Origin of the sequence: Paenibacillus spongiae, from assembly GCF_024734895.1 — a bacterium.
Classification (GTDB): Bacteria; Bacillota; Bacilli; order Paenibacillales; family Paenibacillaceae; genus Paenibacillus_Z; species Paenibacillus_Z spongiae.
The window spans coordinates 6,613,228-6,728,570 of sequence record NZ_CP091430.1 but is presented as its reverse complement, the minus strand read 5'-3'; the positions used below and the strand labels follow the sequence as shown (position 1 = coordinate 6,728,570).

Annotated in this window: 97 protein-coding genes and 2 pseudogenes (2 of these 99 only partly in view); 75 read left to right on the top strand and 24 right to left on the bottom strand. The window is 53.3% G+C overall.

The features are described 5' to 3' along the window. From L1F29_RS30225 to L1F29_RS30215, 3 genes are all read left to right on the top strand, one after another. Nucleotides 1-65: the end of an alcohol dehydrogenase catalytic domain-containing protein gene (locus L1F29_RS30225; RefSeq protein ID WP_258385714.1), read on the top strand. 931 nt of this gene lie to the left of the window's left edge; only the last 65 of its 996 coding nucleotides appear in the window; its start codon lies beyond the left edge, outside the window; its stop codon occupies nucleotides 63-65. Nucleotides 66-228: 163 nt separating this feature from the next. Next, a complete protein-coding gene (locus L1F29_RS30220) occupies nucleotides 229-1,248 on the top strand; it encodes an SGNH/GDSL hydrolase family protein (RefSeq protein ID WP_258385713.1) in 1,020 nt (339 codons plus the stop codon). 140 nt (nucleotides 1,249-1,388) lie between these two features. After that, nucleotides 1,389-2,222 (top strand): amidohydrolase family protein, encoded by an 834-nt coding sequence (locus L1F29_RS30215; RefSeq protein ID WP_258385712.1) that lies wholly within the window; start codon nucleotides 1,389-1,391, stop codon nucleotides 2,220-2,222. An 85-nt stretch (nucleotides 2,223-2,307) separates the two neighbouring features. Here L1F29_RS30215 and L1F29_RS30210 read toward each other — a convergent pair whose 3' ends face one another. Next, on the bottom strand, nucleotides 2,308-4,542 hold the full coding sequence (locus tag L1F29_RS30210; protein WP_258385711.1) for an MMPL family transporter: 2,235 nt from the start codon (nucleotides 4,540-4,542) through the stop codon (nucleotides 2,308-2,310). Nucleotides 4,543-4,619: 77 nt separating this feature from the next. Next, the gene (locus L1F29_RS30205) at nucleotides 4,620-5,273 is read right to left on the bottom strand and encodes a TetR/AcrR family transcriptional regulator (protein WP_258385710.1); all 654 of its coding nucleotides are present in this window, start codon (nucleotides 5,271-5,273) and stop codon (nucleotides 4,620-4,622) included. A gap of 341 nt (nucleotides 5,274-5,614) precedes the next feature. On the opposite strand from L1F29_RS30205, the gene L1F29_RS30200 reads away from it, so the two are divergent. After that, nucleotides 5,615-7,666, top strand: a complete 2,052-nt coding sequence (locus tag L1F29_RS30200) for a Na+/H+ antiporter (protein ID WP_258385709.1) — start codon at nucleotides 5,615-5,617, stop codon at nucleotides 7,664-7,666. A gap of 66 nt (nucleotides 7,667-7,732) precedes the next feature. Here the strand turns inward: L1F29_RS30200 and L1F29_RS30195 are convergent, their stop codons facing one another. After that, the gene (locus L1F29_RS30195) at nucleotides 7,733-8,050 is read right to left on the bottom strand and encodes a hypothetical protein (protein WP_258385708.1); all 318 of its coding nucleotides are present in this window, start codon (nucleotides 8,048-8,050) and stop codon (nucleotides 7,733-7,735) included. Between the two features lie 284 nt (nucleotides 8,051-8,334). On the opposite strand from L1F29_RS30195, the gene fdhA reads away from it, so the two are divergent. The 20 genes and pseudogenes from fdhA (at nucleotide 8,335) to L1F29_RS30095 (ending at nucleotide 36,738) form a co-directional block, all read left to right on the top strand. Beyond that, the gene (gene fdhA / locus L1F29_RS30190; RefSeq protein ID WP_258385707.1) at nucleotides 8,335-9,552 is read left to right on the top strand and encodes a formaldehyde dehydrogenase, glutathione-independent; all 1,218 of its coding nucleotides are present in this window, start codon (nucleotides 8,335-8,337) and stop codon (nucleotides 9,550-9,552) included. 509 nt (nucleotides 9,553-10,061) lie between these two features. Next, complete coding sequence (locus tag L1F29_RS30185; RefSeq protein ID WP_258385706.1) at nucleotides 10,062-11,804, top strand: ABC transporter ATP-binding protein; 1,743 nt, start codon at nucleotides 10,062-10,064, stop codon at nucleotides 11,802-11,804. 132 nt (nucleotides 11,805-11,936) lie between these two features. Continuing rightward, complete coding sequence (locus L1F29_RS30180) at nucleotides 11,937-13,979, top strand: ABC transporter ATP-binding protein (protein ID WP_258389857.1); 2,043 nt, start codon at nucleotides 11,937-11,939, stop codon at nucleotides 13,977-13,979. A 428-nt stretch (nucleotides 13,980-14,407) separates the two neighbouring features. Beyond that, a complete protein-coding gene (locus L1F29_RS30175; RefSeq protein ID WP_258385705.1) occupies nucleotides 14,408-17,590 on the top strand; it encodes a glycosyl hydrolase in 3,183 nt (1,060 codons plus the stop codon). 317 nt (nucleotides 17,591-17,907) lie between these two features. Continuing rightward, nucleotides 17,908-20,292 carry an alpha-L-rhamnosidase-related protein gene (locus L1F29_RS30170; protein WP_258385704.1) on the top strand — a complete coding sequence of 795 codons (2,385 nt, stop codon included), beginning with the start codon at nucleotides 17,908-17,910 and terminating at the stop codon, nucleotides 20,290-20,292. Between the two features lie 21 nt (nucleotides 20,293-20,313). Continuing rightward, complete coding sequence (locus L1F29_RS30165; protein WP_258385703.1) at nucleotides 20,314-20,544, top strand: hypothetical protein; 231 nt, start codon at nucleotides 20,314-20,316, stop codon at nucleotides 20,542-20,544. A 6-nt stretch (nucleotides 20,545-20,550) separates the two neighbouring features. After that, on the top strand, nucleotides 20,551-22,599 hold the full coding sequence (locus L1F29_RS30160; protein ID WP_258385702.1) for a hypothetical protein: 2,049 nt from the start codon (nucleotides 20,551-20,553) through the stop codon (nucleotides 22,597-22,599). Nucleotides 22,600-22,620: 21 nt separating this feature from the next. Further along, a complete protein-coding gene (locus tag L1F29_RS30155; RefSeq protein WP_258385701.1) occupies nucleotides 22,621-23,835 on the top strand; it encodes an enolase C-terminal domain-like protein in 1,215 nt (404 codons plus the stop codon). 84 nt (nucleotides 23,836-23,919) lie between these two features. Continuing rightward, nucleotides 23,920-24,672: an SDR family NAD(P)-dependent oxidoreductase gene (locus L1F29_RS30150; RefSeq protein ID WP_258385700.1), complete on the top strand. Its 753-nt coding sequence runs from the start codon at nucleotides 23,920-23,922 to the stop codon at nucleotides 24,670-24,672. 225 nt (nucleotides 24,673-24,897) lie between these two features. After that, entirely contained in the window at nucleotides 24,898-25,998 is a 1,101-nt protein-coding gene (locus tag L1F29_RS30145) for a GntR family transcriptional regulator (RefSeq protein WP_258385699.1), read from the top strand. A 343-nt stretch (nucleotides 25,999-26,341) separates the two neighbouring features. Then, nucleotides 26,342-28,006: an ABC transporter substrate-binding protein gene (locus L1F29_RS30140; protein ID WP_258385698.1), complete on the top strand. Its 1,665-nt coding sequence runs from the start codon at nucleotides 26,342-26,344 to the stop codon at nucleotides 28,004-28,006. Between the two features lie 88 nt (nucleotides 28,007-28,094). After that, nucleotides 28,095-30,008 carry an ABC transporter permease subunit gene (locus L1F29_RS30135; RefSeq protein WP_258385697.1) on the top strand — a complete coding sequence of 638 codons (1,914 nt, stop codon included), beginning with the start codon at nucleotides 28,095-28,097 and terminating at the stop codon, nucleotides 30,006-30,008. A 12-nt stretch (nucleotides 30,009-30,020) separates the two neighbouring features. Then, on the top strand, nucleotides 30,021-30,896 hold the full coding sequence (locus L1F29_RS30130; RefSeq protein ID WP_258385696.1) for a carbohydrate ABC transporter permease: 876 nt from the start codon (nucleotides 30,021-30,023) through the stop codon (nucleotides 30,894-30,896). A 592-nt stretch (nucleotides 30,897-31,488) separates the two neighbouring features. Next, complete coding sequence (locus tag L1F29_RS30125; RefSeq protein WP_258385695.1) at nucleotides 31,489-32,955, top strand: HAMP domain-containing sensor histidine kinase; 1,467 nt, start codon at nucleotides 31,489-31,491, stop codon at nucleotides 32,953-32,955. 78 nt (nucleotides 32,956-33,033) lie between these two features. Continuing rightward, nucleotides 33,034-33,618, top strand: coding sequence for a response regulator (locus L1F29_RS30120; protein ID WP_258385694.1), 585 nt, complete (start codon nucleotides 33,034-33,036; stop codon nucleotides 33,616-33,618). 142 nt (nucleotides 33,619-33,760) lie between these two features. Beyond that, on the top strand, nucleotides 33,761-34,336 hold the full coding sequence (locus tag L1F29_RS30115) for a DUF3995 domain-containing protein (RefSeq protein ID WP_258385693.1): 576 nt from the start codon (nucleotides 33,761-33,763) through the stop codon (nucleotides 34,334-34,336). Beyond that, nucleotides 34,281-34,472, top strand: a pseudogene (locus L1F29_RS30110) (response regulator transcription factor); the annotation flags it as partial. The gene L1F29_RS30115 and the pseudogene L1F29_RS30110, both read left to right, overlap by 56 nt. Nucleotides 34,473-34,610: 138 nt before the next feature. Further along, entirely contained in the window at nucleotides 34,611-35,660 is a 1,050-nt protein-coding gene (locus L1F29_RS30105) for a hypothetical protein (RefSeq protein WP_258385692.1), read from the top strand. 490 nt (nucleotides 35,661-36,150) lie between these two features. Continuing rightward, the gene (locus tag L1F29_RS30100; protein ID WP_258385691.1) at nucleotides 36,151-36,447 is read left to right on the top strand and encodes a DUF2089 family protein; all 297 of its coding nucleotides are present in this window, start codon (nucleotides 36,151-36,153) and stop codon (nucleotides 36,445-36,447) included. 3 nt (nucleotides 36,448-36,450) lie between these two features. Further along, a complete protein-coding gene (locus tag L1F29_RS30095; RefSeq protein WP_258385690.1) occupies nucleotides 36,451-36,738 on the top strand; it encodes a hypothetical protein in 288 nt (95 codons plus the stop codon). A gap of 202 nt (nucleotides 36,739-36,940) precedes the next feature. Here the strand turns inward: L1F29_RS30095 and L1F29_RS30090 are convergent, their stop codons facing one another. Together L1F29_RS30090 and L1F29_RS30085 are read right to left on the bottom strand one after the other, a co-directional pair. Continuing rightward, nucleotides 36,941-37,333 carry a hypothetical protein gene (locus tag L1F29_RS30090; protein ID WP_258385689.1) on the bottom strand — a complete coding sequence of 131 codons (393 nt, stop codon included), beginning with the start codon at nucleotides 37,331-37,333 and terminating at the stop codon, nucleotides 36,941-36,943. Nucleotides 37,334-37,521: 188 nt separating this feature from the next. Then, nucleotides 37,522-38,487, bottom strand: coding sequence for a hypothetical protein (locus L1F29_RS30085; protein WP_258385688.1), 966 nt, complete (start codon nucleotides 38,485-38,487; stop codon nucleotides 37,522-37,524). A gap of 300 nt (nucleotides 38,488-38,787) precedes the next feature. On the opposite strand from L1F29_RS30085, the gene L1F29_RS30080 reads away from it, so the two are divergent. Continuing rightward, the gene (locus L1F29_RS30080) at nucleotides 38,788-39,111 is read left to right on the top strand and encodes a DUF2834 domain-containing protein (protein WP_258385687.1); all 324 of its coding nucleotides are present in this window, start codon (nucleotides 38,788-38,790) and stop codon (nucleotides 39,109-39,111) included. Nucleotides 39,112-39,334: 223 nt separating this feature from the next. Here the strand turns inward: L1F29_RS30080 and L1F29_RS30075 are convergent, their stop codons facing one another. The 4 genes from L1F29_RS30075 to L1F29_RS30060 all read right to left on the bottom strand — a co-directional run bounded on the left by L1F29_RS30075 (nucleotide 39,335) and on the right by L1F29_RS30060 (nucleotide 44,842). Then, the gene (locus tag L1F29_RS30075; protein ID WP_258385686.1) at nucleotides 39,335-40,528 is read right to left on the bottom strand and encodes a serine hydrolase domain-containing protein; all 1,194 of its coding nucleotides are present in this window, start codon (nucleotides 40,526-40,528) and stop codon (nucleotides 39,335-39,337) included. 724 nt (nucleotides 40,529-41,252) lie between these two features. After that, a complete protein-coding gene (locus L1F29_RS30070; protein ID WP_258385685.1) occupies nucleotides 41,253-41,816 on the bottom strand; it encodes a copper amine oxidase in 564 nt (187 codons plus the stop codon). A 148-nt stretch (nucleotides 41,817-41,964) separates the two neighbouring features. Further along, nucleotides 41,965-42,801 (bottom strand): sugar phosphate isomerase/epimerase family protein, encoded by an 837-nt coding sequence (locus L1F29_RS30065; protein WP_258385684.1) that lies wholly within the window; start codon nucleotides 42,799-42,801, stop codon nucleotides 41,965-41,967. Between the two features lie 289 nt (nucleotides 42,802-43,090). Further along, nucleotides 43,091-44,842 (bottom strand): methyl-accepting chemotaxis protein, encoded by a 1,752-nt coding sequence (locus L1F29_RS30060; protein WP_258385683.1) that lies wholly within the window; start codon nucleotides 44,840-44,842, stop codon nucleotides 43,091-43,093. A gap of 300 nt (nucleotides 44,843-45,142) precedes the next feature. On the opposite strand from L1F29_RS30060, the gene L1F29_RS30055 reads away from it, so the two are divergent. From L1F29_RS30055 to L1F29_RS30045, 3 genes are read left to right on the top strand one after another with little or no spacing between them, the layout of a single operon-like run. After that, on the top strand, nucleotides 45,143-45,712 hold the full coding sequence (locus L1F29_RS30055) for a sigma-70 family RNA polymerase sigma factor (protein WP_258385682.1): 570 nt from the start codon (nucleotides 45,143-45,145) through the stop codon (nucleotides 45,710-45,712). After that, nucleotides 45,709-46,047, top strand: a complete 339-nt coding sequence (locus L1F29_RS30050) for a hypothetical protein (protein WP_258385681.1) — start codon at nucleotides 45,709-45,711, stop codon at nucleotides 46,045-46,047. The genes L1F29_RS30055 and L1F29_RS30050 overlap by 4 nt, the downstream gene beginning before the upstream one ends. Continuing rightward, complete coding sequence (locus L1F29_RS30045) at nucleotides 46,025-48,415, top strand: carboxypeptidase regulatory-like domain-containing protein (RefSeq protein WP_258385680.1); 2,391 nt, start codon at nucleotides 46,025-46,027, stop codon at nucleotides 48,413-48,415. The genes L1F29_RS30050 and L1F29_RS30045 overlap by 23 nt, the downstream gene beginning before the upstream one ends. Before the next feature lie 309 nt (nucleotides 48,416-48,724). Here the strand turns inward: L1F29_RS30045 and L1F29_RS30040 are convergent, their stop codons facing one another. Both L1F29_RS30040 and L1F29_RS30035 read right to left on the bottom strand, forming a co-directional pair. Next, complete coding sequence (locus L1F29_RS30040; RefSeq protein WP_258385679.1) at nucleotides 48,725-49,375, bottom strand: fumarylacetoacetate hydrolase family protein; 651 nt, start codon at nucleotides 49,373-49,375, stop codon at nucleotides 48,725-48,727. A 28-nt stretch (nucleotides 49,376-49,403) separates the two neighbouring features. Then, entirely contained in the window at nucleotides 49,404-49,568 is a 165-nt protein-coding gene (locus L1F29_RS30035) for a hypothetical protein (protein WP_258385678.1), read from the bottom strand. Here L1F29_RS30035 and L1F29_RS30030 point away from each other — a divergent pair. Next, complete coding sequence (locus tag L1F29_RS30030) at nucleotides 49,567-50,805, top strand: multidrug effflux MFS transporter (protein ID WP_373876453.1); 1,239 nt, start codon at nucleotides 49,567-49,569, stop codon at nucleotides 50,803-50,805. The two genes, L1F29_RS30035 and L1F29_RS30030, sit on opposite strands and share 2 nt — an antisense overlap. A 159-nt stretch (nucleotides 50,806-50,964) precedes the next feature. Here L1F29_RS30030 and L1F29_RS30025 read toward each other — a convergent pair whose 3' ends face one another. Continuing rightward, a complete protein-coding gene (locus tag L1F29_RS30025; RefSeq protein ID WP_258385676.1) occupies nucleotides 50,965-51,846 on the bottom strand; it encodes an AraC family transcriptional regulator in 882 nt (293 codons plus the stop codon). Nucleotides 51,847-52,000: 154 nt separating this feature from the next. On the opposite strand from L1F29_RS30025, the gene L1F29_RS30020 reads away from it, so the two are divergent. From L1F29_RS30020 to L1F29_RS30010, 3 genes are all read left to right on the top strand, one after another. Beyond that, complete coding sequence (locus L1F29_RS30020) at nucleotides 52,001-53,293, top strand: Gfo/Idh/MocA family protein (protein ID WP_258385675.1); 1,293 nt, start codon at nucleotides 52,001-52,003, stop codon at nucleotides 53,291-53,293. Nucleotides 53,294-53,318: 25 nt separating this feature from the next. After that, a complete protein-coding gene (gene uxaC / locus L1F29_RS30015; protein WP_258385674.1) occupies nucleotides 53,319-54,740 on the top strand; it encodes a glucuronate isomerase in 1,422 nt (473 codons plus the stop codon). A 281-nt stretch (nucleotides 54,741-55,021) separates the two neighbouring features. Further along, on the top strand, nucleotides 55,022-55,879 hold the full coding sequence (locus tag L1F29_RS30010; RefSeq protein WP_258385673.1) for a DMT family transporter: 858 nt from the start codon (nucleotides 55,022-55,024) through the stop codon (nucleotides 55,877-55,879). A 69-nt stretch (nucleotides 55,880-55,948) separates the two neighbouring features. Here L1F29_RS30010 and L1F29_RS30005 read toward each other — a convergent pair whose 3' ends face one another. Both L1F29_RS30005 and L1F29_RS30000 read right to left on the bottom strand, forming a co-directional pair. Continuing rightward, entirely contained in the window at nucleotides 55,949-56,755 is an 807-nt protein-coding gene (locus tag L1F29_RS30005) for a PEP/pyruvate-binding domain-containing protein (RefSeq protein ID WP_258385672.1), read from the bottom strand. After that, entirely contained in the window at nucleotides 56,752-57,591 is an 840-nt protein-coding gene (locus L1F29_RS30000; RefSeq protein WP_258385671.1) for a creatininase family protein, read from the bottom strand. The genes L1F29_RS30005 and L1F29_RS30000 overlap by 4 nt, the downstream gene beginning before the upstream one ends. 529 nt (nucleotides 57,592-58,120) lie before the next feature. On the opposite strand from L1F29_RS30000, the gene L1F29_RS29995 reads away from it, so the two are divergent. Next, entirely contained in the window at nucleotides 58,121-59,032 is a 912-nt protein-coding gene (locus tag L1F29_RS29995) for a dihydrodipicolinate synthase family protein (protein WP_258385670.1), read from the top strand. Between the two features lie 64 nt (nucleotides 59,033-59,096). Here the strand turns inward: L1F29_RS29995 and L1F29_RS29990 are convergent, their stop codons facing one another. Further along, on the bottom strand, nucleotides 59,097-61,799 hold the full coding sequence (locus L1F29_RS29990; protein WP_258385669.1) for a glycoside hydrolase family 10-like protein: 2,703 nt from the start codon (nucleotides 61,797-61,799) through the stop codon (nucleotides 59,097-59,099). 1,152 nt (nucleotides 61,800-62,951) lie between these two features. Here L1F29_RS29990 and L1F29_RS29985 point away from each other — a divergent pair. The 6 genes from L1F29_RS29985 to L1F29_RS29960 all read left to right on the top strand — a co-directional run bounded on the left by L1F29_RS29985 (nucleotide 62,952) and on the right by L1F29_RS29960 (nucleotide 68,158). Then, nucleotides 62,952-64,064, top strand: a complete 1,113-nt coding sequence (locus L1F29_RS29985; protein ID WP_258385668.1) for an ABC transporter ATP-binding protein — start codon at nucleotides 62,952-62,954, stop codon at nucleotides 64,062-64,064. Then, on the top strand, nucleotides 64,054-64,845 hold the full coding sequence (locus tag L1F29_RS29980; RefSeq protein ID WP_258385667.1) for an ABC transporter permease: 792 nt from the start codon (nucleotides 64,054-64,056) through the stop codon (nucleotides 64,843-64,845). The genes L1F29_RS29985 and L1F29_RS29980 overlap by 11 nt, the downstream gene beginning before the upstream one ends. 9 nt (nucleotides 64,846-64,854) lie before the next feature. Next, complete coding sequence (locus tag L1F29_RS29975; protein WP_258385666.1) at nucleotides 64,855-65,658, top strand: ABC transporter permease; 804 nt, start codon at nucleotides 64,855-64,857, stop codon at nucleotides 65,656-65,658. Between the two features lie 3 nt (nucleotides 65,659-65,661). Beyond that, on the top strand, nucleotides 65,662-66,735 hold the full coding sequence (locus L1F29_RS29970) for an ABC transporter substrate-binding protein (protein WP_258385665.1): 1,074 nt from the start codon (nucleotides 65,662-65,664) through the stop codon (nucleotides 66,733-66,735). 29 nt (nucleotides 66,736-66,764) lie between these two features. After that, nucleotides 66,765-67,379 carry a YdeI/OmpD-associated family protein gene (locus tag L1F29_RS29965; RefSeq protein ID WP_258385664.1) on the top strand — a complete coding sequence of 205 codons (615 nt, stop codon included), beginning with the start codon at nucleotides 66,765-66,767 and terminating at the stop codon, nucleotides 67,377-67,379. 269 nt (nucleotides 67,380-67,648) lie between these two features. Then, nucleotides 67,649-68,158, top strand: coding sequence for a double zinc ribbon domain-containing protein (locus L1F29_RS29960; protein ID WP_258385663.1), 510 nt, complete (start codon nucleotides 67,649-67,651; stop codon nucleotides 68,156-68,158). 119 nt (nucleotides 68,159-68,277) lie between these two features. Here the strand turns inward: L1F29_RS29960 and L1F29_RS29955 are convergent, their stop codons facing one another. The 3 genes from L1F29_RS29955 to L1F29_RS29945 all read right to left on the bottom strand — a co-directional run bounded on the left by L1F29_RS29955 (nucleotide 68,278) and on the right by L1F29_RS29945 (nucleotide 71,375). After that, complete coding sequence (locus tag L1F29_RS29955) at nucleotides 68,278-69,885, bottom strand: alkaline phosphatase family protein (protein WP_258385662.1); 1,608 nt, start codon at nucleotides 69,883-69,885, stop codon at nucleotides 68,278-68,280. A gap of 131 nt (nucleotides 69,886-70,016) precedes the next feature. Further along, nucleotides 70,017-70,805, bottom strand: a complete 789-nt coding sequence (locus L1F29_RS29950; protein ID WP_258385661.1) for a DUF3221 domain-containing protein — start codon at nucleotides 70,803-70,805, stop codon at nucleotides 70,017-70,019. Nucleotides 70,806-70,835: 30 nt separating this feature from the next. Next, nucleotides 70,836-71,375 (bottom strand): LytA/YqiH family protein, encoded by a 540-nt coding sequence (locus L1F29_RS29945; RefSeq protein ID WP_258385660.1) that lies wholly within the window; start codon nucleotides 71,373-71,375, stop codon nucleotides 70,836-70,838. 242 nt (nucleotides 71,376-71,617) lie between these two features. Here L1F29_RS29945 and L1F29_RS29940 point away from each other — a divergent pair, with 242 nt between their 5' ends. The 14 genes and pseudogenes from L1F29_RS29940 (at nucleotide 71,618) to L1F29_RS29875 (ending at nucleotide 82,969) form a co-directional block, all read left to right on the top strand. After that, nucleotides 71,618-71,941 (top strand): 2Fe-2S iron-sulfur cluster-binding protein, encoded by a 324-nt coding sequence (locus L1F29_RS29940; protein WP_258385659.1) that lies wholly within the window; start codon nucleotides 71,618-71,620, stop codon nucleotides 71,939-71,941. A gap of 31 nt (nucleotides 71,942-71,972) precedes the next feature. After that, nucleotides 71,973-72,953 carry an NAD(P)H-quinone oxidoreductase gene (locus L1F29_RS29935; RefSeq protein ID WP_258385658.1) on the top strand — a complete coding sequence of 327 codons (981 nt, stop codon included), beginning with the start codon at nucleotides 71,973-71,975 and terminating at the stop codon, nucleotides 72,951-72,953. 98 nt (nucleotides 72,954-73,051) lie between these two features. Then, complete coding sequence (locus L1F29_RS29930) at nucleotides 73,052-73,435, top strand: antibiotic biosynthesis monooxygenase family protein (protein ID WP_373876452.1); 384 nt, start codon at nucleotides 73,052-73,054, stop codon at nucleotides 73,433-73,435. 382 nt (nucleotides 73,436-73,817) lie between these two features. Continuing rightward, nucleotides 73,818-74,474, top strand: a complete 657-nt coding sequence (locus L1F29_RS29925; protein WP_258385657.1) for a hypothetical protein — start codon at nucleotides 73,818-73,820, stop codon at nucleotides 74,472-74,474. 17 nt (nucleotides 74,475-74,491) lie between these two features. Further along, the gene (locus L1F29_RS29920) at nucleotides 74,492-75,304 is read left to right on the top strand and encodes a DUF1361 domain-containing protein (RefSeq protein WP_258385656.1); all 813 of its coding nucleotides are present in this window, start codon (nucleotides 74,492-74,494) and stop codon (nucleotides 75,302-75,304) included. A gap of 34 nt (nucleotides 75,305-75,338) precedes the next feature. Beyond that, a complete protein-coding gene (locus tag L1F29_RS29915; protein ID WP_258385655.1) occupies nucleotides 75,339-75,746 on the top strand; it encodes a hypothetical protein in 408 nt (135 codons plus the stop codon). Nucleotides 75,747-75,760: 14 nt separating this feature from the next. Then, a pseudogene (locus L1F29_RS34265) lies at nucleotides 75,761-76,123 on the top strand (GNAT family N-acetyltransferase); the annotation flags it as partial. A gap of 90 nt (nucleotides 76,124-76,213) precedes the next feature. Continuing rightward, a complete protein-coding gene (locus L1F29_RS29905; protein WP_258389855.1) occupies nucleotides 76,214-76,747 on the top strand; it encodes a YfiT family bacillithiol transferase in 534 nt (177 codons plus the stop codon). Between the two features lie 279 nt (nucleotides 76,748-77,026). Next, nucleotides 77,027-77,587, top strand: coding sequence for a DJ-1/PfpI family protein (locus tag L1F29_RS29900; protein WP_258385654.1), 561 nt, complete (start codon nucleotides 77,027-77,029; stop codon nucleotides 77,585-77,587). A 320-nt stretch (nucleotides 77,588-77,907) separates the two neighbouring features. Beyond that, nucleotides 77,908-79,305, top strand: coding sequence for a glycoside hydrolase family 32 protein (locus L1F29_RS29895; RefSeq protein ID WP_258389854.1), 1,398 nt, complete (start codon nucleotides 77,908-77,910; stop codon nucleotides 79,303-79,305). A 79-nt stretch (nucleotides 79,306-79,384) separates the two neighbouring features. After that, a complete protein-coding gene (locus L1F29_RS29890; RefSeq protein WP_258385653.1) occupies nucleotides 79,385-80,266 on the top strand; it encodes an ROK family protein in 882 nt (293 codons plus the stop codon). Nucleotides 80,267-80,809: 543 nt separating this feature from the next. Continuing rightward, nucleotides 80,810-81,547 (top strand): phytanoyl-CoA dioxygenase family protein, encoded by a 738-nt coding sequence (locus L1F29_RS29885; protein ID WP_258385652.1) that lies wholly within the window; start codon nucleotides 80,810-80,812, stop codon nucleotides 81,545-81,547. 28 nt (nucleotides 81,548-81,575) lie between these two features. Continuing rightward, nucleotides 81,576-82,376 carry a sugar phosphate isomerase/epimerase family protein gene (locus L1F29_RS29880; protein WP_258385651.1) on the top strand — a complete coding sequence of 267 codons (801 nt, stop codon included), beginning with the start codon at nucleotides 81,576-81,578 and terminating at the stop codon, nucleotides 82,374-82,376. Between the two features lie 179 nt (nucleotides 82,377-82,555). Continuing rightward, nucleotides 82,556-82,969: a DUF6843 domain-containing protein gene (locus L1F29_RS29875; protein WP_258385650.1), complete on the top strand. Its 414-nt coding sequence runs from the start codon at nucleotides 82,556-82,558 to the stop codon at nucleotides 82,967-82,969. Nucleotides 82,970-83,057: 88 nt separating this feature from the next. On the opposite strand, the gene L1F29_RS29870 is transcribed toward L1F29_RS29875, so the two are convergent. The 3 genes from L1F29_RS29870 to L1F29_RS29860 form a co-directional block, all read right to left on the bottom strand. After that, nucleotides 83,058-85,292 carry an MMPL family transporter gene (locus L1F29_RS29870; protein ID WP_258385649.1) on the bottom strand — a complete coding sequence of 745 codons (2,235 nt, stop codon included), beginning with the start codon at nucleotides 85,290-85,292 and terminating at the stop codon, nucleotides 83,058-83,060. A 66-nt stretch (nucleotides 85,293-85,358) separates the two neighbouring features. Beyond that, on the bottom strand, nucleotides 85,359-86,744 hold the full coding sequence (locus L1F29_RS29865) for a sensor histidine kinase (RefSeq protein ID WP_258385648.1): 1,386 nt from the start codon (nucleotides 86,742-86,744) through the stop codon (nucleotides 85,359-85,361). Continuing rightward, nucleotides 86,741-87,421: a response regulator gene (locus tag L1F29_RS29860; RefSeq protein ID WP_258385647.1), complete on the bottom strand. Its 681-nt coding sequence runs from the start codon at nucleotides 87,419-87,421 to the stop codon at nucleotides 86,741-86,743. Before L1F29_RS29860 ends, L1F29_RS29865 begins: the two co-directional genes overlap by 4 nt. Nucleotides 87,422-88,190: 769 nt before the next feature. Between L1F29_RS29860 and L1F29_RS29855 the strand changes: the two genes are divergently transcribed. The 11 genes from L1F29_RS29855 to L1F29_RS29805 all read left to right on the top strand — a co-directional run bounded on the left by L1F29_RS29855 (nucleotide 88,191) and on the right by L1F29_RS29805 (nucleotide 99,335). Beyond that, on the top strand, nucleotides 88,191-88,505 hold the full coding sequence (locus tag L1F29_RS29855) for a hypothetical protein (protein ID WP_258385646.1): 315 nt from the start codon (nucleotides 88,191-88,193) through the stop codon (nucleotides 88,503-88,505). A gap of 347 nt (nucleotides 88,506-88,852) precedes the next feature. Continuing rightward, nucleotides 88,853-89,806, top strand: a complete 954-nt coding sequence (locus tag L1F29_RS29850) for an ABC transporter permease (protein WP_258385645.1) — start codon at nucleotides 88,853-88,855, stop codon at nucleotides 89,804-89,806. Further along, entirely contained in the window at nucleotides 89,796-90,743 is a 948-nt protein-coding gene (locus tag L1F29_RS29845) for an iron chelate uptake ABC transporter family permease subunit (protein WP_258385644.1), read from the top strand. Before L1F29_RS29850 ends, L1F29_RS29845 begins: the two co-directional genes overlap by 11 nt. Further along, the gene (locus tag L1F29_RS29840; RefSeq protein WP_258385643.1) at nucleotides 90,740-91,498 is read left to right on the top strand and encodes an iron ABC transporter ATP-binding protein; all 759 of its coding nucleotides are present in this window, start codon (nucleotides 90,740-90,742) and stop codon (nucleotides 91,496-91,498) included. Before L1F29_RS29845 ends, L1F29_RS29840 begins: the two co-directional genes overlap by 4 nt. A 71-nt stretch (nucleotides 91,499-91,569) precedes the next feature. Next, nucleotides 91,570-92,595 carry a siderophore ABC transporter substrate-binding protein gene (locus tag L1F29_RS29835; protein ID WP_258385642.1) on the top strand — a complete coding sequence of 342 codons (1,026 nt, stop codon included), beginning with the start codon at nucleotides 91,570-91,572 and terminating at the stop codon, nucleotides 92,593-92,595. Between the two features lie 518 nt (nucleotides 92,596-93,113). Continuing rightward, complete coding sequence (locus L1F29_RS29830; protein WP_258385641.1) at nucleotides 93,114-93,779, top strand: GntR family transcriptional regulator; 666 nt, start codon at nucleotides 93,114-93,116, stop codon at nucleotides 93,777-93,779. Nucleotides 93,780-94,004: 225 nt separating this feature from the next. Further along, nucleotides 94,005-95,009 (top strand): galactitol-1-phosphate 5-dehydrogenase, encoded by a 1,005-nt coding sequence (locus tag L1F29_RS29825; protein WP_258385640.1) that lies wholly within the window; start codon nucleotides 94,005-94,007, stop codon nucleotides 95,007-95,009. A gap of 25 nt (nucleotides 95,010-95,034) precedes the next feature. Then, nucleotides 95,035-96,003, top strand: a complete 969-nt coding sequence (locus L1F29_RS29820; protein WP_258385639.1) for a C-terminal binding protein — start codon at nucleotides 95,035-95,037, stop codon at nucleotides 96,001-96,003. 85 nt (nucleotides 96,004-96,088) lie between these two features. Continuing rightward, nucleotides 96,089-96,760, top strand: coding sequence for a cyclase family protein (locus L1F29_RS29815; protein ID WP_258385638.1), 672 nt, complete (start codon nucleotides 96,089-96,091; stop codon nucleotides 96,758-96,760). Nucleotides 96,761-97,008: 248 nt separating this feature from the next. Continuing rightward, on the top strand, nucleotides 97,009-98,418 hold the full coding sequence (locus L1F29_RS29810; protein WP_258385637.1) for an extracellular solute-binding protein: 1,410 nt from the start codon (nucleotides 97,009-97,011) through the stop codon (nucleotides 98,416-98,418). Nucleotides 98,419-98,489: 71 nt separating this feature from the next. Then, nucleotides 98,490-99,335, top strand: coding sequence for a phytanoyl-CoA dioxygenase family protein (locus L1F29_RS29805; protein ID WP_258385636.1), 846 nt, complete (start codon nucleotides 98,490-98,492; stop codon nucleotides 99,333-99,335). Nucleotides 99,336-99,494: 159 nt separating this feature from the next. On the opposite strand, the gene L1F29_RS29800 is transcribed toward L1F29_RS29805, so the two are convergent. Beyond that, nucleotides 99,495-100,241 (bottom strand): phytanoyl-CoA dioxygenase family protein, encoded by a 747-nt coding sequence (locus tag L1F29_RS29800; protein WP_258385635.1) that lies wholly within the window; start codon nucleotides 100,239-100,241, stop codon nucleotides 99,495-99,497. 141 nt (nucleotides 100,242-100,382) lie between these two features. Between L1F29_RS29800 and L1F29_RS29795 the strand changes: the two genes are divergently transcribed. Both L1F29_RS29795 and L1F29_RS29790 read left to right on the top strand, forming a co-directional pair. Beyond that, nucleotides 100,383-101,285 (top strand): AraC family transcriptional regulator, encoded by a 903-nt coding sequence (locus L1F29_RS29795; protein ID WP_258385634.1) that lies wholly within the window; start codon nucleotides 100,383-100,385, stop codon nucleotides 101,283-101,285. A gap of 202 nt (nucleotides 101,286-101,487) precedes the next feature. Next, on the top strand, nucleotides 101,488-103,047 hold the full coding sequence (locus L1F29_RS29790; protein WP_258385633.1) for an AraC family transcriptional regulator: 1,560 nt from the start codon (nucleotides 101,488-101,490) through the stop codon (nucleotides 103,045-103,047). Nucleotides 103,048-103,089: 42 nt separating this feature from the next. Here L1F29_RS29790 and L1F29_RS29785 read toward each other — a convergent pair whose 3' ends face one another. Then, complete coding sequence (locus L1F29_RS29785) at nucleotides 103,090-103,791, bottom strand: FadR/GntR family transcriptional regulator (protein WP_258385632.1); 702 nt, start codon at nucleotides 103,789-103,791, stop codon at nucleotides 103,090-103,092. Between the two features lie 1,206 nt (nucleotides 103,792-104,997). Between L1F29_RS29785 and L1F29_RS29780 the strand changes: the two genes are divergently transcribed. Together L1F29_RS29780 and L1F29_RS29775 are read left to right on the top strand one after the other, a co-directional pair. Further along, entirely contained in the window at nucleotides 104,998-106,413 is a 1,416-nt protein-coding gene (locus L1F29_RS29780; protein ID WP_258385631.1) for an FAD-binding oxidoreductase, read from the top strand. After that, on the top strand, nucleotides 106,406-107,755 hold the full coding sequence (locus L1F29_RS29775; protein ID WP_373876450.1) for a (Fe-S)-binding protein: 1,350 nt from the start codon (nucleotides 106,406-106,408) through the stop codon (nucleotides 107,753-107,755). The genes L1F29_RS29780 and L1F29_RS29775 overlap by 8 nt, the downstream gene beginning before the upstream one ends. A 118-nt stretch (nucleotides 107,756-107,873) precedes the next feature. On the opposite strand, the gene L1F29_RS29770 is transcribed toward L1F29_RS29775, so the two are convergent. Beyond that, the gene (locus L1F29_RS29770; RefSeq protein ID WP_258385630.1) at nucleotides 107,874-108,533 is read right to left on the bottom strand and encodes a GntR family transcriptional regulator; all 660 of its coding nucleotides are present in this window, start codon (nucleotides 108,531-108,533) and stop codon (nucleotides 107,874-107,876) included. 343 nt (nucleotides 108,534-108,876) lie between these two features. Here L1F29_RS29770 and L1F29_RS29765 point away from each other — a divergent pair, with 343 nt between their 5' ends. The 7 genes from L1F29_RS29765 to L1F29_RS29735 all read left to right on the top strand — a co-directional run. Continuing rightward, on the top strand, nucleotides 108,877-109,995 hold the full coding sequence (locus L1F29_RS29765) for a mandelate racemase/muconate lactonizing enzyme family protein (protein ID WP_258385629.1): 1,119 nt from the start codon (nucleotides 108,877-108,879) through the stop codon (nucleotides 109,993-109,995). 214 nt (nucleotides 109,996-110,209) lie between these two features. Further along, nucleotides 110,210-111,247, top strand: a complete 1,038-nt coding sequence (locus L1F29_RS29760; protein ID WP_258385628.1) for a zinc-dependent alcohol dehydrogenase — start codon at nucleotides 110,210-110,212, stop codon at nucleotides 111,245-111,247. After that, the gene (locus L1F29_RS29755) at nucleotides 111,247-111,576 is read left to right on the top strand and encodes a cupin domain-containing protein (protein ID WP_258385627.1); all 330 of its coding nucleotides are present in this window, start codon (nucleotides 111,247-111,249) and stop codon (nucleotides 111,574-111,576) included. The genes L1F29_RS29760 and L1F29_RS29755 overlap by 1 nt, the downstream gene beginning before the upstream one ends. A 926-nt stretch (nucleotides 111,577-112,502) precedes the next feature. After that, entirely contained in the window at nucleotides 112,503-113,387 is an 885-nt protein-coding gene (locus tag L1F29_RS29750; protein ID WP_258385626.1) for a MurR/RpiR family transcriptional regulator, read from the top strand. Between the two features lie 29 nt (nucleotides 113,388-113,416). After that, complete coding sequence (locus L1F29_RS29745) at nucleotides 113,417-114,088, top strand: N-acetylmannosamine-6-phosphate 2-epimerase (RefSeq protein ID WP_258385625.1); 672 nt, start codon at nucleotides 113,417-113,419, stop codon at nucleotides 114,086-114,088. A gap of 96 nt (nucleotides 114,089-114,184) precedes the next feature. After that, entirely contained in the window at nucleotides 114,185-115,159 is a 975-nt protein-coding gene (locus L1F29_RS29740) for an N-acetylglucosamine kinase (RefSeq protein WP_258385624.1), read from the top strand. Nucleotides 115,160-115,187: 28 nt separating this feature from the next. Further along, a protein-coding gene (locus tag L1F29_RS29735; RefSeq protein WP_258385623.1) for a hypothetical protein crosses the window boundary here: on the top strand, nucleotides 115,188-115,343 show its start. Its footprint extends 948 nt past the window's final position; only the first 156 of its 1,104 coding nucleotides appear in the window; the start codon lies at nucleotides 115,188-115,190; the stop codon falls past the right edge of the window.

Sequence of the window (115,343 nt, the reverse complement as noted above, 5' to 3'; positions counted from 1 at the left end):
GGTTGATTTTGGAGAAATCGGAATTTTTCTTAGGGATTGTGCTGGATTGGAGAAGCGAGAGCTAGCCGGAAGACGAACCGCCGGTCATCCAGCACTCGAACCGAGCAGCCTGGCAGATACGCGAGAGGTTGCTTGGCGATGCGTCTGATGATGCAAGCAAGGTTAAGTAACGCATCATTCATGCAAAGGATGTTCCTACATGCTGCAGAAAGAGGTGAATATTCATCGATGACAACAAGGAGGCAGACGGCAGAATCGTTCATATTCGTGAAGGAGGAATTGCTGAAGCTGCGGTATTTGCCCCAGCGGAGCGATGCCTTTCAAGTAAGCAGCCATGCGGATGCGCTGCATCCTGACCGGGTTGTGTATACGGAAGGCGCGGATTATACCGTCGACTACGAGAACGGGTGGATCGGCCGGATAGCCGGAAGCCGGATTCCGGATTGGTCGAAGCATGCCTTGTACGGTGTCTCGGATTTCAATCATACGTTATACGAAGACTACAGCAACCGTAATTATACGGTATATGCCGAGTATTCCTACGTGAGCGGGCAAGAAGCGGGAGAGGCTGCGCAGGCAGCCGGCAGCGGCGGTCCTGACATCCTGAAACGAACGGCAAGCAAGCTTCAGGCCGGCGAAGAAGCGCTCTATGTCGTATACGGGGACAGCATCAGCACGGGAGGAGAAGCAAGCGCGGACAAGTTCACCTACTTCCATCGCTTCGCCGAACATCTGAAGCGGCTGTATCCGGGCGGGAGCATCCGAATCGTCAATAAGTCCATCGGCGGCGAGGCAACTGGCGGCGGGGCAGGCCGGGTAGAGGAGGATGTCCTGCCGCTTAAGCCCGACTTAATCACAATCGGTTACGGGATGAACGACCAGAACAAGTATGAGCATGGCAATGGCACTTCGCTGATGGACTTCGAGCGTTATTTGCGCCGCATGATTGAAGCCATCCGCGATCACGCCGGCAGCGATATCGTACTCGTGACCCCCTGCTCGCCGAACCCGTTATGGCGCCATACGAGCGGACAAACCCGCGACTATGCGGCCGTAATCCGGCGGCTCGGCGCAGAATACGGACTAGGCGTTGCGGACGTGTATATGGTATGGGAGCGGGAGCTGGCTGCGGGCAAGACGCCGGAGAGCCTGCTGCTTAACAATATTAATCACCCGAATGATTATGGCCATTATTTGTATTACTTGGCGTTTGCGGAGATGCTCGCAAGCCAGCCCGCTGAACAATAGATATCGAATCCGGGAACCTGCGGCAATGAGCGGGTTCCTGTTCGCTTTCCTGCGAGAGCGAAAGAGGATTCTCAAGGCTTACAGGATCTGGTAGGATGTAACTGCATGAAAGCGATAACCAACCCTGGGGAGGGAACAGGATGAAGATTGATTCTCACCAGCATTATTGGCTGACCTCGCGCACCGACTACGGCTGGCTGCAGCCTTCCGTGAAGCGGCTGTATGCCGATTATATGCCCGATGACCTGAGGCGGCTCCTCAATGCCAACGGAATCGACAAGACGATCATCGTTCAAGCCGCGCCGACCGTTGCCGAAACCGAGTTTATGCTCGGCATCGCGCGGGAGGAAGAGACCGTTGCGGGAGTCGTAGGCTGGGTGGATCTGACCGCCCCCGATTTCGAGCAGGACTGGCAGCGTCTTCGGGAGGAGCCGTATTTTGTCGGAATCCGGCCGATGATTCAAGATTTGCCTTCCGAGTGGATTCTGCAGGATATCGTCGTGGAGCGTCTGCGTATTTTGGCGGACGAGCAGTTTCCTCTCGATCTGCAGGCCAACCTGCGGCACCTGCCTTATCTCGTGCAGCTGCTGGAACAGATACCGCATCTGCGCGCCGTCGTGGATCATCTGGCTAAGCCGGACATTCCGGCCGGTATGCTGGAGCCTTGGGGCACGCAGATGGAGCAGATCGCTTCGTTCCCGAATGTCATGTGCAAGCTGTCCGGCATGGTTCCCGGCACATTGGACGAGCCGTGGACGAACGAAGGGATACGGCCTTTTGCGGAACGCGCGATCGAAGCTTTCGGCCGGAAGCGGGTCATGTTCGGATCGGATTGGCCGGTATGCCTGCTGTCCGCTTCGTACGACCAGACCGTAAGCTTGTTCGAGGCATGCCTGACGGGAGAATGGAGCGAAGAGGAACGGGCCGATGCGTACGGCGGCAATGCAGCCCGGTTTTATCGTTTGAACGTCTAGCGGCACACCTGCTACACCATAAATAACGAAGAAAGAGACCCGAAGAACCTGTCATTCAGGATCCCGGGTCTCTTTCCTATTTTCACTAAGCTTGATCGGGCTGCGAGACGCGTTCTTCGTAACCGGCTTTGGATGGCCAGAAGGCCCGTTTGCCGAAGATCGCTGTCAAGGCAGGGACGAGGAACGGCCTCACGATGAACGTATCGAGCAGAACGCCGATTGCGGTTACGGTGCCGAACTGGACGAGCACTTGAATAGGGAGCGTCGCCAGTACGGAGAAAGTACCGGCCAGAATGAGCCCGGCGGATGTGATGACCGAGCTGGTCTCCGATACGCCCTCTTTGATCGCTTGGGCAAGCGGCATCGCACGGCTCTTCTTCCAGATGCTGGACACCATGAAGATGTTGTAGTCCTCGCCAAGCGCAACGATAAAGACGAAGGAATAGAGCGGTATAAGTCCTTGAATCGCATCCACTCCGAAGCCGTAGTGGAGCAGAACCCAGCCTAAGCCTAGCGCGCTGAAGTACGACAACAGGACGGTTATGATCAAATAGGCCATGGCCGTGACCGAACGCAGATAGACGAGCAGCAGCAGGGCAATCATAACGATAATGACGGGAATGATGACCCGCGCATCCCGGTTTGTCGTCTCGCGGGTATCGTATTGCTCGGCCGTCTGGCCGGCAATCCAAACCTTATCCGCCGCTCCGGAAACGCCGGCCTCTTCAAGGGACTGCTCAGCGGCGCTGCGGATTTCCGGCAGCCGGTCCATGGCGGCCACGGAGTAAGGATTATCCGCCAGCTGCACCTCGTAGCTGAGCAGCGCGGCATCCGTCTCCCCTTCTCGCGCGTCGGATACGACCTTCACGAATGGCAGCGCGGCCAGCTTCTCCTTCACATCGGCGTTCTTGCCCTCGGTCTGCACCAGCACCTGAACCGGCGCCAGCTCGCCCGGGTTAAAGTGGTCCGCGATCAAGGAGAAGCCTTCTCGGGATTGCGTGTCGGCCGGGAAGGACGAGAGGGTATCGAAGGTATATTTCACCTGCGTGGCGAACCCGGCCCCGATGACAAGAACGATCAGGGCAGTGATCGTTATCGTCCACGGCTTCCGCACGACACTGCCGCCCAGACGGTCGCCGAAGGCTGGTTTCGATGTGAATACGGGAGCGGGCTTGCCTTTCTTCTTCGCCCTTTCGGCCTGCATCGCCTTCGTTCTCGGAACGAACGGGTAGAACGACATCCGGCCGAATATACCGAGCAGGGCGGGCACAAGCGTTAAGCTGGCCACCATCATAATGAGAATCGACAAGCTGAACGGAACGGAGAACCGCCGAATGGTGCCGTATTGGGCCAACAGCAGGACGAGCAGCGAGAAGACGACGGTCAGCCCGCTCATCGCGATGGCTCCGGATGAGCCGCTGAACGCCAGCTTGAGGGCGGTCAGCTTGCTGCCTTCCTCCTTCAATTCGCTCCGGAAGCGGGCGATGAGGAACAGGCAGTAGTCGGTACCGGCGCCGAACAATAAGACGGTCATGATGGAGAGACCCTGTGAATCATAGGCGATCCAGCCTTGCTCCGCCATCCAGCCCAGCAGCGGCGTCGTCGCTCCGTAGGCAAAGCCGACGGCGATAAGCGGAATCAAAGCCAGAATCGGCGAACGGTAGATGAGCAAGAGAAAAATGAGGACGAGCAGCACGGTAGCGATAAGCAGCGAAACATCCGCGCTGCTGAACAATCCGCTTGCATCGACGGCAATGCCGACCGGGCCGGTTAACCGGAGCGCGATGTTATTTGCATCCCCCAGCTTGACCTCCGTTGGATTGATTCCGAAGATCGCTTCGGATTTGGAGACAATCGCTTCCAGACCGAGCTTCAGCTCGGAGGATTCGACCGTCTTGTCAAACAGCACCGTCTGAACGAATGTGGTGCCGTCCTCCGACAGCTGCTGCTTGAGTGCGGGAAGAGGCATCTGATCCAGCGGTACGACGAACTGCTGGTGGGGGACGGGGCTTGCGCCAAGCTCCTTCGACAGCTTCTGAATATGGGCGAGATCCTCGTCGGTAATGCCGTTCTGCCGGTACCAGGTCAGCAGGGCGGGGATGCCGGAGCCGGAAGGGAATTGCTCCTCTGCGAGCATCTCGGCCTGGACAGAGGGCTTGCTGGCGTCAAAATTGCTCAAGGTGTTGTCCTTCTGCGAGTTCGCCTGCGGCAGCAGTATATTCAGAAGAGCCGCAAGCACGATCCAGACGGCAAGCGTAACCCACTTTCCTTTGTTTCCGCCTACCGCCTGGGCGAATCTCTCGAATGGTCCTACGGACATATAGAGTCACCTTCCTTGATGATGTATAAGGCAAGAAGTTGCTTATCAAGTGATAAGCTGAGAACAGACGGATACGATTAATCCGCAGATCGCGGATCCGGGCGCTCGTCAGGCGAGGCCAGGCCATACAGGATGATATCGACAAGCGTCTGCGCCTGCTGCTCCAATCCCCGGGCAGCCCTTGTGCCCCGCACGTGATCGGGTACCGGCGGGCGCTGCAGCGATTGGTTGATCAGCCCCATTAATAATCGGGCGGACATGTCTGCATCCATGCCGAATTGCCGCGGATCGCGCAGCCTGCCCTCCTGCTGCCCGGCTTCGAATACGCCGACGATGGGAAGCAGATAGGCTTCCTGCCAGCATTGCAGAATGGCGGCTTGCGAGGGGGCGCTCAGCTCATGCCGAATATCGTGGAACATGGTGTTTAGATCATCGGGATGGCTGGCCATCATGTAGTGGACGATTTGGACGAGCCGGTTCCGAATGTGCTGCTCCCGCTTGATGATCCGCTCCAGCGCCCTTCGCGTCTCGCTGCAGACGGTTTGAAGAACCTCCACATAGAGCGACTCCTTATCGGAGAAATGATGATACAGGGCAGGCTGAGTCAACCCGCAGGCATCGGCAATCTGCCGGGTGGAAACAGCCCGATAGCCCAGCTCCATAAACAGCTTCTTGGCGGTCTTGATGATGCTGGCGCGTGTCTCTTGAGATGCGTTCTTGTTACCCGCCATAGGAATCGCATTTCCCTCCTTATCCGGAATTCATTTCGCCGCATTGACGGCGTCTGTCGTTGTTAATACTTATCGCTTGATAAGAACATACACCTGCGGAAAATGGTTGTCAATGTTTTGTATAAGGTTTGTTTCTCCCTTTTTATAAGGCGGCTCCTAGCGGCTGCCTGGCGGAATTGCGGCTGCCAGCCGTAAAGAGCATGGCCGGCTGGAGGCATCAAAAGACCGGAAATGCCGGCGGCATCGTCGTTGATATAATTCATTAGCTCAGCCGTATCATATCGATGGGGAACGGGTAAAAAGGTAACAGAGGTTCTGGTAAGAAGGGAAGATTCGGACGAATGGAACTGCTGCTGACCGTACTTATTTTTATCGCACTCATTGGATTGTCCAACGTATTGTATCGATTCCTCCCCTTTATCCCGGTTCCGCTCATTCAGATGGCCCTTGGCGCCCTTGTCGCCATCATTCCCCCGGGCATACATCTGGAGCTGGAGCCTGAAGTTTTCTTCATTCTGTTTATCGCGCCGCTTCTGTTCCATGACGGCAAGCGGACGCCCCGGGAAGATCTATGGAATCTGCGGGCGCCTATTTTGCTGATGGCATTGGGGCTTGTCTTTGCGACGGTGCTGGTGGCCGGCTATGCGATCCACTGGATGATTCCGTCCCTATCGCTGCCTGCTTCCTTCGCGCTTGCGGCGATTCTGTCTCCGACCGATGCAGTCGCCGTAGGCGCGATGGCCAAGCGGATTCATCTCCCCAAGCGCGTGCTGCGTCTGTTGGAAGGCGAGGCGCTCATGAATGACGCCTCCGGCCTGGTGGCGTTCAAGTTTGCTCTTGGCGCGGCTATGACGGGATCGTTCTCGCTGTCCAAGGCGGCGGGCAGCTTTGTTCTGATCGCCGTCGGCGGTCTGCTTGTAGGTGCGGTGCTTGCCTTTCTGATTATTCGCTTGAGCTTGTTTCTAAGGCGGCTCGGCATGGAAGACGTAACGACGCACATGCTGCTGCAGCTATTAACGCCGTTTTTTATTTATATCGTTAGCGAAGAGCTCGGACTGTCCGGTATCCTTGCCGTGGTTGCCGGCGGCGTCATCCATGCGATTGAAAGAGACCGTACCGCTTCGCCGCATTTCAAGCTGCAAGTGGTGTCGGCCAGCACATGGACGATCGTTATTTTCGTTCTGAACGGCCTGGTCTTCGTTATTCTGGGCGCGGTTATACCGGGCTTATTCCATACGGTCTTTCGAAGCGCCGCATTCGACAATTTGAAGGTTATCGGATACGTGGTGGCCATTACAGCACTATTAATCCTCATCCGGTTTGTATGGCTGCTGCTGATCTCGCGCGGGTCGACCTTGAAGGCTGCCGTCGTTACGTCCCTGTCCGGCGTACGCGGCGCGGTGACGCTGGTCGGCGCCTTGTCGATCCCGTTCTTTCTCGATAACGGACAGCCGTTTCCGCAGCGGGATTTGATTCTGTTTCTGGCCGGCGGCGTCATCCTGCTGTCGCTTCTTATCGCGAGCATCGTTCTTCCGATTCTGATGAAAGGATCGGAAGAGCCCGAAGATGCTGAGAAAGCGGCTTTCGATGGCATGGTCGGGGCAGGCGTGGAGGTGCTGAGGCGGGCGATGAAAGGCGAACATTCGGCTCATGCCACTGCGATGATCAACAGGTTTCAAGAGCGCACCCGTCGTTTGCAGCGCGCGGATGACGGGAAGCGTGAGAACGGCGTCATGCGCCGGTTAGAGGCGGAGCTCCGCATTGTGGGACTCCGGGCCGAGCGAGAGGAATTGGCTCGTCTGGAGAAGGCGGCGCGATTGTCGCCGGAGCTTGCCGATCAGCTGGGCGATATCGTCGACCGGACCGAATCGCTTCTTGTTGAGCGACTGGACGACAAATTTATAAGCTCTTGGGCAGAAGTGCGCCGCCTGGTATCCAGCTTGTTTGCGGTATCCGTGAACGGCGGCGATGACTCGGCATGTACCGACGGTCTGAGCGTCCTGGAAGCCAAAGCAATGATGGCCGAAGCTGCGATTAGAGCTGTTCAGGCGTCCCGCAACGAGCAGAATCATGCAGCTGCCGACGTCGTTCTTGCTCATTACGGGCTGCTGAAGGCAAGGGTGAACAGCACCGGCGAGGACTGCAAGGAGCGTAAGCGGGATGCTCAGCAGCTGCATAAGTCAGGTATCGGGCAAGACGAGGCGCAGAAGGAACCGTCCGATGAACAAGCTTTGCCGGATGATCGCGAGCTCGATCTCCAGATCCATGCGTTGCAGGGACAGCGCGACTATGTGGAGGAGCTCTACGAGAAGGGCGAAATCAACCGGAAGCTAGCCGCTAAGCTGCGTCGGTTCGTCAATGAGCTGGAGACCGCTATTTTGGAGGAAGGATGATAACGAAAGCGCAGAGCTAAGTTAAATAGGGTACCGAGAGAAGTTTGAATTCCTGTTTGCGGTACCCTATTCGGTATATTCATCCAACAATTTGAACCGTTCGATATGTGACAAGAGCCCTTCGCGCCGCAGGATCTCCAGCTGCTTGGGAGCGAGCAGATCGAAGTGCGGGTAGTCCTGGCGGTGATGGATATAAGCCGGATTAAGCCCATTGTCACGGCACCAGGCTGCCAAGTGATTCAGATCGGAGCAGCCGACCTTGGTAACGGTACGAATGTGGGGGAAGCGGTTGTCCAGCCAATAATGAGTGAGGAAGGCGATCTCTCCGCGGGAGACGGCGGCTTTCCATTCATTCAATTCCTGTCTTGTTATCCCGAGCGCCATATTGCCCCGACCGCCTTTCTCCACCCGCAAGTTTACGCAGATCGAGCTTGCGGGAATATCGAGTGGACCAAATTATAGCCGATCAAGGGTGCGAAATCAATGTCGGAACCAGCAGGATTACATGACTTTTCAGCAAAATCAATACTGGAAAAAAACTAGACAGCCCTTGTATAATAGTGGCGTTACTAGAAGTATGGGCAAAATCGGTTTTATTTGAGAAGACGGGCTATTACGATCCATGAATGCGCTTACGCTTGACCTATCCCAGAACGAGGAGTGAAGGAATGATGGATAATCGTGCAGTCGTCTATGTGGAACCCGGCAAGGTGGAAGTAAGGGATATTTCCTATCCGGATTTGGTGCTTCGGGACGGACCGGGGGTTAACCCGTTGAACGTCGGCCGCAAGTGCGAGCATGGCGTTATTCTGAAGGTGGTCACGACGAACATCTGCGGCAGCGACCAGCATATGGTGAGAGGCCGCACGACCGCTCCGAGCGGACTTGTATTAGGGCATGAGATCACGGGCGAAGTCATTGAAGTCGGGCGGGACGTGGAGTTCATTAAGAAGGGGGACCTCGTTTCGGTTCCGTTCAATATTGCCTGCGGGCGCTGCCGGAATTGCAAGGAGCGCAACACGCATGTGTGCGATAACGTAAACCCGGACAGACCCGGCTCGGCATATGGCTATGTCGATATGGGCGGATGGGTCGGCGGTCAATCGGAATATGTCATGGTGCCGTACGCGGATTTCCAGCTGTTGAAGTTTCCGGATAAAGAACAGGCGATGGAGAAAATTCTCGATCTGACGATGCTTTCGGACATCTTCCCGACCGGTTATCACGGTGCAGTCAGCGCAGGCGTGAAGCCGGGCTCTACCGTCTATATCGCCGGCGCCGGCCCGGTCGGCTTGGCGGCGGCGCATTCCGCTCAGCTATTGGGCGCATCCGTCGTCATCGTAGGCGACTTGAATGCCGAACGGCTGATGCAGGCGCGCAGCTTCGGCTGCGAGACCGTCAATTTGCGGGAGCATCCGAACCTGGGCGAGCAGATCGAACAGATTATCGGCGAGCCTGAGGTTGATTGCGCCGTGGATTGCGTCGGTTTCGAAGCGCACGGCCACGGTCATGCGCATGGCGAAGCGCCGGCTACGGTCTTGAATACGATTATGCAGGTCACTCGGGCAGGCGGACGCCTGGGTATTCCCGGTCTATACGTAACGGGCGACCCTGGGGCCGTCGACGAGGATGCCAAGATCGGCACGCTCAAAATCCGTTTCGGCCTCGGGTGGGCGAAATCCCACACATTCGTAACGGGCCAAACGCCGGTCATGCAGTATCACCGCAACCTGATGCAGGCCATTCTTAGCGGCAAAGCCCAAATCGCCAAAGCGGTCAACGCGACGAAAATTTCGCTGGCAGAGGCCCCTGCCGCCTATACGGCATTCGATAAAGGCGCCTCCAAGAAGTTCGTCATCGACCCGCACGGCTTGGTCAAGAACTGATCTCCAGCCGCTTGCGCAGACGAAATAAGGATAGGATTGGATTTTTCATTTACCCAAATATAGGGTTGACAACGGTTTGTCCCGCGTGATAACTTACGAAGTATCATATTGCAAATCAGAACGGAAAGGGAGTGACTCAGACATGTTTAATGCGAATATTCGTCAGATTGCCGTGAACCATAGTCAATTGAACGTACAACTGCATACATGTCGTGGCCTCCTTGACGATCGATCCGGCGATATTTTTGTCGTATAGGTATCATTCGCAGCTATAATCAGGGCGCAGGTCACGGACTCTCGTGACGTGCGCTTTTTTTAATATATAAAGCAGGGCCAAAGCACACCGTCTCTAGCGCGGTGTGCTTTGTTTTTTTGCAAGATCAGGGAGGTTAAGCATGATATCAACATTGTTCTGGTCTTGTTCAGGGGAGAAACTTACTTCGCCGCGGCGGACGGAGGAAGCCGTTTCTTCTTGCTAAATTTTGGAGTGAGAGGAGAGATCAAACCATATGATTGCTGTATTGCATAAACTGGGTTGGTTTTTCAAGCTGGAGAAAAAGAGATATATTACAGCGATCGCATTGCTGATCATCTGCGGGATCCTTGAGGTGTTCCCGCCCATGATGGTGGGAAGCGCGATCGATTCCATTCAATTGGGAACCTTGACTTGGGAGAGTATGACCACCACGCTTGTGATGTTAGTCATTCTAACCATATTGACCTACGCGATATCATATATTTGGCAGTATAAATTGTTCGGGGCGGCATTCGTCGTCGAGAAAATGATGCGTTCAAAGCTCATGCGGCAGTTTCTGCGCATGACGCCGACCTTCTATGAGCGGAACCGGACGGGAGACCTGATGGCGCGGGCAACGAATGACCTGCAGGCGCTCTCCATGACAGCCGGCTTCGGGCTGCTGACCTTCATCGATTCAACGCTCTGGATGGCCACGCTCCTTGTGACCATGTCGGTCTTCGTTTCCTGGAAGCTTACGCTTGTCGCGATTCTGCCGCTTCCGTTCATGGCCATTCTGGTTTCCATCTTCGGTACCAAGATCCATAGCCGGTTCTCCGATGCGCAGGATGCGTTCGGTGCGATGAACGACGGCGTTCTTGAGACGATTTCCGGTACGAGGGTAACCCGGGCCTATGTGCAGGAGAGGGCTTCGGAGAAGCGCTTCGCGGAAGTGACCGACGATGTGCTGCGCAAAAATATTGCCGTCGTCCGGATCGATGCTTTGTTCGAGCCGACGGTCAAAATCTTTGTCGGCGCAAGCTATCTGATCGGTTTGGGCTATGGGGCCAATCTGGTTTATCACAACGAGCTGACGATCGGTGGCCTTGTCGCCTTCAACGTCTATCTCGGCATGCTGATCTGGCCGATGTTCGCCATCGGCGAGATGATCAATATTATGCAGCGGGGCAATGCTTCGTTGGACCGCGTCATCGAAACGCTCGGGGCGAAATCCGATGTTCCGGATCCGGTGGATACGAAACCTGTCTCGGCTGCAGGACAGATCGAGTTTCGCAACGTAACGTTCCGTTATCCGTCTTCAACGGTCGATAATTTATCCGGCGTCACCTTCACATTGCAGCAAGGCCAGACACTGGGCATCGTTGGACGGACCGGCAGCGGCAAGACGACGCTGATCAAGCAGCTGCTTCGGGAATATCCGCTGGGCCAAGGCCAGATTGCCATTGCAAGCACGCCGATTGACCGGATCGATATGGATCGGTTGAAATCCTGGTACGGCTATGTGCCGCAGGAGCAGTTCCTCTTCTCGCGGACGGTGAAGAACAATATTCTATTCGGCCGCGATGGAGCGGACGAAGCCGAATTGGAACGCGCGATATCGGCATCGGCGTTCAAGAAAGACTTAACCTTCCTGCCGAGCGGGATGTCGACCCTGGTCGGAGAGAAAGGCGTTGCGTTGTCGGGCGGTCAGAAGCAGCGGGTGTCCATCGCAAGGGCGCTCATCGCGGATCCCGATATACTGCTGCTTGACGATGCGATGTCCGCCGTCGATGCGCGGACGGAAGCGGAGATCATCGCGAACATCCGGAGCGAACGCGCCGGCAAGACGACATTGATTACGACACATCGTCTGTCCGCCGTCCAGCATGCCGACTGGATTCTCGTATTAGATGAAGGAAAAGTAATCGAGCAAGGGACGCATGAAGCGCTAATGCGGCAAGGCGGCTGGTATAGCGAGCAATATGTAAGACAGCAGATTGAAGCGGCGAACGAATAGAGGTGAAGGCACGTGAGCAAGGACAAAGAAAAGGATTTGGAATTGGAACTAGAGCTGGCGCAGGGGGATCCGGATCAGGATCTGCCGCCGGCGGATACGAAGCGGACCGTTAAGCGGCTTATCCGGTATGCGATGCGGGTTAAAGGACCGCTGTTGATTGCATTATTAATGCTGACAGTCGCCGTTGCGACAGATTTGGCGGGGCCGCTGGTGGCGAAGCGTCTGATCGACGTGCACATCACGGGCATTGAGCAGCCTTGGTACGGCACGGATGCCGGGGACCGGTATGCGGCGGATTATCAGGGCAGCTCCTACAAGCGGGCTGACCATTTCGAAGAAGGCGAAGCCCGCGGCCAAGAAGCCAGGGTGATTCAGGTGAGCAAGGATTATTATTTCATCCCGTCCTCGATTGCGTTCGACGGGGTGCGGACGGTTGACGGCAATGGCGTGCTTACGATTACGAAGGGGACGGAATCCGCCTCCTATGAAGCCGCCAAGCTGAGCAAGGGCGAGCTGTATAACTTCTTCCGGCCGGAGATTGGCGGACTGCTGCAGCTCTGCTGGTTCTATTTTGGCCTAGTCGTGCTGTCGGCTATCTTCTCATATGGGCAGCGTTATTATTTGCAAGCATCGGCCAACCGGATTATCCGGAACATGCGCAACGAGGTATTCGGGCATATCAACCGGTTGCCGGTACGTTACTTCGACAACCTGCCTGCCGGCAAGATCGTGTCACGCATTACGAACGATACCGAGTCGATCCGCGAGCTGTATGTGACCGTGCTGGCCAACTTTTTTACAGGTACGATCTATATGGCGGGTATCTTTACGGCGCTGTTCATTCTCGATGTGAAGCTCGCTGCAATATGTCTGTTCATTATCCCGGCAATGGTTCTCTGGGTTATCCTGTACGGCAAAGTCGCCAAGCGGTATAACCGGATTATCCGTTCGACGTTAAGTGAAATTAACGGCCGCATTAATGAGACGATTCAAGGGATGGCGGTCATCCGCGCATTCCGCAAAGAAAAGAAGATGGAGCAGGAGTTCGAGAACTATAATGACGAGAACTTCAAATATAAGAATAAGCTGCTCAGTCTGAATGCCTGGACCGGGCACAATCTGGTCAACGTGATCCGGAACGTGGCCTATGTCGCGCTGATCTACTACTTCGGCGGCGGATCGCTGGCCGGTCCGGAGGCGGTCGTGTCGCTCGGCGTGCTGTATGCTTTCGTCGATTACTTGAACCGGTTGTTCCAACCGATCGTTAATATCGTGAACCAGCTGCCGAATCTGGAAACGGCGCTCGTATCGGCGGAGCGGGTATTCGTTCTGCTGGATGAGCAGGGCGAGGACGTATCCGATGAGCATATGGAGCGGTATAAGGGCAACGTGGCATTCGAGGATGTCTGGTTTGCTTATAAGGAAGGCGAGAATGTACTCAAAGGCATTTCGTTCGAGGCCAAGCAAGGTCAGACCGTTGCGCTGATCGGTCATACGGGCTCGGGAAAAAGCTCCATCATCAATCTGTTATTCCGGTTCTATGACGTAGACAGCGGACGCGTGACCATCGATGGCGTAGACATTCGCACGATGCCGCGCCAAACGATGCGGGAGCATATGGGGATCGTGCTGCAGGACCCGTTCCTGTTCACGGGAACGATCGCTTCCAACATATCGATGGACGATCCGGCGATCACCCGCGAGCGCGTGGAGAAGGCGCTCCAGGATGTCGGAGCCGACAGGGTGCTGAAGAATCTGCCGAAGGGGATCGACGAACCGGTCATCGAGAAGGGCAGTACGCTGTCGGCCGGACAGCGTCAGCTGATCTCCTTCGCCCGGGCGCTCGCCTTCGATCCGGCCATTCTTATTCTGGATGAGGCGACCTCCAATATCGATACCGAGACCGAGGCGATGATTCAGAACGCGCTTGAGATCGTGAAGAAAGGCAGGACGACGTTCGTGATCGCCCACCGGCTGTCGACGATCAAGAACGCGGACCTGATTCTGGTGCTCGACCGCGGCGAAGTCGTGGAACGCGGCAACCATGATACGCTGATCGCGAAGGGCGGCAAGTATTATCAGATGTATCAGCTGCAGCAGGGCGAATCGGCGGCTGCTCCTTCCGATGCGTCCGACAAGCCGATGGCCGCGCCGACCGGCGCATATTCGGTATAAGCTCGCTCTAAGTTAACGTTGACGGACTTATGAAACTTATTTATTCGTTATAGGAAGCGTATGGATACTGTGATATTACAGATGTCCATACGCTTTTTTTATTTGGTTGGAGCGCTCCTGCCGGGGGAGCGGCGGCGGGTCAGGCCCGCCAGAGCTTATGCGGCTGTTACGCCGAAAAAGGGCGTTACAGCAGGCCACCCCGCAGCGGCACGGAGCTGAAAGTTCCTTTCAGCCGTAACAGCCCCTCCGGCCGACCGCTCCTCCCTCTTTTCTCAGCCGCAACGGTAAAAACTTTCACGATAGCTCTTTTAAAAAGTATATTATAGTTTTATAATGTATACGTAAAATATAGCGATATATACTTCAAATACAGCAAGAAGATCAGTCGAGCCGGTCCGTACCGGAACGAGAGAAGAGGAGAATAGACGATGGATCGCAAATTGTTAGAGCAATTTCAACAACCGACTCCCGCTTTTCAGGGAAAGCCGTTCTGGTCATGGAACGGCAGGCTGGAGAAGGAAGAGCTGCTTCGCCAGATTCACATGTTCAAGGAGATGGGATTCGGCGGCTTCTTCATGCATTCCCGTACAGGGCTTCAGACCGAATATTTGGGCGAGGAATGGTTCGAGCTCATTAATGCTTGCGCGGAGGAAGCGGAGAAGCTCGGCATGGAAGCTTGGCTGTATGACGAAGACCGCTGGCCGAGCGGAACGGCGGGCGGACTCGTAACGGAAGAGCCCAAATACCGGCTGAAGTACATTCGTCTGCAGGTCGTTCCGGCATCCGAATTTCAATGGAACGCGGAAGCGATAGCGGCTTTCGTGTGTAAAGTGGAAGGATTGGCCTATACGGACTGCCGCAAGCTGGACAGTGCCGAGGAATGGCAGCGCGCTGCCGAAGATGCCAAGGCGAATGCATTAAGCATTCTGCTCTTCACGATCGAGGAGCAGGAGAAGGAAAGCTTCTATAACGGTTATACCTACTTGGATACGATGAACCGGGAAGCTGTCGACCGCTTTCTGGAATTGACGCACGAGAAGTATAAAATAAATTCGCAGCAGCACTTCGGCCGCGCGATTCAGGGCATCTTCACCGACGAGCCTCACCGGGGCGCATTGATGGACGGATTTGGCGGGAAAAACAGGGACGCGCATTGGCTGGCTCCTTGGACGTATACGCTGTTCGATAAGTTCAACGAGAAATATGGCTATGAATTGGTGCCGCATCTGCCGGAGCTGTTCCTCCAGCCGGAAGGCAGGAGCGTCTCGCAGGTGAAGTGGCATTACACGGATCTGCTCCAGGACATGTTCCATGACAACTTTGCGATTCCGATTCAGGAATGGTGCAGGGAACATAATCTGAAATTAACGGGGCATGTGCTCCACGAAGACAGCTTGTCCGCCCAATCGGCCATGATCGGCTCGGTCATGCGCTATTATGAGCATATGGATTATCCGGGCGTCGACGTGCTGTCGGAAGGCAACATGAATTTCTGGATCGTGAAGCAGCTTTCCTCGGCCGCCCGCCAGCTCGGCAAGACGTGGCTGCTCTCCGAGCTGTATGGCTGTACCGGCTGGCAGATGCCGCTGGAAGGCCATAAGGCGGTAGGGGATTGGCAGGCGCTGTTTGGAATTAACGTACGCTGCCATCACTTATCCTGGTACTCGATGGAGGGAGAGGCGAAGCGGGATTATCCGGCAAGCATCTTCCGTCAATCCGGCTGGTGGAGAGAGTATGAAGGGCTGGAAAATTATTTCTCGCGGCTGGGCGTCATCCTGTCGCAAGGGACGCCGGTATGCGATCTGCTGGTCTTGAACCCGGTAGAAAGCGTATGGTGCCAGATCTATCCGGGCTGGTCGCGCGGACTTGGCGCGCAGTCCCCTGCCATTATCGAGCTGGAACGGCATTATCAAGCCACGTTCCACTGGCTCTCCGGCGCTCAGATCGACTTCGATTACGGCGATGAAGAAATGATGTCACGGCTTAGCAGCATTGAACGCGATGAGAACGGAAAGGCTGTCCTGCGTGTCGGCGAAGCCGTATATCGGACGGTGCTCGTTACAGGCATGACAACGATGCGCGCAACGACGCTGCATTTGCTGGAAGCCTTCCGTGAAGCGGGCGGTTCGGTCATCGTTGCTGGCGAAGCTCCTCGTTATATCGATGCCGTTCCATCGGACGCGGCGGAGCAGCTGGCCCGTCAAGCTGCGCATGTTCCTTTCGTGCAGGGAGAGCTAGTTCAGTCGGTAACCAGCGAGATCGAGCTGCCTGTTACGGTGAGGGACGCGCAGACGGGGGAAGCGATTGGCGATATCTTCATTCAGGTCCGGCGGGATGGAGACAGCCTGTACGCCGTCATCATGAACATGAATCGGACGCAGTGGCATCGCAATGTCGAAATCGCGATTCGTCAGTCAGCGACCGTGACCGCAATCGAGGAATGGTTCTGCGCGACCGGGGACCGGATGAATGTTCCTTATGCGAGCATCGATGGCATGCCAGCCTTCGTTACTGATTTTCCACCGACCGGCGAGCATGTTTATGTAATCCGTACGGCTGCGTCTACCGAGTCCGAAGCGAAGGCTCTCCCTTCGTTAATCCGGTATGAGGATGCCAAGTCGGCGGAAGTGACCGGCTCTTATGCGTTCCGTCTCAACGAGCCGAACGTATATATGCTCGACCGGGCCGCTTATCGGATCGACGGCGGCAGCTGGAGCGCACCGCTCGAAATATTGAAAGCGGACCGGGCGATTCGCAGAGAGCTGGAGCTGCATTACCGCGCCGGCGATATGATTCAGCCGTGGTACAGAGAAAAATTTATGCAAGAAACGGTGCAGCAGGGGACGCCGCTGGAACTGCGCTTAATAATTACGGTCAGCGAGCTGCCGCAGGGAGCCGTCTATCTGGCGGTAGAACGGCCGGAGCGCCTGAACATCCATCTAAACGGCCAGCATCTCGGCGCACAGGTGAACGAAGAAGAGTGGATCGACCCTTGCTTCGTCAAGCTCGTCATTCCTTCGGGCGTGCTTGTGGAAGGCGAGAATCAGCTGGACGTATCCCTTGAGTTCCATCCGGGCTTTGATTTGGAGGCGATGTACCTGCTCGGGAACTTCGGTGTCCGGATCGACGGTACGACGCGTATCATCGAGAAGCTGCCGGAGCGCTTGAATGCCGGAGACATTACCAAACAAGGCCTTCCATTCTACGGGGGGACGGTAACCTATACGCTTGAGCCGGCACAGCTGCAGCAAGCGCTCGCCGCTATTGAAGGAGACGGCTCGAGCAATGTCGGGAAGGCGGTCCTTGCATTCCCGGACTTCGAAGCCGCTTGCATTAATGTGAGGGGCGGCGGCCAAACGTCGATGATGGCATGGCAGCCGTACGAAGCCGATATAGCTGCTGGGGAAGCGGAGTTCGACATGGTGCTTACGCGCCGCAATACATTCGGTCCGCTTCATCAGCTGCCGCTTCATACGCCGCATTATGGTCCTGACAATTGGGTGACGGAAGGCTCATCCTTCTCGGAAGCTGACGTGCTGCTTCCGTCCGGACTTCTCGGAGCGCCGAAGCTGGTATGGAAACGCGAGCTCCCGGCTCCTCCGGGAAAATAGATGAAGATATATGCCTTTACCCTTTAAGAAAAAATAGCTTCATGCAACAGCGACCGCCGGGAGCACGCTCCCGGCGGTCGTTTGTTTGGCCTGCAGGAATTACTGTCAGCCTGATGATGCGGAGCAATTAATGCGATAAGTAACTTAGGGTTAAGATATACTTAAAATACTAAGATAATATCAAATCTTTCAATAGACTTTTAAAGTATATGCATTTATCATAAAGTATACATAATAATTCATGTATATAGACTGAAGTTCATTTCATTCGTCAATCTATATAGCTTATTTTCTTGCATACCGGGAGGGTGATTGGATTGAAGACATGGGAAGCGCAGTGGATTTGGACAGCCGGGCATGAATCGGACAATAACGTTTATGCGGAAGCTCGCAAGACGTTTCAGTTGGATTCGCTGCCGGCGAAGGCCGATCTTCGAATAACGGCGAATCAGCAGTACAAGCTGTTCATCAATGGCAAGGAAGCGGGAAGGGGGCCGTCTCCCAGCAACAATCTGTGGAAGTATTTCGACAGCTACGATGCGGCTTCTTACCTACAAGCGGGCGTTAATATTATTGCCGTGACGGCCTATAACTTTGGCACGGAGCGCATTGTAACCAATCAGATGCAGGGGCCTGGCGGTATCTTGCTACAGCTCGATCTGTATAATGCCGATGCAGATGATGCCGATCTGACTATTGCTACCGGTCCGGACTGGAAGTGCCGCCGTTCGCCGAGATGGACAGCGAATCCGAGCCGCCAGCATTACTGGGGCGGGTTCCGCGAAATTTATTTGGCATCGGCGGAGGATGGATGGGAGCAAGCGGACTATAGCGACGCGGCATGGCCGGCAGCACGCGTCGTAGCCGGCGCGGAGCAGCCGGATTCGCCGTGGCCGCGCCTCATTCCAAGGGAAATTCCGAGGCTGAAGGAAAGCCTGAGGCAGCCGAAGGCCGTCATTGGCAGTGAAAGCTTCTTGGGCCAAATCATTCATGCGGAATCGCTTCTTGTAGGGGCAAGCGCCGAGCTGCGCCAAAAGGGGCTGACGGTCGATGCTTCCGTTCCCGGCTCGTTCCCGCAAATCACCTATGATTTCGACCGTGAAGTCGTCGGCTATCCGGAGCTTGTCGTCGATGCGCCGGAAGGCGGCGTGCTGCAGCTCTTCTACGGCGAGTCGCTGGAGGTCGAGCTGACCGATACATTCATGCTCAAGAAAGGAACCAACCGGCTGTCCTCATTCGGACGGCGCGCCTTCCGTTATATGAAGCTGGCCGTCCAGGCAACCATGCAGCCGATCGTCATTCAAGAGCTAAACTTGCGGTTCGTGCATTATCCGTTCCCGGAGCAGGGAAGCTTCCGCAGCAGCGACGAGCTGCTCGACCGAATTTGGGAAACGGGCAAATATACGACGCTCGTAAATACTCAAGACCATTTCGAGGATTGTCCTCACCGGGAAAAGGCGCTGTGGGTGGCCGATGCCGTCGTCATGGCGAAGGTGGTTTACCAGGTATTCGGCGATGCCGCCATCGTCCGCAAGTGCCTGCTTCAGAGCGCGCGCAACCAGAATGAGGACGGATCGATCCCGGGAACGGGACCGGAGAAGAATACATTCGTGCTGCCGGATTTCTGCGCTCACTGGCTCTATGGCGTGAAGGAATATTACGACTACAGCGGCGACGTATCCTTTCTGCAGGAGGTTTGGCCGAATATCGTGAAGCTGTCCGAATGGTTTGCCGCCCAGGAGGATGCGGAAGGCCTGTTCAGCCGGGCGGACCGAAACGGCTGGTGGTGCTTTATCGACTGGTCGGATGATATTGAGCGGAAGGACCGGGTAACGGCGATTTCCTGCTTCTATTATAAGTTCCTGAAGCTGGCGGCGGAGATTTCGGACGTGCTCGGCGAGAAGAGAGGCGCAGAATTCAACCGAAAGGCCATGCGTCTGCGCGCTGCCGTCCGCGACCGGCTTCGCATTCCCGGCAGCAAGCTGTTCGCGGACTGCATGACGGACGAGGGGCTTTCCGGCAGCGTAACCGCACAGACGAATTTCGCCGCCGTCTGGTCCGGCATCACCGACGAGGAAGAGGCGGTCGAATTCATTCGCGACGTCTACTTGACGGGAAGCTTGCCGCGCATCAGAGGGGCGTTCTTCTACCATATCGTTCTGGAGACGCTGTTCAGACACGGCTTCGCCAATGAAGCGGTCGAGCAGATCCGTTATTACTGGGGAGCGATGCTGGACAGAGGTGCCAGAACATGGTGGGAAACCTTTGATCCCGAGCTGCCGTTCTGTACAATCCCTAGTCCGTATCAAGGCCATACGCCGACTTATTTGCAGGATGCGATCCCGGTCAGCCATTCGCACGGCTGGGGGGCGTCGCCGACCAATCTGTTGACCAGCGAAGTGCTCGGCGTTGACGCCTCCAATCTTGGAAGCGGCATGGTTACGCTCAGCCCGACAATCGTTGACGGCGTAACATGGGCGGAAGGCGTTATACCTACCCCTTCCGGAGATATCCAAGCAAGCTGGCGTACCGGCGATGACGGCAAGCTTCACTATGAAGTGCTTATGCCGGCCGGATTGAAGTGGACGGGCAGTGGACTCCATGATGTCCAAGTGGAGCAGCTGGGCGATACGGTCCGCATTACGGGCGAAATTATACCTGGCAGCATCGGGGCAGGTGCGCCGACGTCAATCCAACCTTAGTGATAAAGTGACTTCTTTGCGGTGCCAGCGCGTATTCCCTTGCGCCCGGCGGGGGGCACATGCGGCGGGTATTCCGTACGCCTGTCCGCCCTGCCCTGCGGTCTTGCTGCCGCGGGATCGGTACGCGGCTCGCGGCAGCAAGGCTGCTGGACAAGCCTGCAAGCGATGGGCGCCATCGCGGCCGGTCAAGCTTTGCATACATGGGATTCAAGACCTACACGGGGCTTTCGATTATGGAGCGGGAAGGGATGAAGAAGAATGCCAAGTTACAGGCATGCCGCCTATGCGGGAGAAACAATCGTGATTCAGAACGATGGATTGCGTCTAGAGGTTCACAAACGGCCTACAGGCTGGGGGTGGGGCGAGATTTACGCTAGGGACGGTAAATTTGCCGCGGTCATTGAGCATTTTGGCGAGCTGATGCTGCGCGATCAAGAGATGCCCATGAGGCTCGAAGCCGATACGGTCGAACGGGAAAGCGGCGCATTCGGGGAACGTCTGACAATGCGGGTGAAGTCGCTGGTCGTGCAGGATAAGCTGCGCGGCACATCCTTCGATACCTGGATCCGCTATCCGTTTCAAGAGCCGTGCATGGAAGGCGAGGTCGTGCTCACGCTTCCTCCGGGCAAGGCACCGCTGCAGTTTCAGTATAAGCTGATTGCTAAAGCGAATTTATTCGCGAGATATTGCCGCGGGCCTTGGATCAAAGCCGGCGCGGATTCATACGGCAGCAGCAAATCAGACGGGATTCTGCCGGGCGTTGAATGGCTCGAAGGCGACGAATGGTCCAGCGGAAGCGACTGGTTCAAAGATCCGTGGGCGCTGCGGACCGTTCCGCATCCGAACAAGGTCTCGATTCCCGTCATGGCCATCAGCCATGAGGGGCTTGCGGTAGGCTTGTCCTGGAATCCGAATTCGGATGCGACGAGATGGTTCAATTACCGGATACATCGGCAGCAGCCGGTCTTCGCGTCTCCGAATTTCATCGACAGGATGAACAACCATTTGATGGGGTTAATGATACCGGATGCTTCGGGCGAGAACGGGGAGAATCAGACCGAGGCAGCTGTCCCGCTCGAGCTGCACCCGGATCAGGTCGTGGAGTTCGAAGGGGAAGTATTCCTGACCGAAGGCAGCAGTCTGGATGCCGTTACAGATTGGGTGAAGCGCAATGAACTGCCTGAGCCTCCAGCCCCGAGATGGCCGCTAGAGGAGGCTTTGGACCGGATTGCGAATGCTTACGCAAGCCGTTTCTGGGTAGAGGGCAAAGGCTTCGGCTTCGCACAGCACCCGGGAAGCGGAAGTCCTGCCGAGCCGAGATTCGCCGAGGGCTATCTCGCCACTAGAGCGGATCGGCCGGCGGCAATAGCGCTGAAGGAGCGCATCGATTGGTGCCGGGAACAGGCGGGATACCGCAAGCCGCATCACCGCCTTGGAGTTGTGGGCGCATCTTCGGCCATGAGCCGCGAGGAACTGCTCCAGCACGGCCATAAGCTGATCAGCCACCAGCGCGAGGATGGCGCCTTCCCATTCGATCCGGATGGCCGTCACTACATGAAGGACGACTTTGTCGTAGCGCGAGAATATTTGGAGCCGATGGGGCTTGCAGGCGATACTGCGCTTGATATCACGATCACGCCGGCTGCCGATTTAATCGCTCTCTATGAACAGACGGGCGAGGAATCGTTTAAAGAAGCTGCCATACGGGCGCTGGAGTATTGCATGCCCATGCGCCGCCCTGAAGGCGGCGACTTCTGGGAGACGCCGCTTCACAGTCCGAACCTGCTGGCAGCCGGACATGCTGCGAACGCGTATGCGCTCGCTTACCGGATTTTCGGCGATGAGCGGTATAAGTCGAAGGCGGTTTACTGGCTGCGCTGCTTAATCCCCTTCACGCACTTGTGGCAGCCGGGCGATGTTCCGATGATGTATAACACCAAGCCTTGCCTTTGTTCAAGCGACTGGTACTTCGCCAACTGGGTCCGGGATCATGTGCAGTGGGAGGTTCTGGAGACGTTCGCGTCCTCCGAAGCGCTCGGCATCGATTGGAACGAATGGGATACCGAGATCGACTGGCACCGCTTCCAGGAAGGCATTACGGTGGCGGCGCTCCGCTGGATGGTGGATCACCGCGATAACCAGTGGCGACCGCATAATTTGCCTTGGACGCTCGATCTTTACAAACAAGGACTGCTTGACGACTGCTATGCAGATACCCATAACAGCGTGACGGGACTGTATGGGGGGATGGTTATCCCTCCCGATCCGATTGCCGTCAATTTGCTTGCTATACTAAACCGCAAATAATTCCGGAAAGGAAGAACGATCATGCGAATCACGCAAGTGAGAGTGTTCGTAACCGGTAAGAAGAAGAATGCGGAACCGCCGAAGTCTGAGGTTATCCAAGATGACCCGAAGGTACAGGCACAGGCGAAAGAAAAGCAGCAGGGATCATGGCTATCAGAGACGGTTATTGCAAATCCGATGTCGATGTACCCGGAGTATTTCGCCAAGCGTTCCTCCTGGCTGGGTATGGGCAACCGTATTATTGTCCAGCTGGAGACGGACGAGGGGATTACCGGCATCGGCGAAAGTACCGGAGGCATGGCGGGCGCGGCGATTATCAAGGAGCACTTCAGCAGGTTTCTGATCGGCCAAAGCCCGTTCGCGGTGGAGCGGCACTGGGACATCATGTTTCGGGTCGCGCTCCCTTACGGCCGGAAGGGGATACCGGTCATGGCGATCTCCGCCGTCGATCTCGCCTTGTGGGATCTGTGCGCGAAGGCGCGGAATGAGCCGCTCTACCGGCTGCTGGGCGGACCGGTGAAGGACAAGGTACAGGCGTATGTGACCGGCAATGATTTCGATAAGACGAAGGATCGCGGGTTTCTTGGGCAGAAGCTGGCTATGCCTTACGGTCCGGCTTCGGGCGAGGAAGGGATGCGCAAGAATGTGGAACTCGTCCGCCAGGCGAGGGAAACGCTAGGCCCGGACAAAGAAATTATGCTTGACTGCTACATGGCATGGAACGTCGATTATACGGTCCGGATGTCGGAGCGCCTTGCCCCCTACCGCGTGAAGTGGATTGAAGAATCGCTGCCGCCGGACGATTACGAGGGCTATGGGGAATTGAACCGCAAGGTGACCCACAGCGCGATCGCTACAGGGGAGCATGAATATACCCGGTATGGTTTCCAGCAGCTGCTTCAAGTACGCGGTGCCGAGATTCTGCAGCCGGATATTTGCTGGTGCGGCGGTATTACGGAAGCGCGCAAAATCTCGGCCATGGCTTCGGCGCTGCATATTCCCGTTATTCCTCATGCAGGAGGCCTTCAGCCGTGGGCGCTTCATATGATTTTCGCCGATCCGAACATTCCATTCGCGGAATTCGCATATATTAACGGTGCGGATAAAGATAATTACGACCCGATTCTGGAAGGAATTCCAGCGCCCCGGGACGGATGGTTCAGTCTGCCGGAAGGTATTGGAGCCGGTATACGGCTGCGTGAAGGAGCCGAGCGGCATCTGACCGAGCTGGAATAATGACCGCACGCGACGTGCTTACTCGAACTCGAACGGTTCCCGTCTTTATGATTATGGTGAGAGCGATAGGGGTGAAGGCAGGCGATGGGGAAATTAACGGGTAAAGTCGCCTTAGTGACGGGAGCCGGCAGAGGAATTGGCCGTGGGATCGCGATAGAGCTTGCCAAGGAGGGCGCGAGTGTGGCCGTCAATTATTCCGGCCGGGTAGATGCCGCAGCCGAAACGGTTGTCATCCTTCGCGCTTTAGGCGTTCAAGCGGAAATGTACCAAGCCAATGTCGGTGTTCCGGCTGAAGCTGCGGCTTTGGTGGAGCAGGTGGTGCAAGATTTTTCGAAAATCGATATTCTCGTGAACAATGCGGGCATCTGTCCGTTCGCCGATTTCTTCGATATTGACGAAGAGAACTGGCGGCGAACGCTGGATGTCAATCTCGGCGGGGCTTTCTTCTGCTCGCAGGCCGCCGCGCGTCATATGCGGGATGCAGGTCAAGGGGCGATCCTGCATATTAGCACGGTGACGAGCTATCGGGCCGGGGCGACGCAGGTTCATTATGCCGCAAGCAAGGGCGGGATGAATTCGCTGACCTCTTCGATGGCATTCGCCCTGGGGAAATACGGCATTCGCGTTAACGCCATTCTGTGCGGCGGCGTTGCCACGGAGATCAATACGCCGGAGAATGAACCGATCAGGACCAAGATGCCGACGAGGTATTTGCCGACGGGAAGAACCGGCGACCCGGAGGATCTGGGAAAAGCCGTCGTATTCTTATGCTCGGACGATAGCGAGTGGATTACAGGAACGCTGTTTCCTGTAGACGGAGGTTATTTGGTTACGTAAATCGGATCGGAAACGGGTGTCGGCAGCCGGGGGTAAGTATCGGCCGCCGGCGCTCTTTTTTGTAATATCGAAATGGGCTCAAGCTGCGGAGGGCATGAATTTCTTACGGTCGCAATCCGAGAGCGCGAGCGGCTTCCGATGCATCTGTGAAAATGATGCAAGCGTCGGTTCTTGCGAATCACCCTCGTATAAAGTATACTTTATATATGATTAAGGAGTGATTTCATGCTGACGGAAAAGTCGGCTAAAACGCCGATGTATCAATTTATTATGGATGATATCAAGGGGAAGATTGCAGAAGGGATCTTAAAGCCCCATGATCCGCTGCCCACCCAAATCGACTTAGCCAGACAATATAATACAAGCGAAATTACTTCGCGCCGTGCATTATCCGACCTGGTGCAGGAAGGTTATATCTACCGGGTTCGGGGCAAAGGAAGCTTCGTGAAGGAGAACGCAGCCGAAACAAGCCCCAAGGCGATCAGCACGATCTATTTCGCTCAGCGGAATATGGACGTCCAGCTGTATAATCACCGGTTCTTCGCCGATACGCTTGCCGGCATCAAGGAAGTGTGCGAGGAGAACGGCACGCCGTTCTATCTGTGGGATATCGGGCCGAACTATGAGCTCCCGGACGATCCGAATGCGGGTATCGTGCTGGCATCCGACGATCAATTCGATCTTACGCAGCTGATAAAGTGGCGGGATGAAGGGCGCCGTATAGTGACGGTGCATTTTTATTATCCGCACCTGAACATCCCTTATGTCATCGTCGACAATTTGACGGGCGGTTATCTGGCAACGCAGCATCTTCTGTCGCTGGGACATGAGCGGATCGGCATTATTCTGACCGGAGCCTCCATGGTGGAGATGAACCAAGAGTTCTCACTGCGGCTGCAGGGCTACCGGCTCGCGCTCTCCCAGCATCAAATTCCGTTCGATCCTGAGCTGGTATGCGTAATGGATAACGATAAGGAGAAGCCTGAGATGGGTTACGAAGGGTTTAAGACGCTGATGTCGAAGAAGGACCGGCCGACCGCGATCTTTGCGACGAGCGATTATAAAGCTTTCGGCGCCATCAACGCTGCCCGCGAGATGGGCATCAGCGTGCCCGAGGATATGAGCATTGTCGGTTACGACGATTTGGTCATGAGCCAATATACCTATCCGAACTTGACGACGGTAAATCAGAACACCAAGAAGCTGGGTGAGCGGGCTGCAGAGATGCTCCTGTTCGAGCTTCAGGAAAGTCAGGGAAAGACGTTAAAGGACGAGATTGTTCCGAGGCTGATCGTACGCGACAGCTGCGCGGAAGCGAAGGAATAGAGAATTTCATAACAGATCAACAGCCCCCATTATATGGGGGCTTTATTTTTTTATATGGTTAGATGAACTCGTGATACGGTATGTATTTATAAACTAATTCGTCCATCATCAGATAAAGTTGCCAATAAATAACATTACCATTAAAAAGAATTCTTACTTAATGATTAATAATCAATTGCATTTTTTGTTAGTAAGGTATATACTTAATCAAGCAAAGTATACATCATTCTCAGCTAGATTAGGTTTCTGGGAGGGGTAGTCAGCAAAGAAAGGGAAGGCGTTTTTCGGGGTGGTAAAGTAAGCGGTTACTTGCGCCATGATTCGACATTAAGGAGAGGTTACAGTGAAAAGTAAAAGATGGTTAGCGCTTGTCTTGTGTTCTGTACTTATGCTTTCTTTACTCGCAGCTTGTTCGAAAGACAATTCCGGCAATAAGCCAAACAATTCTTCGAACACAACCGAGCCCGCGCCGGGCGGTAACAGTGAGACCGAGCCTCCTGCCGCATCCGAGCTGTCGGGGACGATCCGCATCTCCATACCGAACGGTTCCGCCACCGTGTGGAATGCCGTGGGCGATGCTTATATGAAGAAACATCCGGACGTTAAGATCGTGGTCGACAACAAGCCTATGGAGGGCTATAAGGAATGGCTGACGGCTCAATTCGCTGCCGGCACCCCCGATGTGGATCTGGTTGTCAATAACGAGGTCGCAAGCCTGCAGGCCGATAAGAAGTTTGTCGATCTCTATCCATGGTTCGACAAAGATAATCCTTACACGAACAAGAAGTGGAAAGAAAGCCTCGATCTCGATGCCATGGGCATTAACCTGTCCGGTATGGGAGCGGAGGATCATCTGTACAACCTGAACTTTGAATCCGTACAGATCGTGTGGATCTACAACAAGGAAATCTTCGCGAAGGTCGGCATTACGGAAGCGCCGAAGACGTTCAACGAGCTGATCGAAGCGTTCAAGAAGGTGAAGGCTGCCGGCTACACGCCGCTTGCGCTGGACGGAAACGCCAACTCGATGTGGAGCGGACAAGCGGGATGGTTGGTACGGATTTATGCCGACCAATACTTGCGCGATTATATCAATATCGTGAAGTCGCAGGAGCAGGATTACACGTTCCTGCCGGAAATCGACGAGAACTGGACATACGATATCAATGATCCGTACAACGATTCCAACAGTAAAGTAACCAAGAACGAGCTGCGTCAATGGAAAGCCATTAAAGATAAAGAAGGTCCTTTCAAAGTCGCAGGCAATCCAAAGTGGAAAGCGTACATGGAAAACTTGAAAGAGCTGTTCCAATATACGCCGAACGGATTCTTCGGGGTTAACGCCGATCAAGCCTACAACCTGTTCCTGACGGGCAAGGCGGCAACGATGGTCGGATCGCCGGCTTCCTACTGGCAGCTGCCGAAGGACTTCGCGGACGAGAAGAAGACCGGCTCCAAAGGCGGCGTGAAATCGTTCGAATACGGTTTCTTCAATATGCCGACGATGGAAGGCCCTGAAGTTATGGCGCCTGTTCGCACCATTCAAATTCCGGTTGGCTTCTACGGCTTCGTAGCCAAGGATGCGAAGCAGACGGAACTGGACATTGACTTCATGATGTATCTCACAAGCCCGGAAGGGTACGGGGTTTATCTGGAAGCGATCCAGAACAGCACCGATGCGGCGCTGTCCGGCGTACCGGCATTGAAAGACATTACGCTGCCTGAAGAGCTTGGCAAAGCATTCGCGAACTTCGAACCGATCGGCAACACCGAAGGCTTCAACAGCCCGGGCAACAGCCTCGCCCGCGGCCTGTGGGACTACCAGCCATCCGTTCAGGATTGGGTCGGATCGATTCAGAAGTATTTCGCCGGCACCATCGATACGGATAAGTACTTGACCGATCTTCAAGCCAACATTGATAAATATTTCGAAGCTGCACTGAAGGACCGCAAGAAGGAGCTCTCCGACTTGGAAAATCCGGAACGCAGACCGCCAGACCGCAATTAATGTTCATTACATTACTTCTGGAGCCAATTTGCGCGGACAGCCTGTCCGCGCAAATCGGCTTTAACGGACAAGCGAAAGGAGGATCGCCGTGAGAAAACTAACACAGGCGGCAATGGCGTTTCTATTGCTGCTCACGCTCTTCCCGGCGGTCGTACAGGCCGAGGAAGGCTGGTCTGTCGAGCAAGCGGGCAACATTACATCTATATCCGTATCGGAAGACGGATCGCGGATCGCGGTTGGCGGTTACGGGGCCAAAGCATTCGTGTTCGATTCATCGGGCAAACAGCAATTTGCAGTGGATGCAAAGAACGTCGTTACAGGTGTAAATTTACTGAATAATGGAACGCTAATCGTATCATCGGATGACCGGCACTTGTATGCTTATGATTCTGCCGGTAAATTACTATGGGATACCAACATGAAGCGCCAGGTTAAGGACGTTTCATCATCACCGGATGGCTCCATCATCTCCGTTATCATTCAGAACAGCACCGAGCTCCAGTATATGGACGGGGAGACGGGCGAGGTGAAGGGAACAGCCGACATTAGTATCGGAATGAAATCGGTGAGCGTCTCCGGCAACGGGCAGTGGGTCGCCGTAGGGGCAACCGATCAATATATTCATTTGCTTGATTCGGAAGGCAAGACCGTACGCAAGATGGGCCTCGACAGCTCGGTCGAATCTGTCGCCGTATCGGATGAGGGCGAAGTTGCCGCAGGTACGACGGCATACGCGGTTGAATTGTTCGACAAGGACGGCAAACGTGATGCTATTCTGGCCGCCAAAGACATTGTGACGGATGTGGCCTTCACAAGAGACGGACAATTCATCGGGGTTTCGGATTTCTCGGGCAATTTCTATGTGTTCTCCCGGGACGGCAAGAAGCTGTGGGAAACGAAAGTAGGCGGTGCCGGCCGGGAAGTCGAATTCGACAAGGAAGGCAAGACGCTGTATGGCGGTACCGAGCAAGGCCAGATTCATAAGTACGACGTTGGCGCGGCGGTTGAAGGAGCCAAGAAACAAGCCCGGAATCAGGCTTTGCTCATGGCGGCGATCGGCATTGTCCTCGTGCTGCTGATCGTGCTCGGACTGTACTATTTGAAGAAGCGGAACCGTCTTGGGATATTCAAGACGATCTGGCGCTCGAAGCTCATTTATTTGGGGCTGGCTCCATCCTTTCTGCTGTTGTTCGTGTTTCTCTATTATCCGGCCTTCTCCGGTCTGTTCCACTCGCTGTATGATTGGAATCCCGGCGGCAGGACCACGTTCGTCGGCTTGGACAATTTCAAGCGGATGTTCGAGGATCCTTATGTTGCCAAGGGGATGGGCAACTTAGGTTTGCTTATCGTAACCGGACTGTTCAAAACGTTAATACCGCCGCTGATTGTGGCGGAATTGATCTATTTTCTGCGCAGCAAGAAGATGCAATACTGGTTCCGGACGGCCTTTACGGCGTCGATGATTATCCCGGGCGTCGCGATGCTGCTCATCTGGCAGAACCTGTACGATCCGAACATCGGTCTGTTCAACCAGCTGCTTAACGGGCTGGGGCTTGGTACTTTCGCGCACGCATGGTTAGGCGATCCGAATACGGCGCTGTGGGCGATCATCTTTATCGGTTTCCCGTTCATCGGCATTCTGCAGCTGCTCGTATTCTATGCGGGTCTGCTCGCGATACCCGAAGAGCTGATCGAATCGGCCAAGATGGACGGAGCTACGCTCCCGCGCATTATCCGCTCGATTCATCTCCCGCTGCTTGCAGGGCAGTTCAAGTTTCTGATCATTCTGGCCCTTATCGGAATCGTCCAAGATTTCAACGGCATTCTGATCGTGACGGGCGGCGGCCCGATGGATTCGACTTATGTTCCTGCCTTGCAGATGTACTATGCCGCGACGAAATTCGACGATCTCGGATACGCATCGGCGCTTGGCGTTGCGATGTTCTTCGTTATTCTGTTCATTACCATTATCAATCTCAAGTTTCTCAAATCAGAGGAGTAGGAGGGGATACCTTTGAAAACGGGCGATGCAACGAAGGCGATGCCGGCCGTCAAGGACAAAGGATTCCCTTGGCAGGTTGTCCGGCAAGCCATTATTATAATCATCCTTTGCCTCTTGGCTTTCATAACCTTGGTGCCGATTCTGTTCATGATTGTCAGCTCGCTCAAGAGCAATTCTCAAATATTGGGCAGCTTCTGGTCGCTGCCGTCCCCGCCCCAATGGGGCAATTATAATGAAGCGTTCGGAAGTATCTGGCGGTACATCGTCAATACGATCGGCTATGCGGTTGCAGGCAGCTTGATCGTGATCGTGTTATCGTCGATATCCGGCTATATCTTCGCCAAGAAGACATTCCCGGGCAAAGAAATTCTGTTCCTGATGATGCTGGCGATGATGATGATTCCGGGCGTATTGACGCTTATCCCTTCCTTCGTTCTCTATGAGAACATGGGACTGACCAATACGCCGTGGGTTATTATTATCGCAAGCGCCGCAGGCGGGCAAATCTTCGGAACCTTCCTGTGCCGAAGCTCGATGTCCGGCATTCCGAACGAGTTGTTCGAGGCGGCCCGGATCGACGGCGCGACGGAGAAGACCGTGTTCATCCGCATGGTGCTTCCGCTCTCGCTGCCGATTTTGGCAACCTTGTTCATCATGCACTCGGTCGGCGTGTACAACGACTATATTTGGCCGCTCCTGACTATTCGGGACAGCAACATTCAAGTAATCGCCGTCGGACTCACCATGTTCAAGAAGCAGTTCGGCGTAACCGATATGGGCGTGCAATTCGCCGCTTATGCCATCTCGTCCATTCCGCTCGTGCTCATCTTCTCGTTCGGGATGAAGTACTATATTCAAGGGATGACGCAGGGCGCGCTCAAGATGTAACCGTACGATCAGGCATACAACAGAAGCCCCGCCGGCATAAGTTGGCGGGGCTTTGCATCGCGTCGACTATAGAAATAAGAGATGGCGGCTGCGAACGGGTACACGTGGGTAAGCAAGCTGCGGAGCAAGCAAGAGCTGCAGGGCTTCCATTTAGCTTTGAACGAAATGGGAAAGTCTTTCTAGAGTACTCTGACGGTCGAATAGAAAGGGATACGATCACTTTCGGTTTCGAACTACAAAACGGCCTTTAAACCGTCCGCCTCATCAACCATCGCCTCGGTTACGAAAAAACCAAGTATAAGAAAGCTAATTGAGAAGAAAGGGTCGGTCTTCTCGGAAAAGCAAGCAGCGATCAATAAGGAAGGGAGAACTCATGAAGGCGGCAGGGCTTGATTCGACCGATCCAGGATATATCCCATTTGCTCAATAGATAAAAGACGGATATTCCCCCATCGTTCTTTAAGCGCAGCAACAATAATAAGACTTACGGCAGGCAGCCTCGGTGTCTGCTTTTTTCTATCTCTGCGCTTCCATTCCATGTGATACTATAGCTGTAGACATTCAAAATTGTGGAAAAGGAAACCTATCAACCTTGAAAACGAAAATATCATTCTCTCAGCGATTTCATCGATTGCAATGGAAATTAACGCTCTTTTATATTCTCACGACGGTAATTGTCCTTCTCATCCTTGAGATTGCTGTCGTTGTTGTCTTGCTTGGTCTAGTCAAGGCAAATGAGACGGACATGCTGGCGGATCGAGTGCATATCGCTGCACAAAATATGGGGACAGCATTTACCGGTCCTTTTATAAACCGGCAGCAATTGTCCGTTGCCTTGAGGGATTGGGGTCAAGAATTAGGAACGGAGTTTCAAGGGTATTCAGCAGCCGTGGATATGGACCAGCAAATACTCGCCGTTGAGGGAGATCAAGCTTCCTTACCGGACAATGCGGGGCTGTCGTTTCCTCCTCCTGTTCAGCGGCACATTCAAACGGCATTATCTATGAATCTTGCTGATCTTAGAAGCGTGACAACACTTATTCATAAAGAAGCAGATGAGTGGTACATGGTTGCACCGATTGCCAACCTGAAAGAGGTCAGGGGAGCCTTGGTCGTGAAGGCGGAGCAGGTGCGGTTTTTTCCTAACAATGTATGGGAAGCCGTTCCGTTCATGGTTGGAATGAGCTTAGTGATCTTCTTTATAGGAGCAGCGATTGTCGGTCTGGCGTTCGGGGTGGTTACATCGAGAAGCCTTGTTCGTCGAATTAAGCGATTACTAGCATCAGCGGACCGCTGGAGCCAGGGGGATTTTGCGAGTGATGTGGATGATCCTTCCGGCGATGAATTGGGGCAGCTTGCGCAAAGACTTAATCGGATGGCGAAGCAGCTGCGGTATCTATTGAGAGCCCGTCAGGACATGGCTACTTTAGAGGAGCGCAATCGGCTCGCGCGAGAGCTGCATGACAGCGTTAAGCAGCAGATGTTTGCCCTGTCGATCTGGGTGAGCAATGCGAAATCGTTGATCGGTGAGGAACAAGCTGCCGCGCGAGCTCATTTGACGGAAGCGGAGCAGTTAATTCGCCAAACCCAGCGCGAGCTTAACGCCCTGATTCAAGAGCTGCGTCCGGCCGCCATGGAAGGCAAAGATTTGGCAAGCGCAATAGAGGATTACGCGCTTACCTGGCAAGCGCAGACCGAAATCGCCGTACAAATGGAGCTGCATGCCAAACAGCAGGTATTGCCGATCATTGAAGAAGCCTATTTTCGAATCCTTCAAGAGGCGTTGACGAATATCGTTAAGCATAGTCATGCGACAACGGTCCATATTCGCTTGGACTGCGAAGACATGGTATCGCTTATAATCAGCGACAATGGCAGCGGCTTTGATGTTCACTGCATCGACCGAGAACGACCGGGGATCGGTCTGATCTCTATGCGTGAGAGGGTAAAGGCACTCGGCGGTCAGCTCGAGGTCCGCAGCGAAACGGGGAAAGGAACAATCATCACCATACACTGCGAACAAACGAAGCTGTCTGATATTCAAGTAGAGAAGGAGTGAGTTTTTCTGAAACCGATCACGATTCTTATTGTTGATGACCATGCGATTGTACGTCATGGACTTCGTGCGCTGTTCAGCATGAAGCCTGATTACCGTGTTGTAGGCGAAGCTGAAAATGGCGAGTTAGCCGTGAGCATGGCCGCTGAGCTGACACCCCATGTTATACTAGTGGATTTAGTTATGCCTGGAATCGACGGCGTAGAAACGACTCGCCGCATTAAGCAGGCTAGTCCGCACTCACAGGTGATTATACTGACCTCGTTCCATGAGGATGAGCATATTTTTCCTGCCTTGCGGGCAGGGGCGCTTTCCTATGTACTGAAAGATATCGAGCCTGAACTATTGGTCGAGGCAGTGAGGAGGGCGGTGAACGGAGAATCCACCATGAATCCCCGTGTGGCAGCGCGTGTTGTACAGGAAATTCGAGCTGCCTCGTCCAATAAAGCCGAGGCCAATCCGTTTGCCATCCTAAGCGAGCGGGAATTGGAAGTGCTGCGGCTCATCGCAGGAGGCCTCACCAACTCAGAGATCGCCGAGCGCCTTTTCATCAGTGAGAAGACGGTGAAGGGCCATGTCAGCAATATCTTAAGCAAGCTGCATATGCTTGACCGCACGAAGGCAGCTGTCTTCGCATGGGAGCATGGGCTCATGCGGCCGGATTAATGCACCAAGAAAATTTCTTATTCTAGTCTTGCTGAAATCGGTTCTCCAGATGTATCTCCAAACGGAACCGCGGTCTCGTTTCCGGCCAGCTCATATCTTGTATCATCAGCTTATAAATAGATGATAAAAGGAGCTGGAGCAATTGATAATCAAGTCTGAAGCACAGCAGTCTATGAGATTCTCTGCAAAGTCCCATTGGGCCGCGTATGCGGCAGCAATCTGGTCGGTGCTTTATATTCCGCCCCATGTGTATTTTGCACTCGGAGGCACGATAGGCTTGCCGGGTACTATGACGGAAAAATTTGAACCAGTATGGGCTCTCACTAACTGGGGAGCATCCTTTGCTTTGTTATTGGCCGGGCTGCTTGCATTGGGTCTTGCTCGTCCCATGGAACAAAAAATGGTGCGGTTGGCGCTGCTGGTTGTCTCTTGGTGCGCCTGTCTGATCCCGATTTTGCACGCTTGCTATGGTTTTGTCACGAAAGGACTTTATCTGCTGGGTGTGCTGCCCATTTACTTCTTCAACTTTTCCCATTGGAAAACAGTAGATATCGGAATGTTCATGATGCTGGATCTTCTGCTCTTTGAACCGTGGTTTCTGGTTGAAGGCATCTTGTTTGGTCTGGCGATTTGGCAGTTTCACCGCAGCGCTCAGGTGAAAATCGATGCGACTCTTGGAGGTGCTGCGGTTGATTGCGGGCAGCCTTACAAACACTGAGATTGCAGGGCATCTCTTCATCAGCGAGAAGACCGTAAAAGGTCATGTCAGCAATATTTTGAGCAAGCTGCATATGCTTGACCGCACGAAGGCAGTTGTCTTCGGCTGGGAGAATGGGCTGATGAAGCAGGATTGACGGACGCGATGCCTTTCTCGTACGAGACCTGCTGAAATCGGTTCTCCAGACGTGCCGCAAGACGGAACTGCAGTCTCGTTACCATTCTGCTCCATTGCGATAGGATCAGCTTATAGATTTTTTAAGGAGCTGGTGTAATTGGCAAGCAGTAAGTTAGTAATGAAGACGTCCAATAAGAATTCAGTCATGTCCGATTGGGCTGCATATGCGGCAGCGGTATGGTCGTTTCTTTATGGGGTGCTGGGACTGTATTGGGCGCTGGGAGGAGCAGGATTTCCTTTTGGGGAAAATGATGCCCGCGGGCATATGATGGGCTCCTTTTTGTCTCATGCGAGTGCGGATGCAGGCGGAATGATCATTGCTCTCGTCGGTATATTTAGCGCAGGGCTTGCTCTGGCCTCGGTTAAGGTTTGGAGGAGCCGGTGGATAAGCACCTTCCTGCTTGCTTATGCATGGACGATGTGTTTTGTGCTGATTGTGGCGATTCCCGACACCCGAATGATCCAAAATGTCGCTTACGCATTCATGCTTCACTTTCATCTCATGGATTGGCCCGTGATTAACCAGATCCTATGCATGGTCGGAGGCGTTTTATGGGGTGCGGCTGCAATGTCTTACTGGCGCCGTATGCGGGCTGCATGCGGAGCATGCGGACGAGTCGCTACTGCCGGAGCAGCTTTTATTTCGATAAATAGGCTGGGTAAATGGGTAACTTGGCTTGCTGCTATTTTTGCCCTCCCTTACGGGATTGTTCGCTGGGCATGGGCAGCAGGTTATCCTTTAGGAGCATCAGATCACTTATTGATTGCTGACCAGACCATTAGTAATCGTCTGGTAGAATTTGTTCTTGGCGGTTTGCCCATTGGGGGAGCTGTCTTAACGCTCGGATTCATTATGCGATGGGGCGAGGCTTTTCCCCGCTGGTGTCTGTTCTTGGCAGGAAAAAGAGTTCCAACTCTGCTCGCGGTCATTCCAGCGGCTTTCATTGCGGCATTAATGACGAACGCCGGACTGAAAATCTCACCCGTAATCATATCCGGTATCATGAAAGGCTCCATCAATGGAGATAATTGGGGTGAAATGGGTCCGACCTTGTTTTGGCTGCCATGGGGTATTGCACTGGGGATGGCTACAATCGCTTATTATATTCGCAGACGAGGACGCTGCAGACAATGTGGCCGGCTATGAAAGCATGGCTAGTAAAAATGGAAGATAGCGCAATAAATACAGATCATGATAAGGCTACGCGGTGAACGGTAACTTTGTTACGCTAACGGGCAGAATAGTTTAATCATTCCGCAATTATTTCAGGTATAGAGAATTACGAAGTTTTAAATCGTTATATACAATGGGTTGGGTAACGATAGCTTAACAATCACCAGGACGAAGCTACCGGCATGAGACGGCAGCCTCGTTGAACTAACGGGCAGTTATGTGTAATAAAAGTGGTATTTCGTATGGAAGCGAGCCTCACGCGCCTAAAAGTCACCAACTTTATAAATGTGGTTAGGTGATAATGAGCTTCAATTTACACAATAATAATCACGTTACAAACTCCTAAGCCTATAAAGAAATAGACTTAGGAGTTATTTTAATGGAAATGAAAAATAAAATTAATTTAACATGTATTGAATATTATTAATAAATAGTTTAATATAATTAAAAAAGGAGGAGTTAAATGGAAAGAGGAGATGTTCCTGCTTGGGTATTATCATTGGATAAAGAATCTCTGGAATTTATCAGGAAATTCATCTTGAACTCCGGATCATTGAAAAATATGGCCAATGATTATGATGTATCTTACCCTACTGTGCGTACGATGTTAGATAAGTTAATTAAGAAAATTGAGCTGCACAGCAAGGAAGACGATGTGGAATTCGTGAACATGATCAAGAATTTAGTGATTGATGAGCAGCTCGGTTTAGAAACCGCGAAAATAATTATTGCAAAATATAAGGCAGAAAAGGGAGATTAGGAAATGGAACATGTGATTCAGTTTGCTATCGCAGCAGGGATTTTAGTTGTACAATATTTTATCTCTAAACGTGCACATGTCTTTGCAGGTGCAGCTTTACCAGTCATTTATATTGGATTGTTTATTTATGGGTACGTTACTGATTTTTTTGTTGAAAGATCCACAGGTAATATACTGGCTGCATCCATTGGGGGAACTGTTTTACTTTTATCCGCTTGGATCAAAGGTCGAGAATCATTAGCAAAACAAAGAAAGAGAGAACTCAATAAAATGATAGTGAAGGATTTATAAGTTAACCATTATACCGCGGGGTCGAGTTCGGGAAACCAATTACGTTTGAGAACAACCGAGAAGGATTTGAGTTGTTCGTGAGTTGGTTCAGGAACATTTCAACAGAACAAGGTTTCCAGGATCATAAATGGCATGGAACCAACGGATCACTACTGGCTGATTCTTGCTCATTTGATAATCGCGGATTTCGAGAACATACCTTTTAATCAGGCTGATACGAGCAGACTAATTCTGCCGATTTCCATTCGTATTTAAGTTTTAATTCGTTTCCGCTGCGGTCGGCGGCCATAATGAAAGGCTCCGCTTTGGGCTCGCGCAATATAACCCGAATATCATTTCCTTCCTTCTCGTATTCCCCGAACCATATTTGGGTAATATTTCCCGTCGTTTCATGAACGGATAAAGGGTCCCTATCGGAAGTAGGATTTTCACGAAATTTCATCTCGGTGAAGCAAGCTGACGATTGGGAATCGGCGGCAAGCTTCCAGTTCCCCTCTAATTTCAATTCTGCGGCTTCCGTTTTTTTGGCATCATTACAACCAATCAGCAAGGAAACGGCAAATAATGCAGCGATCGTTCCTACTATACTTTTCATCAATAACCATCCACCCTCCACTGCATTTTAATTAATGTAATTTAATATGGTTGCGATTATGAAAATCGCATTGGAATATGGATTAGCTTGAATATTGTCTATAATCGCCGTCCTATGATTCTTCGCATACTTGTACATCGTCGGCGCAGAAATCTCGAAGCCGTTCTGCCGAGAGATGATTTTATTATTTAGGAGGCGCTGAAAACGTTGAAATAGTGCACTCCGTCGTGAGCGGTATCACCCGGTTTTGTTCTTCGATTGGTATTGAACCAGAGTTTATCCCCATTGGCGATTCCGATGCCCTCTATCTCAAAAAGGTCAGGGTATGCAGCGGACGTAACGCGGAATGACAGATTATTATCTGCATTTATTGTACCCGAGGCTGTAGATACATTACGATAAACAAGTACAATACTGACGTTTTTATATGTCAGCGGAACATATATAGTATCGTTATAATAACCGAAGCCCTGGAATGCATACGAGGTGATATTAGATACGGTACTGCCGTTGACCCGAGCATCTTCAATATTTAGGTTGAAGCCATCGGTTACATTAATTGTACCGCTGTTTGCCATCAGTGGGAGTGAACCCCTGTATAAGGTTCGTCCGGATTTGAAGAGAAAGTATATGTTGTTAGCGTCTTTGCTGGTAATCTTCATACCCGACATTGACTTGTTTAAACCTTTGTATTTGACTGTGTAGTTACCAACTTTGTAATATTTCGTTCCTACATACTTCAGTTTCACGAGACTCATACTGCCGGAGTTCATGGTGACGACGAACATATAATAATTTCCGCCGATTGTACTAAGCACCAAATCGTTGGCATGGCCGAGGTAGGTAGCATAAGTTGTCCCCTTATCACCGTTTGTCATGAGCGTAGTGGACCCGTCGCTCATTTTGGTACGGTAAATGACTGCCTTAGTATTATCACTGTTGACTTTTGCGGAATAGACGTAGGTAGATCCCACTGCAAATCCCTGTGCGGCGTAAGAGTTATTTGCATTGTTGAGCGTTGAGACGGTGGTGTAGGTGTTATAATATGCTGCATTGGCTGTGATGGGTATCAACATCGCTGTGCAGAGGAGAAAGACTACAAATAGGGTAAAATGTTTTATCGTTCTGATTCTTCTCGTAAACATACTCTTCATACACTATACCTCCATAAAAATATTATTTTATGTTGTTTATATAAATTGAATGAGTTTCCTACCCGGCTGCCGGCATAAACAACACAGAGTTGCTGCTTTTTATTGATATCATGGTAAGAAATGGTTCATTCTATCAATATATATTAACCTGAATCCGTTCGTGATCATACAGTAAATTTGGCCTAAAAGAATCCGTTCGTGATCGCAGGTTAATTTAGCTGAAAATAAAGGAAAATAGTAAGATATGAGAAATACTAAAGGGATATATTCTATATTTGGAGTATTTGGGGAGGGTTTTCGTTGAAATACTTTTATGGAATATTAGCGGTTTTGGGAGTTGTGTTGCCGTATTCGCAATTTTTTCCATGGATCATTCAGAATGGCCTGGATATGTCTCAATTAGTAGAAGAAATAACCCAAACGCGCATTGGATCATTTGCATGGATGGATGTTTTAGTATCAGCAATTGTACTTATTGGGTTCATTCTCTTCGAAGGCAAAAGAAATGGTATGAGGTCGTTATGGTTGCCGATTATAGGTACTCTTGTAGTAGGTGTTTCATTAGGCCTTCCTTTATTTTTATTACTTCGTGAAATACACATCGAGAAGAAAATACAAGGTTGAATTTCAGCACTTTTGAGCTAACGGATACGATAGCGCAATATAGATACGAAAGCACCTGGCAAGAACGATCGGCTGGCTGCTAATTCCGTTGAAGTAACTGGCAGCTATTTGCATGCGTTTGCACTGGTTGCTGCAATTGTGGTGTTATCCCTAAAAAATAAAAATAGGCTGCCGATTGTGTTTATAATTGGCAGCCTATTTTTATTGACGGTAATACTGGATCTTACTTTAACCCGAAAGCAGCCATTCCGATTTTGATACCCAACTGATTTTGATCGGAGCCCTTGGCATCGGTCGAATTTACTGAGTAAACTACTTTTCGCTGCAGGTCTCGGGTGGCAAACATACCATTGGCATACCCCGGTCTCGCTCCAGTCTTGCCCCAGAAGGTGATACCCTTGATCTCCGTCCGCATCATGCCCATGCTTAGCGTCGCCATTCCTACATCCTTATCGTCTTTATTCCATGCTGGAACGTCTGGCACTGTGAACATATGCTCCAACTCATCTTTATTTACCACATTACCGCTAAACAAAGCTGACATAAATACATTGAGATCATTTGTTGTAGAGATGATCTCGCCTGCGGCCCAAGTGAAAGACTGACTTCCTTCCGTAACGTCCACCAGCTCGGTTTTGCCACCTAGTTGGACTGCCTGGTATCCATGAGCATGTGTGCCAACGATTCGAATGTCACTTCCTGGTAGGTAAGTATTGTACAGGTCTAACGGCTGCACGATCCGGGATTGGACCTCAACTTCATAAGGGTTACCGGTCACTTTCTCAATTAACATGCCTGCAAGAATATAATTTATATTAAGATAGTGCTGTTTAGTGCCGGGCGTAAATTCCATCGGTTGACTGAAAGCCAACTTGACGAGCTCCTGTGGTGTCCAATTTTTGTACCGCATTTCTTCTTCACTCACATTTTCCGGTCGGTCAGGACTTGGCAGACCGCTCGTGTGATTGAGCAGTTGACCGACTTGAACAGGTGGGTATTCAGCGGGTAACAAACCGGGTAAATAATGCTGGATAGACTGATTCAAATCTACCTTCTGCTCGGAGACGAGCTGCAGCACGACAGCTGCGGTAAAAACCTTGGTGAGGCTACCTATGCGAAACCTTCCATCGGCCCGTGCAGATGAGTTGGAAATGATATCCGATACTCCAGATGCTCCCATCCAGCTGTCTGTTGGGGTACCCACATAGACTAAGGCAGCTGTGGCTTTCGAGTTTGGTAAATCAGACATCACTTTGCGTGCGGCTCCAAGATCCAATGGGGGGAGAACATTTTCTGCAGGTGCTAGGGCCGTCTTGCTAGACGTATCTTGGGGAGCTGCAGAAGAAGGAAAGGGCTTTGCAAAAGTGCCGGTTGCCAAAACAACGGCAAGGATAGAATAGCTGATTGCTCTCAGCATAAGATTAATCCTCCTCATAATTTTTGATATTCTTAGTGTACAAAAAGAGATATCGTCCAGGTATTGGCCATAGTCTAGACTTTCATCTGGTCTCTGGTCTAGATCAGCTGGTTAAGCTAATGGGGAATCGCGGCAGCTCCTCTTTTGTTCATTCAAGTAACTGGCAGGATAATTCAACCAATTATTGGATATTTCAATTATAGTGGAACGAATAATTTGATAGGTCATACGAAGCCATCAAACGGTGTAATTTATCTTTACCACGTTAGTTACTTTTATTTTTTTATGGATATGGTTCTCCGTTAACTCTCGCCCAGCAATACATCTGTACAAAACACTGTTAATAAAAAGCGAACGATCAGGTATCCCTAGAGGGAACCTGATCGTTCGCTTGTATATCCTTTAACAACATTTATATTCTGATTGAATGTAATCAAACCCGTATAAACATTCTCGCCGTAATCACGTAGGTCATACCTATGAAGCGCTAATGGGTAATTGGAATCGGCCTATTTCTAGATCCCGTGAGCAGGATAAGCACCATGCTTGCCCGTTAAGGCAACCTTACCATCTTTGTACACCCGGGTGCTGTACTACCAGTCTATATTGGGTGACGGGTTGAAGGTCGGAATATTGACTGCGGCACGAAGGTTGATATCGGCATAATCACGGTTCATAGCTGCCATCTTCATTTTGACAATATAGGTGGACCGCTCGCAGAGCGCTACTTCGATATAATCTGTTTCTCGGAGACGAGAAACCATTCCTTGGAGAAGGTTGGCTTCATATATAAGCGAACATAGTAGTTCCCGGCTTTATCAAAATTATATTCGGTCGTATCCGTTAGAAACCAGAAGTTTTCCTTGGAACTGTCCTTGGAGCCCCGCGTATCCAGAGATTGAATCAGCTTTTCTTTATTCTGGGGGCTTGTAATTGTAATTTTCAGTTCGGCGATGTCTGTCCTCAGATTGTCTACTTGCGCCAATACACTGATCGGATGCGTGCCTTTGGGTACATCGCCGAAAGCGCCCTTGGTTGAGAGTGTCGTTAAATGAACATTAGGCTTGTAGATGTTAAGTTTATTCTGTTCCTCATCCCACTTCAGCATGACCTGCTGCTCATTGGAGAGCTGATTCAAGGGAACGTAGACCTTCCCGTCGATCTCGACGGCCTTGCTGCTCTGTTCGGAGTTGTTCACGAATATTTTGATATCGTTCGACATGGCATAAAGCAGCGACCCGCCCCATAGACAGAGGATGAGCAGAATGACGCCAACCCGTACTTTCATGACACGCAACCTCCCATTTATTCTAATAAGAGGTTATACCTTCCAAATCGGCAAAGGTTGTGTTGTAAAGGCTATTATTTTGAAAAATAGTATCTTTCTTTTCGTTCATTCTGCATCGTATCTCTGAAAAAATGGCGCTCTCTGGCACTTACGCCTGTAGTTCCAAATCGCGGGCCGCCGAACGGATATATGCGGCAGCTGCCTTATAATCCTCGGGGGTGGACAGATGCTCCAGCATTAAGGGGGTATCCGGATCGAGCTTGCTCAATTCACGCAGAAAAGTCGGATAATGCAAAGCGCCCTTCCCGGGAATGGTTTCATCGAGATGAATCACGGTCAGCGTGTCGTCGAGCAGCAGATCTTTCGCATGACAGCTCTTGATGTAGGGGCCGAGCTTGTCGAAGCATTCCTTAATCAAGGCGGCGTTGTTGAAGTACAGCTGCGGACTGGATATGAGATTGACCGGATCGAGATGTACGGCAAACTGCGGCCGATCGATCGCGTGGACTAGCCGGACATAATTGTCGGCCGAGTCAGGGAAAACCCACTGCATCGTCTCCAGGGCGTAGAAGCTCCTCGTCGGCTTAACGCTGTCAATAATTTCGCGAACCGTGTCGACAATGAGGGCGAATGTATCGGCTGATAAATTATCCGGATGGGGGCCCGCCCAGCGGGAGGAGCGGGATCCCGCGATATTGACGCAGCACCGCGCGCCGACGCGGTCGGCTAGAGCGAGCCGCTGCTTGCAGTAAGCGATTGCTTTGCTTCTTATCTCGTCGTCCGGGCTGATTGGATTGCTCCAGGCGCCCACCTCGGCGATCACGATATTCGCCTCGCGTGCGGCATCGACATAAGCTTGGAGAACCGGCTCATCCTCCACATCCAATTCCGGACAATAAGCAGCGGTATAGCCCTGACGCTGCAGCGCTTCAATCCATTGCGCCGGATCGGAAACGTTTTCAAACAGCGGGCCGCCTAATCTCATCACATTTCATCTCCTTAAAGCATGCATCAGTATGGTTAACAGGTATCTCATATACATCTTCATATGTATCGATTCCATCTGTTACTATTTTATCGCAGAAGGGCGGGGAATGAATATAGCATTATTTTGTGTGCTTATGTAAGAACATCTATCATAGAAAAAGCCCGTACGTCCGCCGGAACAGGCCTCGATACGGGCAATATGAGGGGCTGCAGCGCCCACGGTATATAGCTCTGCGTGCCGGCTGCCGCTTGCGCTTGGAGAGGGAGGCGCAAGCCGGAATCATCCGTTACAGCTTGAATCGGTGAGCTAACGACTGCATATCATTCGACATGGAACGCAGAGATTGAGCCGAGGCGCTGATCTCTTCCATGGAAGCCAGCTGTTCTTCGGTCGAAGCCGAAATCTGCTGTGCCAGCTGACTGGCTTGAACGGAGACGTGGCGTACCTCCTGCAGAGCGGCGGCGATTTCCTGCGAGCCGGCTGTCATCTGTTCCGCCGCCGCGGAAGCCTCCTGAACTTGACTCACAACGCTTCGGGTCGCGATTAGAATCCGCCGGAACGCTTCTCCGCTATGCTCGATCGATTCAACCCCCTGGACCACTTCGTGCTCGCCCTTGTCCATTGCGGCAGCCGCCTGTTCGATATTCCCCTGGATCGTAATAATGAGATCGGCAACCTGTTGAGCCGATTCGCGGGAACGCTCCGCCAGCTTCCGCACTTCTCCGGCAACGACCGCGAACCCTTTGCCTTGCTCGCCCGCCCGTGCAGCCTCGATGGAGGCATTCAAGGCAAGCAGGTTGGTTTGCGTTGATATATCGGTCATGACCGATACAATCTCGCCAATTTCCTGCGAGCGTTTGCCAAGCGCGGCTACAATGGAGGCGATGTCGCCGACGGTTGCCCGTACCGTATTCATCTGCTCCGCGGATTGGACGATGAGACGGTTCCCTTGTTCCGCTTCCTTCAAGGTCAGCGTCGAAGCGTCGTAGGCGGTCGACGAGGTGGACGCGACGCGTTGAATGCCGACCGACATTTCTTCCATGGCAATTGCGCTATCTTTGATCCGCTTTTCTTGCGCGGAGCTGCTGGCGACCACGTTCTCGACGGAAACGGAGATCGCATTCGTCGCTTGAGTCGTTTGATCGATGGAGGCATTCAGATCGATGGAAGCGGACGAGAGCGAATCCGCGCCCGTTAACAGCCCGGATGCCATCTCCCGCAAGCTTCCATTCATCGATGTGAATGAAACGGCGAGCTCTCCGATTTCATCCTTGTTGCGCACGCGAAGCTCTTCCGTACGCAGATCGCCGGTAGCGAGCTGCCCGGCATGATCGGCAAGCTTGCGAAGCGGTCTCGAGATATGCAGGCTGAATAAGGTAATGATAAGTCCGCCGACAGCCCAGCAGCTGATTAACGTAATGAGGATCGTATTCAGAATGCGGGTCTGCCCTGAAGTATAGTCCTGCATATAAGAGCCGCCTGCCACAATCCAGCCCCACTTCGGGCTGATCTCGGCGTATGTAATTTTCTCGGCTTCCTTCGTCGAATCCGGCAGCGGCCAGTCGTATGTTGTGAAGCCCCCGCCGTCCTGCGCCTTTTTCACTAAATCCTGTATGTAATAGAATCCGCTGCTCGTCTTCTTGTCCATGATGTTCTGCCCTTCAAGCAGAGGGTGGGCGAGCAAGGTTCCCTTCGTATCGATGACATAGAAGTATCCGTGCTTTCCGAGATCGATATGAGGATTAATGGTGCGGGTATCTCCGGTCTTCAGCCCAAGCAAAATCTGTTTGACTTCCTCCTGAGCTTCCTTCTCCGACATCGTTCCCTTCTCGACCGCGGCCTCATAGACCGCCGTTATTTCGAGGCCCATCTTCACCGTGTTGCTCAAATCTTTCTTAATCAATTCATCGGATTCGGATTTTGCGACATTATAGCTGATGATGCCCAATACGGATACCGGTATAAGAAGCATTAATAAGGATACAAGCAGCAGCTTGGATCGTATCGTCAGTTTTAATCCGCGCCTTGATTTCGCCATGGCCTTCCCTCCCATTGAATTCCCCAGACATTTGTCCTATTATACACCTTCATGGGTATTTATGCTTATTTTTATTGGCATGATTTGTTATATTTTGTTGAACTTTGATGTATTCGCGAGCGATTACCTATATAGTGAACGAATAAAAAGAAAGATATAAAGAGATGCATATGGAATGACCCTGGAGAAGCGCTGGTGCGCGCCATTGTTCGCAGGATTTCGATCCATATAGCTGTCATATTGAATGGAATGCAAAGAAATTTGAAATCGCTGCAACTTAATTCCATTGGATGGCATCTTATGTCCAGAGAGAGAGGGGGGAGCGGCCTGAATGTCGTGCATGGCTTAAAAGATAAAGATGAAGCCGCGCTTCAAGCACTCATGGGGCAATATGGCGACTATTTGCTTCGGACAGCCTTCCTGCTGCTTAAAGATTTGCAATCGGCTGAGGAGGCGGTTCAGGATACGTTCGTCACCGCCTTTCACAAGATCGGACAGCTCCGCGAAGAGGAACAGCTGAAGAGCTGGCTCACCCGAATCGTCATCAATCGGTGCCGGATGAGGCAGCGGACATGGGGATGGAGGAATCTGCTTCCTTTTGCGAGGATGGAAGACCACGTGGAGGAACATCACCCGGATCCGGAGCTGCAGGTGATGCAGCGCTGGCGCAATGAGAGGTTGAGCGATGCGGTGCATCGGCTGGATTACATCTATCGGGAAGCGATTACGCTCTATTATTATAACGAACTGAGTATACGGGAGATCGCATCCCACACCGGAGCGAACGAGAATACAATCAAGGCAAGATTGACCAGGGGGCGGCTTCAGCTGCGGAAGCTGCTCGAAGAAGGAGGAGGCTATGAGCCATGACGGATGAGCAAGGGATTAAATCGCGGCTGGACGAAGAGCTCGCGGAGATTAAATTTACCGGGCATGCCCGCGTGCGGAATCGGACGCATCCCCGGACATGGCGAGACAAAGCGTCGGCCTTCTGGAATAAGGAATTGGAGCTTCCGCTTCTGCCTATCGGAGCGGCTGCCGCGCTTCTATTATTCTGGGCCGCCTCGCTTCAGCCGGATGATTCGTCCACGGAAGGGGAGATCCAATTGGCCGGCCGGGAACTGATCGAGGCCGGGGGCAATACGTATTGGAAGGATGTTTACGAGGAGGCCGTGCGGAAGCATGAAGATGAAAATAAAGGTTAAAGTAAAGCATCTCGTGCTGACGCTTCTCGCTCTCGGCGCCCTGATTCTGCTAACGGACAACGTGCTTCTTCCGCAATGGAGACACCTTGCCGCAGGGGGGCAGCCTGCGGAAGGGACGGACGGGATCGGCAGTAAGGCGGAGCTGCTGGAAGCTCTCGCTCATCCTAAGAATGACAAACAGAAGTGGTTGTTAATTCGCGACTATATCATCGAAAATGGGGCCGAGTCGATTGTAAGGGATGTCGATCTAACTGTAGGCCCCGGATTCACGCAAAGCGGAGGAGGCGTCACGGGTGAGCACAGCTTGAAAGACCCGTTAAGCTGGGCCGAGAGGCTGCCTTATCTGGAGCAGTACGTAGAGGGTGGTCCGGTCGACGGCTATTATGTGCGGGCAGCCAAACAGGTTGCCTTCTATTACGGAAATTACGGGCAGCCGGATAAGGCGATTGAGCAGCTGGAACTTGCCAATAAGCGGATAAACGATGCTCCCTCGCACGATAATTATTACGTGAAAGAAATTTGGCTGGCGCAGGCCAAGCTGCTCGCGGAACAGGACGATAAGGCCGCCGCACTGGAGACATTGGACCGGCTGACGAAAGCGTATGCGGCTTCGGATACGCATCTGAACGGCGAGATCGTTCGGATCCGGGCCCAGCTGCTGATGAGCGAAGGGAATTTGAAGGAGGCGCTCGCTCAGGTTAAGCGGCAGGTTAAGGAGGAAAAGCAATTTTGGGAGGAGGTCACGAAGGACTTCCTGGGGAAGGAAGCTCCTCTGTCGCTGATGGCGGAGCAGCTGACGATGCTTCGAGACGAACTGGAGCGGGTGCTGAAGCAAGGGGGCGAAGTATCTGAAGTCTCGGGAACGGTCAAGCGCAGCGATGGAACGCCGATGCCGGGGGTTGCCGTTTTCTTGCGGCAGCGGGAAGCGGTGAACCACAGTGTGCTCGAAGGCGAGCCTTATCAAACCGTAACCGGAGCGGATGGAAGCTTCTCCTTCCGGGGCGTTCTTGAAGGAAGCTACCAAATCTTCCTCGGATTTAAATACGATCAGATCGACGGCTATACTTGGCCTGTCGAACCCGACACCTGGATTGATGTGAAGGGAGGAGCTGCTTCGGCGGAGCAACTTATCGTCCTCACGCCGCTCATTGAGCTAATGTCACCCGTCAATCAGCAGAACGTGACCGGATCCGATATCGAATTCCGTTGGGAGGAGATTGAGGGTGCCGCTTATTATAACCTGGAGGGTGCGATCCCGATTAAAAATGGATCTGTTCACCCAACGATTCGTACACATGTGAAGGGCAATCAGATCCGGATTCCGCTGGAGGAGCTCTATGAAACGGTAGCGGGTATTTCCTTTGGCGAGACCGGTGATTGGCGATCGGTTTCTCCAGAGCCTCTGCTTGGGTTCGCCGATACGGAAAACCGGTTCTCATGGGGCGTGCAGGCCTTCGATGCGAACGGACGTCTGCTGACGCGGAGCGGCGGGTACCGGCTGCGGGAGGAAACGGTAGGGAACTTGCCCTTCTTCTATATCAAAGAGCGTACGATGACGAAGGCCGACCACCTGCTTCGGAAGGGCAAAATGGATGAGGCGTTTGACGCGTACAAAGAAGACTACGAGCAGGACGCGGGCGATGTCCACAGCTTGCAGATGATGATCCGAATGCTGGAAGCGAAGGTATCCGTGATGGATGAGAAGCGGTATGAGGACGAGGCGCTGACCTATCTGCAGAAGCTGGGGGAGCTCCGGCCTTCGGCAGCCGTGTTAAGCCGGCTCGCCGGTTATTATTACGAGCGAGAGGATTGGCCCGCTTATCACGAGGCCATTGCTGAATATCTCCGTGTAAGCCCAGTGCCGCTGAACGAGTATGAACAGTCCGTCTATGCGACGGCGCTCATGAGACAGGGGAAGCTGGAGGAAGCGCTGGGGCGATATAAGCAGGCGCTTCAGAAGGATATCAGCCACCGGTTCGTCGGCAATTATGTGGCGATCCTCATTTACTCGAACAAGACCCTGCTTCCGGCCATCGAAGCTGCCGAGCAATATCCGGAGCGGAGTTACGGCCCGGAGAAGAACGATTGGAGCGAGCTCTTGCGGAACATGCAGGAGGAGGGAGAACAGTTCAAGGACCCCCAAGCAGCTAATAAGCCGGTGGCTGGCCAGGCAGGTCGGATTGGAGAGGGTCTGGCTGGTCAGAAGGCGGGGAATGGTGACGGCTGGGAAGCTTACCGAATGGAGCTGAACCGTCAGCTTGACCTGTATTTCCAGGGCGAAGAGGAGAAGCTGGAGACTTGGTTGTCCGAAGCTGCAGGGACGCCGGCCATGAAGAATTTCATTCGCGCGCTGCTGACTGTCGGCTAGAAGAGATATGTGCCGCCGGCTGTAAGTCCAAAAAAGGGCGTTACAGGCCGGGTCCGTGCCGGAATATGAAGCTGTAAGACCGAAAAACGGACTTACAGCTAGAGGCGGGCGGATCGTGCGAGCCCGAGAGCGGCTGCAAGTCCGAATAAGGCGAAAAAGGGCGTTACAGCTGCGTACGAAGAGGAATCGCGCAGCGTAAGGCCCTTTTGGTCGTTATAGCATGTGGATATCGCAAATGCAGCGAAATTTGAAGCGGCCGGCTTCTTCGATCGGGACACGCTTCCTTTTAATCGTGCTGCGTGTCTCGAATCAGGCCTGCAGCTCGATCCGAAGCGGACCGAAGGATATCTCGGCGCCACCTGGAGGCGTTAGCTTCATCTCGATGACATCGCCGTCCTGCACCGCTCCTACGCCTGCAGGGGTACCGGTATAAATGATGTCCCCCGCATCCAAACCAAAATGAAGGCCGATATAATCGACCAGCGCTTGGATCGAGAAAATCATCTCGGCCGGCGAGCCGGCTTGAACAGTCGCTCCGTTCTTCGTTAAGCTGAACTGCAGCTCCGAGAAGCGGCTGTCCCCTTCGTAGGGAATGAACTCGCTCAATACCGCGGAGCCTTTGAAGCCCTTGGCAAGCAGCCACGGATGACGTTTCTCCTTCAAGGCCGACTGCACGTCTCTGGCCGTCCAGTCAATGCCGAGCGCAATCCCGTCAATCAGCTGCCCCAGCGGCCTGCCTGCCTCGTACGGCGCCCCGATGCGAACGACCAATTCGAGCTCATGATGGATCTCCCCGACCCCGCCGGGAAGGCGAAGAATTCCTTCTGCCGGATGCAGGGCATGCGTCGGCTTCGAGAAAATCATCGGCTGCTCGGGTACATCATTGCCTAGTTCCTTGGCATGCAGCGCATAATTTCGGCCTACACAGTAAATATTGCGGATGGAATCCAATGCGGACATACGGCGATCACTCCTTTTCATGCCCCTATTATAACGTGTCCGCCTGCTGGATAAAACGATTAAAGCCGATTGCCGCTGTTGGTTTGTCCATTGACAGGGTGAAATGACCGTGATAGTATGCCTGAATATCGCTGCTGACCTGAACTTCATACAGCGCAGACTGACCGTTAAGGAGACGAACGTTTAACGCCATGAAAGCTACTTCCTCGTCAAAATTAAACGCAGATAATCGTTCTATGCCTTCCGCCGGCCGTCTATGGATGGCGATCATTCTAGGCGGTCTTTCCGCATTCGGGCCGCTGTGCCTGGACATGTATTTGCCGGCCCTTCCCATACTGGCCAGCGATCTGAATACAAGCGTTTCGCTCGCCCAGCTTAGCTTGACCGCCTGCATGCTCGGCCTTTCGCTGGGACAGCTATTGGCTGGCCCGATCAGCGATGTTAGAGGCCGCCGCTTTCCGCTTCTGATCGGACTCGTCGTCTTCGCCATCACATCGGTATTGTGTGTAATCGCCGATTCGATCTGGCTCTTCCTGGCCTTGCGATTCGTTCAGGGGCTTGCCGGCGCAGCCGGCATCGTTATCTCCCGGGCCATCGTGCGGGATCTCTACTCGGGAACGGAGCTGACCAAGTTTTACGCGAAGCTCATGCTGGTCAATGGAGCTGCTCCGATTCTCGCGCCGATCATTGGCGGATTTATTCTGAAGTCGGCCTCTTGGCGGGTGGTTTTTATCGTGCTTGCCGTCTTCGGGCTGGTGATGCTTGCGGGCATCTTGTTCGGATTGGGAGAGTCGCATCCTGAAGGCCGGCGCTCGAAAGGCGGAATCGGCCAGACATTGCGGACGTTTGGCGGTCTATTCCGAGACCGGTCCTTCATGGGGTATGCGCTGACACAAGGCTTCGTAATGGCCGCTATGTTCGCCTATATATCCGGGTCGCCATTCGTGCTGCAGGAATTTTTCGGCGTTACGCCCCAGACGTTCAGTTATATCTTTGCCATGAACGGCCTAGGCATTATTGCCGCAACGCAAATTACCGGCCGATTAGCGGGACGCATCGGCGAATCGAAGCTGCTCAAGTACGGTTTGAGTATCGCCGCGTTCGGCGGATTGCTGCTGTTTATCGTCATTGCGGCGGGAGCGGGCTTATACGCTGTCTTAATCCCGCTGTTCCTGATCGTGTCGAGCGTCGGGATCGTATCCACGGCAAGCTTCTCGCTCGCGCTGCAGAATCACGGCCAATCCGCTGGCACGGCCTCCGCGCTGCTGGGATTGTTGTCCTTGATGATCGGCGGTTTGGCGGCGCCGCTTGTCGGTCTCGGCGGCAGCGGGACCGCCCTGCCGCTCGCGATCGTCATCCTCGCTGCGGAAGCGGGTGCAGTGCTCTGCTATACGATACTGCTGCGGCCGGCTGCAAGAGGCCTCCAGTAAAAAATTCGTGCCCCCCAATGGAGGCACGAATTTTTTTGTGTGCAGCGGTTTGTGTGCAGCGGATGGAAGCGCCGCTATTGCTCATTCCCTATTTGCGCATTACCGAGCACAACCGAGCACAACCACCCATAACCGCCCACAGCCACCCGCAGCCGCACGCTACCCCCGGTGTCCCGGTGCAGAACGGTGAGCCGCTTTGCCCTGCCGGTATTCCCGCGGCGAGGAGCGCGTAATTTTTTTGAACGTCTTGCCGAAATGCGAGAAATTGCCGAAGCCGACGGCGGAGGAGATGTCCGTAATGGACATCGAGGTTTCATGCAGCAGCCGCTGCGCTTCCTTCACGCGAGTCAGATTCAAATAATCGATAATGGTAAAGCCGGTCACTTCCTTGAAGACGCGGCTCAAATAGTAGGGACTGACATAGAACCGCTTCGATAAGTCGTGAATATGCACGGTCTCGGCGTAATTGGCATTCAAATAGCGGGCCACCTCGGAAATCTTGTCATGAATGGCGGAGGTGCCGCCCGGCTTCACCGGAATATTCGTCTGCAGGAACCGGGCGCACAGAAGCAGGATATCATTAAGAGCCTGGCTCAAGTACAGCTCGCACCCAGCCGGCTCATCGCGCAGCTCATTCATCATGCGGCGGATATGCGCGTCGACCTGAAGCTTTGCTTCTCCGGGAAGGCGGACAACAGGGTTATCCGGCGCGAACGGGCTGAGCAGCAGCTTGGCTTGCGAATCAGTCCATTCGCGGATATAACGGTCATCGAAATAGATGACGATGCGCTGGTGCGACGAGTCTCCCGCCTGCGTCGTCTTATGCACCTCGTTCTTCCGGATGAAGACCAGGTCTCCTGCTTGAACCAGGTAGGACGCATCCTTGACGAAGTAGACCCTCGACCCCGATAGCAAATAGTACATTTCATAGTAGGGGTGGAAATGGTTTTGCCGCATGTTGTAAGGCTCGATTCGTCTGGCATATTCAACGTAGAATGGATCGGCTGCCGACCCGTGCTTCATCATGTCGGGGTAGGTCATTCTGAGCCTCCCGGGCTTGATTTAGTATTTTTTGTTATTATAGCAAGATATGCGGGGTTACAGGGTGTTTGGGCAAAAAACGAGGCGAAAAAGATGCAATTTAAGCTTATTCTTAGGGAAGCACCTCATTAAATTGAGAAAAGGATGAGCCATGATGAGCAAGAAGAAAAAATATGTTCTGGTCGGTTCTGGCGGCAGAGCGCAGTTTTTCTACGGGGCAATTGCCAAGGAATACAGGGATACGTCGGAGCTGCTTGCATTCTGCGATACGAATCAGACCCGCATGGACTACGCGAACAGAGTACTGGCCAACCATTACGGCTATCCGCAGGTCCGCACCTACAAAGCGGAGCAGTTCGATGCGATGATCGAACAGGAGAAGCCGGATGCCGTCATTGTGACAAGCGTAGACCGCACCCACCACACGTACATCATCCGCGCCATGGAGCTCGGCTGCGATGTCATTACCGAGAAACCGATGACCGTGGATGAGCGCAAATGCCAGGACATTCTCGACGCGGTCGAGCGTACGGGACGCAGCGTCCGCGTCACGTTCAACTACCGTTATGCCCCGCATCATACGAAGGTGCGCGAATTGATCGAGGACGGCACGATCGGGAAGGTGACCTCCGTCCATTTTGAATGGCTGCTGGATACGCAGCACGGAGCGGACTATTTCCGCCGCTGGCATCGCGACAAGCGCAATAGCGGAGGGCTTCTCGTGCACAAATCGACCCATCATTTCGACCTCGTCAATTTCTGGATCGGCTCTGAGCCGGATACGGTATTCTCGATGGGCGATCTGCTCTTCTACGGCAAGGAGAATGCTGAGCGGCGCGGCGTGACCCGCTTCTATGACCGTGCAACGGGCAATCCGAACGCGAAGGACGATCCGTTCGCGCTTCATCTGGATACCAACGATTATCTCAAGGCGCTGTACTTGGATGCCGAGAAGGAAGACGGGTACAGGCGAGACCAGAGCGTGTTCGGCGACGGCATCAGCATCGAGGATACGATGGGCGTAATGGTCCGGTACAAGAACAATGCGATTCTGACTTATTCGCTCAATGCCTACATGCCTTGGGAAGGCTACCGCATCGCCTTTAACGGCACGAAGGGCCGGCTCGAGCTGACCGTCGTCGAGAGCTCCTATGTCAATTCCGGCGGCGACAAGGCACTGGAAGGCGCGCTCAAAGGGAAAACGATGACGGTGTTTCCGATGTTCGAGGCTCCTTATAAGGTGGAGGTTGAAGAAGGCGTCGGCGGACATGGCGGAGGAGATCCGGTGCTGCTCAACGATATTTTTGGCACGCCGGTGGAGGATCGGTATAAGCGTGCGGCGAATCATATTGATGGAGCGCGTTCGATTCTGACAGGCATTGCGGCCAACCGTTCCATACGGACCGGACAGCCTGTCAAGGTTGAGGATCTGGTCAAATTTCATTGACGCGCAAGAGGAGGAACGCACGAAAGTGAAACCGTTCTTGGATAACAACTTTTTGCTGACAAACGAGGTGGCGGAGCGGCTGTATCATGAGGTTGCCGCCAAACAGCCCATTATCGACTACCACTGCCACTTGAATCCGCAGGAGATTTATGAGAACAAGCGGTTCAACAATCTAACGGAGCTATGGCTATATGGCGATCACTACAAATGGCGGGCAATGCGCGCGAACGGCATTGCGGAACCGCTGGTGACCGGCGGAGACGGCGTCAGCGATTATGACCGGTTTCTGGCATGGGCGCGCACGGTCCCAAACACGCTTGGGAACCCGCTGTATCATTGGTCGCATCTGGAGCTTCAGCGGTATTTCGGCATCCATGATCTCATTAACGAGAAGAATGCGCCGTCGATCTGGGAGCGTGCCAACGCCCAGCTTCAGACGAATGCATTCACGGTGCGCGAGCTGATTCGCAGAAGCGATGTGCGCGTCATCTGTACCACGGATGATCCGGCGGATACATTGGAATATCATATCGGCATCCGGGAGCTCGAAGACTTTGATTGCGCGGTGCTGCCTTCGTTCCGCCCGGACAAGAGCTTGGAGATCCGCCGCGATACGTTCCTGCCATGGATTCAGCGGATGGAGAAGGCGACGGGATCTGCCATTGCGGATTATGACGGGCTGCTGGCTGCGCTCGGGGAGCGAGCGAATTTCTTCCACGAGGCGGGTTGTCTGGTATCCGATCACGCGCTGGACATCGTGCCGTTCGAAGAGACGACCGCGCAGGAAGTATCGGCTATATTCGCCAAAGCGCTTAGCGGGCAGCCGGTGAGCGCGGAAGAGGAGCGCAAATACAAGACGCATACGATGCTGTTCCTCGGCCGGCTCTATGCCAAGCTGGGCTGGACGATGCAGCTGCACATTCATGCAAGCCGGAATAACAACAGCCGGATGTTCGGTGCGATCGGTCCGGATACGGGCTATGATGCCATACATGACGGACAGCTCGCTTATCCGCTCGCCAGGCTGCTTGACCTGCTGGAGTCGGAAGGCTCGCTGCCCAAAACGATTCTGTATTCGCTCAATCCGAAGGATTACTACGTCATGTCTACGATTATGGGAAGCTTCCAGGACGGTTCGGCGCCGGGCAAAATGCAGCTGGGCTCGGCATGGTGGTTCAACGATACGAAGGATGGCATGCTGGAGCAAATGAACGCGCTGGCCAATACGGGCCTGCTCAGCCAGTTCGTCGGTATGCTGACCGATTCCCGCAGCTTCCTTTCCTACACGAGGCATGAATATTTCCGCCGGATCCTCTGCAGCCTGCTCGGCGAATGGGTGGTCCGCGGCGAAGCGCCTTATGACATGGAGCTGCTCGGCGGCATGGTGGAGAACATCTCTTATCAGAATGCCCGCCATTATTTTGGATTTCCGTCCTTGAAGGCGTAGCGCGGCCTTGAACAAGCAGAAGCTGTGCCCCAATTATATGGCGAAGAACCCTGGCTTGTATGGCCGGGGTTCTTATTTTATTTCGGAGGCAGCTAATCCCGCCGCCAAGAATGGCGCGAGCGTGATCCTATTGTACGAAAGAGGACGGCGGCATATTTTCGTTTTATGCCAAAAATATTGTGTGTTTGGTTGTTATTGATTGTTTTTTATATTGACTTAAATGGTGTCCGGCGTTAAGATAAACACCGTATTCATGAATTTGAGACGTGGGAAGTGAGACAATGATCGTCGCATTGCTGCTTGTTCTATGCTCCGGTTTAACGCATGCGGTATGGAATCTGTTCACGAAAACGAGTAAGAATAAGCGGGTCTTTCTATGGTGGATTCATATTTTCGCTACGGTGGCGCTGCTCCCGAATTTCGTCTTGGAGCTAAGTAAGGGCGGATTCGGTTACAGGGGGATTCTCTTGATGTTGGGCTCGCTGATGTTTCAATGCCTGTACATTCTGCTGCTCCCAAGAGCCTATGAACGCGGCGACATGTCGCGGACGTATCCGATCATGAGGGGAACCGGGGCGCTGCTGGTGCCTGTCGTCAGCGTATGGCTGTACGGCGAATCGTTGTCGATTATCGGGTGGCTGGGCGTCTTGAGCATTGCAGCAGGCTTGTTCGTCATCGGCGGATTCGCCGGGAAGCGGGAGAAGGGGGAGCATTCGGTGCTCTACTTCCTTATACCGGCCTTCATGAACGGTCTGTGCATTACCGGCTACGTCCTCATTGACAAGTCGCTGCTGGATTACTTGTCCCCCTTGTCGCTGCTGGAGCTCGGCAATATCGCCTATATCCTTATTCTGACCCCGCTCGTGCTGCGCTCGGGCGAGATGAAGAAGGAACTCGCGATCAATTGGCGGACGATCGCGGTTGGCGCCTTCTTGTCCCCGGGGTCGTATTTCTTGTTCCTGCTCGCGGTTAACATTGCGCCGTTATCGCATGTAGCGCCAATTCGCGAGATGGGCACCGTATTCGGAACACTGCTCGGCGTCTTCCTGCTGAAGGAAGCCAACGGCTGGCAGAGAATCGCCATGTCGGGGGTGATTACCGCAGGCGTTATCTCCATTGGATTTTGGGGAACGCCTTAATAATCCGTATGAAATGCAGCGCCCTTTGAGCCGGTACAGGTACAGGTCAAGGGGCGCTTTTTGCTGCTGTCATACCGTTATTTTGCGGCATTGCAGCAGATACAGCCGATGATTGGAGTAAGCCCATTCGATATCGAGCGCCTCGCCGAATACCGCCTCGCACTGTGCCGCAAGCCCATCGAGCTGACGCGCCTGTTCGTCCGTTAAGCAAGCTTGCCGGCTGAGGGAAGGGTCGAGCTTCACTTCATGCGTCCCTCCGAGCTCATCAGGAACGATTGCCGTTTCTTTATCGCCGATATGAACGCTGATCGAGGCGGCGCCTCTGCTCACCGTGTACAGGTCGGGAATAATTCGTCCGGAGGCGATACTCTCGCCGAGCCCCCAGCATGCCTCGATAACACGTTCGTCTTCACCTGTTACAGGATGTCTGGTGAACATCACTCCCGAGCAATCGGCTTCAATCGTCTCTTGTACAATAACGCCGACGGGAGCCGGGGCCGATCCGCCTTGCTTTCGTTGATAGGCGATTGCCTGCGGCGAACGACCGGAATCGGCAATGAGCCGAACGGCTTCCAGCAGACGGTCCCCGTCCGCAATGTTTAAGACGGTCTTGTAAATACCGGCGAAGCTGGCATAATCCCCATCCTCGCCAACGGCCGATGAACGGACGGCGAACCGCATGGACGAGGCGCCGGCAGCGGTGATGAGCTCCCGGATGGTTGTCTCATCACCGCTTATGATACGGATGGCACTTTCATGGGATATGGCATAACCGGCGGGTACCGGCAATCCGGCCCGCAGGGCTGCCCCCAATTGAACGGCTTTCCCGCCATATGCGAGCGGATCGAACGCTTCCTCCAAGGGGACGACGCTCATTCGCTGTCCTTCTTTGCAGCGCCTGGAATCCTTGCGACCTCGTCGCAGCGGTCGAAAAACTCCGTCTGCAGCTTCAGAACGGTTTCGTCCTTCTTGATCTGTCTGAGGGCCTCCGCGAAATTCTGCGCGCAGAATTCAATGTAAGCTTTGCCGTATTCCGCTATCGACAAGGACGGATCGCCGGCGATTTGGTTCGGAAATTCCGTATACCAATGGATGCCGGCCGTTACGTTATGTTCCGCGAGCCAACGCGCTCTGCCTTGTGAATTCCACTCGCCGGGGTTTAACCGGTCCATGTAAACAAGCGAAGGATCAATATGCATGATCTCGGAGGTTTCCATATGATCCGCATGCCCGTATTCGCCAGGGGTTTCGAAATGGCTGTCCAGATAATGAAGCTGCTCGGCATTTAATTCCCATAAATCGTACGTGTAGACGACATAATCCTTGGGCTCGTCGAGCATCGTTTGGGCAAAATACTTCAGCATGTTATTGTTGCCCCCGTGACCGTTGGCAAGAATGATTTTGTCGAAGCCGTTGCGCCGGATCTCCTTGCAAACCTCGCTCAGAAGCCGCAGCTGCATCTCGCTGTTCAATGCGACCGTGCCCGCGTAATGCTTCACCTCCGAGACTTGACCGAAGATATAATACGGAAAAATAACGATCGGCTCGATTTCAGCCGTTTTCTCGACAACCGCTCGCGCAATCATCATATCCGTGCCAAGCGGCAGATGGTCGCCATGTTTCTCCAGACAGCCGATGGGCAGCACGCAGACCCGGTTGGTCGCCATGACGGCATCTTCGAATTGTTGGACGGTTAAGTTTTCCCACAGCATAGGTTGGTTGTATCCTCTCTTGTTTGAAGTATTTTTCTCATGCCGGCGCAGCCTAGTTATTGTATTGGCTAGCCGGTTCTTTTTTCCTTTTTTTGAAAGATTGGAATGGAAAATTAATAGAAGAAGGAGAAGTTTCCGTCTTTCATTGCATATATTCTGAGGGGCGAAACGCAGTTCACTCCAAAAACGGCATCAGCCGTTTCTTTCTGTAGGGAAAATATTCCTGAAGTGGTATAATTAATTAACCTCATGATATGACGGGCATTCGTGCAAGGAATGATGGGCGCAAGATGGGAGCGGATCGGCAGCCTGTATGGCTTGGGATACGTGTAATCGATTACACGTATCCGTTGTAAGGCGGTCTTGAAAGCGAGACTGGGTCCTGCGATCACAGGCAGGATAGGCTGTTTGTCATCAATGGCGGAGCACGGATATTCGTTATGGAATAAATCTATCAGCCGGCAATGGCAGGTACGGGTGTTCGTTATGGAATGAATCTATCAGCCAGCAATGGCGGGAGGAGTCGGTCATGCGCATATCGGTAGATCGGTCAAAATTCGAAGGTGTGTTTTCACTGCTGCTGACGCCGTTTCTAAAGAGCGGAGCGGTCGATTGGAAGACCTATGAGAGGTATGTGGATTGGCAATTGGCGAAGCGGCCTCACGGGCTGTTTGCGGTATGCGGTTCCAGCGACATGAAATGGTTAACGCTGGAGGAGCGTCTGGAATTGGCGAGAATTGCGGTGAAGCGAGCAGGGGACGTGCCTGTAGCGGCCACGGGCAATTTGCTGCCCGATCCGGCGGATCATCGGGATGAAGTGCGCCGGATGGCCGAAACGGGGGTGGCGGCTGTCGTCCTCGTGCCTCCGCCGGGTATGGGAACGGATCAGAAGCGGCTCGGTCAGCATTTTGCCGTGCTGGCGGAGGAGGCCGGCTGTCCGGTCATCGTCTATGAATGGCCAATGGTGCAGCCATACCTGCTGGATGCCGGCATATATGGCGAACTGGTGCAGCAGCAGGGACTGATCGGTATTAAGGATACGACCTGCACCATGGAGGGCATTGCCGCGAAGATTGAAGCCGCTCCGGAGAGCGTGGTTTACCAGGCCAATCATCCGTTCATGCTGGATGCGATCCGCAAGGGAGCAAGGGGCATTATGGCGATATCTACGGCAGCCAACGCGGATCTTGTGATCGATTTCTGGAACAGCGCGGTCGCCGGCGACGCCGCGGCGGTGGAGAAGCATCGGACGCTGGTAATGCTGGACAATGTTCTTACCCATCAAGGCGGCTATAATGCGACGGCCAAGCTGCTGGCTAACCTGCAGGGAATGGAGATGGAGCTCGTATGCCGAAATCCCATCGTCCTCCGCGATGAAACGATCAAAGTGGTCGAGCTGTTTCATGAGATGGTTTATCAAATCCCGAACGCGGTTAAATGATGAAGGGCTGTCCCGCCGTCATCTCGGATGACGTGCGGGACAGCCCTCTCATATGCCGGTTTGCCTATTTGCCGTGCTTGCTATTGTAGATACGAATGATTTGCCGCGCATACTCCAAATCGGTCTTCATGCGCGCTTTCACCTGTGCCTCGACGGATGAATCGCCATCCAATGCTTCCACGATTTGCGCCAGCTCGCGATCGAGCTTGGCCGCACGCTGATCGATCGTCTTGTTCTCTTGAAGACGGTTGATCAGCGGCTTCAGCATTTTCTTATACCGGCTGCCGTCTTGCATGCCTCCGCCCGGTACGTAGATTGCGTCGATCTTGCGTGACAAGTCCGCAAGCAGCGTCTTTACGGACAAGCCCGGCCGGCTGAACGGCACGATCGCCTTGTCGCGGTATAGCCCCTGCTTGAGCGGCTCATCGTACCGGTCGCCGAAATACGACAAGAATTCGAAGTAGGCGCTGCCCGAAGTGCCCAGCTTCTGAGTAAGCGCGGCCTGCTGCACGATGACCGGCTTCGCGACTCTGGCCTGCGGTCCCAAGCCCATCGTGACAAACGATTTATCGCCGGCGAGCTTCAATGTTTCTTCGGCATCGTGAACGACGGCGGGCGCATCCAGCTTGTACGACATCGGGAACACATTGTCCAGATAGCCGCGCTGCAGCCAAAGACCGGCTTCCTGCAGCTTGTATGTCGGCTGTTTGTAGAAATCCGAGTACACGGCAGCGCTGACCGACAGCTCCGGACGGATCGCTTTCATTCGCGGAACAAGATTGCTGACGAAGTCCGTAATTATATTCATCCGGAATTGCTGCCATTCCGGCCACAATTCATCCCCCGGGTATAAACCGATCGGATCGATATCTGTCTTATACGCATGCATGAACTGCGTACGGGTGTATTCGTCGTAGCCATAGTCGATTTCCGTCCCGTAGTTGTCCGGATACCGGATGTAATCCAGATGCAGGCCGTCGACCGGGTAACGGCTGACCATATCAGCGTAGAGCTCCGTTATAAATTGCCTCACGTCCGGCAGCGCGGGATTGATCCAATAGAACGTGTGGCCGTCGATTTGCCAGTAGTCCGCGCCATCGCGGCGGATCATCGACCATTCCGGTTTTTCCTCCAGCTTATTGCCTTCCAGGAAGGCGTTCTCGACCCAGGCGTGAACCTCCAGGCCGAGCTCCTCGGCAATGTCGAGATAGGAGCCGAGCACATCGAAGCCCTTATAGATCGGATTATGCGGAGCAAGCGGATTATCGGACGGGTAGATGGTATATCCGTTCCACCACGTTTCGACATAAACCTGATTCAGATTCGCCTCCGCGATCTTCGTCAGATGCTCCCGGACCTCCGCGGCGCTAGTCTCGAGCGGACGGATCCAGATGGCGCGGTGCTCCACTTTGCGCGATTCCAAATTCAAATTCCCGATCTCGTCGATCAAGGTGTCGAGCTCTGCGGTCTTGCTCGCCATTTCGTCGTAGGATCGGTCCTCGATCAGCGCCTGGATCGTTTCCCTGATTCCTTCCGCCTGACTGATCTTCCGCTCAATTTCGGCATAGGGGACATCCAGGAATGACGCCTTTGATTCCACCAGCATCCGTTTGACGGTATCGATCCGGAATTCAGCGCGCTTGAGATAGGATTGCGGGGTCAGAGCGACGATCAGTTCTTTATCGATGCGGTCTAGCATCACGGTGGCGCTGAATTTGGCATAGCTCTTCAACCATTCTGCCTTGACGCCATGACCGGAGAGCACATAGCCATTCTCCGGAATTGCCGTATTGTTGCCGCCTGCCGCGACGATCTGGTTGTTCTCGTCCACGACGACTTCATACCCCCAAGGGTTGGTGCCTGTCGTGGCTTGGCCATATGAAGAGGTATACACGATCAGCTGATCCGCGCCGCGAAACCCGTCGTAAGGCCTGCCGTTCGCCTCGTCCCATCCGCCCGGGTTATCCGCCTTCGTCTTCGGATCCAGGGCATCGAATCCGGTCTTGCTCGCCAGATGAGTCTCCTGTCTGACTACGAGCCGGACCGCGTCTCCCTCACGAATCGTCCCGCTTCCGATCTTGGCGTTCAGCCCTGCGAATGAAGGCGAGCCGGCTTGCACGGAGAGCACGGCGCCCCCTTCGGGAATGGCCGATTTATTAGGCGTCCTCGTATCGAACCGCGCAATGCCGGTTATGAAGCCGTTCTCGATGACAAGCTCCAGCCCCCATTCGTTCGTATTCGTGTACGGTCCAAAGTCAGAGTCGTAGAGCACGATGTCGCCTTCGCCCCGGAAGGCATTCGTCTTCGTGATCGTGATCCGTTCATCGGCAATGACCGCATACCGGCTTGGCTCCCGGTCGATCGCGACGTTCTCCAGCGCGACCGTGTCGCCCACCTCAAGCGCCTGCAGCTGCGCCTTGGCCGATCCCGAAGCGGAGATGACGTAATTGTTGAACGGGATATAGGTCCCTTGAGCGCCGGCCCGGTTAATTTCCAGAACGATCCCCTCCGATACGATGAATTCCGTCGTCCCCTCGCCGAAAGGAGCCGTGTAGTCCGTTTCATTGCTTCCGGTATACAACGCGATCCCATCCGGGACGCGGTCGGCGTTCACCGCCCCGATCGGCAGCCGGCTGCTGTCCGGCAGCACCAGGTAGGGGCTTGCCCCGCTTTCAACCGCTACGGCGGCCGGCACCGAAGCAACCGGAACCATGAGCGCCAACGCCAGACCTATGAACGGCAGAACCCTTTTTCTGAACTTTATCATGATATACCTCCGAATCGGATTTATTTTCCGCGCTCTCCTGCTGCCTGGAATTGCAGAAATTGAACCTGACCTATTGGGTGTGGACGTCACCTCCTCCAGTAGTTGATGCGAAAAAGGGATACCGCAGAAGCCGAATAAAATGTAAGCGATTTCACGAGAGTGGTATACGGATTCTCTTCGCACGGTTCTGCTTACACAAGAAATGCTATCGCGTGTTCTCAACCGCTGCATAACCGTGCACGATAAGTTATAGAAAATTTTACAATGCTCCCGCAATCGCTGTATATGACGCCTTTTATCTTATTTATATCCATTTTCGACAACTTGGATTGCAGGGAGCGGACTGCCGACCGGGACGCCCCTCAATGCACGATCATAACTATGTCAACAACGTCAGGCTGGAAAACGGCTACAGCGTGAAAGTCCGGGTCACGCACACGAACCCGCGGCTGTAGCGCCGTTTTTCGGACTTACGGCCGGGCAGTTGGGCTGGTTCGGTCGCTGGAAGTCCCTTGTTGGGCGTTACAGCCGCGGATGCTGCGGACATAGAAGTCCATATTGGGGCCCGCACACCCCCAAATGAATGGATCGGACGCCTAAAGCGGATCTGATATCCGCAGCCCTCATAATCGGCCAAAAACGCTGCAAATAACGGATCCATGTCCGCAACTTACGCAGCCTGATCTATTTGCCGATCAGCTCCAGCACGCTGCCAGCCAGAAGCGGGACAGCGTTCTCGAACGAAGAGCGGAAGGGTCCTAGTGGACACACAAAGGTATAAAACCGAAGGAACGCCCCCGCAGCCTGAGACGTCGGAGCCTCCCTTACTTCTATTCAATATCGATGAATAACCTACTGTCGAAACTCATCCAACAACCCTCAGCCATTATCCGCGCATTTCGATCCGTTCAGACAGCAATTGCAGTACATGTAAAAGAACGTCTGTTATTGGCAGCGCTATAGGACAAAATCCAGCAGAAATACAGTTAATGTCAAGTATTGTCCGAAAGGCACAATTTCCACTTTAGGGGACGACAAATATCGTATATGATAGACACATTGAGCTATGCTGGAGGACTAATTGGGTAAACTAACCATGTAGGGTTCACGCCGGTTTCGGTGATCACCACATTGTAAAGGGGAAACAGGGAAATGACGGATCAAACGATCATCCGCTTCGATCGGGTGACCAAGCAATACGATAACGACTCGCCGGTATTGAACGATGTCAGCTTCGAGATCGAGCGCGGGAAGTTCTACACGCTGCTCGGCCCTTCCGGCTGCGGCAAGACGACCATCCTTCGTTTAATCGCCGGCTTTATCGAGCCGTCGAAGGGGAATATCTACTTCAACGGCCATATCATTAATAACGTTCCCGCCAACAAGCGGCAGGTAAACACGGTGTTCCAGGACTACGCCCTGTTCCCGCATCTGAATGTGTTCGAGAATGTTGCCTTCGGCCTGCGCGTCAAGAAGCTCGGCAAGGCCGACATCAACGCCAAAGTGAACGAAGCGCTCCGTTTCGTCAACCTTGACGGCTACGGGAGCCGAGAGATTACGGAGATGTCCGGCGGCCAGCGCCAACGCGTGGCCATTGCCAGAGCGATCGTGAACGAACCGGAGATCATTCTGCTTGACGAACCGCTGTCCGCGCTCGATCTTAAGCTGCGCACGGAGATGCAGTACGAGCTGCGCGAGCTGCAGCGCCGCCTGGGGATTACGTTCATCTTCGTCACCCACGATCAGGAGGAAGCGCTGGCGATGTCGGACGAAATTTTCGTCCTTCATGAAGGCAAGATTCAGCAGAGCGGAACGCCGATCGATATTTATGACGAGCCGATCAACCGCTTCGTGGCGGATTTCGTCGGCGAGTCGAATATTATTCCGGGACGGATGACCCAGGACTTCGTCGTGGAATTTGCCGGCAAGTCCTTCGAATGCGTCGATCAGGGGCTTAATCCGAATGAGCCGGTCGAGCTTGTCATCCGTCCGGAGGATCTGGAGATTACGACGCACAGCCAAGGCAAACTCCAAATCAGGGTAGAGTCTCAATTGTTCCGCGGCGTTCATTATGAAATTCTCGGATTCGATGCCGAAGGGAATAAGTGGCTCGTTCATTCGACGAAGCGGGCTGTCGTGGGCGAGGAAATCGGTCTCGATTTTGACCCGGAAGCGATTCATGTGATGCGCTTTAACGAGACGGAGGAAGAGTTCGATAAGCGGCTGGAGTCGTACAGCGAGGTCGGTGCGCCGCATGGTGAATAGAACGCGCAATCTGTACCTCGTTCCGTACATAACATGGATCGCGCTGTTTGTCGTCGCGCCGATCGTGCTTATCGTCTATTATTCGTTCTTCGATGTCGAAGGGCAGTTTACGCTGGGCAATTACGTCAAATTTTTCACGCCCGTTTATATGAAGATGACGCTCAGCTCCTTCTGGTATGCGCTGCTCATTACGGTGTTCTCCCTGCTGGTCGCTTATCCGACGGCGTATTTGCTGACGCGGACGAAGCATAAGCAGCTGTGGCTGCTGCTTATCATCCTGCCGAGCTGGATCAACCTGCTGCTTAAGGCGTACGCTTTTATCGGCTTGTTCGGCACCTACGGATTCGCCAACGCGGTGCTGGAGATGGTAGGCATCGGCACGCAGCAAATTTTGTTTACCGATTTCAGCTTTATTTTCGTGTCGGTATATATCTTTATCCCGTTCATGGTGCTGCCCATCTATAATGCGCTGGAGGAGCTGAATCCGTCGCTCGTATATGCGTCCCGCGATTTGGGCGCGTCCTCGTGGACGACGTTCCGCCGCGTTATTTTTCCGCTTACGATCGACGGGGTGAAGGCAGGCTGCCAGGCGGTATTTATTCCTGCACTTTCGTTATTCATGATTACGCGGCTCATTGCCGGCAACCGCGTCATTACGCTGGGTACCGCCATCGAGCAGCATTTTCTCGTCACGCAGGATTGGGGCATGGGGGCGACGATCGCCGTCTTCCTGATCATCGCGATGGCGATTATTATGATTTTAACCGGGAATCGGAGGTAAGCGCAGGGTATGAATAAGACATTAAAATGGTCCAATATATACCTCGTCGTTGTCTTCGCCATTCTCTATGCGCCTATTGTTTATCTCATGGTGTATTCCTTCAACAGCGGCGGAACGATGCACAGCTTCGAAGGTTTTACGCTGGAATGGTACAGCGAGGTTTTCTCGGATACGCGGCTTCTGATCATCGTACTGAACACATTCGTTATCGCCCTGCTGTCCGCGGCTATCTCGACGATTCTCGGCGTAATCGGCGCGCTGGCGATCCGGCATGTGCGCAGGAGACATTCACGCAACGCGCTGATGTCCTTCAATAATGTCCTTATCGTCAGTCCTGACGTAATTATCGGGGCGTCTTTCCTTATTCTGTTTACGATGATCGGCATCCGGCTCGGCTTTACCTCCGTGCTGCTCTCGCATATCGCCTTCAGCGTGCCGATCGTCGTTCTGATGGTGCTGCCGAAGCTGCAGGAGATGAGCCCTTCGCTGATCGATGCTGCGCGGGATCTTGGCGCCAGCAGCTTCGATGTGCTGACGAAGGTCGTGCTGCCCTTCATTAAGCCGGGCATCTTCGCCGGCTTCTTCATGGCATTGACCTATTCCCTGGATGACTTCGCCGTGACCTTCTTCGTCACCGGGAACGGGTTCTCGACGCTTTCCGTGGAAATATACTCGCGCGCCCGTCAAGGGGTCTCGCTGTCGATCAACGCGCTGTCCACGCTGCTATTCTTATTTACGATCGTACTGGTGATCGGCTATTACTTCATTAACCGGCGGAACAGCCGGCCGGCCGCCAAAGAAGGGGGGAGATAACCGGTGAAACAGCTCATCCGGACATTTTCCATCGTCTTCCTGGTCGCATTCGCCCTCATGTACCTGACCTCGTACTTGAATAAATCGCAAGGGTATTCGGGCGGCAATACGTTGACCATCTACAACTGGGGGGATTATATCGATCCCGAGCTTATCGAGCAGTTCGAGGAAGAGAGCGGCATGAAGGTGATCTATCAGACCTTCGATTCCAACGAAGCGATGATGACCAAGATCGCCCAGGGGGGCACGACCTTCGACGTCAGCGTCCCCTCGGAATACGCCATCAGCAAAATGAAAGAGGAAGATCTGCTGCTGCCGATCGATCACGCTAAGCTGCCGAACTTGAAGCATATCGACGATCGCTTCCTGGATCTGTCGTTCGATCCGGACAACCGGTACTCGATCCCTTACTTCTGGGGGACGGTCGGCATCGTATTTAATCCGGAGCTGCTGGACGGCTGGCAGCTTACGAGCTGGAACGATCTGTGGGACCCGCGGCTGCGAAACCAAATTCTGCTTGTGGACGGGGCGCGCGAGGTGATGGGCTTCGGTCTGAACAGCCTGCATTATTCGCTGAACGATACGAATGAGGAGCATCTGCAGGAGGCGAAGCGGAAGCTTGGCGAGCTGACGCCGAACGTCAAGGCGATCGTCGGCGACGAAATCAAGATGCTGCTCGCAGGCGAAGAGGCTGCTGTAGGCGTCGTCTGGTCCGGGGACGCCTCGGAAATCATGGATGAGAACGACAAGCTCGACTATGTCGTGCCGGAAGAAGGCTCGAACCTATGGTTCGACAATATGGTCATTCCGAAGACGGCGCGCAATATCGACGGCGCCCATGCGTTCATCAATTTCATGCTCGATCCCGAGCATGCGGCGCAGAATGCCGAATATGTCGGCTACTCGACGCCAAATAAGGATGCGCTGGCGCTGCTGCCGGAGGAGATCTCCGGCGATACGCGATTCTATCCGGAGGACGCCGTTACCGAGAAGCTTGAAGTGTATGACAACCTTGGCAAGCGGATGCTCTCGCATTACAATGAGCTGTTCCTTGAATTCAAGATGCACAAGAAGTAAACCGGAATTGGTCCGAAGGAGAATGAGCGATGACGCTAATGTGGAACAAACAGTCCGTGCATCCGATATTTTTCGCGAATCCGGCGGAATTCCGGGAATGGCTGGAGAAGCATCATCAGGAGGCGGACGATTGCTGGGTGGGCTATTATAAGAAGGGCACTGGCCGACCCAGCATGACCTGGCCGGAATCCGTCGACGAGGCGCTATGTCTCGGCTGGATTGATGGCATACGCAAAGGGATCGACGCATATAGTTACACGATTCGGTTTACGTCCCGCAAACCGAGCAGCATCTGGAGCGCGGTCAATATTCAGCGCGTAGCGGAGCTGGAGGCGGAAGGGCGGATGCGCCCGGAAGGCATGCGCGCGTTCGAGCAGCGCAAGGCAGAGAAGTCGGCGATTTATTCCCACGAGCAGAAGAATGACGTGCAATTATCGGATTCGGAGGAAGAACAGTTTCGGGCGAACGAGAAAGCGTGGAGATTCTTTCAGTCTATGCCGGCTTCGTACCGGAAGGCGGCGATCTGGCTCATCGTCAGTGCCAAGAGGGAAGAGACGCGGCGCAAACGGCTGGCTGAGCTTATCGAGGACTCTGCGAATGAGCGGAAGATCAAGAGCCAGACATGGTCGAAGAAGCCGGAGTGATCGTCTGGCAAAGCAGGATAAAGGATGGTAGATGTCTTTTGGACCCGTTGACTGCATGCTTCCATCCTTTATGCCCATTGCCGCACGAGGTCCTTATTTCCGGTACTTGCTAAAAAAATGTTGAATCGGCAATTATATTGTTGACTTCTGGGGTGGGTTCGTAAATAATTAGGGTGAATTTTTACATATCCAGTGAGCAGGAAGCACCTCCTCATGCGAAGGTGCTCTTTATTTTTGAATACATCCACTTGAACAGAGGGGGAGTTTCAATGGGCATTTTTGACAAAATTAAACAAGGGGCTACAAAAGCCGCCGATATGGCCCAGCAAACCGTCGAGGTAACTCGTCTTAACAGTCAAATATCTACAAAGCGCAAAGAGATCGACAGATGTCTGACACAGATGGGACAGTTCGTTTTCGACGCGTACCGGAATACCGATCTGGCTGCTGCAGAGCCGCAGATCGACAGCATAAGCCAAGAGATTCTGCATCTCCAGAGGGAGATCATTTCCCTGGAAATGAAGATTAGCGAAATTAAGAACGAGAAGCATTGCCCGGGCTGCAGCAATACAGTCCCCTATGCGTCCAAGTTTTGTAACGGCTGCGGACATCGTTTCGAAGAGCATGAACATCTGCAAATGACCGAACCAGAGGCCGCCCCGGAAACCGAAACTGAGCAGGAGAGCAAAGTGTGCGTAGTCTGCCGCGCGGAGATGGAGAGCGACTCCCGCTTCTGTATGGCATGCGGATCCGCTCAGGGAGACCGTACGAAGCCGTGAACCCATTCCCGAATGTGAATCGGGAGTAGTATATGAATGGGCAGGTTGGAAACACGAAACGCATCATGCCGCCAAGGCATGATGCGTTTCTCTTATCTGGACCGCCGGCGGGCCCAGGTTCAACGTTCCGACAGCAGCCTGATCAGATAGGGCTGCAAGTCCTTCAGTCGCAAGTAGGCCGGTTGTCTGTCCGTGCCGGCAATGAGCAGCGGAACCAGCGACTCCGTTCGTTCAAGAGAGCCATGCCCGCCGCCGCCCTTATGGTTGGGCGAGCTAAGGTCGGTCATTTCGTAGCCTGGCTTGACCGTAACGACCAGGTAATCGGATTTGTGGGAATGAAGGGCGCCCCACAGACGGCGAAGCCCATCCGGATACCGGTCATAATCTACCCTGTGGGCAGCCGTATCGACTCGCAGATCCAATACTTGATGATCGCCTTCTACGGTCCACGATTGTCGATATCGATCCTTGATCGGGCCGGCAGCGCTAAACTTCAATTCCTTGGACGTACCGGCCTGAACCACCTTCACCCATTCGCCCTCCTTCCATGCGATCAGATCCAGTCTAGGCTCTGTCTTAAGCACATCCGCAATGGCCTCAAATCGATCCTCTGTATGCAGCTTGTACACGTAGCTCATCGTTTCATTGACGGCCAGCACGATATCCGTCTGTTCCGTGACTGTCTCACCGGTTCGCAGCACCTCATAATTCTGCAGCAGCTTGGGCAAATCGACGACGGGATTGTCGCGCGAGGGCAGAATCTGACTGACGCCGCTGTCCCCGACAATGATAATAACGGCCTTCTTTAGCGCTTCCTCAGGAGAGCCGAATGCCTGCAGAATGGACTGCAGCTGCCGGTCGGTCTTGACGACCCCCTCAAATTCATCAGGGCCGTTGCGGTGCAGCTTCTGATCGAGATCCGGTAAATACACATACATGAAATCAGGCAATGAATCGCTCCTGATTAATTCATTCAAGACCTTCACCGCATAGTCATCGTTGAAGCCCAGTTTCTGTGTCGGACCGACCGGCAGCTGAAGCCGGTCCGTCATCGGATTGGAAAGGGCGCCGAATGCCATAAAATCTGGCCCCTTCACTTTTATTTCGGCGGGCAGCGAAGAAGGCCAATCAAGCCACTTAGGTATCGATAGCGTGTGATCCGCATTCCCTCTATAGATTAGACCATTGATCGAACCCGTCGTTCTCCCTCGCTTGGCTAATTGTTCGTATATCGTCGGTGTATTCGGATTCAAGTGGGAACTGTTCAGATGGATGAGTGCATTAGCCAGCACCTGATTCATCCCTTGACGAAGGATTTCGGTCGGGCCGGTCCCGTAATTGACGACCTTGCGTTCTTGGGCGGAATACCAGGTTAGACCCGGAACATGATGGCCGTCCGGGTATTCGCCGGTAAGCAGGGTGCTGTCAATCGTGACCGACATGGTCGGGAAGGAGCTCACAACATCGTTGTAATAACGGCCGTGCTTCATCAGAAACTGAAACGCGGGGAGCTTATTGTCCGCAGCGCCTTTCTCAACCGAGCGGCTCATTAAGGAATCCGCGACAATAAGAATCACCTTCTTCGCAGGCGTTCCAAGCCTCGTTTCCGATTTCGATTTCAAGGCGTTGAGGTCCTGCTCCTTCGGTTTCGTTTCATTCCGGCTGCAAGCGGAATTCATGACGAGAAGAAGCAGAATCAGTATCCATGTAACTGAGATGCGGCGCAAGTGAATCTCTCCTTTCTGGTTTCTTACAGTTTGTGTAAAGAAGACCTGTTTTAAGCAAACAAAAAACCGGCGGATCGCAATCCGCCGGTCAGTGTTGAAAGATATTAGGGGAAGAAGCACGTTACGGGCAACTATTCTGCCAATAGGATAACCTTGCGCGCAGTGCCTTGAGCGGGGAATGAATCCTGAATCATCCCGGTCGTCCAAGCTTTAACGCGCTGACCCTTCTTGAACTCACTGAAGGAAAGATTACCGCCGTCTTCCCTGGTTAGCTTGGAATATTCATTGAATGAAAACCACAGGTTCGGATTCTCTTCGCCGTCTTCGTGCACGAGAATACGTTTGCTCTTGGCGTCCACTTCGGCGATGCTTCCGACGATATGCGGCTCGCCTAGCGCCACAAAGTCATAGTCGATCAGGTCTTTGTTCACGACCTTCTCGATCTCTTCCACCTTGTCCGCCGCATCATCCGGCATCGTAATCGTAACTTGATTATTGATGACATCAATGGATGAGCTGTATAGATTGAGCTTCTTGTAAAACTCATGATCATGCAGCGCATCTTGTGCATGGGTCAGCTCCTCAATGGAGAAGCGCACGTCATGCAGCCGGAACGTCGACGGATCGAATTTCTTCTCGAACCCGGACGTAATTTCAGCCGTGAGGCCGACAATGTTGACATGTACGATGCTTCCATCCAAGTAGATATCCCCGTTGGTCAAGTTTGCTTCCTTCAGGTAGGACTTGACCGATTCCGGGTCGGCCGCCGGCTGCGTCTCCTGCGCCGTGGTTGTGCCATCACCGGCTGCCGTTGTATCGGGTCCCGGATTGTCGTTCTTGACCTTGGTTTCCTTTGCTCCGCACGCGGCCAAGATCGCGACGACCAGAACCATGAGAATAGATAAACGGACGGTTCTCATCGGTATCGCACCCCCCTTCAGGTCACAATATTATTTCGATGCGGCCTTCTCCAGTTTCGTGAGCACAAGCTGCTTGACCGTATCGTCGCCTTCAATAGCCTTCTCGACATACTCGAACGTAACAGGATCTTCCTCCGTCAGCTTCTCCAGTACGGCTTCCATGCCGTCGGCAAGCTGGAATGGGGTCGGGCCGTCCGCGGTTTCAATTTCGATGGAATGGGAGTCCATCTGCCCTTTATATATGCCGGTGCCCTGTTTCGCTGTTTTCGCAGCGTCCTTCGGGTCGTCCTTCGCGTTATTATCCGGGTCTTCCTTCGGATTCTCTTTAGAATTCTCATTAGAATTCTCCTTAGGATTCTCCGTAGGCTCTTCCTTTCCATCATTGCCGGTATCGCCATCCGGTTTTTCGTCGTTAGGCACGCCGGGTTCTTCTACGCCGTTCGATGCTCCGTTAGTCTTGTCATTACCCGCGTTGTTCTTCGGCGCTTCGTCCTTCGTGCATGCCGTGAGCGCAAGCGTCAAGACCAGCATCATCATTAAACTCATAACCCCAAATCGTTTGTTCTTCATGTTGAACACCTCCAATTCTAATGACGATTCAAACCGGAAAAAGTTGCATCGATATCCGTTATTGCCCCATAATGCCGTATTGAGTCCGTAAACTTGAACAATGTCCCTTATTCTGCTAGACTGCCCCTGATAACCCATGATTAGTTAAGCTGCGGAGTAATGGGGCAGGATTGGAAAGATTACTGCTTGATGTTTCATAAACCGCAGAATGGGTCATCTACTTAATAATGGGGGTTATGATTATGCCAACGGTTCAAGTTGAAGGAAGAGGTTCGTTTGAAGTAGAAGCAGGCAAGAAGCTGGTGCTGACCCTTGAGGACAATGGAGTGGACATCCTGCACCGCTGCGGCGGCCATGCCAGATGTACGACCTGCCGTGTCGAGATCCTGGAAGGAGATGCAGGCCCGATCGGCGAAGGGGAAGAAGCTGTTCGGGAGAAGAAAGGGATAACGGAGCTGAACATCCGCCTCTCCTGCCAGATCCGCGTACATACCGACCTCACTGTGAAGCCGGTCATGACCGCTTCCGAATCCGGCATGGAGCCGGGCAACCGGCCTGAGGATTAATCCTAGTCATACAGGAAAAGGAGGCATCAAGATGAAGGCCGTACTTGTCGATGAGCACACGAAACGTCTTTCGATTGGCGAAGCCGACGACCCTGTGCATTCCGATGAAGATCTGCTCGTACGCGTCCATGCGACCGCGCTTAACCGGGCAGACCTTCTCCAGAAGCGGGGGCTCTACCCGCCTCCGAGGGGGGCCTCGGACATTCTCGGCCTTGAGATGGCCGGCGTGGTCGAGAAGGTCGGCGCGAATGTAACCGGCTGGCAGCCGGGCGACCGCGTATGCGCTCTTCTTCCAGGGGGCGGATATGCAGAGCGTGTGAGCATTCCTGCCGGGATGGCGATCCGCATCCCCGCTTCCTTCTCATTCGAGGAAGCGGCGGCCATCCCCGAAGTCTTTCTAACCGCCTATCTGAATCTCTTCCAGCTCGGAGGGCTTGCTCAAGGCCAAACCGTGCTCATTCATGCCGGCGCAAGCGGGGTAGGCACGACTGCGATCCAGCTTGTCCGAGAAGCCGGTGCCGCATCGATCGTGACGGCTGGTAGCGAAGCGAAACGCAGCGCCTGTCTGGAGCTGGGAGCAAGTCTTGCCATCGATTATAAAGCAGGCCCGTTCGCTCCCCGGGTCAAGGAAGCCACAGGGGGCCAGGGCGCGGACATCATCCTGGATTTTATCGGCGCCCCGTATTGGGAGCAGAACCTGGAGTCGCTGGCAATGGACGGCCGCCTTATTATCGTCGGGACGATGGGTGGAAGCATCGTCAATGAGATGGATTTGGGGCTGCTGCTAAGACGCAGGCAGCAGGTCATTGGAACCGCGTTGCGCTCCAGATCTCCCAAGGACAAAATTCGTCTTACGCAGCTGTTCGCGGCCTTCGCCATGCCCCGCTTCGAGGACGGCCGCCTGAAGCCGGTCATAGACTCGGTATGGGATTGGGAACAAGCCGGCGAAGCGCATGATTATATGGAGCAGAACAAGAACACGGGCAAAATCATTCTTCGCGTCCACAGTTAATGGACGGAGTGAGAAGCGGTCGGGCATCGCAGCCGCTCTTCTCACTCTTTTTAATAATTGACAATGAGAATCGTTATCAATATAATGGATAAGAATGGTTGCGGCAGCAAGTTCGATTGGAGGAGGAGATTCGCATACTTATTCAGATGAGAACAATTACCGTCAAGGCGGGTTACTCAGACAAGGTGATCGAGCGTTTCAGCCAGCCCGGCGGACCGATGACGGAAATCGAGGGCTTTATCGATTTGACCGTAAGCGCCAAGAAAGGCCGCAGGAATGACGAGGAGGAGCAGGTCGTCGTCATGGTTCGATGGGAGTCGGAAGAAGCCTGGAAGAGATGGGAGAAGAGCCCGGCGCATATCGAAGGGCATCGCAACAGCCGGAATCAACAGCCGCCGGACTTCGTCATCAGCACGGTTGTCGAGCGTCTGGACGTGAAAGCGGCTAAGCATCCTCTGGCGAAAGCAGAGGAGCAGAGCTAACCAACGTATGGTTCAAGGCACTATATAGATCCAATAGGAGAACAAGATCCCTCCGGATGAACGGTTACCCTCAAGACGGACACTTTGAATAAAGTGATCCTCTTGCGGGCCAGCGTTCTGTCTGCAAGGGATCTTCTTTGTTATCCTTAATAAGATCGGGCCCTGGGCTGCACGAATCGGTTGAAGATCGGAGCCCGGACGATCGTCGATCGAGGAAACCTTTGGAAGTAAAGTCCGTAAACGAGGATGGAGCAGCGATCGCACCAAAGATAAAAAGTTGCCTCCGCCATAACGCCGTTCTACGATAAGATATGATGTTATATCAAGTACGGCTGCGGGATATCCTTCAGGAGCTGCTCAAGCGTAACTAAGGAGAGATGTCATGCGTAGAAAAGAAGCTCTATTTTTCGTTCTCATTCTGATCGGTCTGCTGCTTATATCCAACACTCACCTCGGCTATTCTTTCGGAGACAGTATATTCAGAGCGGTTGGAATACCGCCGTGGACCAATGCCGAGTACGATTCGGGGCTGCATATTTCGGTTAATGTCGGACTGCTTGCCATTGTTGCCGGTTGCATCGGCGCGGTGAAGTTCTATCAAGTCCGGTTTCCCAAAATACGGAGTCGGATCATACTGAGCTGTATCGCATTCGTGTTTCTGTTTCCGTTCGTGACCGAGAATGCAATGATTCTGCTTAAGTACAACTCGGGTTCCATTTCCTCCGTCGATTATTCCAAGAAGAACAGCCAATGCAGCTATCAATCGGAAGAAGCGAATGTGAAAGCGGACTGCACCGTTACGCTGATCAACTATGGGAAGGAGAAGGATGTAACGGTCAGGCATTATCTGATACGCGGTACAGCCAAGATCGAGTTCGAGCCGATGACGATTACGCTTCCTCCTCATCAGAAGGTTGGTGTCGGCGCGGCATTTAAGGGCAAGCTGTCGGAAGGAACCGGCTTCTCCGGCTGGTCGAACGAGATCGGCATTGAAATCGAAGTCAATGGCGAGAAGAAAAGGTATGGCATAGAAAGCTAGCACGGTTCGGTGAACGGGTGAGCGAGGGCAGGGAGGGGACTTGGGAACTTTTTGCATATTACCGTCGTCTTATAGGCATATCCGTCCTTGGGAGGCGATTTCCGCTGCTGCTGCAGAAGCTTGGCACGAACCGGATGAAGCTCATCGTATTGACGTTGCTGTTTATTTCCACGCTTTTCTGTCTTGGCCTGGGGGCCTACTTGCGGGAATATACGGGCAGAACCATTTACTTATATTTAAATTGGGATATGTTTCTCGCATGGGTGCCGGTCGGTTTTGCGCTTATACTGGATTGGCTAGTTCTCGGCATGAATATGAAGCGGGGAGCGCGGCTGCTGGCCGTCATCCCGGTTGTGCTGCTGTGGCTGTTCTTCTATCCTAATTCGGCGTATTTGGTAACCGATATCCTCCACCCCTTCGTCCACTATAAGCCGGAGGCAGGTATGCCGTTTATATTCGAAATCGAGTTCTGGCACCATCTGATGCTATTCTTCACTGCGGCGGTCATCGGGCTCCTGCTCAGCTTCTATACGTTGTTCTCCGTGCAGGAGCTGGTGAAGGAGCTGTACGGGCGGGCAGTCGGCTGGATATTCGCTGTAACGGTGCTGCTGCTGGCCAGCTACGGAATCTATATCGGGCGCTTTATCCGGTGGAATAGCTGGGATGTCCTGACCAGACCGCAAGTGCTGCTGACGGATTTGTTCACGAGGCTCATGGAGCGGGAGCAGCTGCTGCACATTCTGGCGTTCACCAAGATCATCTTCGCCTGCTTGCTGCTGAGCTATTGCGTTCTGATCGCGATCACGCACCTGCGGGTGAGCAAGAACTAGAGGGAGGGCGACTTCCCTTAGAGAAGGAGCGGCTATGAAGAGATATGCGAAGCTAACATGGGCGGGAGCCGTCCTGCTCCTCCTTATCGCCGCGGCCGGCGTATTCATTTATAATAGTAAAAGCTACTATCCGCCCTTGCCCATCGGCATGGAAGGGATATCGAAGAAAGAGGTTCTGCGGGCGGTTCATGACAGCCGCAGCGGTTTAAATCCGGTGCTCGCCGACGAGAAGTCGGAATGGCTCGGTTTCCATGGCAATCAAGGCGATGGCGGCAAGCATCTTATTGCCGAGATGGAGCATCGCGGCTGGGGGTTTACCGAACAGCTGGGAGCCGGTTACCTATTTCAGGATGCGGAAGGCCGGCAGCGGATTGTAGAGAGCGAAATGTGGACGAGCAATTATGTGATCTATCAAGTATTTCATGAAGGCAAGCAACGATAAGGAGATGAAAGCCCGTGAATGAGTATCGGCTTGTTCTGGCAGAACCGTTGAATCCGGATCTGCAGCTGCTGGTTGAACAGCTTGACCGCGATCTGTTGAACCGTTACCCGGCGGAGGAAATCTTCGGGCTGGATTTCACCGATCCGGCGGTCCAAGAAGTGACGTTTGTCGTCGCTTATGACGGGGATCGGCCCGTCGGGTGCGGGGCTATACGCCAGCTGGATGACTCGAGCGCGGAGCTGAAGCGGTTCTATGTCGAGCCAGCGTACCGCAACCGCGGCATCGCTGCCCGGATCATCCGCTTCCTGGAGAAGGAAGCGGCGGAGCGGGGATACCGCACGCTGCGCCTGGAGGCCGGATGGGAGCAGCCGGAGGCCATCCGCTTCTATCGCAAGCATGGCTTCTGCGAGATTGTCCGGTATGGGGAATATACCGGCTGCGAGTCGAGCGTATGCTTTGAGAAGAGCATCGGGAGCGGGAACGCTTCCTATCCGATCGGACACTTCAAGCATGAAGGCGAAGTTTCGGCCGAGCAGCGGGCCGTGTGGATCCGAGAGATCGAATCGCTGCCGGTTAAGCTTCGCATGGCCGTCGAAGGCTTGAGCGACATGCAGCTGGATACGCCTTACCGGGACGGCGGCTGGACGGTTAGGCAGGTCGTGCATCATATGGCGGACAGCCACATGAACAGCATGATCCGCTTTAAGCTCGCCTTGACGGAAGCGAACCCGACGGTCAAGCCGTATGAGGAGGCTAAGTGGGCTGAGCTGGAGGACAGCCGGCAGCTGCCGGTCCAGCCGTCGCTGCAGCTCCTCGATTCTCTTCACCAGCGCTGGACATATCTGCTCCGCTCGCTTCCCGCTGAAGAATATGAACGGACGTTCTTCCATCCGGAATCCAGGCAAACGAATAAGCTGGCATACGTCTTAGGCGTATATGCCTGGCATGGCAACCATCATGTAGCGCATATTCGAGTCTTGCGGGAGCATATGGGCTGGTAGGCCCGGCTGAGTCTTGACGCAATGCGCATGAGGCTAAGCGCCGCTGCCGCTTTATGGCGGTCCCCGCGATGCGCTGTCGTAACGTGCAAGAATGAACGGGCAGTTCGCCTAAGCTTATAGGGATTTGGATGCATTGCCGTCAGGCCAATGGAAGGATTCTTCCATCGGCCTGTTTGTGTTATTCTCTTGCTGGCTGCGGACGCGAGCGTTCATGTCCCGGGCCGAACGGGTAATGTACGTATGCAGACCAAAACTATGTGCGTAAGGGAGTGAACGGAATTGACTAAGAAAATATTGCTGTTAACCGGGGACGCCGTTGAAGTGCTGGAGGTATACTATCCCTATTACCGTCTATTGGAGGAAGGGTATGAGGCGGTAATTGCCGCGCCGGCGAAAAAGGTGCTTCATACGGTCGTTCATGATTTCGTAGAAGGCTGGGAGACTTATACCGAGAAGCTGGGGCATCTGCTCCCCGCGCATGTCGCCTTTGCCGATGTCGATCCGTCTGAATATGACGGGTTAATTATCCCTGGCGGCCGGGCGCCGGAATATATCCGCACCCATGCGGAGGTGCCGCGCATCCTGGGTCACTTCCTGGAGGCGGACAAGCCGGTCGGAGCGATATGCCATGCCGCCCAAATCTTCGCCGCACTGACGGATACGAGCTACTTCGAAGGACGCACGATGACGGCTTACACGGCCTGCCGCCTCGACGTCGAGAAGCTCGGAGCCCGCTATGCCCCGGATACGCTGCATGTTGACGGAAAGCTGGTCACAGGCCACGCTTGGCCGGATCTCCCCGGCTTCATGCGCGAGTTTCTGAAATTGGTCAAAGCTTAATAAGCTATGCGGGAATAGGACCGCCGGGGCGATGCTTCGGCGGTTATTTCCTGTTATTCACGCGCGGGTTTCCGATTATCAACAGGCAGGAATGGCTGCTTCGGCTCCCCGCACTTCTTTTCAAAATATTGTGATGAAGAGAATATCAACGCATGTTCAAAAATGATAATATGAAAGGGTAATGAATGCAGCCTGTTGTAAGCACGGATATATGTAATGTTTCTCTTGAAGTAAGGGTTTACTTATCTTGTAGGAGGAGATTATCGTTGAAACCGGATACATACAGACCTAATTTTCATTTTACGCCACCGCAGAATTGGATGAACGATCCGAACGGCTTGGTCTTTTATAATGGAGAGTACCACTTGTTCTACCAGCACCATCCTAATGGGATGACGTGGGGGCCTATGCACTGGGGACATGCAGTCAGTCCGGATATGGTGCATTGGGAGCATCGCGAGATCGCGCTGGCACCGGACGAGCACGGCACGATCTTCTCCGGCAGCGCGGTGGTCGATTGGAACGATACGACCGGGCTGTTTGGCGGGAAATCCGGGCTGGTCGCCATCTTTACCCATCATGACGAGGATCCGGTAACAGGCCTACAGCGGCAGCGCCAAAGCTTGGCATACAGCAGCGATTCGGGCCGGAGCTGGACGAAATATGCCGGCAATCCGGTATTGGAGGATCCGCGTCATCTGGATTACCGCGATCCTAAGGTATTCTGGCATGACCGGACAAGCCGGTGGGTGATGATTCTCGCGACCGGACATATCGTAACGCTGTACCACTCTCCCGATCTCATTCATTGGACATTCGCCAGTGAATTCGGGCAGGGCGAGGGCTTCCACGAAGGCGTCTGGGAGTGCCCTGATCTATTCGAGCTGCCGATCGACGGAGAGGCGGGCAGTACGAAGTGGGTGATGCTCGTTAGCAGCGGGGGAGCGGAATTCGGCGCCCGGACGCAGTATTTTATCGGAGAATTCGACGGTACGACGTTTACGAATGACCAGCCTTCCGGGGAGGTCCGCTGGCTGGATTACGGCCGGGACAACTATGCCGGCGTCAGCTGGTCGGATGTGCCGAAGGAGGACGGCCGCCGGATCTACATCGGCTGGATGAGTAATTTTCATTACGCGCATGCAACGCCGACCGAGGGCTGGAGAAGCGCGATGACCATCCCGCGCGTTCTTGCGCTGAAGCGTGTGAGCGGCGAATTGACCCTGCACCAGCAGCCGGTCAAGGAGCTGGCCTCTCTGCGGTCCCCGGGCTGGACGCAAAGCCCGATCACAATCGGAGACGGCTTCTACCGGATACCGGAGCTGGCGCTGGATAGCTGTGAGATTATAGCGGAGTTTGCGCCGGGGACGGCGGAGGAGATTGGATTTAAGCTTCGCGTCTCGGAGAAGCATGAGACGATTGTCGGGTACGTAAGGCAGGAACAGGAGCTGTTCGTCGACCGATCCCGATCAGGAGATACGGCTTTCCACGAGAAATTCCCGGGCAGGCATACGGTTAAGCTGGGAGGAACCCGCGACCGGCTGAAGCTCCATATTTGGGTGGACAAATCTTCGATTGAAGTCTTTGCGGGCGACGGTGAAGCGGTGATTACAGATTTGATCTTCCCGGATACGAGCGACACCGGGCTGGAGATTTACACGCGGGGAGGCGCTGCGGAGCTGATTTCTATGGAAATTTATCGTCTTCGGTCGATTTAACTTTTCAAATGGCTCAAAGTCGTTCACAATGGTGGCAGGCATAAGAAATAGAGAATCATAAGAGTTGGAGGAGCAAGTCATGCGTATTGGAGCAATTGAGGCCGGCGGTACGAAATTCGTCTGCGGCATCGGCAATGAAGAAGGAATCATAGAGGACCGGGTGAGCTTTCCGACCGAGATGCCGGAACAGACCACGAATAATGTCATCGCCTACTTCCGGGATAAAGGCGTCGAGGCCATCGGAGTCGGCTCGTTCGGCCCTATCGATATCGATCCGTCCAGTCCGGCGTATGGTCACGTGACCACGACGCCGAAGCCGGGATGGTCGAACTATCCGCTGCTGGGGAAACTTAAGGAAGCGTTCGACGTTCCGTTCGGATGGGATACGGACGTGAACGCCGCGGCGTACGGCGAAGCGACCTGGGGCGCGGCCCAAGGGCTTGATAGCTGTCTGTATTATACAATCGGTACCGGCGTAGGCGTTGGTGTGTACGCAGAGGGCAAGATGGTTCACGGTCTTGTTCACCCGGAAGGCGGCCATGTCCTGACGAAGCGGCATCCGGAGGATCATTTTGCAGGCGTATGCCCTTATCACGGCGATTGCTTGGAAGGCATGGCTGCGGGACCGTCGCTGGAGAAGAGATGGAATGTGAAGGGCAGCGAGCTTGGGGTGGATCATCCGGCTTGGCCGATCGAGGCGTTCTATATCGGACAGGCGCTTTCGAACGCGATACTGATGCTGTCGCCGAAGAAGATTATTTTGGGCGGGGGCGTTATGCATCAGATGCAGCTGTTCCCGATGATTCATGCCGAAGTGAAGAAGAACTTGAATGGGTATGTCAGCGCGAAGGCGGTCTTGGAGGAGATCGATACGTATATCGTTCCTCCGGGTCTGGGCGATAACGCCGGCTTGTGCGGCGCTTTGGCGCTTGGCTTGGCGGCTGCCCGGCAAGGTCAATAAGATTGCTGACATCGTTTCCAGAGGTATAGGCCTCTGTGTGTTAAGAAGAACATACATCCTAAAAAGTCGCATAGCTGCGACTTTTTTAGTTTTTAGTGCAGCCGCGGCATCGGTAAATCGTTCGAGTTCTCCGACTACAGCCAGAGCATCTATCGACTGGTTATGGGTTATGCACGATTTAATTAGCTGGCTCACCGGATTGTCTCTTGTTTTCTTTACCTGACTGCTCCGTATCGTCAATTATAAAGCCTGTTCGCTCATGAACAGTGGTAGCTTCATAAGCTGTTTTTGGATCACCATCTGTTTCTACAACCATTTTTTTGATTTGGCATTAATAATCCCCCACTTTTTGTCAGGAGCAGCATTTCCCCGGGATTATTCATTTATCCAATCTATGCGGGTCGTGCGTACTCCCAGCAGCAATAATCGAGAATCGGAAGATATGCATACTTTTTCGGAGTAAAGGAGAAGTAGCGGAAGCGTCGTTCAGCTTACAATGATCTTTAGAATATGAAAACCGACTCAAGGAGGTCATTTGGAACGATGACAACGTCCGTGTTATCTACTGAAGAAGTTCGCTATTATCAAGAAAACGGGTACTTGCTCCATAAGAAACAACTGTTCAGCCCGGAGAAAATGAATGCGTTAACAAATATTTTCGAGGAGCAGCTGGCGCTGAAGGGCAGCAAGCTGTCGGATGAGCTTGATACGCCGCATTTCCGCGACGAGAGGTTGCTGGAGTATCTGCTTGCAGACGAGGTTCTCGATCTGGTGGAGCCGATCATCGGTCCGAATATCGGCTTGTGGTCCAGCCATTTCATCTGTAAAGACCCTTATGTGGGACGTTCCACCCCTTGGCACGAGGATTCCGCATACTGGAGCGGGCGTCTCAGCTCGTTCGACAAAATCATTACCGTCTGGCTTGCGATCGACCGCAGCTCGGATGAGAACGGCTGCATGCGCGTCATACCCGGAACGCATAACAATGGCTTCTCCGATTATGAGAACGTCGATGCCCGTATGAATCTGTTCGCAACGCAGATCAAGAACGTGGACGAATCCAAAGCCGTTTCCTTCGAGCTGGAGCGCGGCGAATGCTCCCTGCATGACTCCCGTATTATTCATGGCGCGAAGCCCAATACGAGTCCGAATCGCCGGTGTGGTTATACGATGCGTTACTTCTCGACCGAAGCCAAAGTCATTCCGGAGAAGAACCCTGGCTTCAAAGTTTGGCTGGCCCGCGGCAAGGACATCGCAGGCAGTCCGTTTGTAAACGTATAAGCAAGGCAATCGCAGGAGGTTAGCAACGGTGAAGATCAAGATCGTTAAGGCGCTATGGGGAATGGAGGGCACGTACGCTCAGCAGCTGTCGCGTGCGGCTGCCGCGGGCTTCAGCGGCGTCGAAGCCCCTCTCCCGGGCGTAGAGCAAGAGAAAGAATTCAAGGAATTGCTGAAGCTGCATGGCCTCGATTATATAGCGCAGGTGGTTACCGCCGGCGAGCATGCGGAGTCGTTCGCGAGCCAGGTACGCCGGGCTGCCGAATTTCAACCGCAGCTTATCGTGTCGCATAGCGCGAGGGACAGCATGCCGTATGATCGGCAGCTGGAATTTTTCTCGCGCGCTTTGGATGTGGAGCGCGAAGTCGGCATTCCGGTCGGACACGAGACGCATCGGTTCAGGGCGATGTTCACGCCTTGGACGACGTCTGCGCTGCTGCGGGATTTGCCGGACCTCAAGATCGCGGCGGACTTCAGCCATTGGTGCTGTGTCTGCGAGTCGCTGCTGGAGGATCAGGAGGAGCATATGCGCCTGGCGTTCGAGCGTGCGATTCATGTCCATGCGCGGGTCGGATACGCCGAAGGACCTCAGGTACCGCATCCGGGTGCGCCTGAGTATGCAGGCGAGCTGAAGGCCTTCGAAGGCTGGTGGACGGAAATCTTCAAGCAGCGGGCTGCATCGGGAGCCGCCTATGCAACCGTTACGCCGGAGTTCGGACCGCCGGGCTACATGCCGACGCTTCCTTTCACGAATCAGCCGGTGGCCGATTTGTGGGAAGTGAACGAGTGGATGGCGAACCGGATTCGCCACACGTTCAAGGAATGGATGTAATCGAGCAGGAAATCAACAGCCGCAGGGACATATGTCCTTGCGGCTGTTAGGCATGCATGGCAAGATTAGCTTGTTCCAGTGCAGCCGACGCGCGAAACATAGATATAGCTGTCTTTCACAGTTGGCGGCTCATGGATGTGGTTCGGAAGCATCTGTTTTCTAGAGAGGAAGATCGATCCATGAAGAGTATGCTCGTTATTGTTCTGCTGTTGGCCCTAACGACCGGCTGCGGGTCCAAATATAATAGAGGCACCTACGATCTGTATCTCATCCCTGAAGGCTACGAAGGCATTATTAGGGTCAATTACAATATCGATGGCGCTCCGCAGCTCCAGAGAGAAGGAGAGTATGACGTCATTCATGTTAACGAAAGCGGAAAGGCTGAAACCTCTACCCCCACGTTTGATTATGGTACGGTTATTGACCAGTACTACTATGTGGACGAGGAAGGCAACCGGACGGAAATCGATCCCTTGTGTGTGAACGCAAGAGGCACCGGAGGGAGTGAGTTCGATGGAAAGAGCATCCCTCATACGGAAATCGAAGTCACCCGCTCGGCATGCGGAGAAGACTTTCAAGTTAACGGGTCATGATTATTTGAAGGATGGATTGGAATGACCGGTAATACGATGAGTGCAAACATGAAAAACTCCCTTCACGCATGGAAGGGAGTTTTTATTTTCACCTGAACATCGAATCTTGCCCACGGGGAATGACGCGGCTTTCATGCATCTTCCGATTCTTAAATCCAACTGTCATCAGAGCTGGCAGCAGCATGCCCCGTACTAGAAAGGTATCGATAATAATGCCCGCCGCCATCGCGAACCCGAATAGGAACAATTCCTGTATCGGCTGGGTGATGAGTACGCCGAATGTGGCGGCCAGGATAATACCCGCCGATGATATGACCCCGCCTGTAGACGTCACACCACGCCTTACCGCATCACGCCATGGATGCTTGCGTGCCTCTTCTTTGATCCGGGACACCAGCATAATATTGTAATCCACGCCCAATGCGACCATGAATACGAACGTATAGACCGGTATGCGATAGCTGAATGAGTCGTAATCCAGCAGGGAATGAAACACGAACCAGGTTAGACCGATCGTCGCCGCATAAGATAATAAAATCGTCAGCATCATATACACGGGCAATCGGATGGATCGGGTTTGAAGCCCGAGAATAGCCGTGATAAAGATGGCAATCAAGGTGAAAATAACGATCGTATCGCGCTGGTTCATCGTCCGAACGTCCAGCTGCTCGGCTGTCTGGCCCCCGAAGTGGAGAGAATCGCGCACCGAATCAAACCCGCTCTCATTGAGAATCGCACCGCTGTCGTCCTGCCACCGTTCCACGAGATCCAGCGCTTCCTTCTCATAGGGATTGACCTTCAAGATCGCTTTGAAGGTTAATATCTGTTTATTTTCCGACAGTAGACTGTCCATTCCCATAACATCCAGCCGCGCAGGATCGGGCATGATGGAATCGAGCTCGCCGTATGCGTTCAGCTGTTCCTTCAGGCGCCCGAGCTTCTCTTCAAGGGACGCGTCTGCCTGAAATGGCTTGTCGGATTGCAAGATGACGGTGACAGGCGCCAGCTCCCCAGGCGGAAACTGCTCTTCAAGCAGCTCGAAGCCGACGCGGGAAGGCGTATCGGGCGGGAATGATTTCATCAGGTTAAAGGAATAGTGGGTACTCAGCGCATTGAACGATAACAAAACTAACGGCAATCCGAGCAGCAGCAGCGTCAGCTTTGGCTTGCTTGTTACGAAGGTGCCGACCTTCTCCCAGACCGGGATTCCAACACGGGCTGCCCGTTTACCGGCCTTTGGCATGAAGGGCCAAAAGGCTCTGCGGCCGACTAAGGCGAACAGGGCCGGGATCAAGGTCAGCCCGGCGAATAGAATGACGGCGACGGCGATGGAGAATACGGGTGCGAAGCCGTGATAGGGCTTAAATACCGAGGCGAACAGGGCCAGCATCGCGATGAATACCGTCCCGCCGCTGAATAGAATCGGCTCCATGACATGTGTCATCGCCTGCCTCATCGCCGTGTATTTCGAATCGTGATCGGCTAGCGCTTCGCGGTACCTTGAGAATACGAACAAACAATAATCGGTTATGACGGCAAAGAGCAGAATCATCATGATCGACAGCGACTGCTTATCGATATCGAACAGGCCGGATTCGCCGGACAAGCCGATAATCCGGTCGACGGCCATGTAGACCATCCCCGCTATGATAAGCGGGAATACGGCAAGAAGAGGCGAACGGTAGATGACGATCAGCAGCACGAGAATCAGCAAGACAGTAGCGATCATCAGCACGAAGTCCGCGTTGCGGAACAGGGTCAAGGTATCGGCGGCGATGGCTGCCGGCCCCGTCATCTCCAGCTGAAGCCGCTCGGAGCCGTGCTCGTCCCAGTAGACCTGTACCTCATCGAGCGCGTCCATGACTCCTTCGGATGAGAGCCCCTCTTGAAAGTTGACCGTTAGCAGAACGGTCGAGCGGTCATCGGAGATCATCTGATCGCGGGCCGCCGCAGGCATAGCATGGAAGGGGACGGCGCTTGCGATCGAAGAGGGCTTCTTATCGGAAGCGAGCCACTCGCTGAACGATTCGAGCTTCGCCTCCTCATCGCCGGCTATAGCGTCCCCGCTATGGAAAACTAGCAGAGCGGCCATACCCTCGGAAGAAGGGAAGTGCTCTTCCATCAGCTGTTTCGTTACCGCGGAAGGATTGCTGTCCCGGATGTGGCCCTCACCTGCATTCACGGCATATTGCTTGGCTGTCGGCGCTGTTGCGGTCAGAACAAGGATGAGCAGCGCCCAGAAGAGGATCGTAATCTTGGCTCCTCTAGGGCTGGATACAAAATGAACGATTTTGTTCGAGAATATCGGGACCATACCGCCCATAACCTCCTATCCGTAATTTCTGATGAAATTATCGGACAGAAGTATGAATGGACCATGAACGGAAGATTACAAGCGGGGAAGGACGACGGTGAACGTGGATCCGACATTGTATTCGCTGCGGGCGATAATTTGCCCGCCGTGCATCGTAACGATTTTGTGCGCGATCGCAAGACCGAGACCGCTGCCGGATGCGGTACGGTCTCTAGCTTTGTCCGCTTTATAAAAACGCTGGAATAGATGCGGCATCTCGGATTCGGGTATGCCTGCGCCGGTATCCGATATATGGACGCAAGTCGTATCGTCGTCCGCGGATTCGATCTGAACGCTTAATGTATCGCCTGTCCCGGAGAATTTGATCGCGTTCGTAATTAAATTGAGCCAAACCTCGTAGAGCAGATGCGCATCGCCGGAAATCCAGGTTTCGGGCAGGTCGAGCTGAAGCTCCATCTCCTTCTTCGACCACTGCCATTCCTGCATGATGATGATTTGACGAAGCTGCTCATCCAGCTGATAGCTTGCAATCCGGAGCGCCTGGTTTTCTTTATCCAGCGTGGCGAGCGTGAGCAGCTGTTTGCTCAGCTCCGACAGGCGCCGGCTTTCGCGTTCAATGATCCGCAGATTGTTCTCGGTCTCTTCCTGCGGAGCTCCGCTATCTAACGATGCCTGGGCCAGCCCGCGTATGGATGTGAGCGGGGACTGCAGCTCATGCGAGACGTTGGCGACGAATTCCTGCCTCATTTCGTCCAGCTGTTTGATGGACTGCGTCATCTTGGTGAAATGGTGCGCCAGATCGCCGATCTCGTCCTTGCGCGACACGTCCAGCGCGACGTCGAAGCGGCCCTCGACGATTTGCTTGGTTGCGTTCGTGAGCGCCTTCACAGGCCTGACGATATAACGGCTGAGAATGACGATAAGCACCAGGCTGATGACGAACGTTCCGATGAAGAGGACGGCCACAATCAACCGGACCTCGCCGATCTGCTGCTCCAGATCCGGCTTTACGAACAGGGCGCGCTTCTCGCCTTCCGCAGTCACGAGAGGGAGACCCACCGTATTGCGGAGACTGTTCTCGAAGAAGGCCAGCAGCATGAACCGGTGATTCTCTTCCTCCATCCCTTTGTAGACGGTGCCGTCCAGGACGGATTGAATGACGGAGGAGCTGAGCGAGCCATGCTTGAAAGGCGCGCCATATGAAGTTCCTTGCAGCTGGTCGTCGACATAATAAATTTGATAGCCCAGCGAAGCGACCTGCGCTAGATAAGCGGAGCTATCGCTGCTCGGATTTTGCTCAAGCATCGTGCGGATCGTTTGGCCGGCATTCCATACTTTTTGCTGGCTCTTCGTGTGGAGCGCTTCTTGATAATAGAAGTTGGTCAGCAAGAGGCCAATGATGCAGCTAATGATAGCAATGCCGATAAACGTGACCACAATGCGCACGTATAACGTCTTCATTGGTCTTTCACCTCAAGCTTGTAGCCCAAGCCCCGAATCGTCGTAATGACAAAGTCATTCTCGTCTCCGGCGAACTTCTCCCGCAATCGCTTGATATGTACGTCGACCGTCCGGCTGTCGCCCTCGAAGTCGGCTCCCCACACCAGCTCGATGAGCTGTTCGCGGGTATAGATTCGCCCGGGATTGCTGGCCAGCTGCGTCAGCAGCTCGAATTCCCGCAGCGGCATCGCGACCGTGTCCGTACCGCGCTTCACCTCGTAGCTTTGGCGGTTTATGGTGACGGACCCGAGACGGATCGTATCGGCCGATACGAGGCGGTACCGGCGCAGCAGCGCTTGAATCCGGAAGAGAAGCTCCTTCGGCTCGAAGGGCTTGACCATATAGTCGTCCGTTCCGGACAAGAATCCCTTCTCCTTATCCTCCAATCCGCCCTTGGCGGTCAGCATCATCACAGGGATGTCGTAATGGGCGCGGATCTCCCGGCACAGCTCAAGACCGTTCATCGCCGGCATCATCACATCGACGACGGCGAGGTGGATCCGCTCGGTCTCCATGAGCCGGGCCGCCTGCTTGCCGTCCGCCGCTTCCAGCACGTCGTAGCCCTCCTTGGTCAAGACAAGGCGAAGCAAGGTCCGGATCGACGGGTCGTCATCGGCAATCAATACGTTCATTCTCATCCTCCATGCACGCTCCTCTGCCCGTTAATGTGTCGATTATTGAAAGTTTATCATACGGGGCGGATGCGTTCCAAGTGTATCGGAGGCGGCTAAGAGGCTGCCCCAACCGTTGTTCCAATCAATCATCTAGAATCGCAGAATCTAGATGCTAACGGACATGAGAGCCCTTATGGTAACACTCAGGTGCATTTCGTGAGTGTTGCGGACATGAGAGCCTTTATATGAGCATAAACATCGGCTTAATGGATGAGTCGAATGCATATAGCGGATCTGATGTCCGCTAGCTACCGCAAATCGGCCGAAGTCGGCAAAATAACGAATCTGATGTCCGTACACTTGGCTGCTCAATGAATCGCGCAGATTTTAGATGCCGTCGGAGCTGAGAGCTCCATTATATTAGCCGGTTACTCTCCTTAGCGCCGATCCACTAGCTCAACCTGCCGTTGAGTGTAACCTGCCGATCGATCAACGATCCCGTTATTGTTGGCCGCGGAATCTTCGCTTATGATACGAATAAGAACCGGTTCTAATCAATTCAATAGGAGACCGCTGCGAAATGGATACCACAAAGATCGGATTGTATATACAAGAGCTGCGCAAAAGAAAAAAGATTACGCAAAATCAGTTGGGTGAACGGCTGAATATTTCGTAACAAGCCGTTTCCAAGTGGGAACGGGGCGAAACGCTGCCCGATACGCTGCTCCTTCTTGATTTGGCAGCCATATTGGAGACCACGGTCGACAATATATTAAACGGAGGCGAGACGATCGTGAATTTTAACGGAAAAATTGATGCGAAGGACATTAAAACCGGAATCGAACAATTAGCAGGCATAGGGACATTGATCGGGAAGGATAACACCGTATATGCCGGAATGATCGAAGGAATCAATGCGAAAATGAACATCGACGCCGAAGAATGCTTCTCCGATTCTTATAAGAAAGAAGCTCTTGTCGCCGAGATCATGGTGCAAAAGCTCATGAACGGGGCTTATATCGACTTATCCGATGTTCAAAGCTGTTTCGAGCATGAGCATTGGAGAAGCATTGTCAGCAAATTCGCGAATAAGTATGGGATCAAATAGTTTTGTGCATTATCAATGATTAGAGAGTTATAATCGTAAACGCTGAAGTTTCGAGAAACCCGCGTCTGATCGAGGACGCCCGGGTTTCTTCTTCGTGTTCTTGTCCGCCACTTTATGCAGTGTTACCAAGTATCACTGCCGCATGCAGGCTCGAATAAGAACGATGAATTTGTTTAGCCCAACCTTTCGGGTCGTTACCATTATGTGACAAGCCTGTTCGAAGGATCGAAAAGTCCATGATGAAAATAGAATTATCCATTCAAGCGAATAAAAAAATCCGTAATATAAAATAAGTGATAATGATTATCACTACCATCATACTAACCCAAAGAACTGTAGGTCGAATCATGAAAACGAGCTATCTATGGGCGGCGCTCATTGTGTTATCGGTGTGCTCCGTGTTTATCGGCGTGAAGGATATTTCGCCTCTGGATCTGTTCAGCTTAACCGATGAGCAAATCCAATTCTTGCTGATCAGCCGCTTCCCACGGCTCATCAGTCTCATTATCGCCGGCGTCAGCATGAGCGTCGTCGGTCTAATCATGCAGCAGCTCAGCCGGAACAAGTTCGTATCGCCGACAACGGCAGGCACGATGGATTCGGCCAGTCTGGGGCTGCTCGTCGCGATAATCATGTTCGCATCGGCAACACCGCTGATGAAAATATCCGTCGCGTTTCTATTCGCGCTGGCGGGGACGTTCGTCTTCATGAAAATATTGGAACGCGTAAAGTACAAGGACTCGATCTTTATTCCGCTCGTCGGTCTGATGTTCGGCAATGTCGTCGGCTCGATTACGACCTTCTTTGCCTACAAGCATGATCTGATTCAGAGCCTGTCCGGCTGGCTCCACGGCGACTTCTCCATGATTCTGAAGGGGCGCTACGAAATGTTGTACATAAGCGTCCCGCTGGTCATTATCGCGTACTTGTACGCCAATAAGTTCACGGTCGCCGGCATGGGCGAGGAATTCGCCGTCAATCTGGGCCTGAATTACCGGACGGTCGTCAACATCGGTCTTGTGATCGTATCGCTGGTCTCGGCCATCGTGATCTTAACGGTCGGCTCCATTCCGTTCCTTGGGCTGATCATACCGAACATTGTCACGATTTACCAGGGCGATCATCTGAAGAAGAATTTGCCGCACACCGCCTTATTGGGCGCAACCTTCTTAATCTTTTGCGATATATTGGGACGGGTCGTCATCTATCCTTACGAGATTTCCATCGGACTTACCGTCGGCGTCATCGGAAGCGGCATCTTCCTGTACCTGCTCATGAGGAGAAAGACATATGGGTTATAAATCGAGAATTGGCATTCTTGCCGCCGTCGCCGTCGTGCTCATCATCATCTTTATGACCATCAACGCGAGCGGGAATTGGGACTACGTGCTGGAGCGCAGAGGCAAGAAAATTTTGGCTATCCTGCTGACGGGCGGCGCGATCGCGTTCTCCACGCTGGTGTTCCAGACGATAACGAATAACCGGATCCTGACGCCGAGCATCATTGGCCTCGATTCGCTCTACATGCTCATTCAGACGGCGATCGTCTACTTCTTCGGATCGATGACGCTCACGATGATGAACAAGAACCTGCATTTTCTGCTATCGGTCGGATTGATGGTGATGTTCGCAGGGGTGCTGTACAAAATATTGTTCAAGCGGGAAGACAGCAACATCTACTACCTGCTCCTGGTCGGTATCATCTTCGGCACCTTCTTTTCGAACATCGCATCGTTCATGCAGATGCTGATCGATCCGAATGAATTTTTTACCGTGCAGAACAAGATGTTCGCCAGCTTCAATAACGTGAATACCGAGCTGCTTCTGATCTCCATCGCCGCCATAGCCGTTACAGTCGCTTATTTCATGCGGTATGCCAAATATTTGGATGTGCTGTCGCTGGGCAAGGATCATGCCGTCAACCTGGGCATTCCTTACGATTTCGTCGTCAAACGCATGCTGCTCGTCGTATCGATCCTGGTTGCCATCTCAACCGCGCTGGTCGGTCCGATTACGTTCCTCGGGCTGCTGGTCGTCAATGTCACGTATCAATATATCCAAACGTTCCGGCACCGTTACCTGATTCCGGGCGCGATGCTGATCAGCGTCGTAGCTCTGGTCGGAGGCCAGTTGATCGTCGAGCGGGTATTTACCTTCTCTACGACACTGGCGGTCATTATCAATTTCATCGGCGGTACCTATTTCATCTATCTCTTACTGAAGGGGAACAAATCGTGATCGCAGTCAGTAATGTTACGAAACAATACGGGAGCAAGAAAGTCATCGATAACGTCTCCGTCCAGATCGAGAAGGGGAAAATCACGTCATTCATTGGGCCGAACGGGGCGGGCAAAAGCACGTTATTGTCGATTATAAGCCGGCTCATCGCGAAGGATAACGGGCAGGTGCTAATTGACGATATCGATGTCACCCAGAGCAAGAGCGGCGACCTGGCGAAAAAAATATCGATCCTCAAGCAGTCCAATCATATCAATGTCCGCTTGACGGTCCGGGAGCTGGTCAGCTTCGGGAGGTTCCCTTACTCGCAAGGGCGCTTGACGAAGGAAGACTGGAAGCATGTCGATGAAGCCATTGCCTACATGGGGCTGACCGATATGCAGGACAAATATTTGGATCAATTGAGCGGGGGACAGAACCAGCGGGCCTACATTGCCATGGTCATCGCCCAGAATACGGAATACGTGCTGCTGGACGAACCGCTCAACAATCTGGACATGAAGCATTCCGTCCAAATCATGAAGGTGCTCCGCAGGCTGGTCGACGAGCTCGGCAAAACGGTAATCATCGTCATTCACGATATTAACTTTGCCTCTTGCTATTCCGACTATATCGTCGCGCTCAAGGACGGCAAGATCATCCGCGAAGGCGTCACCGACGACATCATCGAAACCGCTGTGCTGAAAGAAGTGTATGACATGGACATTCATATCGAGACGGTGAACGGCAACAAAATTTGCGTGTATTTTGCTTGATCGCAAGGGGGACGCCCTGAGGGATCCGGCCAATATATAAATTTATTATTCAAAAAAAGGTGGAGAAAGAAATGAAACAGAAAGTTTCACTTGTATTTTTAACATTCATTCTTGCCGTTGTTCTGTCGGCTTGCGGCGCGACTGACAAAAACTCGAACGCGGATCAAGCAGCAAACAACACGCCAAGCAACACGGCGGAAGGCAATGGCAGCACGGGAGCGGGAACGCCGGAAACGGCAGAACCGGCTGAATTGACGATCAAGCATCAGTTGGGCGAAGCGAAGCTGAAGCAAAATCCGGAGAAGGTTGTCGTGTTCGATAACGGCGTTCTGGATACGCTCGACAAGCTGGGCGTTCCGGTCACGGCGGTTCCGAAGGACGGGCTTCCAGCCTACCTTGAGAAATACAAAGCGGACAGCTATGAGAATGCCGGTGGGCTCAAAGAGCCGGACTTCGAGAAAGTGAATGCGCTCAAGCCGGATGTCATCTTCATCTCCGGCCGCACCTCGGAAGCTTATGAAGAGCTGAACGAGATCGCTCCGACGATCTTCATGGGCGTAGACAACGCGAACTACAAAGCGTCGTACACGGAGAATGCGAAGATTCTGGGCCAAATCTTCGGCAAGGAAGCGGAAGTCGAAGCCGAGTTGGCCAAGCTGGACGAATCCATCGCGGCCTTGAGCAGCAAGGCAAGCGCGGAAGCAGCCAGCGGCAAGAAAGGCCTGATCGTCCTGACGAATGCCGGCAAGCTCAGCGTATACGGCAAAGCTTCTCGTTTTGGCCTCATTCATGACGTGTTCGGCGTTGCGCCAGTCGATGAGAACATCAAGGCTTCCACGCATGGCGACAGCGTAACGAGCGAATATATCGCGGAGAAGAACCCGGATTACCTGTTCGTCGTGGACCGTGACGCGGCCGTTGAGGCGGAAGGCGGCGAGACGGCGAACAAAACGCTGGAGAACGACCTGATCAAGAAAACGAATGCCTACAAGAACGGTAAAATCATTTACCTGAATGCGGATTACTGGTATCTGTCCGGCGGCGGTTTGGCGTCGATGGCAGAAATGATCAAAGAGGTTGACGCTGCATTTAATTAAGGCATCAGCCGTCGAATAGGGCTGGACTGCAGGCTCCGAGTATGAATCGGAAGCGGCGGTCCGGCCCTTTTTCGTGTGTCCGGCAACGTGTCGAAACGCCGCCTTCGCATGCATGGTTATAAAGCGTGAATCCGCGCGTTTACCCGTACAGCACATAGCGTGCGCGCCTCATTGCGTGTCCGTCGTTGTTCTCGCCGGGAATGTAGCTTCTCTCGCCGCTGCCTAGCGCTCTGGTTAATGCAAGACGTTACTAGTTGAGATTTCATGTTTACATGTTTACAAATCGAGGTCTACATGCTAAATTAAAACTGTTAACAGTTACCTGGTCACAACGCTAACTTGATTCCTGCCGGAAAGAAAGTTTCCCGGATTTTAGCGGATTGCCATGCATCGAGCGAAAATATTAATAATCCTTTGGTTGTTGATGGCTGATTCTCTCCGGAAAGCGAATCCACATCCTCCCATGACGAGAAGTCCTTTGATATAATGTGACTGTTAACCATTCTGGAGGGGTAAAATTGAATAAAATTTCTAGAATAAAATTATGCGACGACGTCGTGAAAATACTTCGAAGGGCCATCCTGTTGGGCGAGATTCCCGTCAACGAGCATTTGGCAGAGCCCATTCTCGCCGATAGGCTGGGAACCAGCAGAGGACCGATCAGGGATGCTCTTCAAATATTGCTGCTGGAAGGCTTTGCAGTGAGAATGCCTAATGGCAGAGTCATTGTGCGCGGAATGAGCTTGAAGGATATCTCAAACCTATATGATGTCAGACTCTTATTGGAGCATCATGCCATAGAACAGTGGTTTGGCCAACAAGAGAAAAAATCAATCGAGCCGATCCGGAATTGCTTCGAAACGATGCGCAGCAGCAATGTTACTTCCCAGGAATTCTCCGATATCGACATGGAATTCCATGAGCAAATCGTCCGCCTAGCGGATAATAATACGCTGCTGCAATCATGGCTTAGCTTAAGAGGACTGATCCATGCTATCCTGGAAATCACGAACCAAGGTTACCCGAGAAGCCAGTTGATCATGGATACGCACATCAAAATTTATGAGGCGCTGAATAATCGGGATTTTCCTGCAGCCAGTTCCCTATTAAAAGATCATTTGGCAGAGGGGAAAAAGGTGATGTGCGATAATATAAAAATGTTAAGAGAGACCACCACGAAGTAAAGCAGAGATATTACTATTCCGAAAGGGAGTTGATTTTTTTTATGACATAACTGTTAACAGTTAACTAGGTCTTTCGTTAGAGGGAATGGCGCGCAATCCATTATTGCTGCAATATTCAAGGAGAACGGCCTATGCGCACACCATGCATGCCAAATGAGCTGCAGCTAATAAAGCAGCGATCAAAAACCAGATTAGTAAACTTGAACTTGGAGTGAGTCATCAGGCATGAAAGCAATCGTTTATCATGGGCCAAAAACATTAGTAATAGAAGAACGGCCGGTTCCAACAGCCGCCGCAGACGAATTGATCATTAAAGTTCAGGCTGTCGGTATTTGCGGCAGCGAGCTGGAAGGATATTTGGGGCACAGCAGCATTAGAGTCCCTCCATTGGTTATGGGACACGAGTTTAGCGGGGTTGTCGCTGAAGCTGCACAAGGAGCCAAGGGTTTGACGGCAGGCAGCAACGTGATTGTCAATCCGTTAATCTCCTGCGGCATGTGTGACCGCTGCGCTCTCGGTAAACCGAACATTTGCCGGAACCGCGAAATTATCGGGATTCACCGTCCGGGTGCCTTTGCGGAATACGTTGCCGTTCCTGCTGCCAATGCTTTTCCCGTGCCTCAGCAGATGGATGCAAACCTTGCTTCCTTAGCCGAGCCTTTGGCCATTTCGATTCATGCTGCGAAGTTGGGTTTCCAACCCTTTGGCGATTTGCTTATCTTCGGCGCGGGAACGATCGGACTGCTGACTCTTCAGGTTGCGCAAAACATGGGGGTCAGGAAGGTTATGGTCACGGACATAAATCCCGCCAGACTCCAATACGCCAAGCAGCTTGGAGCCGAAATCGCCGAACCCGACCAATTGCCGGACCTGGCTGGGAAGTTTTTTTCACCGGGAGGCGTGGATACGATTATCGATTGCGTTGGCTTGGCAGCTACGCGGGAACAGGCGATGAGGCTGGTGAATCCGGGAGGAAAAGTCATCATGGTCGGATTAGGCAGCGATCTATCCGCTTTGCCGATGAACCATCTCGTACGGCAGGAAATCATGATCTACGGTTCGTATACGTACACGAGGGCGGAGTTTGAGCAAGCGATTCATTTATTAACCACCGGACGAATCCAACGGAATCCTTGGTCAACCATCAGGGGATTGCTTGAGGCGCCCGATTGCTTCAAGGCGCTGACCGAAGGGAAGGCCGAATACAGTAAAATCATACTCAGCCTTTAAGATTTCATGATGAGGAGCCATACCGATGTCTAAATATAAAGTGGCCATCACGGATTGCCGTTTTCCTAATATCGATCTTGAGAGACAGGTGCTGGAGCCGTTAGATTGTGAGATCCGCATAGGGCAGTGCGAGACGGAGAACGAGATATTGGACCTATGCGAGGATGCCGATGCAGTCTTGACGCAGTGGGCTCCGGTAACGGCGCGGGCGATTAAGGGAATGAATCGCTGCAAGGGGATTGTGCGGTACGGCATTGGAGTGGACAATGTTGACTTGGAAGCAGCAAATCAATGCAGCATTCCTGTTGTGAATATCCCGGATTATGCCATTGATGAAGTTGCGGACCATACGCTCGCACTTCTATTAAGCCTGGTCCGCAAAATACCGCAAATCGCTTCCCAGGTGCGCAGCGGAGTATGGGATATAGCTCCTTGCCGTCCGATTATCGGGCTGCAGAATAAACAACTGGGGCTTGCAGGATTCGGCAATATTGCAAGAGCCGTTGCCAAGCGAGCTCAGGCGTTCGGTTTGCGTGTAACCGCTTACGATCCGAATGTCGATGAGGAACAATTTCGCATTGCGGGCGTGGAGCAGACGAACTGGACAGCATTATTGCAGAACAGTGACATTCTGTGTGCACATCTTCCTTTGAGTCAACAAACCAGGCATATGTTAGACAAAGCCGCATTCGCACGAATGAAACCGACGTCCTATTTGATCAATACTTCCCGTGGAGGCGTAATCGATACAGAGGCTTTAATCGAAGCGCTGCAAAACCGGGAAATCGCCGGAGCGGCTCTCGATGTGTTGGAACATGAGCCTATATCGAAAAGCAGTCCTCTGCTGAGTATGGAACAGTGCATCATAACCAGCCATTGCGCCTGGTATTCGGAAGATTCATTGCAGCGTCTTCAGCTATATGCCGCACTAGAAATTAAAAGGCTGCTGACCGGTGAACGGCCGAAACATATTGTGAACAGCGTACAGTTCTAATACCTGCGGGGCAAGTTTTGGGTGGAATCGAACGACGGTATATCGATACATAAGTGAGAATGCCATTATCAAGGAGGAAATCGGTATGCACAGATTGTTGTCCTATCCTTTAAATCCGCACGCCCCGGGATGGCCAGGCAATCCAAAGCTCGGGTTTGAGCCTGTTTCGCTGATTGCCGACGGGGAGCCTGCCAACACGTATAACCTTCAATTGTTTAACCATTTTGGATCCCATATGGATGGACCGCGGCATTTCAACGATGAAGGTCCCCAGCTGCAGGAGATGCCCTTGGAAACGTTCGTTTATGAACGCCCGCTGCTATTGGATATTCCAAAATCCTTCGGTGAGCTGGTAATGGCGGAAGAGCTGCAGCCTTATGAAACAGAGCTGAAGAACTCAGATCTCCTGATGATTCGAAGCGGATTTTCGTCGCAGCGTTCGTCCCAGCCGGATAAGTATTCAAGCGAAGGACCCGGTATGTGCTCGGAAGCGTGCAAATATTTGATGGACCACTGCCCGAATTTAAAAGCAATCGCCTTAGATTGGATCTCTTTGGCTTCATATGCTCACATGGAGGATGGTGTGTTGGCGCACCAATATTTGCTCGGCAAATTTCATAGTCATTACATCTGCATCATTGAGGATTTGAATTTCTCCGGCTTGGAAGCAGGCAAGCTGAAGAAGGTCGTTTCTCTTCCATTGTTTGTGGAAGGGATTGATAGTGCACCGGTAACGGTGCTCGCTGAATTGGAATAACTCGATCCTTATTATCGTTTATAGAGGCTGTCTAAAAATCGAAAAGGAGGGAGCGCCTTAGGCACATTCGAGTCCGGCCCGGTGTCCGATGATTTATAACGGCCATCCTCGTATGACTGAGATCGGATGATATGGAACCGCGGATAACCGCACTTGGAAGGCAGCACGATCAACCTGTTTTTCTTCAACCTAGATATGAAGTAAATGTTAACGTTGGACAAATACTTATATAGGGGAGAAATGCAGATATGAGAAGGTTAAACGATAAAGGTTTCCGTTTATTGAGTTTTACCTGCGCGATCGCGCTGCTGGTCATGATCATGGCCGCATGCAGCGGGTCCGGTGAGAATGGAAGCGATACCAAGACGCCTAACGATAAGAAATCGAATACCAACACAGAAGCAACCAATGGGAACAAAGGGGCGAACGGAGAAAATGCCGACGAGCCGAAGGTGGATTTAGCGGATGTGAAAGGCGAGGTCCGGGTCATAACGCCATGGGGCGGCGGCTTCGGTGAGCAGTTCACGAAGATGTTCGAGGACTTCAATAAAGAATATCCGAACATTAAGGTCACCTTATTGGAACAGACGACTGCCGATCTTGCCGCACTTATTGCCGCAGGCGAGACGCCGGACATCATCTCTGTACTGTATATGGCTTCCGATCTGCGTAAAGATAATATGATCGAGGATTTGAGGCCGTACCTGGATGCAAGTCCGGACGTTACGCCAGACCTGTTCTATGAACCGGCCTATATGCGGTCCGTGGATGAGAACGGCGCGGTATGGGCGCTTCCTTGGCACGTCGATCCGAATTTTGCCCTTGTATATAATAACGATATTTTGGAGCAGTACGGGTATACGGAAATTCCGGAAATGCACTCGCTGCAGGAATTCGGTGATTTTCTTCACAAATTCTGGGTGATCGAGAACGGGGAACAAGTCATGACGACCTTTGACCCGTCTGGTATTTACGGTCCGCTCAATACCTTGAGCACGATTAGTTATCTTAATGGTGCGGATCAGAAGACATTCTACAATCCAGCGGAACGTAAAGTAATGTTCAATGACCCGCTGATCGTAGAAGCGCTGCAATGGATCGTCGACTTCAAGCGGGAGAACGTGGATCAGGAACGATTGGGTAAACTGGATTCCACGCTGCCGGAGAATACGGGAAGATTCGCTGCCGGCAAATCGTTGATGCAGCCTGATATTACGCCTGTCCTGCGCGGACATTTGGAGCAAAATCCCGATGTGAAATTCACGCCGATGCCGGAGGAGTCGATCTGGCTTGGCGGCTGGTCGTTCACGCTGACGACGGTAGGCAAGAAAGAGAACAAGGACGCGGCTTGGGCATTGCTGAAGTGGATGACCTCCACGAAGGCCGGAGCGGAATCGCAGCAGAAGCACTTTGGCTGGATTTCGGGTATTAAGGACAACCCTTACCTGGAATCGGAAGCGAAGAAGGATCCGGTATCCGCCGTAGCGTTTGAAGTGCTGAAGAAAGCGAAGAAAATGCCGCCGAACGTTCCGGTTGATTTCGAGCCGGAGTTTAATAAGAAATGGGATGAAGTGATGGCAGGCACGCTTGAACCGAAAGCCTTCCTGGACCATATTACGACTTATACGCAAGCGATGCTTGATGAGCAAAAGCCGTAAACTCCATATTACCTGGATATGGTTTCCGGTGCTCAATAACAAATATCATAGGATCAGAGGAGGAATGGAAGATGGTTGAAGCGAAAACGGTGGATTTGACCAAGCATCTGGAGGAGTTTAAGGAGCAGGGGTATACCCTGTTCGAGGGGGTATACGATGGGGAGACAAGACAGGCGTGGAAGGAGAAGTTTCATCAACTGAAGGACGACCGCGCCGCAACCTCTCAGAATGAATGGTGGTATAGCAGCACCACCGAGCTGGCGCCTAAGCTCATGCTGCCGGCTGTTGCGAATCCGCTGATCCTCGATTTTGCCGAATTGGTTATGGGGCCGTTCGTACAATTGGATAATTTGACCTTGGCGGGCTTCGGCTCCATTAAGAAGGAAGAGGCGGGCAACCGGGTTTCGGGCTGGCACCGCGATCGGTGGGCGAACATGCCCGGGGGTAGCTACAATCATCCGCTGTCGATTAACGCCATCAGCTACCTGCAGGATTTAACGGATGAATACGGACCGCTGCGCGTTATTCCGGGCTCGCACCTCAACCCGGTGGAGCTGACCAAAGAGCAGCAGTCCGTCCCGCATCCCGATGAGCTTGTGCTGAATATGAAGGCCGGCGACGTGGTCGTCACCCACAACGGGCTGTTGCATTCAGGGACGCCGAACACCTCCGGGGATATCCGATACTTCTTCAGCGTGTATTATAACAAGACGTGGCTGAAGCATACCGATAATCACAGCGGGCCTAACGTACAAGCCATTATCCAGGCTGCGAGGAAGCGGAACGATCATCGCACGATGCGGCTGTTCGGCGTGGACGAACATCTCGAAGCGCGGGCGAATTGGGGATTCCTGACGGCCGACGAGCAGCGCTGGGCGGAGTGGAGCGCGGCCGATAAAGCGGCGATCAAGCAATAGCGAGCATCAGCGGAAGCAGTTAAACAGTTAGGGATTCCCCCCTGACGATTACGACGTAGAGACGAGATCCCGACTGAATAGCCTCCAAAACCACGGTCCAGTGGATTTGGAGGCTTTTTTTATTACCAACAGGGTTGAAAAAGACTGTCGATTCATTGGCTACCAACGCTCGATCTCACCCAACAACATGCGGACTTCAGGACTCCCATTTTCCCTGAGCTTGCGAATCATTGGGCCTGTGAAGGTTTCTCTTGATTTAACCCACGCATTCTGGTAACAAAACAAACAAGCTCTGCGGCTTCCATCGGAACGGTTTGCGCTGCCACGATGAAACAAGCTCCCGTCGAACAGAACGGCTTGGCCTGGTTTGGCCAATACGCTCATTTCATCCGGAAATATCGGATGGCCCACAGGAGGTCTGAACGATACCCGATGACTGCCCGGTACGATCACGATAGGCCCATTCTCGTTCGTAAGCTCATCAAGGTAGTACCCGCAATTGATTTGACTCAGGTTTGCTCCATAAGGCGTACTATCTGAATCAATCGGCCACGGATGATCTCTATGCCAATCCTGATCCGGATCTCCGGGAACGGTTACTCTTGCAGTCGCGCTATGCAACTGGATGCAATTGCCCATAATGGCTTTGATTCTTGTCAAGATGGGATCGTTATCTAACAACATGGAGAAAACTTCGTCTTCCTCAAGCAATTGGTGAGTAAACATGGCTTGTTTCCGGGACATCACCCCTTCTAATGCATGGCGCAGCATTTGAACTTGAGGTTCCGTAATTGCGTTATCTACAATCAGGTAACCCCATTTTAAAAAGAAGCGCACCTCCCTTTCCAAATCGGCACTCAGCGTCGGATTCATCTGTTTAGGAACAATTTCAAAGCTATAACTCATTTTCGATCCCACCACCTTAAAGTTTTCCTTTCGGTATGAGAATAGTTTACCTGCAAACCGTTTGTTTTCATTGTGAATTTGTATCCATCGATTGTATGATCGTGTCAAAATCTTGGCATGGAGAACACGGAGGTCGGTATCGTGCTGCAAACATCATTTTTTACCTTTGATAACTGCGCCGCCTTCCCTGGGCGTTCCACAAGCGGTATTCTTCATAAAAAATACAACATTGAATTTCATGAACACGACTTTTACGAAATCAACATTGTGACGAAGGGCGGAGGCGTTCATTATGTAAATAAACGTTGTTTCGAAATCGCGGAAGGCGATGTATTTGTCATCCCTCCGGGTTATCAGCATGCTTACTCCAATAAAGAAGACCTGACCGTTTATCATCTTATAATTCGTGAAGGTTTTTTTACTAAACATCATCATGAGCTTTCTGCACTCCCCGAGTATGTCATGATGTTTAGGGTTGAACCAACATTGCGTAAAGACCATGAATTCGTAAGCTTCTTAAAATTAAACGACTCGCAGTCCGAAGAATTGAAACCGTTGTTATCCAAGGTGCTGCTGGAATCCGAACAGCATCATCAGGAAACAAGCCTAACCCTTAACTATTTAACGCTCTCCGTCATTACTTTATTGTGTCGTTATTACCGCGAGCAGCATTCAAATTTCATGGGTCAAAAATCCAATACCGACTCCCTGTATCATTCTATTACCAACTCTATCTCCTTCATCTACCAAAATTATATGAATGTAATCTCTCTTGAGGATTTATTGAGGGTCTCCTCCATGTCCCGATCCACGTTCATGAGGGTTTTCAAAATTGCGACCGGAACCTCTGCCAATCAATTTATTAACGAATACCGGGTGAATTGTTCTAAACGCATGATATTAGATACAAACTTGTCTATTACTGAAATTGGGGTTGCAGTAGGCTTCTATGATTCTTCCCATTTTGTAAGGACTTTCAAAAAAATCTGCGGCATCACGCCAATGAATTATCGTAGACTTTATTCGAATAAAGTGGGCTTGTGACTTCCGGATCGACGACGCCACTAAACTGCTCAACCGCATCTTAATGACCAGTATGCCGCCTCGGCCTCGTAACGCGTCAAAGCGTTGCCTGATGAGGAGGGGGTCTCAGGCTGCAAGCCATAAGCTGCAGTGTAGTATTTGACGTTGAGAATCATTTTCAATTAATATTAAGCTAGATCGCATTGAAGTGGGGGTTGTGATTATGAAGCGGAAGGATGGAATGGGTCCGTTCACTCTGAACTATACACATACAGAAGAATACCGGATCGAGAGCGGTTTCCATGCGGATATCGCCGAAAGGGAAGAGGATGCTTTCGGATTTGCCTTGAAGGACGGCGTTCGCGTATCGATTGACGACGGCGATCAGCGGCGCACGGCTAAAGTGTTGAATGGAGAGCTGTTTCTGATCCCGGCTGGCTGCCGATGCATCGTTCAAAGCATGGCGAAGCATGAATCGCGCGTGCTTATGATCCGGTTTCGCAAGGAGCTGCTGCCTGATCCGGCAGGAGGGCCCGATTCGGAGCACAGGGCTCATTACGATACGCTGAAGCTGATCGTGTTCCGAATGCCGCAGGTTCGCAATTGGGTACAGGATTTCGCAAGCGATGCCGTCAGTGTCGATCAGGCGCTCTATTACCAATTGCAGTCGAATCTGTACGCCATGGCGTCGGCGATGATGAGCACGATCCAGAACCCGAAGGAGCCGGAGGAGGACCTGCTGGAATACGTGGAGCAGACGCGAAGATATATGCAGGAGCAGTATCATAATCCGATGGATATGGAGGAGATCGCTGCTCTATCCGGAGCCAGCGCCAGCCGGTTCTATCAGGCCTTCCGCAGCTATACCGGACTGAGCCCTCATAAATATATGACGAAGGTGAGATTGGATGCCTCGTTAAGCCTGCTGGCCGGATCGCCGCCTCCGATTATTGAAGTGGCACATTCCATCGGCTATGCGGATGAGTATTATTTCAGCCGATTGTTCAAGAAGCATATGGGTATGACCCCGACCGAATTCGCCGCTGCCGCCCAGAAGAAAGTCGTCACGCTATGCCGGGTTTTCAACGGGGATCTTGCGGCGTTCGGGATGACGCCGACGATGTCATTGAAGGCGGCCTGGACCGAGCTTCTGGAGCAGGGCCTTATGGAGATTGCTTCGGCGCAGCCGAATCTAATATTAACGGGACCGGTATCCGATGACATTTACGATGCTTTGGCAGCTATTGCGCCGACCGTTATTCTGCACTGGAAGAGTTACTCGTGGAAGGAACGCATCTCGGAGATCGGCCAGCTTATGGGAATGTCGCCGGTAGTGGAACGCTGGCTCGCCAACTACGAGATGAAGGTTGAGAATGCCCGCTTCCATGTCCGCCGCCGTCTTGGCGACGAGCCGCTTCTGCTGGTCAGCACGCGTAATCACCGCTATCGCGTGTGGGGGATGAAATGCCTGAAGATGAAGGATGTCTTCTATGATGATCTGCAAATCGCGCCGCCGGCGAAGGTGCAGGACATTATTATACTTGAAACGGAGAATCTGGATGAGGTTGCAGAGCTGGAATGCGAGAACGTGCTGTTCTTTGTGGACGAGGAAGAATCGGAGACGTATTGCCGGCAGCTGGAGGCGAAGTGGCGCAAGCTGAACCGAAGCCGAGAGCGCCATCTCTGTCTGTTCGTCCGGTATGAGGAGCATCTGCAATATAATGCGTCCATGCACGAAAGCCTAGTCGAGCAGACGGTCAGGCAGCTGATCGAGCTCAGCTGAGGCTGACTGTCTGCCGCTTCTGGCGGAACGAGCACCTTCGGATTACCGGTTCGTTCTCTCATAGAGGACGCGCTCTACTTTGGCAATATGCTGCTCCATCCGAAGTCCGGCCTGATGCTCGTCCCGGGCTTCGATGGCTTCGAATATGGAAGTATGCTCTTTAAGCAACCGTTCGGCCGAACGGCGCTCCGCATAAAACCATAAAGCCCGCGTATCCCGCATGCTTTCGTGCAGCCGCTGGGACAGCGAGCGGACGAGATCGGTCAGCACGGGGTTTTGCGCAGCTTCGGCGATCTGCAGATGAAACCGGATATCGGCTTGCTCCCCTGCCTGTTCATCGGACAAGCAAGCCTGCATCTCCTCGAGCGTCATCCGGAGTGCGCCGAGCTGTTCCTCCGAACGATGCCTTGCCGCGAGGGAGGCGCTGCCGGTCTCCAATACCTTACGAACCTCGAGAATGTGCCGGAGCGATTCCGCCCGGGCCATCCAATCGGCCTGCATCTCCTCGGAGAGGACAGGCGCCTCCGCTTTGACGTACGTGCCGCCGCCCTGCCGGATGTCCAGCATGCCGACGGCCTTCAAGGCGCTCAGCGCCTCGCGGATCGTGGAGCGGCCTACATTGAACTGCGTCGCCAGCTCCACGACGGAGGGAAGCTTGTCCCCGGCTTTCCAGTCGCCGGCGGTGATTTGCGCTTTCAAATTATTCGTAACCCATTCGCTGCTTTTGATCGGTCGCGTATTCATCAGGTTCGGTTAATCCTTTCCGGAGCATCATCATGATAAAAATATTGTACCCGTTTTTTAATCCTTGTGGTATACTTTTCGTAAAAGTCATCAGATGACCTGATTAATTTATTATACCCTATACGATGCCAAAGAATCTAGATCGGTTAAATGGATGCTCTAGCTGTGCACGCAGGATATTCTTACAGCGGTTATTCTTCCCGGTTATCGGTGAATACAGGGCTTGGTCGAATCGATATCGCCGAATGGCAAGAGCATTCTGCTTGCGCATTGGGTCGAAGGTACGTCCTGCGACCGGCAGCAAAGAAACCTAAGCAGTCTCGCAACCGGTGCTTGGTCTGCTGCAAGGATTTCCCCAGGCAGTGGCCGAGTTGCGAGGTGTTGAGGACGGGGATCTTTAGTCTTGCTGTGCGGCCGATGCAGTCGAATGTGGAAGTGTGCGCTCGACGGTCGACCACCGTCATGCGACGCCGCACCGCGCGCTGGGAGCTGCGCGCGGTGCGAAATGTGATGTTGAAGTTAGATGTTTGTCGAAGAAGTTGGCAGCTGTGAAAGCAGAAGTTGAAGTAGACGATGTAGCAGATGTTGGGGAAGAAGTTGTAGCAGATGTGAAAGCAGAAGTTGAAGTAGACGGGGGCTGCAGGCGCAGAGAATGTTGTATAACGTGCAGGATTTCCTTCATAATCTGACGCTGTAATCCAAATTTTTGTACGTTGTACAACAATTTGGATGTGGAAGCCTCCAGACAGAAGGAATTGTTGCAGAAAATACAACACTCTCTCTATTATCCGTGCTTTTGACCGTCCAATGTTGTACTTTATACAGAATTATAAAAGCCATTACCGTGCTTGTCGGGGGGCAGCAGTTCGTATGTGCATAGGAAATTCGGCAGCATCAGTCCAGGGGGCAGCAGTTCGTATGTGCATAGGAAATTCGGCAGCATCAGTCCAGGGGGCAGCAGTTCGGTATGTGCATAGGAAAATCGGCAGTATCAGTCCAGGGGGCAGCAGTTCGTATGTGCATAGGAAATTCGGCAGCATCAGTTCAGGTGGCAGCAGCTCGTGTGTGCATAGGAAATCCGGCGGCAGCAGACTGGGCGGAAGAGGTTCGTGTTCCAATCAATTATTCGTTCATTCACGCCTTCGGGCTATTTTCCAATCCATCGTTCAACTAATAACCATTGATTATAAACAGGAGGTCTCGCGCATGTGGTCTGATATCGTCAAGAAAGAACTGCAAGGCATTATGGGAGAGCAGTGGGTGAAGGACGACCCCCAATCGCTTGTGACGCATTCTTACGACGGGACGCCGATGCTGCAATCGCTTCCGGACGCGGTCATCTATCCGGAGAATACGGCGCAAGTATCGGAGACGCTCAAGGTGCTGAGCAAGTACATGATTCCGGTCGTAAGCCGCGGCTCGGGCACGAACCTATGCGGCGGAACGGTGCCTGTCCAAGGCGGCGTCGTCATGGTTATGCACCGCATGAACCGTATTCTGGAGATCGACCTGCAGAATCTGACCGCGACGGTGCAGCCGGGCTTGAATACGAAGCAGTTCATTACGCACGTCGAAGGGATGGGCCTGTTCTATCCGCCGGATCCGAGCAGCATGGCGATCTCGACGATCGGCGGGAATATCGCCGAGGGTTCGGGCGGACTGCGCGGCCTCAAGTACGGCACGACGAAGGATTATGTTCTCGGGCTGGAAGCCGTTCTTGCCAACGGGGAAGTGATCCGTACCGGCGGCAAGCTGATGAAGGATGTGGCCGGCTACGATCTGACGAAGCTGCTGGTCGGCTCGGAAGGAACGCTGGCAGTTATTACGGAGGCTACGCTGAAGCTCGTTCCGCCTCCCAAATATAAGAAGACGATGCTCGCGATGTTCAAGGACATCTACGGAGCGGCCCGTACGGTCTCCAGCATTATCGAGAACCGGATCATACCGGCGACGCTGGAATTTCTCGACCGCCCGACGATCCGGGTCGTCGACGACTTCGCGAAGCTCGGCTTGCCGCTCGATATGGAAGCCATTCTACTGATTGAGCAGGATGGCGATATGGAATCGGTCGAGCGGGATATTGCGCGGATCGAAGAGATCTGCCGGAGCGAGAAGGCGGAGCGCATTCAAGTGGCGGAGAGCGAAGCGGAAGCGCTCAAGCTGCTGACCGCCCGGAGAAGCGCGTTCACGGCATTGGCCCGTCTGCGTCCGACGACGATATTGGAGGATGCGACGGTTCCCCGCTCGAAGATCGCCGATATGGTTCTGGAAATTAACAAAATCGCCTTGAAGCATAACGTCCAGATCTGTACGTTCGGCCACGCGGGAGACGGCAATCTGCACCCGACGGCAACGACGGATGCGCGCGATCAAGAAGAGATCCACCGCGTTGAAGCGGCGTTCGAGGATATATTCGAAGCGGCGATCCGGCTTGGCGGCACGATTACGGGCGAGCATGGCGTCGGACTGGTCAAGGCTCCTTTCCTCGAATGGAAGGTAGGGGCTGCGGGGATTGAGGTCATGAAAGGGATTAAGCAGGCCTTCGACCCGCATCAGCTGCTGAATCCCGGCAAAGTATTCGCGAAATCGTCGCGCAAAAGGGTGGTAATCGAGCATGGCTGAGCCGAAAACGATGGAGCACGGCATGACCGTTTCGCTTGTCGATACGCTTAAGAATAAACTGGACTACGATCAGCTGACGAACTGTATGCGCTGCGGCTTCTGTCTGCCGGCCTGCCCGACATTCCGCGAGACGGGACTGGAAGCGGAATCCCCGCGGGGGCGCATCGCGCTGATGAAGGCTGCCGTCGACGGCATTATGCAGCCGGATGCGGCGTTCGAGGAGCAGATGGATCATTGCCTTGCCTGCCGCGCCTGCGAGCCGGCCTGTCCGGCAGGGGTCAAATACGGTCAATTGATCGAGCAAACCCGGGATTCGATCGAGCAGCATACCGTCCGCCACCGCTGGTGGGTGAAGTCGGCCCGCAAGATGGCGTTCGAGGGATTGTTCCCGCATCCGCGCCGGATGCGGCTGCTCGGCGGAGCGCTCAAGTTCTACCAGAAGTCCGGCCTGCAGAAGCTGACGCAAGGGACCGGCATTATGAACCTGTTCCCGGATGAGCTGAAGGGCATGGAGAAAATTATGCCGGAAGCTACCGGAACCGGCGTCATTAAGGAGATTGGCGTCCGCCATCCGGCCAAGGGCGAGAAGATTGCGACGGTCGGGCTGTTCCGGGGCTGCATCATGGATATCATGTTCACGGGTACGAACGTGAATACGGTGCGGCTGCTGACGGAAGCGGGGTTCGAGGTCGTCATTCCCGACGAGCAGACATGCTGCGGCGCGCTTCATGCCCACAGCGGGGAGGGCGGCGGCGCCAAGAAGCTGGCCAAAAGCAACATTCGCGCATTCAAGGATTTGGGGGTCGATTGGATCGTTTCCAATGCAGGCGGCTGCGGTGCGCTGCTGATCGAATACGACCATCTGCTGCATGACGATCCGCAGTGGAAGGACGATGCCGCCTGGTTCGCCTCGCGGGCGGTCGATGTCGCCAAGCTCGTCGTCGAGCATGGTCGGGTTCCGTACTTCGAAGCCGACAGTCAGGCGGGCGTACGCATTACGTATCAGGACTCCTGCCATGTGCGCAATGTCATGAAGTCATCCGAAGCGCCGCGCAAGCTGATGCGGAGCGTTGAGGGCGTGCAGTTCGTTGAGATGGAGGATTCCGACCGCTGCTGCGGCTCGGCGGGAATCTATAACTTGACGCAGCCCGACATGGCTGGCCAGCTATTGGACCGGAAGATGGATTGCGCGAAGAATACAGCTGCCCAATATATGATTACGAGCAATCCGGGCTGCCTGCTGCAGATGAAGCTGGGCATAAGCAAGAGCGGGATGGAGAACGAGATGAAGGCGGTTCACTTGGTCGACTTCCTATATGAGAATATGGCCGACAAGAAATAAGACGGGATGCGTTCCAAGTGAGCGATGCAGATTGAAATTCGGGGGACAATGGCGAACGCTGACGTTGGATGGAGTCGTAAAAAAGGACCGTCAGAGATCAGGCCCTGACGGTCCTTGCCTATTCATCGAAGCAAAGCAAGCTGTCTTCGCTTGCCAAATGCTCGATGATCGCCTGCTCGGCCGCAGCGGCGTCTTTGGTCCGCAGGGCGTCCAGCAGCAGCTGATGGTCGGTTTCAATATGATCCAATTTGAAATAGGGCAGATTCTTGGTGAAGTGTAGCCGGATCTGATTGACGATGCTTTGCCAGGTGATCGATACGGTCCGTTCCGTGGCCAGCTCCAGAATCTGCTGATGAAATTGAATGTCCAGCTCAACGAGCCGGGATTTCTCGTCGTTCTCGTAAGCCTTTCTCATGTCATCGACAATGTTCTGCAGTCTGGCGAAGAACGCATCGTCCATGTGATTCAAGTAGCGCTTGATAACGTAGGATTCGATATGCAAGCGGATCGGGATGAGGATATGCCGCACCTCATTCGAATCCAAATCGGCTACGACGGTTTCCTTGTAGGGATACGAGATGAGGAGCCCCTCCCGTTCCAACTGGCGGATCGCTTCGCGTACCGGCCCGCGGCTGATCCCCATCTGCTGGGCGATATCCATCTCTCTGAGCCGCGCCCCTGGAAGTAGGTTGCCGCTTAATATCGCTTCCCGCAGGTCGGAGGTTACTTTTTCCCGCAAAGAGGTATTGGCCTGCTGCTTAAACGTGAACTCGCTCATGGTCAAATCCTTTCATACTAGAAGGTTGTCTAGTTCCCAGTATACGTCTTAAACTGAAAAAAAGCATCTCAATGTAAGTTGTCAACAATTTCGTCTGGAAGTGGTTTAATATTGTTGACAATATGAAAATGTTGGCTATACAATCAGAGCAGAGGCAGAATATTCGTCTTCCTTTGATGGACTTCACAAGATGAACGAACATCGATGCAAGAGATGACGATGCCGGTTCATCTTATGACGTCCCAAGCGCGACAAGAGACGATGGAGCCAAGATCGGCAAGGCCTTGCTGTGAAGTTATTGAAAGCGTTAACATTATACTGACCATGAATGGGGGAACTACCGGTGAAAATTACTGAAGTGGAATCCATCTATCTGAGAATTCCGGATCTTGATGCAAGCAAATGCGACGGCACGCAGGATACGCTCATGATTCGCATACATACCGATGAAGGCATAACCGGCTTGGGAGAAGTCGATTCGGTACCGCTTGTGGCCAAAGCGGCGATCGACGCACCGGCGTCGCATTCGATCGCAACGGGTCTTCGATCCTTGCTGATCGGAGAGAATCCGCTGGAGATCGACCGCCTATGGGAAAAAATGTACCGGGGGACCATTTACTTCGGCCGCAGCGGTCCAGCTATTCATGCGATGAGCGGTATCGATATGGCGCTCTGGGATATCGCCGGCAAGCATGCTGGCCGGTCCGTTTCATCCATGCTTGGAGGGGCTTACCGTACGAAGCTGAAAGCCTACGCCAGCTCGCTCATGCCGGATACGATCGAGGAAGCGGTCCAGCTCGCAGGCCAGTACGCCGCTGAAGGCTACAAGGCGATGAAGTTCGGCTGGGGTCCGATCGGCCGCGACGCAGCCTTCGACGAACGTCAAATCCGTGCCATCCGCGAGACCGTCGGAGATGATGTCGATATTATGATCGATGCCGGACTCGCATGGGACTTGAAGGGTGCGCTCAAGATGGCGGAAATCTACGAAGAGTACGGCGTGTACTGGCTGGAGGAGCCGCTGCATCCGGAAGATATCGCGGGCTATCGGGAGCTGTCGGGCCGTTCCAAGCTGAATATCGCTTGCGGTGAGCAAGAAAGCGGCGTGAATGCGTTCCGCAGGCTGATCGAGGAAGGGCATCTGGATATTATTCAGCCTGATCTCGGCCGCTGCGGGGGATTGACCGAAGGGAAACGAATCGCTTATATGGCGCATGAGCGTCATAAGAAAGTGGTTCCGCATGCGTTCAAGACCGGTATTCTCGTTGCGGCCAGCACGCATTATGCCGCCGCGATTCCCAATGGGTTCATGATCGAGCATACCGTGTCCACCTCTCCTCTGACGCGGGAGCTCGTGGTCGAGCCGATCACGTTCAAGGATGGGTACGTCCATGTTCCGGATCGGCCGGGGCTCGGCGTAACGGTGGACGAAGCGGTAGTCGACAAATACCGCGTTGGCTGAATCAATAGCTGCGTCTTCCAACCATGACGACGAATACGAAGCGCAGGATCGAAGGCAAGGCTGCTTTGATCACGGGAGGCGCGGGCGGGGCAGCCTTAGGAAGCGGCGGGCGGCATTGGCTTCCTGGCTTCAGATGACGCTACCTAACTATGCGATGTGATTATTCCGGTCGACGGCGGGCTGTCGACACCTTTTAGCGAGAGGAGCATGATTCATGCAGGCACTAATCTATGAAGGTCCGCGCGTTATGACGATGAGGGAAGTGGAAGTCCCTGTGGCGGGTGAGGATGAGGTTGTCATCAAGGTGGCGTACTCGGGGATATGCGGCTCGGAGCTCAGCGGCTATCTGGGCAAAAATTCACTGCGCAAGCCGCCGCTCATTTTCGGCCATGAATTTTCCGGGATCATCTCCTCGCTTGGCGGCAGAGTGGAAGCAGCCGGGGAATGGCGCATCGGACAGCGGGTGACGGCGAACCCGCTCGTCACGTGCGGCCGCTGCGCGCTCTGTTTGAGCGGCCGTCATCAGCTCTGCCCATCGCGCAAGCTGTTATCCGCCGCGCTGCCGGGGAGCAACGCGTCGTACGTGAAGATCCCGGCGGCCTATGTCCTTGCGCTGCCGGATTCGATGAGCCTTCAGCTTGCAGCGCAGACCGAGCCCGCCGCCTGTGCGGTGCGTACGGCGGAGCTGAGCGCTGCAAAGCCAACGGATACGGCGCTTATCCTGGGGATGGGGCCGATCGGGCTGCTTAATCTGCAGGCGCTTCGGCAATATGGAGTACGGGACATTATCGCCGTGGACATGAACACGGACCGGCTGTCGATTGCCAGTAAGCTCGGCGCGACGGCTGCGTTTAGTCCCGCGGATACCGATACGGTAGAGGAAGTGAAGCGGCTGACGGGAGGCATGGGCGCAAACATTGCTATCGATGCTGTCGGTGCCGGCATTACCCGTCGCCAGTGCGTTTCCGCTTGCGCGCCGGGAGGACGGGTCGTATATACCGGGCTGCATGAGGATGAGTCAATGCTGCCCGTGAATGCCGCGATACGGAATGAAATTACGCTGACGGGATCGTTCGCGTATTCGGCCTTGCATTTTCGCACGGCGCTTGATTGGCTGGCCGATGGAAGAATCGGGCTGACGGAGGGCGTTATCGAGGCGCCACTGCGCGATGGCGCGCAGTGGTACGAAACACTATTAGGCCAGCCGGGCAGCATATCCAAGGTGCTGCTTGTGCCGGAAGGAGACGCATAATGACGGAGTTCGGAGAGTGGCAGTACCCGGTCACAGGGATTCGCCGCAAGATTTTTCCGCCGGGGGCTAACATCATGAGCATGATGATCGAGCTGGAGAAGGAAGCGATAGGTCCTGCTCATTCGCATCCGCACGAACAGCTGACGTTCGTCATAAGCGGCAAGCTGGAGGTCACGCTGGAGAAGGATGCTCACATTGTGGCGGCAGGCGAACAGCTCCATATCCCCGGCGATGTCGTGCATACCGTCAAAGCGCTGGAAGATGCGGTTGTTCTGGAAACGTTCACCCCGCTGAGAGAGGATTTGCTCGCCACGATTACGGAAAAATAATGGAATCAAGACATTGAGGCGATTATACATGATAAAGGCACGGCGGATGATTTCATCTGCCGTGCCTTTTTGATTGGGACAGTCAGGCTATGCCTATGGCGCCTGCGCTTTCAAACGCAGGACTTCGCTTCGCGTCGCGGGTGCCTTTTAAACCCAGCGTGGTCAGGAATCCGAAGTCAAACAAGGCTAGCTTGCACTAAATTGCGATAACCCGCAGGTAGTCCCCGTAGTGCTCCCCGCTGCTGCTTTCGAGCAAACCAATCAGAGTTAGTTGTAACGGACAGAGGATGCGTTATTCGCCGAATTTTGCCCAAATGTGGAGGTTGCGGACATCAGATTCTATATATGCATCAGTTATAACTATTTTAGAGTATTTTGGCCCGAATAAGGGCTCTCATGTCCGCAACACACGAGACGTCCCCATTGAATCCCGCAATAGCGGCGCTCATGTCCGTTAGTAAAGCGTCACGGTACGATTACGGCTTGAACAACAGTGGTGTTCGAATTTTTCTTTCGAACCAGTGGATGAACGGGCATATGTGAACTCGATTTTCCTGAAGAGCGCTGCGCTATATGAAGATGCAAGAAGAAGGCCGTAAGAAGGGGGAAGTAGTGCTTTACAACCATGCCTGATTTCATTTGGACATTGCTCTAATGGGCATTAGGTTTGGTATTTCGACAATTGGGCTGTATCGGCCAAAGGGTGTTTTTTGTCAGCAGATTCGATAGACACTCGGTAAATCTTGAATCATCAAGGGCTTTAAGCCGATCCGGCCCGTTGGAGGCGAAGACAAAAAGTACAAAAAAATAACAATAAAAAAAATATTCCTCTTAATATTTCGTATCGAAAAAATATTCTTGCCAAATATTTCATGCCCCCTTATACTGTAGTCATCTAATCTCGATCAGTCAGGTGGTATGCGGATATGGCGAATAAGACTAACGATGAACATGATTTCATGCCTGACAATTCTACATTGTCTGCCCAGATTCAAAGCGCTTACACGAGCTTGAGCGCGACGGAGAAGCGGATTGCCGACTACGTGCTGAACGTGCCGGAACAAATTATGTACAACTCGGTTACGCAGGTGGCCGAAGAGCTGGAGATTGCGCAATCGACGGTAACCAAGTTTTGCCGGACGATCGGGCTGCGCGGGTTTCAAGAGCTGAAGATTCGTCTGGCCCAGGATACGGAACGGACGAATCCTGCGAACGAAGATCAAGAAGAGATGAGCTTGTCCAAACAAATGGCGCAATCGGCCGCAAACAGCATCGTGGATGCCGGTGGCCACATCGACCGCGATGCGGTTGACCAAGCGGTGTCAAAGCTTGCTTCGGCCCGTAGAATCATCATTCTCGGAGTTGGAGAATCGGGACCGATGGCACAGCTTCTGAAGATCAAGCTGATGGGGATCGGGCTGACGGCCGATGCCCAGATCGATATTCATTTGCAGTCGATGCTTGCGGCCCACCTTGACGAGCGCGATGTTGCGATCGGCATTTCGCAGCAGGGCAGCACGAAAGATATCGTCGCCTCGATGCGGTCCGCCAGAGCAAACGGCGCAACGACCATATGCATAACAGGGCAAGGAAAAACGCCGATCACGGAAGTATCGGATATCCGGCTCGTGTGCGCATCGCGGTTGTCGAGCATTACGGGGATCGGGAGCTTCAAGAGCAAAGCATCGATCCTGTACGTCATCGAGCTTCTGGTCGTCATGCTGACGCTCCTTCTCTCGGAGCAGCAGGCCGAGTCCAAGAAGAAGCTGCTGTGGAAAACGACGGATTCGATTCTCGATAAATTGTACTAAACCATTCTGGACGAGGAGCTGTGCACGCGATGATAGCTTCCATGAAAAACAAACTGATTGTATCCTGCCAAGCATGGCCGGGGACGCCGTTCTACGGCGATCCCCGTATGATGCGGGCGATGGCCGAAAGCGCGCAGATGGCGCATGCGGGCGGCATTCGCGCCAACGGCGCCGACGATATCCGCGAAATCAAGAAGACGGTGTCGCTGCCGATGATCGGCATTTATAAAGGACTCGACAAACGTGGGATACGCATCATTACGCCCGATCTTGAAAGCGCTAAGAAGCTCGTCGACGCGGGCGCCGACATCGTGGCGATTGACGCAACGCTCGACGCCAGAACCGACGAACAAGAACTGCTGGCGCTCATTCAAGCCATTCGCACCGATCTTGGCGTACCCGTCATGGCTGATATTTCGAATGTGGACGATGCGCTGCGGGCGGTTCGCTGCGGAGCGGATATCGTCGCCACGACGATGGCCGGGTATACGTCCTATACGCATAAGACGGAAGGGCCGGATCTGGATCTCATCGGACGGCTGGTCCAGGCGGTGGAGGTTCCGGTTATTGGAGAAGGAAGGTTTGCCCGCCCCATGGAAGTGCACGAGGCGATTCGCGTTCGTGGCGCGCACAGCGTTGTGGTCGGCACTTCGATCACGGCGCCATGGGAATTGACGGCACGGTTTGTCAGGGCAATCTAGACGTCTGTCCGAAAGGTGCGGCGTAACATACAGCGCTGCACGTCCACCGGATAGAACCGACTTCCGGGACGAGATCACTTACAGCGGAGGGATACCATGTATTTGCTGGGTATAGACGGCGGTCAAACGTCGACCAAATCATGTCTCTACGATCAGGACACAGGCGCGTGCTTGCTGGCCAGCGGCCCCCCGATCGACCATATGCTAACGTTGAACGGCCAGATCAAGGCGAAGCAGGGCATTCAGCAGTCCCTGCAAAAGCTGCTCAAGAAGGCGGTTCTGACCAAAAAGGTGGAGCTTGCGTTCCTCAGCATAAGCGGTGTGCACAAAGAGCATGAGGAAATGATTAAGAGCTGGGTACGGGAATGCATCCATGTCGATCGTTTTTTCATCGAAGGGGACGTCAAAGCCAATCTGGCCGGCGCTTCCGGAGGGAAGAACGACGGGGTGTTAATTGTAGCGGGAGGTGGTAGCATAGGGTATTACTCCGACGGGGAGAACGAGCTCGTCGCAGGCGGATACGGACATATTCTAGGTGACGAAGGAAGTGCTTACTGGATCGGGCTGCAGGCGATCAAGGCGAGCATACGCTACAGCGATGGCCGGGGTCCGGTAACGGTATTGCATGACAGCATTCTCGATCATTTCCGCGAAACTTCGTTCTGGGGCGTCAAGAAACAGATTCATGCCGACAAAATTCAGCGAAGCGACATGTCCGACTTGGCTGTCATCGTGGAGAGGGCGGCGAACGACGGGGATGCCATCGCGCAATTGGTCTTGAAAGAGGCCGGAGCGGAGCTCGCCCAGCTGGCGATATCCGTGCTGCAGCAAATGGCTGACCTGCAAAGCGCACCGGCGGTACGCAAGGTGTACCCGACGGGCGGCGTGTTTCAATCGACCCATTGGGTCAGGCGCAGTCTCTCCGACTCGCTGCGTGCGTACGATCCTCTGGCAGAGGTATATAGTCCGCAGTATTCACCGGTGATCGGCACGCTTATTTTATCGGCGCAGGCATTAGGGAGAACGATCAATCTGGACAGTATCGAGCAATCGGACGTAGTCAGACTATGACCGCCGGAGCAAGAAGGAGGTTCTTACAATGACGGACGACAGTAAGACGGATATCGGAAGATCGCGATCTGCGGAAGCCGGTTTACCGGCAGGCGGTAGCTTATACGACGATATCCTCCGCGAAGAAGCAAACTGGATCGCAAGGCTGCAACTTGAAAGCGGTTGCATACCCATGTACAACGAG

Coding starts and splice junctions, on each gene's coding strand:
- L1F29_RS29915 (WP_258385655.1), top strand. CDS start 75,339: ATGAAGAGATATGCGAAGCTAACATGGGCGGGAGCCGTCCTGCTCCTC.
- L1F29_RS29790 (WP_258385633.1), top strand. CDS start 101,488: ATGAAGCGGAAGGATGGAATGGGTCCGTTCACTCTGAACTATACACAT.
- L1F29_RS29925 (WP_258385657.1), top strand. CDS start 73,818: ATGCGTAGAAAAGAAGCTCTATTTTTCGTTCTCATTCTGATCGGTCTG.
- L1F29_RS30040 (WP_258385679.1), bottom strand. CDS start 49,375: ATGTCCGCATTGGATTCCATCCGCAATATTTACTGTGTAGGCCGAAAT.
- L1F29_RS29775 (WP_373876450.1), top strand. CDS start 106,406: ATGGCTGAGCCGAAAACGATGGAGCACGGCATGACCGTTTCGCTTGTC.
- L1F29_RS30185 (WP_258385706.1), top strand. CDS start 10,062: ATGATTGCTGTATTGCATAAACTGGGTTGGTTTTTCAAGCTGGAGAAA.
- L1F29_RS29965 (WP_258385664.1), top strand. CDS start 66,765: ATGACGCTAATGTGGAACAAACAGTCCGTGCATCCGATATTTTTCGCG.
- L1F29_RS29850 (WP_258385645.1), top strand. CDS start 88,853: ATGAAAACGAGCTATCTATGGGCGGCGCTCATTGTGTTATCGGTGTGC.
- L1F29_RS29985 (WP_258385668.1), top strand. CDS start 62,952: ATGACGGATCAAACGATCATCCGCTTCGATCGGGTGACCAAGCAATAC.
- L1F29_RS29745 (WP_258385625.1), top strand. CDS start 113,417: ATGATAGCTTCCATGAAAAACAAACTGATTGTATCCTGCCAAGCATGG.
- L1F29_RS30200 (WP_258385709.1), top strand. CDS start 5,615: ATGGAACTGCTGCTGACCGTACTTATTTTTATCGCACTCATTGGATTG.
- L1F29_RS29870 (WP_258385649.1), bottom strand. CDS start 85,292: ATGGGCGGTATGGTCCCGATATTCTCGAACAAAATCGTTCATTTTGTA.
- L1F29_RS29935 (WP_258385658.1), top strand. CDS start 71,973: ATGAAGGCCGTACTTGTCGATGAGCACACGAAACGTCTTTCGATTGGC.
- L1F29_RS30000 (WP_258385671.1), bottom strand. CDS start 57,591: ATGCTGTGGGAAAACTTAACCGTCCAACAATTCGAAGATGCCGTCATG.
- L1F29_RS30005 (WP_258385672.1), bottom strand. CDS start 56,755: ATGAGCGTCGTCCCCTTGGAGGAAGCGTTCGATCCGCTCGCATATGGC.
- L1F29_RS30160 (WP_258385702.1), top strand. CDS start 20,551: ATGCCAAGTTACAGGCATGCCGCCTATGCGGGAGAAACAATCGTGATT.
- L1F29_RS29885 (WP_258385652.1), top strand. CDS start 80,810: ATGACAACGTCCGTGTTATCTACTGAAGAAGTTCGCTATTATCAAGAA.
- L1F29_RS29950 (WP_258385661.1), bottom strand. CDS start 70,805: ATGAGAACCGTCCGTTTATCTATTCTCATGGTTCTGGTCGTCGCGATC.
- L1F29_RS30055 (WP_258385682.1), top strand. CDS start 45,143: ATGTCCAGAGAGAGAGGGGGGAGCGGCCTGAATGTCGTGCATGGCTTA.
- L1F29_RS29785 (WP_258385632.1), bottom strand. CDS start 103,791: ATGAATACGCGACCGATCAAAAGCAGCGAATGGGTTACGAATAATTTG.
- L1F29_RS30030 (WP_373876453.1), top strand. CDS start 49,567: ATGAAAGCTACTTCCTCGTCAAAATTAAACGCAGATAATCGTTCTATG.
- L1F29_RS29895 (WP_258389854.1), top strand. CDS start 77,908: ATGAACGATCCGAACGGCTTGGTCTTTTATAATGGAGAGTACCACTTG.
- L1F29_RS29940 (WP_258385659.1), top strand. CDS start 71,618: ATGCCAACGGTTCAAGTTGAAGGAAGAGGTTCGTTTGAAGTAGAAGCA.
- L1F29_RS30095 (WP_258385690.1), top strand. CDS start 36,451: ATGGAACATGTGATTCAGTTTGCTATCGCAGCAGGGATTTTAGTTGTA.
- L1F29_RS30050 (WP_258385681.1), top strand. CDS start 45,709: ATGACGGATGAGCAAGGGATTAAATCGCGGCTGGACGAAGAGCTCGCG.
- L1F29_RS29995 (WP_258385670.1), top strand. CDS start 58,121: ATGCGCATATCGGTAGATCGGTCAAAATTCGAAGGTGTGTTTTCACTG.
- L1F29_RS30175 (WP_258385705.1), top strand. CDS start 14,408: ATGGATCGCAAATTGTTAGAGCAATTTCAACAACCGACTCCCGCTTTT.
- L1F29_RS29805 (WP_258385636.1), top strand. CDS start 98,490: ATGGTTGAAGCGAAAACGGTGGATTTGACCAAGCATCTGGAGGAGTTT.
- L1F29_RS30085 (WP_258385688.1), bottom strand. CDS start 38,487: ATGAAGAGTATGTTTACGAGAAGAATCAGAACGATAAAACATTTTACC.
- L1F29_RS29975 (WP_258385666.1), top strand. CDS start 64,855: ATGAATAAGACATTAAAATGGTCCAATATATACCTCGTCGTTGTCTTC.
- L1F29_RS30060 (WP_258385683.1), bottom strand. CDS start 44,842: ATGGCGAAATCAAGGCGCGGATTAAAACTGACGATACGATCCAAGCTG.
- L1F29_RS30180 (WP_258389857.1), top strand. CDS start 11,937: ATGCGGGTTAAAGGACCGCTGTTGATTGCATTATTAATGCTGACAGTC.
- L1F29_RS30205 (WP_258385710.1), bottom strand. CDS start 5,273: ATGGCGGGTAACAAGAACGCATCTCAAGAGACACGCGCCAGCATCATC.
- L1F29_RS29780 (WP_258385631.1), top strand. CDS start 104,998: ATGTGGTCTGATATCGTCAAGAAAGAACTGCAAGGCATTATGGGAGAG.
- L1F29_RS29945 (WP_258385660.1), bottom strand. CDS start 71,375: ATGAAGAACAAACGATTTGGGGTTATGAGTTTAATGATGATGCTGGTC.
- L1F29_RS29890 (WP_258385653.1), top strand. CDS start 79,385: ATGCGTATTGGAGCAATTGAGGCCGGCGGTACGAAATTCGTCTGCGGC.
- L1F29_RS29835 (WP_258385642.1), top strand. CDS start 91,570: ATGAAACAGAAAGTTTCACTTGTATTTTTAACATTCATTCTTGCCGTT.
- L1F29_RS29960 (WP_258385663.1), top strand. CDS start 67,649: ATGGGCATTTTTGACAAAATTAAACAAGGGGCTACAAAAGCCGCCGAT.
- L1F29_RS30220 (WP_258385713.1), top strand. CDS start 229: ATGACAACAAGGAGGCAGACGGCAGAATCGTTCATATTCGTGAAGGAG.
- L1F29_RS30020 (WP_258385675.1), top strand. CDS start 52,001: ATGAGCAAGAAGAAAAAATATGTTCTGGTCGGTTCTGGCGGCAGAGCG.
- L1F29_RS29810 (WP_258385637.1), top strand. CDS start 97,009: ATGAGAAGGTTAAACGATAAAGGTTTCCGTTTATTGAGTTTTACCTGC.
- L1F29_RS30010 (WP_258385673.1), top strand. CDS start 55,022: ATGATCGTCGCATTGCTGCTTGTTCTATGCTCCGGTTTAACGCATGCG.
- L1F29_RS29875 (WP_258385650.1), top strand. CDS start 82,556: ATGAAGAGTATGCTCGTTATTGTTCTGCTGTTGGCCCTAACGACCGGC.
- L1F29_RS29825 (WP_258385640.1), top strand. CDS start 94,005: ATGAAAGCAATCGTTTATCATGGGCCAAAAACATTAGTAATAGAAGAA.
- L1F29_RS29770 (WP_258385630.1), bottom strand. CDS start 108,533: ATGAGCGAGTTCACGTTTAAGCAGCAGGCCAATACCTCTTTGCGGGAA.
- L1F29_RS30035 (WP_258385678.1), bottom strand. CDS start 49,568: ATGGCGTTAAACGTTCGTCTCCTTAACGGTCAGTCTGCGCTGTATGAA.
- L1F29_RS30065 (WP_258385684.1), bottom strand. CDS start 42,801: ATGAGATTAGGCGGCCCGCTGTTTGAAAACGTTTCCGATCCGGCGCAA.
- L1F29_RS30045 (WP_258385680.1), top strand. CDS start 46,025: ATGAAGATGAAAATAAAGGTTAAAGTAAAGCATCTCGTGCTGACGCTT.
- L1F29_RS29755 (WP_258385627.1), top strand. CDS start 111,247: ATGACGGAGTTCGGAGAGTGGCAGTACCCGGTCACAGGGATTCGCCGC.
- L1F29_RS30150 (WP_258385700.1), top strand. CDS start 23,920: ATGGGGAAATTAACGGGTAAAGTCGCCTTAGTGACGGGAGCCGGCAGA.
- L1F29_RS29740 (WP_258385624.1), top strand. CDS start 114,185: ATGTATTTGCTGGGTATAGACGGCGGTCAAACGTCGACCAAATCATGT.
- L1F29_RS30090 (WP_258385689.1), bottom strand. CDS start 37,333: ATGAAAAGTATAGTAGGAACGATCGCTGCATTATTTGCCGTTTCCTTG.
- fdhA (WP_258385707.1), top strand. CDS start 8,335: ATGATGGATAATCGTGCAGTCGTCTATGTGGAACCCGGCAAGGTGGAA.
- L1F29_RS30075 (WP_258385686.1), bottom strand. CDS start 40,528: ATGCTGAGAGCAATCAGCTATTCTATCCTTGCCGTTGTTTTGGCAACC.
- L1F29_RS30070 (WP_258385685.1), bottom strand. CDS start 41,816: ATGAAAGTACGGGTTGGCGTCATTCTGCTCATCCTCTGTCTATGGGGC.
- L1F29_RS30100 (WP_258385691.1), top strand. CDS start 36,151: ATGGAAAGAGGAGATGTTCCTGCTTGGGTATTATCATTGGATAAAGAA.
- L1F29_RS29980 (WP_258385667.1), top strand. CDS start 64,054: ATGGTGAATAGAACGCGCAATCTGTACCTCGTTCCGTACATAACATGG.
- L1F29_RS29750 (WP_258385626.1), top strand. CDS start 112,503: ATGGCGAATAAGACTAACGATGAACATGATTTCATGCCTGACAATTCT.
- L1F29_RS30195 (WP_258385708.1), bottom strand. CDS start 8,050: ATGGCGCTCGGGATAACAAGACAGGAATTGAATGAATGGAAAGCCGCC.
- L1F29_RS29990 (WP_258385669.1), bottom strand. CDS start 61,799: ATGATAAAGTTCAGAAAAAGGGTTCTGCCGTTCATAGGTCTGGCGTTG.
- L1F29_RS29820 (WP_258385639.1), top strand. CDS start 95,035: ATGTCTAAATATAAAGTGGCCATCACGGATTGCCGTTTTCCTAATATC.
- L1F29_RS29865 (WP_258385648.1), bottom strand. CDS start 86,744: ATGAAGACGTTATACGTGCGCATTGTGGTCACGTTTATCGGCATTGCT.
- L1F29_RS29860 (WP_258385647.1), bottom strand. CDS start 87,421: ATGAGAATGAACGTATTGATTGCCGATGACGACCCGTCGATCCGGACC.
- L1F29_RS30155 (WP_258385701.1), top strand. CDS start 22,621: ATGCGAATCACGCAAGTGAGAGTGTTCGTAACCGGTAAGAAGAAGAAT.
- L1F29_RS30215 (WP_258385712.1), top strand. CDS start 1,389: ATGAAGATTGATTCTCACCAGCATTATTGGCTGACCTCGCGCACCGAC.
- L1F29_RS30120 (WP_258385694.1), top strand. CDS start 33,034: ATGAAGCCTGATTACCGTGTTGTAGGCGAAGCTGAAAATGGCGAGTTA.
- L1F29_RS29815 (WP_258385638.1), top strand. CDS start 96,089: ATGCACAGATTGTTGTCCTATCCTTTAAATCCGCACGCCCCGGGATGG.
- L1F29_RS29800 (WP_258385635.1), bottom strand. CDS start 100,241: ATGAGTTATAGCTTTGAAATTGTTCCTAAACAGATGAATCCGACGCTG.
- L1F29_RS30145 (WP_258385699.1), top strand. CDS start 24,898: ATGCTGACGGAAAAGTCGGCTAAAACGCCGATGTATCAATTTATTATG.
- L1F29_RS29845 (WP_258385644.1), top strand. CDS start 89,796: ATGGGTTATAAATCGAGAATTGGCATTCTTGCCGCCGTCGCCGTCGTG.
- L1F29_RS30210 (WP_258385711.1), bottom strand. CDS start 4,542: ATGTCCGTAGGACCATTCGAGAGATTCGCCCAGGCGGTAGGCGGAAAC.
- L1F29_RS29760 (WP_258385628.1), top strand. CDS start 110,210: ATGCAGGCACTAATCTATGAAGGTCCGCGCGTTATGACGATGAGGGAA.
- L1F29_RS30025 (WP_258385676.1), bottom strand. CDS start 51,846: ATGACCTACCCCGACATGATGAAGCACGGGTCGGCAGCCGATCCATTC.